This window comes from Kocuria sp. KKT182 (assembly GCF_055635395.1).
The window spans coordinates 3,204,500-3,314,873 of the sequence record NZ_CM145757.1; the positions used below are offsets into that span (position 1 = coordinate 3,204,500).

Here is a 110,374-nt window from a genome sequence, read left to right on the forward strand (position 1 = left end):
CGAAGTGGTGCTTGTTCGGGCACGAGAACTTGATCTCGTCGATCTCCGGGTGGGCCTCGATGACAGCCTTGCCCATCAGGTAGAGGGTCTCCTGCAGGGCCTTGGAGTAGTGGTCGGTGAACTTGGTCAGGATGATCTTCTTGACGTTCTCGTAGACGGCGTCGTAGTCCACGTCGGTGGTGTTGTAGCGCCACCGGGTGGCCACGTCCGTGGACATGATCCGGTCCTCGGTCTCGGGCAGGACCGTGTACTTGTCCTTCGGGTAGCCCGTGAAGCCGGACTGCGTGGACTTCAGGACCGTGAGGTCCTTGAACCCGGAGATCACCGTGCGCTCCTCGCCGTCGGCGACGACCACCGCGGTGCGCACCTCGTCCTTGTGCTGCACGAAGCAGTGGTCGTGGTCGTTGATGCGGTTCCACGCGTACTCCTGGGCCGCCCAGCGACCACCGGTGATCCACTCGAACTCGCCGGTGAAGTGGTCGGCGAGCTCGAGCAGGAACTGCTCGGGGGACTCGATCCCGTACTGCTGGGCGAAGGCGAACACGGTCTGCTTCTGCGTGTCCGTGGGCACGCAGTGGGCGTTGTCGCCGAGGGTGTGCACCTCCTCCAGGTCGCCGCGCAGCTGCGAGGTGACCACGAGGTCGCGGATCTCGTGGCGGTCGGTGTCGCGGTTGATGCGCACCACGTGGTTCTCGGCCTTGCCGTACTGGTTCTTGCCCAGGACGACGGTGTCCGTGGTCTTCTCGGTGATGACGTCGGTCATGACGTTTCTCCTTGCACTCGAGGTTTCTGCTGATCGGGGCGGTCGAAGACGGGCTGACCCGTCGACTCCTGGGTCAACTGCCCCGGTAGGTGGAAAAGGCGAACGGGCTCAGCAGGAGCGGCACGTGGTAGTGCCTCTCCTCGGCCTGCACCGTGAAGTTCACCGTCACGAACGGGTAGAACGTCGGCTGGTTCCGGCCGGCGAAGTACTGTCCCGTGGCGAAGGTGATCCGGTAGTCGCCGGATTCCAGGGTCTCTGGGCCCAGTTCGGGCACGCGTCCGTCGGCGTTGGTCTCGGCGGTCGCGATGGAGGTGCCGTCGGCGGCCTCGAGGGCCACGGCGATCCCCTGGGCGGGGGTGCCGGTGACGGAGTCGAGGACGTGGGCGGTGACGTAGCTCATGGGGTGACGAGTCCTTCGAGTCGGAGGAGGGCGATCTGGCGCAGCTGGTCGGCGACCACGGCCTGCTCCGTCCCGGGGTCGTTGTCCATGCGGGTGGAGAGCTGGTCGAGGATCTCCTCGGGTGTGCGCCCGGCGGCGCGGATGAGGAACACCTGGCCGAACCGCTCCTCGTAGGCGAGGTTGCCCTCGCGCAGGCGCTGCTGGACGTCGGTGTCCGTGGGGTCGACCGCGGACTGCTCCGCTCGCGACAGCCCGGCCTCCGCGTGGTCGCCCTCGGCCCGTTCGCCGATGCGAGGGTGGTGGGACAGGGCTCTCTCGATCTCCTCGGCGCCGAACGGTTTCGCGGCCGTCCGGGCCGTGCTGAGCAGGGCATCATGGTGGGCGTAGGGCCGGGCGTCGACCACGGCCTCCACCCAGCGCGGGATGTCGAGCGCCGGACGGACGACCTCGGCCGCCTGGGTCCTGTTGAGGGAGTTGAACGCGGTGAGCTTCATGGAGTGTGCCTGTCACCTCTCTGTATTCCGTAATGTGGAAGAAAACTTTCACTAAGTATAGTGAACTGGTTCACAAGCTGGAAGTCAATGGTCGCATCCTTGTGTTACTGATTTTTTGCAGAGAGATGCCGGGAGTGAAACTTCGGTTTCACCGCGGGGCAGGAGGATTGCGGCCATGCCGAGGGAGTGCGGAAGGAACGTCATGGATGGAGCAGGGGATCGGCACGGCGGTCCGGGTGCGGAGGACAAGGTGCTCGTGGTGACGGGAGCCGGTTCGGGGATCGGCCGCGCGGTGGCGCGCGCCTTCCTGGCGGCCGGGTGGGTGGTGGTGCTGGTCGGCCGGCGGCGTGCCGCCCTGGAGGAGGCCGCCGCCGGGGCGCCGGGCGCCCGGATCGTCCCGGTGGATGTGGCCGACGCCGAGAGCGTGGCCTCGGCCTTCCGGGAGATCGAGGAGCTGACCGGGCGGATCGACGTCCTGTTCAACAACGCGGGCACGTTCGGGCCCCGCGGCGGGGCGGACGAGATCGATCTCGCGGAGTGGCAGCGCACCCTGGAGGTCAACCTCACCGGCACGTTCCTGTGCTCGGCGCAGGCCGTCCGGATCATGAAGCGGCAGCAGCCCCGGGGTGGGCGGATCATCAACAACGGCTCGATCTCCGCGCACGCGCCCCGGCCCCTGTCCGCGGCCTACACCGCGAGCAAGCACGCCGTCACCGGCCTCACCCGGTCCCTGGACCTGGACGGGCGCCCCTACGGCATCACCTGCGGGCAGATCGACATCGGCAACGCGGCCACGGAGCTGCTGGCGGGCCTGGGCACGGACGGTGGCGCCCTGCAGGCCGACGGCACGCTGCGACCGGAACCGAGCTTCCCCGTCGAAGAGGTGGGGCGGGCGGTGCTGATGATGGCCGAGCTGCCCGCCTCCGCCACGGTGAACTCGCTCGTGCTGACCGCCTCGGGGATGCCATTCGCCGGCCGCGGCTGACGGATCGGTGCCGCACTCCGCGCCGGGGACCTCCGCGACGCTGTCTCCGCGACACTGTCTCCGGGGGGCGCCCGTTCTCGCGATCCCTCTTGACGAGCGCCCCAGGAGGCACTAATTTCATATTGTGGAAACTTGATTCCATAGTACGAATCCTGGAGGAACCCGTGAACCACACCGCGCCGTCGCCCGCACCCGCGATCTTCTTCGACTACACCGCCATCGACTGCGACCCGGACCTCAGCCGCCCGCTGCACCGGCACCGGCGGACCGCACCGCTGTGGGCGCTCGCGGTGTCCTCGGCCTGCGTGGGCGCGATGGTGGGCCGCGCGGCCGCTCGACGCCTCCCGTAACCACGTCCTCCAGGAGCCGGTGCAGACCAGCGCGCCGGCTCGCTCCACCGATCCACCCCTCGAGGAGAACCCATGACCCAGCAGATCCGGACCGGCCGGCAGGCCCCCGACCTCGCACTGACCGACCACGAAGGACAGCAGGTCCGGCTCTCCGAGCTGCGCGACCACAAGGTGATCGTCTACTTCTATCCCAAGGCCTTCACCCCCGGCTGCACCTCCGAGGCGTGCGACTTCCGGGACAGCCTCGCCTCGCTCCAGCACCTGGGCTACACCGTGCTCGGGGTCTCCGGGGACGACCCCGAGACCCTGTCCCGATTCGCCGAGGAGTACCACCTTCCCTACCGGCTGCTCTCCGACCCCGACGGTCAGGCCGCCCGGGCATGGGGTGCCTGGGGGGAGAAGACGGTCAACGGGGAGACCCGGACCGGCCCGCTCCGCTCGACCTTCGTCATCGAGCAGGACGGCACCGTGAGCTCCGCGGAGTACAACGTCCAGGCCGAGGGCCACGTCAAGAGCCTGCGGGAGCGGCTGGGCGCCTGAGCCGCACCGGTCGTCGGACCCGGATGGGCTCAGGCCCGGAAGGTCAGCTCGGTGCAGAGGTCGTCGCCGAGCACGAAGCGGCGCACCGGGGCGCGCAGCGCCCCGGAGAGGTGGTCCGCGCCGGGGAACCGGATGCCGGGCACCCCGTCCCCGATGAGCATGGGCGCGGTGGTGAGGTAGAGACGGTGCAGCGTCCCGGCCGCGAGGAACCCCGAGACGGTGCGCCCGCCGCCCTCCACGAGCACCCGCCGCAGGCCCCGCCGGGCCAGCGCCTCGAGCACGGCCCGGGGTGCCAGCCCGTGCTCGCCCACGGGCACCCGCAGCACCGCGACGTGCGGCGCCGGCGCCGTGGGCGCGTCCGCGTCCTCGCCCACGACCCACAGCGTGGGCGCGGCTCCGTCCGTGAGCACGGCCGAGGTCAGAGGGGCGCGCGCCGAGGGGTCCAGGACCACCCGGGTGGGATGGGGGCCGGGCACGGCGCGGACGGTCAGCCGGCAGTCGTCGGCGACCACGGTGCCGACGCCCACGACCACGGCCTCCACGAGTGCGCGCAACCGGTGCAGGTGCTCCCGGTCCTCCGGGCCGGTCACGAACTCGGCGTGCCCGGTGCGCGAGGCGATGAACCCGTCCAGGCTCTGTCCCAGCTGGGCGAGGACGAGGGGGCCCCGGTGCGCCACGAGCGGTCCGTAGCGTTCGACGAGCTCCGCCCCCGGCGGCGGAACGGGGCCGGTCCGGCCGGCGAGCAGCGCCTCCCAGGCGGCGGCGGGGGAGGCGTCCGGGGCGGCCGGGCCGGAGGCGTCGTCGTCCGCGGGCGGTGGGGCGGCCCCGGTGCCGCGGGGCGCGGAGCTGTCGGTCACGGCTTCGGTCACGGGGTCAGTCCCGGGCGAGGAACCGGTCCCGTGCCGTCTCCGCGGCGATGGCCCGCAGGCGGTCGTACTGGTCGGCGGCCCCGGCCTCGAGGGTCCTCAGCTCCTCGGCGTCGAGGCGCGGCTCGGCGGGGGCGAGCTCCAGGAGCGTGACCCACATGCTGCGCTTGGCGACCACCAGGGACTGCAGCATCTCGAGCTCACCGTGGGCGGCGATGCCGGTCCGCTCCCGGATCCGGCTCAGCGGATTGAGCCGGGAGGCAATGCCGGTGACGGTTCCGAGCCCCTTGGCCACCGTGCGCCGGCCGGAGCCCAGACGGTCGATCATCGCCTCGAGGCGGCCGATGTCGTCCTTGATCTCGTCGACGAACGCCGCGAACCGGCCCTCGTAGGGGGTGCCGGCCCACGTGGTGGCCGCCTCGTCGAAGAGCCGCACCCCGGAGAGGGCCCCCATGTAGTGCCCGAGCATGTAGGCCTCGAGCTTGTCGGACCGGACTCCGGCGCCCGCGGCGCCGTTCGGGCCGGTGGGCGGCTGCTCGCTCATCTGCTACTCCTCGCTCGTGGGAAGGGCGTCGCCGGGGCCCAGCACGGATCTCCCCGGGGCCACCAGCCTACTGACTCCGTCCCCCTCGCGGCAGGAGGGGTGCGGCAGGACGGGGTGCGGGGCCGCCGGGCCGGGCGGAAACCATAAGGGATGTGACTATCATGGGGCGCATGACTGAGAACGCGAGCGGATCCCCGGACCCCGACGAGCAGCAGACCATCGGCGCCTCCAGCCCCGAACCGGGCAGCGGGCTCGACCGCGACCCGGACGAGTGGGCCACCGGCGAGGAGCCGATGACCAGCGCGCAGCGCAGCTACCTCGACACCCTGGCCCGCGAGGCCGGCGAGGAGCTGCCGGCGGACCTCACCAAGGCCGAGGCGTCCAAGCACATCGACCGCCTGCAGGGCGAGAGCGGCAGGGTCCAGGACCAGTAGGTCCTGCACCGGCGGAGGGGGAGCACCGTGAAGATCGTCGTCCTGGGAGCCACGGGCAACGTGGGCACCGCGGTGCTCCGCCGGCTGCACGCCGCGCCGGAGGTCACCCACATCGTCGGGGTCTCCCGCGAGGGGCCCGAGCGGGGCGGGGAGCCCTACGACGGCGTGGAGTGGCACACCGTCGACGTCGCCGCGAAGGAGTCCACCGCGGCGCTGGCGGAGATCATGGCCGGCGCGGACGCCGTGATCCACCTCGTGTGGCTCATCCGCCCGAACCGGGACTTCGCGCTGATGCACGAGACGAACGTGGACGGCCTCGTCCACGTGCTCGACGCCGTGGTGCTCGCCGGCGTGCCCCAGATCGTCTACCCCTCCTCGCTCGGCGCCTACAGCCCCGGCCCCAAGGACCGGGCCGTGGACGAGTCCTGGCCGGTCGGCGGGGTCGAGACCTCGCACTACAACGTGCAGAAGGCCGAGACGGAGGCGCTGCTCAACCGGTTCGAGGAGGCCCACCCCGGGATCGTGGTGACCCGGCTGCGGCCCGGCTTCCTGTTCCAGGCGGACGCCGCCCCCGAGATCGGGGACTACTTCTTCGGCGCCCTCGTGCCCAGGAAGCTCATCGCCCGGCTGCGCCTGCCCGTGCTGCCGTTCCCCGAGAAGTTCCGCTTCCAGACGCTGCACACCGACGACGTCGCGGACGCGTTCTGGCGGGTCGTCCAGCACCGGGCCGGCGGGGCGTTCAACGTCGCCGCCGAGCCGGTGCTCGGCGCCGACGGCGTGGCGCAGGTGCTCGGCGCCCGGCGCGTGCTGCCCGTGCCGCCGGCCCTGGTGCGCGCGCTCGTGGCGATCACCTACCGGCTGCGGCTGCAGCCCACCGACCCCGGCTGGATCGACCTGGCCGGCGCCGTGCCGATCATGGACACCACGCGGATCCGCGAGGTCACCGGCTGGTCGGAGAGCGTGAGCTCGCTCGAGGCGCTGCGGGAGCTCGTCGACCACCTGGACGGCCGGGAGGGCCTGGGCAACAAGGAGCACCGGCCCAAGTCGCCGCTGGTCTGACCGCGTCGGCCCCGCCGGGCGGGTCCGTGGACCCGGACGTCCCGCGGGTCAGCGGTCCCGGCGCCGGAGCACGGCCAGCACCGCGCTGATCAGGACCATGGCGCAGGCCGCGCCGACCGCGGCGGCGAACGCGCCCCGGTGCCCGGCGGTCTCGGCCAGGAGCCCGGCCGACGCCGCGCCCACGGCGGAGCCGAGGACCACGCCGCTCGCGAGCATCGTCATGACCGTGCCCAGCCGCTCCGGCCGGGCGACGTCCCCGCCGATGGTGTAGATCGTGACCATGGCGGGCCCCAGCGGCAGACCGGCGAGCAGCAGCACCACGAGCATCGACCCGATCCCGCTCGGCAGCAGGAACAGCAGGCTCAGGGCGGCCATGGCGCCGGAGCTGACCAGCCAGCGGGAGGCGGGCCGGAAGCGCTGCGGCCACCACGCCACCGACAGGGCCGCGGCCGCCGAGCTGATGCCGAGCACGGCGTAGAGCAGACCGGTCGCGCTCTGGATCCCGAACTCGCCGCCGAAGGCGTTGAGACCGTTCTGCACGGCGCCGAAGAACGCGCCCATGGCCACCATCCCCAGGACGGGGAGCAGCACGAGGACCCGCTCCCGGACGGGAACGGGACGGGCCGCCGCACGGCGCCGGTCCTCGCGCGAGACGGCCGGGACCGCCAGGCGCGTGGGGTGCACGGCGAAGGTCGTGACCATGGTGAGGGTCAGGACGGCCGCGAGGACGAAGGGGGACCAGGGGGCGACCAGGGAGGCCAGGACACCGACCAGGGCCGGGCCGAGCACGAAGGTCAGCTCGTCGGCGGTGGACTCGTAGGACAGGGCGGTGTCCAGCTCGCGCCGGTTTCCGCCGACCAGGCCGCGCCACCGCACCCGGGCCAGCGGGCCGACCTGGGGGCAGGTGGCGCCCACGAGCAGGGACGCGCCGACGAGCAGCGGCACGGCCGGCGCGTCCGGGCCCGCGGGGGCGTAGGCGGTGACCAGCAGCAGCGCGATGGCCACGGCGTGGGCGAGGGCGGAGACCAGCAGCACGGCCTGCTGGCCCAGGCGGTCGGCGAGGTGGCCCATCAGGGGCCCGCCCAGCGCCGAGCCGACCCCGACGGCGCCGGCGGCCAGCCCTCCGACGACGTAGGAGCCGCTGACGGCGGTGGCGAGGGTGAGCGCCCCGACGGTGAGCATGGCCAGGGGCAGGCGGGCCGCGAAGGCGATCGGCAGGAAGTCGCGCCCGGCGAGCTGCACGAGCCGGGCGTACCGGCCGCCGGACGAGGGCGTCGTCCGGCGGCCGGTGTCGTGCGGGGCGGCCGCGGGGTGCTCCGCGGCGGGGGTCGGGGCGGCGGGCACGCGGGCCGCGCGCTCGGCCGTGGAAGGGGTGGTCAGGGGGTTCACAGGGGTCCTCGGAGGATGTGCGCACCGTCCCCCCTCCCGGTGCGCCCGACCCGGACAACAGGGTCCAGTCTACCGCCCGGACGCCCCGCTGCCAGGGGCGGCGGACCGGCCGCCGTAGGTGATCTCCGCCGCGCCCACGGCCGAGGCCACGTACAGGCAGGGGCGGTCGTCGGGGACGGCGGCGCAGACGGTGGCCGCCGTCAGGTCCTCGGGGTCGCGGTCGTCCGCGCCGGCGACCGCGGGGGTCCACCAGTCGGCGTCCGGGACCGCGGCCTCGACGGCCCCCGCCCGGGTGGTGACGGCCACGCGCCGCGGGGCCTCGCCCACGAGCCGGACCTCGGTGGCCCCGACCTCGGTGTGCACGTCCAGGTCCTCGCGGACCCGGATCCCGTCGAGGTCCACGGCGCCGACCTCCGAGGACGCCCACAGGGTGCGGGCGCTGCCGCTCGCCTCGATCACGCCGGCCTCCGTGTCGAGCCGGACGTCGCCGAAGTCGCCCTCGACGCTCAGGGCGCCGGCGTCCCCGGAGAGCCGCAGGTCCACGGGCTCGTCCGCGGCCGGGACGGTGATCCGCACGTGCATCCCGCTGCCGGCGCCCGGCCAGGAGCGGGACGGGAGGGCGTCGATGCTCAGCCGGCCGTCCTCGACCCGGGGCTCGGGGGCGCTCTCGAGCCTGAACCCGGCGTACACGGACTCCACCCGCAGATCGGGGACGTCGGCCGTCACGACCTCGACGACCGCCGACCGGCCGTCGACCACGACCGTGTCCACGGACTCGGTCACGGTGGTGTCCACCCGGTGCTCCTGGACGGACAGGGACGCGGCGGCGGTGGCGCCGCCGGCGCCCAGCAGGAGGAGGGCGCCGATGCCACCGAGCACGGCGGTGGGGACGAGCCAGGCCGTGCGCTCGTTGTCGCTGACGACGTCGTGGGAGGAGTCGTGGGCGGCGGGGTGCTCGGGGTGGGTGCTCATGGCCGGTGCTCCTGGTGGGACGGGTTTGCGGACGGGGTGTGGCCGGGCCCGGGGTCCGGGTAGCCGAGGTAGCGCAGGACCGCACGGACGCGGCGGTTGCCGCCGTCCTCGTGGGCGAGGCCCAGCTTGGTGAACACGGAGCGGATGTGCTTCTCCACCGAGGACTCGGTGAGGAAGAGGTTCGCGGCGACCGAGGCGTTGGAGAGCCCCTGGGCCATGAGCCCGAGCACCTCGTGCTCCCGCGGGGAGAGGAGCTCCAGGTCCTGGCGGTTCCGCGAGCGCACGAGCAGCTGGGAGACGACCTCCGGGTCCAGGACGGTGCCGCCCGCGCCCACGGTCTCCACGGACTCGAGGAACTGGTCGACGTCCGCGACCCGGTCCTTGAGCAGGTACCCCAGCCCGTCCCGGCGGGACGCGATGAGCTCCGAGGCGTAGCGCTCCTCGACGTACTGCGAGAGCACGAGCACCGCGATCCGCGGGTGCTGGGAGCGGACGAGGACGGCGGCGCGGATGCCCTCGTCCGTGAACGTCGGCGGCAGCCGCACGTCCACGAGGGCGAAGTCCGGCTCGTGCTCCTCGACGGCCCGGAGCAGGTCCTCCGCGGTGTCGACGTCGGCGACCACCTCGTGGCCGGCCTCGGTGAGCAGGCGGACGAGGCCCGCGCGCAGGAGGACGGCGTCCTCGGCGATGACGATGCGCATCAGGATCCCGCCCCCCGGTCGACCGGCAGCTCGACGGTCAGCTCGGTCGGCCCGCCCGCGGGGGAGTCGAGGAAGAAGTGCCCGCCCGCGGAGCGGATCCGGTCGGCGATCCCGGACAGGCCGCCGCCGGGGACCACCACGGCGCCGCCGCGGCCGTCGTCGGCGATCCGGGCGACCACGCGGGTGCCTCCCGCGGGATCGGTCTCGAGGCCCACCCGCACCGACGCGGCGCCGGCCTGGGCGTGCTTGACGATGTTGGCGATGCCCTCGGAGACCGCGAAGTACACGGCGGCCTCGGTCTCCGGCGCCAGCCGCGGCACCCGCACGTCCACGGCGACCGGGACGGGGGACTGGGCGGCCACGGCGGAGAGGGCGGCATCGAGGCCCCGGTCCTCCAGGACCGCCGGGTGGAAGCCCCGGGCCAGGCGGCGCAGCTCGGCGATCGCGGCCTTGGTGGTGGCATGCGCCTCCCCGATGAGGTCCTTGGCCCCGGCGGGGTCGTGGTCGATCCGGCGCTGGGCCATCGACAGGTTCATGGCCACGGACACGAGCTGGGGCTGCACGCCGTCGTGCAGGTCGCGTTCGATCCGGGAGCGCTCGGTGCGGGCGCCGCGGACGGCGGTCTCGCGGGCGGCCGCGGCCTCGGCGGCCCGGCGGCGCAGCTCCGCCGCCTCGTCCACCCGGAGCAGCAGCCGGGACAGGCCCCGGTGCGCGGCCACGGCGAGGACCACGACGAGCAGCCCGAGGAGGGTCAGGGTGATCCCGGTCAGGACCACGGCCCAGTCCGGCCAGGTCCCGACCACCTCGGAGGGCCAGAGCGGGTTGTTCGGCGCCGCGTAGAGCGGCGCGAAGGCCAGGGCGACGGCGGCGCCGGTGCCGGCCAGGGCCGCCACGGCGACCCAGCCCAGGACCGTGGTGAGGAGCAGGTGCAGCAGTCCCGTCCAGAACGCGGCGTCGGAGACGTCCAGCCACCACTGGTGGACGATCCGCCAGCCGTCGGTGCGGGGCGAGCGGCGCCGGCGCGGGCCAGGCAGGTGCAGCCCGAACGCCGCCTGCGTGCGGCGGCGCTCGACCCACTCGATCCCGCGGACCGCGTAGATCGCGGCCACGAGCAGGACCACGCCCACCAGGGCGGCGAGCGAGGCGAAGCCGGCGGAGACCAGGGAGACCAGGGCCGTCAGCCACAGCGTGCCGAGCGCGGCGTCCACCACGAGGTCGGTGGTGCCGAAGAACAGGGTCCTGGGGGACCACGGTCCCCACTCCCGGGACCGGGCCCCGGCGGCGGGGCCCGCGGGCCGGGAACCGCCCGCGGGGCGGGGGGCGTCGTCCGGGGTCCCACGACCGCTGCCGGGATCGGTGCCGGGGCTGCCCCACGGTACGGGTGGAAGGGGCCGGGTCTCGTGCGGTGTGCTCATGCCTTCACGCTACGGTCGCGGGGGTCGTCGCCGCAGCGACGTTCTCCACCTGGTACGCCTGCGGTTTTCCGCACCCCGGTCCGGCGCTCCGGGCGCCGGCGCGGCTCAGCCGGCGTCCAGCAGGCCGACTCCCATGGCCGCGAGGGTGCCGAAGGCGACGCCCCACAGGACGATGGAGACGATCTGCCACCGGATGACGGCGTTGCGGTCCGCGCCGAAGGAGACCATGGCGGTGGCCGTGATCTGGCTGGGCAGGATGGTCTGGCCGAGCAGGCTTACACCGGCCACACCGTACTTGTCGAAGGCCCGGCGCAGTCTCTGCTGCCGGGGCGAGGGCTCCCGGGGGTCGCCGGCGAACCTGCGGCGGAGGCCGTGCGCGCCCAGGACCAGCGCCAGCATGGAGGCGACGTTGCCGGTGACGGCGGCCCCGACGGCGATCGCCGGGTCGAGGCCGGCCAGGACGCCGACGACGGACCCGAAGTAGGACTCGACGAACGGGATCGCTCCTGCCACCACCACCCCCAGCCACTGGAGCAGCGGCGGCAGGGAGGAGGTGAATTCCTGCAGGGCGTCGATCATCGGGGTCCTTCCGGGGGAGGTCGGCGCGGCCGGCCCGCGTCCGTCGCCGGGGCCGCTCCCAGCACGCTATCGGCGCGGCCCGCCCCGGGGCCTCCCCCGGCAGACGGAGCCTCGGCCGCTCCGGGCGAGGGAACCGTCAGCGGCCGCCGGCCGGCTCCGCCCCGGGGCGGAGGTGGCGGACCAGGAACCGGGCCTGGTCCTCGAGCACGCGCGAGCGCACGGGGTCCTCGTAGACCGCGAAGTGCCCCACCGGGTACGTCACGACCTCGCCCCGCGGCGCCGCCCGGGCGATCCGCGCGGCCCGCCGCGGATCCGTCTCGGTGTCCTGCTCCGCGACGCACACGAGCAGCGGCGCCCGCACCCGTTCGGCGGTGCCCGGCAGGTACACGGGAGGGTGGAGGAGCAGCCGGGGCGCGAACTCGTTGCGCCAGGACGGACCCGTCCTCACGGCGTGCTCCAGGTACCGGTCGCTGTCCGGGTCGATGATCGCGCCCACGTCCCCGGGGAGCGCGAACACCGGGATGCAGCGCGGGGGGAGCCCGCGCCGTCCCCGCAGCTCGTCGCGGACCGCGGCGGCCAGCAGCCGGACGGTGGTCCGCAGGAGCAGCCCGAGCGGGATGTGCTCCTGCTGCTTCTTGGCCCGGATCTCGCCGGCCGTGCCCTCGGAGCCCTTGCCGAACTCCGGCACCTGGGCGACCACGGCCCGGGTCCGCCGGTCCGCGGAGGCCAGCCGCAGGACGTGCCCGCCGGACAGCGAGCTGCCCCACAGCGCGGTGCGGGCCGGGTCGAGGCCGGGCAGGGAGCGGGCCAGGCGCACGGCCGCGCGCCAGTCCTCGAGCTGCTCCGCTGCGTCCACGATCTGCCGGGGTGCGCCGCCGCTGCGGCCGAACCGCCGGTAGTCGAAGGTCAGCACGGCCAGGCCGTGCTCCGCGAGGCCGGCGGCGTGCTCGGCCAGCTGGTCCTGGGTGCCGGTGAAGCCGTGGCCCATGACCACGCAGGGCACCGCGGCGCCGGCCGGCGCCGGGCGGTACAGCGCGGCGGCGCACGGGACGCCGCCCGAGTCGAACGTGAGAGCCTCTGGCATCGTGTCCTCCACCGGCCGCGGCGGACCCTGGTGCCCGCCCGTGGGGTCCATCGTGCGCGCGTTCCGGCGCCGGTGCCAGGGCCCCGGGCGGTCAGGCCGAGGTCACCAGTTCGGACCGGCGCAGCCGGTGGCCCCGGATCGAGACCAGCCGCCGGAGTCCCGTGCGGTCCTCGAGGACCCAGGCGATCCCCAGCTGCGGGACCACCTCGCTGACCGTGCCGGTGAAGCGGGGCTGCCGGTGCTCCCAGGCCTCGATCCGATCACCCGGCCGCACCCGGGCCAGGCCCAGGATCCATCTGTTGCTCGCGGTCATGGGGAGCCCCTTCCGTCTCGTGCGCCCGGTTCCCCCATCCTCGTCCCGGCATGTGGCCGCGGCGTTTCCGGCTGGTTGACGTCCCATGTCCTCTCCTCGGTCCCGGGGGCCGCCCCGGGCCCGGAGGGAGGGCCGGCGGGGTTCAGTACTTCCGCAGCGCCACGCGCGGCTGTCCCGTCCACCGCGCGCGCAGCAGCGCCGAGACGTCCAGGAGCAGGTCCGTGAGCTCCGCGGAGCCGGGGCCCAGGGCGCGGACCACGAGGCCGGGCACCGGCAGCTCGGAGACCCCGCACCGCAGCCCCGGCACCCGGGCCTCGGCCGCGGCGAGCAGGCCGTGGACCTCCTCCACCAGCTCCCGGTCCGCCCGGGGGTCCACGACCAGCAGGGAGCCGAGGTGCGTGCGTCCCTCCAGGAAGCCGAGCCCGGCCACGGCATCCTCGCCCGGGCGCAGGCGGAGGTTGTCGAGGACCACCGTGCGCCCGCCCATCAGCACCTCGGTGCGCAGCACCACGCCGCGGTAGCGGAAGACGGTGCCGTCCGGCGCCCACCCGGGGGTGACCACCTCGCCCGCCACGAGGCAGGCCGAGGGGTCCATCGTCACGGTCGTGGACTGCACGTAGTCGGCGTCCTCGTAGGCGATGAGCTGGTCCGGCAGGTACTCGAGGACCGCGCCGGGGCCGAGCGCGAGACGTACGTCCTGGCGGGCGGGGGCGGCCGGGGTGCGGTAGACCTTGGTCGCGGACTGGGTGGTGACCAGAGCGGTGCCGGCGGCCCCGACCGTGACGTCCAGCTCGTAGCGGTCCCCGCCGAGGTACCCGCCGCCGGGATTGACGACGACGAAGCACGGCTGCCCCGACCCGTCCAGGTGGTGCGGGCGCAGCACGCGCAGGGCGCCGGCGTGGAACTGGTGGGCCGCCACGGTCCGGTCCCCGCGGGGCACCAGCACCAGCTCGAGCCGGCCTGTCGGCGCGGAGGCCGGCGCGGAGGCCGGCGCGGAGGCCGGCGCGGCACGCCGGCCGGGTGCCGCGGCGGCGGGCGCGGCGGCGGTCACGGGACCATGTCCAGCATCAGCACGTCGTGCCGGATCCACGCGAGGATCCGCTCGAGGCCCTCGTCGGTCCGGAGGTTGGTGAAGCAGAACGGGCGGTTCTTGCGGAACACGGCGGAGTCCGCGGCCATGACGTCGAGGTCGGCGCCGACGTGCGGGGCGAGGTCGGTCTTGTTGATGACGAACAGGTCGGACTTGATCATGCCCTGCCCGGCCTTGCGGGGGATCTTCTCGCCCTGGGCCACGTCGATGACGTAGATGGAGAAGTCGACCAGCTCCGGGCTGAACGTGGCGGAGAGGTTGTCCCCGCCGGACTCGACGAACACGATCTGCAGGTCCGGGTGCTGGGCGCACAGCTTCTCGATCGCGGCCTCGTTCATCGAGGTGTCCTCGCGGATCGCGGTGTGCGGGCAGCCGCCGGTCTCGATGCCCACGATCCGGTCCAGCGGCAGCACGCCGTTGCGGGCCAGGATCCTGGCGTCCTCGATCGTGTAGATGTCGTTGGTGATCGCGGCCATCGAGACCTCGTGGATCAGCGCCCGGGTGACCCGCTCCACGAGCTGGGTCTTGCCGGCGCCCACGGGCCCGCCCACGCCGATGCGCACGGGGCCGCGGCCGGTCGGCGCGGAGGGGGCGGGGGAGACGGTGGTCATGGTGAGCTCCTGGGTCGGTGCGGTCGGTGCGGTCGGTGCGGTGGTGGGTCAGGACATGAACATGCGGGCCCGCTGCCAGGCGTGGCGCATCTGGGCGATCTCCAGGCCGGGACTGGTCGCTCCGGCCTCGTGGTCGGCCATGGACCCGATCCGCTCGACGCCGCGGGCGACGTCCTCGTGCAGGGCGCGCAGCACGCGCTGGCCGGCGTTCTGGCCGATGGGGATGCCGCGCACGGCGTTCTGGGTCAGGGAGGTCACGGTCGAGAAGAGGTACGCGCCGGCCAGCTGCTCCCAGGTCACGCCCAGGCCGGCGCCCACGAGCGCGAAGGCCACCGCGGGACTGCCGCGGCTCGTCCCGGCGCGCTGGCGCTGCGCGTAGGCCAGCAGCCGGGGGGAGGGGAAGTTCTCGGCGCCGATGTCGGTCATCCGCCGGCCCATCGCGGTCGCGGCGTCCCGCACCTGGACGGGCAAAGCCTGGGCGGCCAGCAGGTCGTCGGCGCGCCACACGGCGTCGTCGTCGGCCGCCGTGGCGACCGCGCGCACCGCCCAGCCCTCCGCCGGCACCACCTGGTGGTGCAGGCAGTGCCGGACCCAGGCCAGGAAGCTCGGCTCGTCGTGGACCGTGCCGTCGTCCACGTAGGTCTCGAGCCCCAGGGAGTGGGCGAACGCGCCGGTGGGCAGGGCGGAGTCGGCCAGCTGCAGCACGGCGAGCGTCCCGGCGAGCGATCCGGCGGCGCCCGCGGGGGAGTGCTCAGTGGGTGTGCTCGGCATGGCGGAAGGGGACCTCCATCTGCCGCTCGACGCGAGCGAAGCGCACCCCGGCGCCCTGCAGGAAGGCCTCGGCCGTGTGGTCGTACTGCAGGACCATGACCCCGTCGTGACCGGGCAGCTCGGGGACCTCGGCCGCGGGGCCCAGGAACTGGGCGGGCAGGTGCCGGTTGCCCAGGGAGTGGGCCACGAGGCCCATCTGCTCGATCGTGGCGGGCGCGACCACCAGGACGTCGGTGGGCAGGGTCGAGACCACCACGGCGTTGTGGCCCTCGCGGTGCAGGATGTCGCCGTCCCTGAGCTCCCGCCGGGCGGTCAGTCGGATCCCCACCTCGGTCCCGTGGTCGGTCACGACCCGCTGGACGCGCTTGCGCAGCTCGGGCCCGGAGAGCGCGACCCGCTCCAGGTGCAGGCCGGCGCGCTCCGGCTCGGTGAGCTCGGCCAGGTTGCCGAGGACGGCTTCGACGATCACGGGTGCGGGTCCTCTCGGGGTGCTCCGGGGTGCTTCGGGATGCTCCGGAGTGCTTCGGGATGTGCGGGGCTCGGCCGGCGGGCCGGTCAGAACAGGAAGTACCGCTGGGCCATGGCCAGCTCCTCGGCGGGCTCGCACGTGGCGAGCTCACCGTCCACGCGGACCTCGTAGGTCTGCGGGTCCACCTCGATCTCCGGGGTGGCGTGGTTGTGCCGCATGTCCTGCTTGGTCAGGCCGCGGATCCCGCCCACGGGCAGCACCCGCTTGCGCAGGCCCAGGCGCTCGCCGACGCCCGCCTCGACGGCGGCGCGGGACATGAAGGTGATGGAGTTGGCGTGCGGGGCGGTGCCCTTCGCGCCGAACGCGTCCCGCATCAGCTGCGGCTGCGGGGTGGGGATCGAGGCGTTGGGGTCGCCCATGAGCGAGTGCACGATCTGCCCGCCCTTGAGGACGGCGTGGGGCTTGACCCCGAAGAACACCGGGTCCCACAGCACGAGGTCCGCGAACTTGCCCGGCTCGACCGAGCCCACGACGTCGGCGATCCCGTGCGCGACCGCCGGGTTGATCGTGTACTTGGCCACGTAGCGCTTCAGCCGGGCGTTGTCCCCGCGGCCCGTCTCCTCGGGCAGGGGCCCGGTGCGCCGCTTCATCTGGTCGGCGAGCTGCCAGGTGCGCAGCACCACCTCGCCCACGCGGCCCATGGCCTGGGAGTCGGAGGAGGTCATGGAGAACACGCCCAGGTCGTGCAGCACGTCCTCGGCGGCGATCGTCTCGGGCCGGATCCGGGAGTCCGCGAACGCCACGTCCTCGGGGATGTCCGGGTTGAGGTGGTGGCAGACCATGAGCATGTCCAGGTGCTCCTCCGCCGTGTTCCGGGTGAAGGGCAGCGTGGGGTTCGTCGAGGACGGCAGCACGTGGGGCAGGGCCGCGATGCGGATGATGTCCGGGGCGTGGCCGCCGCCGGCGCCCTCGGTGTGGAACGTGTGGATGACGCGCCCACCGATCGCGGCCACCGTGTCCTCGAGGAACCCGCACTCGTTGAGGGTGTCGGTGTGGATGGCCACCTGCACGTCGAACTCGTCGGCCACGCCCAGGGCCGTGTCGATCGCCGCCGTGGTGGCGCCCCAGTCCTCGTGGATCTTGAGCCCCACGGCGCCGGCGCGGATCTGCTCCGCGAGGGGCTCGGCGGCGCTCGCGTGGCCCTTCCCGAGCAGCCCGAAGTTCATCGGGTAGCCGTCGAGGGCCCGGAACATGCGGGCGAGGTGCCACGCGCCGGGGGTGATCGTGGTGGCGTTGGAGCCCTCGGCGGGGCCCGTGCCGCCGCCGAACATCGTGGTGATCCCGGAGGACAGGGCCGTGCCGATCTGGTCGGCGCCGATGAAGTGGATGTGGGAGTCGATCCCGCCCGCGGTGAGGATCCGGCCCTCGCCGGCGATCACCTCGGTGGAGGCGCCGATCAGGATGTCGACGCCGTCCATGATGTCCGGGTTGCCGGCCTTGCCGATCCCGCTGATGTGCCCGTCCCGGATGCCGACGTCCGCCTTGTAGATCCCGGAGACGTCGAGCACCACGGCGTTGGTGACCACGGTGTCCACCACGCCGGCGTCCCGGGTCAGCCGCCCGTTGTGGCCCATGCCGTCCCGGATCACCTTGCCCCCGCCGAAGACCACCTCGTCCCCGGGGACCGTGCGGTCGTGCTCCACCTCGAGGAACAGCTCGGTGTCCGCCAGGCGCACCAGGTCCCCGGTGGTGGACCCGTAGAGGCTCGTGTACTGGGCGCGGGACATCTCGTGGCTCATGCCTGCTCCTTCCCGGAAGCGTCGGGGCGGGGGCCGCCGTCGGTGCCGGGGGCGTCCGTGCCGGGGGCGTCGAGGGGCCCGTTCACCCGGTTCGCGAGGCCGTGGACCTCGCGGCGCCCCGCCAGGGCGACGAGCCGGACGCGCTTGCGGTCGCCGGGCTCGAAGCGCACCGCGGTGCCGGCGGGGACATCCAGGCGGAAGCCGCGGGCCGCCGTCCGGTCGAACTCGAGGCCGGGGTTGGCCTCGGCGAAGTGGAAGTGCGAGCCCACCTGCACGGGGCGGTCGCCGCGGTTGACCACGTCCAGCTCCGTGGTGGGCCGGCCGGCGTTGATCACGACGGGCTCGGGCCGCAGGACGTACTCTCCGGGGATCACGGGCGCTCCTTCGGTGCCGGGGGCGGGCGGGTCAGCGGATGGGGTCGTGGACGGTGACGAGCTTGGTGCCGTCCGGGAAGGTCGCCTCGACCTGGACGGAGTGGACCATCTCCGGCACGCCCTCCATGACGTCCGCCCGGGCCAGGATCGTGGAGCCCCAGGACATGAGCTCGGCCACGGTCCGGCCGTCCCGGGCGCCCTCCAAAAGCTCGGCGGTGATCAGGGCGACCGCCTCCGGGTGGTTGAGCCGCAGCCCCCGGTCCCGGCGCCGCCGGGCGAGGTCGCCGGCCACGACGACCAGCAGCTTCTCCTGCTCACGGGGTGTCAGGTGCACGGCTCTCCTCGGGACGGCGGGTGCTCAGGGACAGTCGTCACCGTAGGGGCTCCGTGTTTCGGCGAGGTTCACCGGGTGTTTCCGGCACGTGCCGGGGCGCGGGCGCCCGGGCAGGCGCCCCGGCACGTGCGCCCGCGCCGGCTCAGAGGGCGAGCGCCGCCCGGGCGTGCTCCTCGGCCCGCTCCCCGGCGCGGCCGGAGGCGCTGACCCGCCCGGAGTCCAGGACGTACCAGTCCGTGGCCGAGCCCAGGGCGAAGCCGATCCGCTGCTCCACCAGCAGCACCCGGATCCCGGTGCCGGCGGCCAGCTGCAGGATCTTCTGCTCGATCTCCTGGACCACGGACGGCTGGATGCCCTCGGTGGGCTCGTCGAGGATCAGCAGGGACGGCTCGGTGATCAGGGCGCGGGCGATCGCCAGCTGCTGGCGCTGCCCGCCCGAGAGCAGCCCGGCCCGGCGCTCGAGCAGCCCCTCGAGCGCCGGGAACATCGCCAGGGACCGGTCGACGGCGGCCCGTCCGCTCCGCCGGCCGTCGGCCACCACCTGGAGGTTCTCCCGGACGCTGAGCCCGCCGAAGGAGCGCTGGCCCTGCGGGACGTAGGCCATGCCGCGGCGGACCCGGGCGTGCCCGCTGAGCCCGGTGATGTCCTCGCCGTCGAGCAGGATCCGGCCGGAGGTCACCCTGTTGAGGCCCACGACCGCCCGCAGCAGCGTGGTCTTGCCCGCCCCGTTGTGGCCGAGGAGGGCGACCACGGCGTCCCCACCGACGGTGAGGTCCACGCCGTGGACCACCTCGGTGCGGCCGTAGCCGGTGTGCACGTCCTGGAGCTCGAGCATCAGGAGTCCCCTTCCCGGGAGTCGGCTGCGGTGGCGGCGGCGGTGGCCGCGGTGCCCAGGTAGATCTCCTGGACCCGCGGGTCGGCCTGCACGTGGGCCACGGAGCCCTCGCTGATCACCCGGCCGTCGGCCATCACGGTGACGGAGGTGGCGTAGCGGCGCAGGAACTCCATGTCGTGCTCCACCACGATCGTGATCCGGTCGCCGCCGATCCGGCGCAGCAGCTCACCGGTCTGCTCCCGCTCCTCGTGGCTCATCCCGGCCACGGGCTCGTCGAGCAGCAGCACCTGCGCCTTCTGCACGAGCAGCATCCCGATCTCGAGCCACTGCTTCTGCCCGTGGGCCAGCACCCCGGCCGGGACGTCCCGCAGGGCCGAGAGGTTGATGATCTCGAGGGCCTCCTCCACCTCCCGGGACACGGACCGCCGGGCGGCGAGCAGGGACAGGGGCGGCCGGCCGGCCTCCGCGGCGATGTCGAGGTTCTGCAGGACCGTGAGCTGCTCGAAGACGCTCGCGGTCTGAAAGGTGCGGCCCACGCCCAGCCGGGTGATCCGGTGCGTCCTGCGGCCCACCAGCTGATGGCCGTCGTGGTCGATCGACCCGCGCGCGGGGACGAGCCCGGTCACCGCGTCGATGAGGGTGGTCTTCCCGGCGCCGTTGGGGCCGATGAGGAAGCGCAGGTCGCCCTGGTTGACCACGAGGTCCACGCCGTCCACGGCCGTGAAGCTCCCGAAGGACACGGTGAGGTCCGTGATCTCGAGGTAGGAGGGGCGGCCCGTGCGCAGCCCACCGGGCTGCGGCGGGGTGTGCCCCAGCAGAGTGCTCCTCCACTCGGGGCGGCGCGCGGACAGCATCTCGGGGCGTGCGGCGGCGTTCATCGGGCCTCCTCCGCGGCCAGGGCCGCTGCCGGGGTGGGGACGGGGTCGTCGGGGGTGGTGGCCCCTCCGGGGCCGCGGCCGTCTCCGTCGCCGGGGGCGGGCGCGGGGGCGCGACGACGACGCCGGAGCACCCCGGGCAGCGAGGCGATGCCGCCGGGCAGGAACCCGACCACCAGCACGAAGAGCAGGCCCTGGAGGTACACCCAGAAGGACGGGAACGCGGAGGCCAGGGACGTCTCGGCGAAGGACACGGCGATCGAGCCGAGCACGGGCCCGAGCAGGGTCGCGCGGCCGCCGACGGCCACGCCGATGAGGAACGCGATGGACGGGATCACCCCGACGTCGGCGGGGGAGACGATCCCCACGACCGGGACGAACAGCGCCCCGCCGATCCCGGCCATGACCGCGGCGAGGACGTAGGCGGCGGTCTTCACGAGGGCCGGGTCGTGGCCGAGGAAGCGCACGCGCTCCTCCTGGTCCCGCACGGCCACGAGCAGCTCGCCCCACCGGCTGCGGTGGAGCTGCCAGGTGAGGGCCACCATGGCCAGGAGCAGCGCCGCGGTGACGAGGTAGAGGACCAGCTGGTTGCGCGGGTCGGCGAGGTCGTAGCCGAAGAGGGAGCGGAAGCTGCTCAGCCCGTTGGACCCGTTGGTGAGAACGGGCTGCCCGATCAGCCAGACCGCGAAGGCCGCGGCGAGGGCCTGGGACAGGATCGCGAAGTAGGCGCCCTTGACCCGCCGGGTGAAGATCGCCAGGCCCAGGGCCGCGGCCACCGCCGCCGGCACCAGGACCACGCCGAGCACGGCGGCCACCGGGTGGGCGAACACGGCCCACACGGCGGGCAGCTCGGTGACGCCGTTCTGTCGCATGAACTCGGGGACCTGCTCGCCCAGCAGGCGGGTGTCCGCGAGCTGCAGGTGCATGGCCATGATGTAGGCGCCGAGCCCGAAGAACAGGCCCTGGCCCATGGTGAGCATCCCGCCGCGGCCCCAGGCCAGGCCGATGCCCACGGCGACCATGGCGATGCACAGGTACTTGCCGAGCAGGCCCAGGCCGAACCCGCCGAGGGTCAGGGGCGCCAGGACGAGCAGCAGGAGCGCGCCGAGGGCCAGCCCGGCGGCGGCCCCCCGGGGGCCGGTGAGCCGGTCGCGCCACGCGGCGGCGGGACGGGGTGCGGTGGTGGTGTTCATGCCAGACCTCTCGTTCGGACGCTGAAGATCCCCTGGGGGCGCAGCTGCAGGAAGGCGACCACGGCGACCAGCACCAGGACCTTGGCGATCGAGGCGGTGGTGGAGTACTCGACGAAGGCCTGGAGCACGCCCAGGCCCGCCGCGGCGAGCACCGCCCCGCGGATCTGGCCGATGCCGCCGGCGACGACCACGAGGAAGGCGTCCACGATGTACGTGGTGCCGAGGGTGGGGCTCGTGGAGCCCACGAGGGTCAGCGCCACCCCGGCCACCCCCGCGAGCCCGGAGCCGATGAAGAACGTCAGCTGGTCGGTGCGCCGGGAGGAGATCCCGCTGACCTCGGCGAGGTCGCGGCTGAGCACCACGGCGCGGATCCGGCGGCCCAGGGAGGTGCGGTGGAGCACGAGCGCGAGGGCGGCGACCACGACGACGGCGAGGGCCAGCAGGAACACGCGGGACGCCGGGACGGGGACGCCCAGGACCTCCACGGGGCCCTGCAGCAGCTCGGGCAGCCGCACGTCCACGCTGGGCGCGCCGAAGACGTCCCGGGCCACCTGCTGGAGGACCAGGGACACCCCGAAGGTGACGAGCAGCGTGTCCAGCGGGCGGTGGTACATGCGCCGCAGCAGCAGCCCCTCGATCAGCAGGCCGAGGGCCCCGCCCACGAGGAACGCGAGGGGGATCGACAGCAGCAGGGAGACCCCGGCGTGGCCGAGCACCTGCTGGACCGTGAACGCGGTGTACGCGCCGGCCATGATGAACTCGCCGTGGGCCATGTTGATGACGCCCATCTGCCCGAAGGTCAGGGACAGCCCCACGGCCGCGAGGAGGAGGATGGAGCCGAGGCTGAGCCCGGCGAACAACTGGCTGACGATGACTTCCATGGACGGCTCTTCTCTCGGTCTGCGGGGCGTCGGGGGGCGGTGCCGGCGGTGGCGGGGCGGCTCAGCCGGAGACGCCGTCGGCCCAGTCGTAGCCGGTCAGGAACGGGTCGGGGACCACCGGCTCGGCGGCCTCCTCGACGGTCTCGATCAGCCCGTCCTCGCGGATCCGGCCGATGCGCGGGGTCTTGGTGATGTGCTGGGTCTCCCCGTCCACCTCGACGGTGCCCTCGGGGGCCTCGACCACGGTCCCGTCGGCGGCCTCGCGCACGGCGTCGACGTCGAAGGACCCGGCCTTCTCGACCATCGCCCGCCACAGGTGCACGGACGTGTAGGCGGCCTCCATGGGGTCGCTGGTGACCCGCCCGCCGCCGTACCGGTCCTGGAACGCCCGCACGAACCGCTCGTTCTCGGGGGTGTCGACGGTCTGGTAGTAGTTCCAGGAGGTCAGCTGGCCGGCGATGTTCTCCACGCCGATGCCGGGGACCTCCTCCTCCGCGACCGACACGGACACCACGGGCACCTCGCCGGCCTCGAGGCCCACGGAGGAGTACTGGCGGAAGAACGCCACGTTGGAGTCGCCGTTGAGGGTGTTGAACACCGCGTCGGCGTCCGAGGCCAGGAGCTTGTTGACGATGGTCGAGAACTCGGTCGAGCCCATGGGCACGTACTCCTCGCCCACCACCTCCATGCCGTGGGCCGCGGCGTAGGCGTTGATGATCCGGTTCGCCGTGCGGGGGAAGACGTAGTCGCTGCCGACCAGGAAGATCCGCCGGTGCCCCTGCTCCCGCAGGTGGTCGAGGGCCGGGACGATCTGCTGGTTGGTGGTGGCCCCGGTGTAGAAGATGTTGGGGGAGGCCTCGAGCCCCTCGTACTGCACCGGGTAGAACAGCAGCGAGTCCTGGGCCTCGAAGACCGGGAGCATGGCCTTGCGGCTCGCGGAGGTCCAGCCGCCGAACACCGCGGCCACGCAGTCCTGCCGGATCAGCTTGGCGGCCTTCTCCGCGAACACCGTCGGCTCGCTCGCGCCGTCCTCGGTGACGGGGTCCAGCTCCTTGCCGAGCACCCCGCCGTCGGCGTTGATCTCCTCGATCGCCAGGTTCAGGGAGCGGTTGACGGTCGTCTCGCTCACGGCCATCGTGCCCGAGAGGGAGTTGAGCAGCCCCACCTTCACGCTGTCCCCGGAGGTGTCCACGCACGAGCTCGACGGCGCCTGGGCGGCCTGCGCGCTCGGCTGCGGGTCGTACTTCGCGCCGCACCCCGTGAGGAGCGTGGCCGCCACGAGGGCCGGGATCAGAGCGCGCCGTGCGGGGACCGTCATGCCGTCCTGCTTTCCGGGGAGGAGTCGCTGGGTGCCGGGCGGTGGTCCTGCGCGGGGCGGGACCCGGTCCGCCGGGATGGGAGCGACGCTAGCCAGCCGGGATTTCCGGGGTGCGGCGCAGAGGTTTCCCGGCGATGTCGGACGCGGCGCCCGGTTTCGGGCGTGTGTCGCCCGGTCCCGCAGCGGCGCCGTCCGACGCAACTCCGTATGCTCGGGACCGATGGAGAGCGCGGTCCGCCGGGACCGCCCCGGTGGTTGGAAAGGTCGTGCGGCGATGTCCCCCTCGGTGCGCCCGCTCGCGGTGGCGGTGCTGGCCGCGGCCCTGGTCACGGGGTGCGGCTCCGGGTTCCCGAAGGACCCGGAGGGCACCCTCGACCGGGTGCGCGGCGGTGAGCTGCGGGCCGGGGTCTCGGAGAGCCCGCCCTGGACGGAGGTCGCCGACAGCGGCCGTCCCTCGGGGGTGGAGGTCGAGCTGGTCGAGGAGTTCGCCGAGCGAATCGACGCCGAGGTCGTCTGGACCTCCGGCGCCGAGAGCGACCTGATCCGCTCGCTCGAGGGCGGCGACCTCGACGTCGTCGTCGCAGGCCTCACCGAGACGTCCCCCTGGGAGAAGCACGCCGCGCTGACCCGCCCGCACACGGAGATCGAGACGGGGGACGGCCGCACCGAGAAAATCGTGCTGGCCACCCGGCTGGGGGAGAACGGCTTCCTCACCGAGCTCGAGACGTTCCTGGTGGAACGGGAGGAGGGGTGATGTCGCAGTCCGGGGCGAAGGCCCGGTTCGGGTCCACCGAGCTCACCGGCGCCCAGGCGCGCACCCTGGCGCGTGCGGTGCGCCTGGAGAAGATCACCCTCGGGGTGCTCGCCGTGACCGTGGCCGTCGTGGCGCTCGTGGCCGGGCAGTCCCAGGCCATGAAGGTCGCCTGGATCGAGGACTCGCTCTCGTTCCTGCCGCCCCTCGCCTTCCTCGTGGCGGTCCGCGTCGCCGGCCGGCGCCCTACGCCCCGCCACCCCTACGGCTACCACCGCTCCGTGGGCGTGGGCCACCTCGTGGCGGCGGTCGCGCTCCTGGCGATGGGCGCGTTCCTCGTGGTCGACTCCGGCTCCGGGCTCCTGCGGGGCGAGCGGCCCCCGATCGGGGTCACGAGCCTGTTCGGCACGCCGGTGTGGTCCGGGTGGCTGATGGTGGCGGCGATGACGCTCACCAGCATCCCGCCCGTGATCCTGGGCCGGATGAAGATGAAGCTCGCGGAGGAGCTCCACGACAAGGTGCTCTACGCCGACGCCGACATGAACAAGGCGGACTGGATGACCGGCCTGGCCACGGCGCTCGGTGTGCTGGGCATCGGGATGGGCCTGTGGTGGGCGGACGCGGTCGCGGCGCTCGTGGTCTCCACGTCGATCCTCAAGGACGGGGCCACGAACCTCAAGGGGGCCGTCGCCGACCTCGTGGACTCCCGCCCGACCACCTACGACGACGCCGCGCCCCACCCGCTCGTCCAGGACGTGGAGACGGTGCTGCGCCAGCAGCCGTGGGTGCAGGACGTGGGCGTGCGGGTCCGGGACGAGGGCCACGTCTTCCACGTGGAGGCCTTCGTGGTCCCGGCCGAAGGGGTCGTCCCGACGCTCGGGCAGCTCGCGGCCGCCCGGAAGCGCTGCGCGGACCTGGACTGGAAGATCGAGGACGTCGTGCTCGCCCCCGTGACGGAGCTGTCGGAGGACCAGGTCCCGCGCTGACGCGATCCCTGCCCCTGCGCGAGGGGTCTCGTCCCGAGGCCATCCGGGCTGTGTTCCGACAGGAGGCAACCCCTCGGCAGGGATGTGGGTGGAACTGGACCCCCGGCGGGGTCAGATCTTCAGGTGCACCAGGCTCGGCCCCTCGACCGCGAGCGCCTCGACGACCTTCTCGGCCAGGTTCTCCGGGGTGGCCTCGAACCCGACCGCGCCGAAGGCCTCCGCGAGCGCGGGCCAGTCCGGCTGCCGCAGGTCCACGGCGAGCGGGTCGATGTCCCGGTCGGTCATGTTCTGCCGGATCTCGCCGTAGCCGCCGTTGTCCACGCACACGATCGGCAGGTCCACGCCGAGCTCCACGGCGGTCATCAGCTCCTGGATCGAGAACATCAGGGCGCCGTCGCCCACGAGGCACAGCACGGGCCGGTGCGGGGCGGCGAGCTTCGCCCCGATCGAGGCGGGCAGGCCGTAGCCCAGGGTCGCGTAGGTCCCCATGTAGAGCAGGGAGTGCGGGAGCTGGGCGCGGAAGAACGTGGTGGAGCCCAGGTAGGTGACCTGGGAGGAGTCGCCGCCGATGATCGTGTCCTCGGGCACCACCGCCATGATCGTCTCGTTGAGCGCCGCGAGCTCGGGCGCGGTGCGGCGGCCCTCGTCGTCGAGCCGGGCGAAGACCTCGGTGAGGTCGCGCGGGGGGCGCGGGGCGAGCGGGCCGATCGCCTCGAGGAGCTGCGGGACCACGGCCGCGGAGTGGCCGGGCAGCTCGATGTCCGGGTCCAGGTTGCACAGCATCTGGTCCCGCATGATGTCCACGCGCACGACCGGGCCCCGCGGCGTGATGTCCCCGCCCCACAGCTCGGCCTCGCCCACCTTCGAGCCGATCACCAGCAGGGCGTCGGCGGAGCGCAGGAACTCGTGTGCGGTGGACAGGCGCAGGTCGGCGCCCAGCGAGAGGCGGTGCCGCTCGGGGATCGCGCCCTTGCCGTTGGTCGTGGTGATGACCGGCGCCTCGAGCAGCTCGGCGAGCTCGAGCAGCCGCGCGCCGGCGGCCAGCGAGCCGCCGCCCGCGAGGATGACAGGGTGCTCGGCGTCCCGCAGCACCTCGGCGGCGCGGCGCACGTCGTCGACCGGCGCCGGCTGCGGGGCGCCGAGCCGGCGCGGGGCCACCTGCCGGTCGGTGTAGTCGAGCTCCGCCTCCAGGACGTCCAGCGGGATCTCGATGTGCACCGGCCGGGGGCGGGAGTGGGCGAAGTCCCGGAAGGCGTCGTGGACCATGGTCACGGCCTCGGCCCCGCTGGTGACCCGGCGGCTGCGGCCGACGATCGCGTCCACGGCCGCGGACGGGTTCTTCGTCTCGTGCAGCGAGCCGATGTCCCGGAAGTCGTGGCCCACCGGACGGCCGGGGGACAGGATGATCATCGGGCGGGACTCGGCGTAGGCCGTGGCCGCCCCGGACAGCGAGTTGAGCAGGCCCGGCCCGGACGTGGTGATGACGACGCCCGGCAGCCCGGAGACCTGGCTCCACCCGTCGGCGCCGTACGCGGCGCCCTGCTCGTGGCGGGTGGTGACCGCCCGGATGCCCAGCTCGCGCAGCGGGCGGTAGAACTCGAGCGAGTGGGTCCCGGGGATGCCGAAGACGGTGTCGACGCCGTAGCCCCGGAGCGTCTCCAGCACGGCACGGGCGGTGGTCCTGCGGGCGGTCATGAGCGGTCCTCCAAGGGGTGGGGCGGGTGGTGCGGGGCGGGTGGAGCGGGCGGAGCAGGGCGGGACGTGCGGCGGACGCCGGCGGTCAGCCCTCCCCGGCGGGCCGGTCCTTGACGTAGAGCAGGCGCTTGTTGACGAACTCGTCCATGCCCAGCGGGCCCAGCTCCCGGCCGTAGCCGGAGCGCTTGACCCCGCCGAAGGGCATCTCGGCGCCCTCGGCCTCGGCGGCGTTGACGGCGGCCATGCCCGCGTCCAGGCCCTCGGCGAGCCGGCGCGCCCGCTCGGGGTCCGTGCTGAAGACCGCCCCGCCGAGCCCGTAGGGGGTGTCGTTGGCCAGGGCGAGCGCCTCCGCGTCGTCGGCCACCCGATAGACCACGGCCACGGGGCCGAAGAGCTCCTCGTGGTGCGCGGCCATGTCCGGGGTGATCCCGGTGAGCACGGCCGGCTCCAGGTACGCGCCCGGGCCCTCGAGCAGCCGCCCGCCGGCGTGCAGGGTGGCGCCGGCGTCCACGGCGGCCCGGATCTGGCGGGCCAGTCCCTCGGCCGCGGCCCGGGAGGACAGGGGGGCGAAGGTCCCGGGGGCGGCCTCGGCCGGGTCGCCCGGGGTCAGCGCCTCGGCCTGGCGGGTCAGCTCGGCCACGAACTCGTCGTAGAGGTCCGCCATGACGATCATGCGCTTGTTGGAGTTGCACGCCTGGCCCGTGTTGCCCATCCGGGTGGCGAAGGCCGCGCGGGCGGACTCGCGCACGTCGTCGGTGTCCAGCACCACGTAGGGGTCGGAGCCGCCGAGCTCGAGGACGACCTTCTTCAGGTTCCGCCCGGCGATCTCGGCGACCTTCGCCCCTGCCCGCTCGGACCCGGTCAGGGACACCCCCTGGACCCGCGGGTCGGCGATGATGTCCGCGACCTGGTCGTGGCTCGCGAAGACGTTGGCGTAGGCGCCGGCCGGCACCCCGGCGTCGTCCATGAGCTGCTGGAGGGCCAGGGCCGCCCGGGGGCAGGACTCGGCGTGCTTGAGCAGGATCGTGTTGCCCAGCACCAGGTTGGGGGCGGCGAAGCGGGCCACCTGGTAGTAGGGGTAGTTCCACGGCATGATCCCCAGCAGCACCCCCACGGGGCGCTTCTGGACCACCGCCCGGCCGCCGCCGGAGGCCGTGATGGGCTGGTCGGCGGCCAGGGCCGGGCCCTGCTCGGCGAAGTACGCGAAGATCTCGGCACAGAACGCGACCTCGTCCCGGGCCTCGGCGAGCGGCTTGCCCATCTCCTCGGTGATGACGGCGGCCAGCTCCTCGACCCGTTCGGCGAACAGCGTCCCGACGCGGGCCGCGACGGCCGCCCGCTCCTCGATCGGCAGGGTCCGCCAGGCGCGGAACGCGGCGTCGGCGCCGGCCAGGGCCTCCTGCACCTGGGCATCGGTGGCGGTCGGGTGCTCGGCCAGGACCCGGCCGGTCGCCGGGTTGACGGACCGGTAGGCGGAATGGGCGGTGGATCGGGCGTCGGCGGTCATGGCGGGGTCTCCTCGGGAGTGATCGGATGTCGTCGTCGTCGGCGGCGGCGTCGGCGTCGGTGGCGTCGTGGTCCCGGGGCGGGGACCGGGCAGCGGCGGCGCGGGGCTCACGGCTGCATCGCCACCGCCCGCACCGGGGAGCCGTCCAGTCCGCGCAGCCGCAGCGGCAGGACGCTCACCAGCGGGTCCCGCCAGTCGACGGCGTGCAGGTTCGTCAGGTTCTCGACGATCGCCCCGCCCGCCCCGAGGACCGCCGCGTGCACCGGCAGCTCGGGCGGGCCGGACGCGCCGGCGTCCGGGGTGCGGTCCGGGTTGAGGGTGTCCGTGCCGAGCACGTGCACGCCCGCGGACAGCAGGCGCTCGGCGATCTCCACGTCCAGCACCGGGTGCGCCAGGTAGCGCGGGGTGCCGAAGTGCCGGGACCAGTCGGTGCGGAACAGCACGATCGTGCCGGCCCGCACGTCCTCCAGCTGCGCGCGGACGTGCGCCCAGCGGATCACCTCGTGCCCCCGGAGGTCCGGCACGTGCACGATGCGCGCCGGTCCCACCAGGCGGGCGAGGTCGAGCTCGTCCACGGGCGAGCCGCCGTCCACGGTGTGCAGCGGGGCGTCCACGTGCGTGCCGCTGTGCGTGCCCAGGTGCAGCTCGGCCACTTGGAAGCCGTCCCGCGGGACGGACGCCGCGAGCCGGGAGTCCACGGCCGGGTCCCCCGGGAAGACCTGCATGCCGGCCTCCACGGGGTGGCTCAGGTCAACGAGGCGCATCGGCGGCCTCCTCCGGCCTGCCGGCCGCGCCGACAGTGCCGACAGTGCCGACCGTGCAGGGTCCGCCGGTCCGCTCGGGCGCGGCGGCCCCGTCCCGCGCCCCGGCCCCGTCCGTCCCGGTCCTCCCCGCCTCGGCGAGGTGTCGCTGGACCGGCCGGCCCGGCACGATCCGCTTCGCCGCCAGGGCCCAGAGCAGGTAGAGCGCCGCGGAGAGGGCGAACGTGGGAATGGTCGCGCCCACGGGGCTCGGCAGCACGTAGGTGAGCACCAGCGAGCAGACCGCGCCGACGGCCCACACCGCCACGGCGGCGGGGTTGACCCCGCCCCGGTACCAGTACCGGCCGCCGCGCCCGCGCAGGATGTCCGCCGCGTAGGCGCCGCGCTGGACCATGTAGTAGTCCACCAGCATGATCGCGAAGACGGGGATGAACAGCGAGCCGATCAGCACCAGGAACTCGGTGAACTGGTCCAGCAGGCCCAGCCGGGTGGACCCGAGGACCGACACGGCCCCCAGTACGAGCGCCGTGGGCAGGAACCGCAGCCTCCGCGAGGGCGTGAGGTTCACCACCGAGGAGACCATGCCGTAGACGACCATGGTGTTGGTGGCCATCACCGACAGGAAGACCACCACCGCCAGGGGCGCGCCGAAGGCGGCGACGAGCACCGTCGGGTCGAACCCGACCGCCTCCCCGCCGTCGAGCACCACGTAGGCGACGGCGGTGGCCCCGAGGCTCATGGCCGCGACCGTGGACAGGACGTACCCCGCACCGGAGCCGATCATGCCCGCGGACTGCCGGCGGGCGAGCCGGTTGAACTCCGCGGAGAGCACGGTCCAGGAGATGGCCGTGGCGATGACGACGTCGAGGACCGCGATGGGGGACCAGCCCGCCCCGGGGTCCACGGGCAGGGCGGCGAAGTCGGCCACGGGGTAGGACGTGAACGCCACCGTGAACACCCAGGCCATGATGCCCAGGATCACCACAGCCAGCCACGGCTCCACCCGGGCGATGCCCTCGTGGCCGAGGACGGCCAGCGCCACGACCAGCGCCTGGCAGAGCACCGAGAACAGCACCGGGTTCGAGTAGCCGGTCGCCTGCGCCACGAGGAAGTTCACGGTGACGCCGGCGAGCATCGCCTGCACCCAGCTCCAGCCCATGAGGATGACCACGTTCGCGGCCACCGGCAGGAAGGACCCGCGCAGGCCGAAGGAGCCCTTGGTCAGGGACATGGTGGCGAGACCGGTGCGGGTGCCCATGTTCCCCACGAGCACCAGCACCGCCCCGCCGATCAGCGTGCCCAGGACGATCATGGCCAGGGCCGTGGGCCAGGACACCCCGGGCACGAACAGCGTCCCCGTCAGCAGGGTGGTCACCACCAGGTTCGCCGCGAGCCAGATCATCCCGATCCGGCCCGCGCCCAGCGTGCCGCGCAGCGGGCCGTAGCCCTCGGAGTTCTCGTCCAGGTGGTCCGAGAGCCGGGACCAGGCGCTCACGGGCGGGCCTCCGCGCGGTCGGCGCCGGAGCCCGCGAGGCGCTCGTTCCACTGCCGCAGCACCCCGGCGTGCGTGGGGCGGGACAGCAGCGAGACCACCACGTAGACCAGCGCGGAGCTCGCCAGTCCCAGGTAGATGGGGGCGTTGGCCAGCACGCCGAAGACCGCCATGGACGCCACGGTCACCACGGACCCGACGAGCATGGACAGGGCCGCGCCGAGGCTCGTCCCCCGCCGCCACAGGAGCCCGCCGAGGATGGCGACGAGCAGGCCGCCCACCAGGATGTCGTAGGCGATGGTCAGGGCGGTGACGGTGTCCGAGACGAAGATCGAGATCACCGTGATCACCACGCCGAAGACGAGCACGTAGAGCCGGTCCCCGCGCAGCGCCTCGGCGGTGCCCTCCGGGGCGGGGGCCGCGTGCCGGGTGAGCAGGGACCTCAGGGTCGGCACGACGTCGACGCGGGCCACCGTGGCCGCGGCGATGAGCGCGCCCGAGGCCGTGGACATCATGGCGGCGACCCCGGCCGCGAGCACGACCCCGCCGAGCCCGGCCGGGACGTACTGCTGCGCCATCGTGGCGAACGCGTCGTCCGGGGAGGAGAGGTCCGGGGCCACGGCGGCGGCCGTCATCCCGATGACGGCCCCGGCCACGCCGTAGAGCGCCACGTAGGCCGCGGAGGCGAGCCCGCCCCAGCGGGCGACCTGCGGGGAGCGGGCGGTGAAGACGCGCTGCCAGATGTCCTGGCCGATCAGCATGCCGAAGCCGTAGACCACGAACTGGGTGACGATCGCCTGCGTGCCCATGCCGTCCCAGGTGAAGAACGTGGCGTCCAGCCGGTCCTCGAGCCCGGTCCAGCCGCCCGCCGCGGAGAGGGAGAACGGCAGCAGCACCAGGAAGATGCCGACCGTCATGAACACGAACTGCATCATGTCGGTGAGCGTGATCGACCACATCCCGCCGAGCACGGAGTAGGCCACGACCACCACGCCGCCGAGCAGGATCGCCCACGACCGGTCGAGCGGGAAGAGGACCGAGAAGATCGCGGCGTACGCGGAGGTGGAGGTCACCGAGAGCATCACGGTGTAGGCCAGCATCACGAACGAGGACGCCTTGGCCCCGCCGCGCTCGCCGTAGCGCAGCTGCAGCATCTGGGAGACGGTGAACACCTTGAGGGACTGGATGCGGCCGGCGAAGAACAGGCTCAGCGCGGCCAGGCCGGTGGCGATCGCCACCACCAGCCACATCCCGGAGATGCCGTAGGTGTAGCCGAGGCCCACCCCGCCCACGGTGGACGCGCCGCCGAGGACCACCGCGGCCATCGTCCCGGTGTAGAAGCCGGGGCCCAGGCGGCGGCCGGCCACCCGGTAGTCCTCGGCGTCGTGGGCCCGGCGGCTGGCCCAGAGCCCGACCGCCACCATGGCGACCAGGTACAGCACGATGATCAGCACGTTCATGGGTGTCGCTGCTTCCTCGGGGCGCGGGCGCCCACGGGGTCGATCGGGAGCCTCCCCGGAACGGGGTTGCTCTACAAGAAACAAAAGTTGTCCCACATAGTATGATGCAGATCATGTTTTGGGAACGGGTCCGGGTCGTGACGGGCGGGTAAAACCGTCCGGGAGGAGGCGTCGTCGTCGTGAAAGCACTGCCCATCGAGAGCTCCGGGCACACCGCCGCCGTGGGGTCGCGGCTGCGCAACCACCGGCGGCGCAGCCACATGACCATCGACCAGCTCGCCTCCGCCGCGGGCCTCACCAAGGGCTTCGTCAGCCGGGTGGAGCGGGACATCACCTCCCCGTCCGTGGACTCCCTGGTGCGGATGTGCCAGGTGCTGCGGATCGACGTGGGCGCGCTCTTCGCCGGGCCCGCCGACGTGGAGCTGGTCCGGCTCGAGGACGCCCCGCACATCGACCTCGGCGGCGAGGGCATCGAGGAGCAGCTCGTCACGCCGTCGGCCCAGCGCCAGGTCCAGGTCATCCGGGCCCGCGTGGCCGCCGGGGGCCGGGGCGAGGACGCGATGTACAGCATGGACTGCGAGACCGAGGTGCTGCACCTGATCAGCGGCCGGTTCCGGCTCCACGTCCCGGACCGCACCTTCGACCTGGCGGCCGGGGACACCGTCACCTTCCCCGGCTCCGAACCGCACACCTGGGAGAACCCCGGCACCGAGGACGCCGTGCTGCTGTGGATCCTCGGCTCGTGAGCCCCCCGCCCGGCCCGTCCGCCACCCCCGCCAGCACGCCTGTCAGCACCCGTGTCAGCATCCACCGAGAGGACCGCACACCATGAACCCCGAGCGCATCACCGGCACCACCCCGGACGGCACCCCCGTCGTCGGACCCGTCAACGCCGCCCTGACCCCGCGCTGGGCCGGCCTGGGCACGTTCGCCCGCCTGCCGCGCACGGACGAGGTCGAGCACACGGACATCGCGGTGGTGGGCGTGCCGTTCGACGCCGGCGTCTCCTACCGGCCCGGCGCCCGGTTCGGGGCCAACCACGTCCGGGAGTCCTCGCGCCTGCTGCGCCCCTACAACCCCGCGCAGAACGTCTCGCCGTTCGCCGGGGCGCAGGTCGCCGACGCCGGGGACATCGTGGCCAACCCCTTCGACATCGCCGAGGCGATCGCCTCCATCGAGGCCCAGGCCAAGGAGCTCATGGGCGAGGACACCCGGCTCGTGGCGATCGGCGGCGACCACACCATCGCCCTGCCGCTGCTGCGCGCCGCCCACGCGCGCTACGGCGAGGTCGCGCTGCTGCACTTCGACGCCCACCTGGACACCTGGGACACCTACTTCGGTGCCGAGTACACCCACGGCACCCCCTTCCGGCGCGCGTTCGAGGAGGGCCTGCTCGACACGGACGCCGTGTGCCACGTCGGCACCCGCGGGCCGCTCTACGGCACCGAGGACCTCGACGACGACGCCCGCTTCGGCTTCGGCATCGTCTCCTCCGCCGACGTCATGCGGCTGGGGGTGGACGCCGTCGTCGCGCACCTGCGCGAGCGCGTCGGCGACCGCCCGCTCTACGTCTCGCTGGACATCGACGTGCTGGACCCGGCCCACGCCCCCGGCACCGGGACCCCCGAGGCCGGCGGCATGACCAGCCGGGAGGTGCTCGAGATCCTGCGCGGGCTGCGCGGGACGAACGTGGTCGGCTGCGACGTCGTCGAGGTCGCCCCGGCCTACGACCACGCCGAGATCACCGGGGTGGCGGCCGCCCACGTGGCCTACGAGCTCATCAGCCTCCTCGCGCTGGGACCCGGCGCGGCGCCGGGCGGACCCGCCTACGGGCTGGCCGGGCACGTCTACGGGGACGCCGTCCCGGCGCAGGCCCCGGCGGGGGAGGACCGGTGACCGGGGGCGCGGCCGTGACCCCCCGGCCCGACCACACCTCGCTGTTCGCCCACCGCTCCGAGGAGTTCCGGCCCTCCCCGGTCCGGGCCGTGTTCGAGATCGCGATGCGCCCCGGGATCATCTCCCTGGCCGGCGGCAATCCGGACATGAGCGTGCTCCCGCACGACGTGGTGGCCGCGATGTCGGCGCGGATCCTCGCCGAGCGCGGCCCCGAGGTGCTCCAGTACGGCTCCGGGGCCGGGATCGGGCGCCTGCCGGGGCTGGTCGTGGAGCTCATGCGCCTGCAGGGCGCGGAGACCACGCCCGACACGATCCAGATCACCGCCGGGTCCCAGGCGGGTCTCGACCTCGTGACCAAGCTGTTCTGCGACCCGGGGGACGTGGTCGTGGCCGAGGGCCCCACCTACGTGGGGGCCCTCGGCGTGTTCGGCAGCTACGAGGTCGAGGTCGCCCACGTGGACGTCGACGACGACGGACTGGACCCCGAGGCGGTCGCCGGGCGGATCGACGGGCTGCGGGCCGCCGGCCGGAGCGTGAAGTTCGTCTACACCATCCCGAACTTCCACAACCCCACCGGGGTGACCCTCACCGAGGAGCGGCGCCGCCGGCTCGTGGAGGTCTGCGCCGAGCGCGGGGTGCTCATCCTCGAGGACGACCCGTACGCGCTGCTCGGCTTCGACCGCGCCCACCGGCTCCCGTCCCTGTACTCGCTGGACCCGGGCACCGTGATCCACCTGGGCAGCTTCTCCAAGATCTTCTCGCCCGGGCTGCGGGTCGGCTGGATTGCGGCGGCGCCGGCGGTGCGGGCCCGGCTGCAGATCGCGGCCGAGGCCGTGACCATCCACCCGTCCGTGCTCGGCCAGGAGCTCGCCGCCGAGTACGTGGCCAGCGAGCACTGGCGGCCCGCCCTGGACCGAGCGGTGGACCTGTACCGCGCGCGCTGCGCCGCCATGATGACCGCCCTCGAGCGGTTCATGCCCGAGGGGGTGCGCTGGACGCGTCCCGCCGGCGGCTTCTTCACGTGGCTGGACCTGGACCCGGCCCTCGACCACGGGGACCTCCTGGGCCGGGCCATCGGGCACGGCGTGGTGCTGGTGCCCGGCGGCGCCTGCTACGCGGACGGGCGCGCCTCCACGAGCCTGCGCCTCGCCTACTCCGCGGCCTCGCCGGAGGACATCACCGAAGGGGTCCGGCGGGTGGGGGAGATGCTGCGCGACTGACCTGCGGCGCCGCCCCGGAGCTGGTGCGGTGTCCCCGGGAGGGGCGATACTGACCACATGAGCGAGGAGCGGGCCGGGGGACTGTGGTCCCGCGCCCGGGGGAGCGGGCCGGAGTTCGTCCTGCTGCACCCCGGGGGCACGGACTCCCGGGCCCTGGACCCGCTGGTCGCGGAACTGGCCGGCCGGTACCGGGTGATCACCCCCGATCAGCGCGCGCACGGCCGCACCCCCGACCGGGAGGGCCCGCTCTCCTACGCGGCGATGGCCGAGGACACGATCGCCTTCCTCGAGGAGGAGGCCGGCGCCCCGGTGCACCTGCTGGGGTACAGCGACGGCGCCGTCGTCGCCCTGACCGTGGCGCTGCGCCGTCCCGACCTGGTCCGGGACCTGGTGCTGGCGGCGGGGGTGCACCACCGCGACGGGTGGGAGCCCGGCGTCCTGGCGGGCGAGGCGGAGGTGCCGGCCTTCATGGTCGACGCCTACGCGGAGGTCTCCCCCGACGGGCGCGAGCACTACGGCGAGGTCGCGGCGAAGCTGCGGCGGATGCACGAGGAGGGACCGGTCTTCCCGGACGCGGACCTGGCGGGCCTCGACCTCCCCGTCCTGGTGCTCGTCGGCGACGACGACGAGGTGCGGCTCGAGCACGCCGTGGCCGCGTACCGCGCTCTGCCCCACGGGGAGCTGGCCGTGGTCCCGCACGCCTCCCACGGCGTGCTGGTCGAGAAGCCGCAGCTGTGCGCGCGCCTGATCACCGACTTCCACGCCGCCGACAAGCCGGCCACGTTCGCCCCGAGACGGCGCCGCTCCCTGGGGGCCGGCGCCGAGGAGGCGCAATGAGCACGCAGAGCCCCGGCGCGGGCGTCGTGATGCCGGCGGCGTTCTTCGGGCACGGCAACCCGATGAACGCCCTGGAGGTCAACCGGTACACCTCCGCCTGGCGGGCGTTCGGGGCCTCGGTGCCGCGGCCCCGGGCGATCCTGGTGGTGAGCGCCCACTGGTACATCAACGCCACCGCGGTCACCGCGATGCCGGCCCCGCGCACCATCCACGACTTCTACGGCTTCCCGCAGGAGCTCTTCGACGTGCAGTACCCCGCCCCCGGGCTGCCGGGCCTGGTCGAGGAGATCAGCGACACCGTCCACCCCACCTGGATCGGCGCCGACGTCGACAGCTGGGGGATCGACCACGGCACCTGGTCCGTGCTCACCCACGCCTTCCCGGACGCCTCGGTCCCGGTGCTGCAGATGAGCATCAACGCCGACAAGCCCCTGGGCTACCACCTGGACCTCGGGGCCCGGCTGGCGCCCCTGCGGGAGGCGGGCGTGCTGATCGTCACCAGCGGCAACATCGTGCACAACCTGGGCGGGATGGACTGGACGCGCACCGACGACGGCTACGACTGGGCGCGGCGCTTCAACGAGGACGCCAAGGAGCGCCTCCTCACCGACCCCACCGAGCTGGCAGCCCTGGACACCCACCGCGACTGGGACCTGGCCGTGCCCACCCCCGACCACTTCATCCCGTCCCTGTACCTGGCCGGGCTCGCCGGGGCCGCCGGCTCCGCGGACACCGCGGTGCTCGTCGACGGGTACTCCTACGGCTCGCTGTCGATGACCGCCTACACCCTGGGCATGGACTGCCCCCAGTCGGCCGGTGCGGGCGGGTCCTCCCGGCCGCCGGCCGACCTTCCTCCGGACGCCTCCAACATCTGAGCCCGGAGGCCCGGGGCCGGCGACCTGTCCGGTGGACGCGGGGGCTCCGCAACGGCGGCCGGCTCCTCGCGCACCGGCGCCCCACCGGTTCCGTCCGGTCGCCGGTCTGCCGATGGCTAAGCTCGGGGGACGACGTCGAGCTGCTCCGCGGGGCAGCCTCCGAGGCCGCGGCACCACGTGCCGTGCGCTCGGGGGAGGAGGCCATGTGCAGTCATTGACCGTAGGGGTTCTCGCTGATCCGGGGCTGCCGGAGAAGGTGGCCCGCCGGGTGGCCGAGGACCTGCCGCGGGCGCTCGCGGAACGCTCCGGCCCGGAGATCTCCTGGACGGTGGAGGTCAGCCGCGAGACCCTGCCCCTGACGGCCGAGGGGAACATCCCGCTGCTGGACAAGGCCGGCTGGCTGCGCGAGGAGCACGGGTGGGACTTCGTGGTGTACCTGACGGACCTGCCGCGCGTCCACGACGGGGAACCGCTGCTCTGCGAGGTCGGCGCGGCCGACGCCGCGGCGCTGGTCTCGCTGCCGGGCCTGGGCGCCGACCACTTCTCCCGCAAGACCTGCCGGCTGCTGGCCGCCCTGGTCGGCGCGATCCGGGACGGCGCCGAGGACGCCCCTTCGCCGTCCGCGGTGCACGGGGCCCTGGGACGGGCGGCGGCGCGCAAGGTCTCCTCGGGGGAGGCGGGAGGCGCGGCCTACGTCGTGCTGCCCGGGCGGATGAACCGGCTGCGGCTGCTGATCGGCATGATCCTGAGCAACCAGCCCGGGCGCCTGCTGCCGGCCCTGGCCAGCTGTGTGGCGGCCGCGGCGGCCACCGGCGCCTTCGGCATCTTCTACGCCTCCATCTGGAACATGTCCGACGTCCTGTCCCCGGTCCGGCTGGCCACGATCAGCGTGGTGGTCACCGCCGCGCTCAGCGGCTGGCTCATCCTCCACAACGGCCTGTGGAACCGTTCCGCGGACGACGGCGAACCCTGGCGGTCCCGGTCGGACAACGCCTCCACCGTCATCACCGTGTGGCTGAGCGTGGCCCTGATGTACGTGCTCCTGTGGGCGATGCTGCTCCTCGTGGGCCTGGCGGTGATCGAGGCCGGCTACCTCGAGTCCCAGCTGGGCCATCCCGTCGATCTCCTCGACTACCTGCACCTGTCCTGGCTCGCCGCGTCGCTGGGCACCCTGGCCGGCGCCCTGGGCTCGAACTTCGACAGCGACGAGGCCATCCGCGAGGCCACCTACAGCCGCCGGGAGCACCAGCGCCGCCGGCTCGCCGACACCTACGACGACTGACCCGGCGTGGCCGGGTCACCCCCGCAACCAGCGGGCTCAGGCCAACAGGGCCTCGGCCGCGCGGCGCCCGGAGCGCAGGGCGCCCTGGGTCGAGCCGTCGGTGCGGTGGTCGCCGCACACGTACAGGCCGTCGCCGAGGGCGGCGGGCCGGTCGGCCACGAGCCCGGGCGGCTGCTCCGGCAGCGCCCGGCGCACCTCGTGCACGGTCAGCAGGTCCCAGGCGGCGGCGTCGGCGGACCAGATCGTGCCCAGCTGCCGGCGGACGTCGGCCTCGGCGGGGAGCTCGGCGCCCCGCGGCAGGAGGGCGGTCGCCTGGATCAGCGCCCGGCCGTCCGGGGCGTAGCTGGGGGCGGCGTTGCTGACCACGGCCGTGTCGACGAGCGGGCCGGTCGACTCGCCCGGCAGGACCAGGCACCCGAGGTCGGAGGGCGCGGCGTCCGCCGCGAACCACCAGGTCGCCTCGCCCTTCATGGGGGTGTCCGGCAGGTCCAGGAGCCGGGCGGCGGCCGGGCCCTCGGTGGCCACGACCACGGAGGACGCCCGCCAGGCGGCGTCCCCGGCGCCCACGGTCCACCCGTTCCCGGTGCGCTCCACCGCGTCCACGCGGGCACCGAGGACGGCCGGGGACCGGAGCCCGTCGTGGATCCAGGCCGGGAGCGCGCCCATGCCCCCGGAGGGCAGACCGGGGGTGCCGAGCAGGAACCAGCCGACGAGCTCGCGCACGAAGGCGGCCGAGGTGCGGCCCTCGTCCTCGAGGATCACGCCGGCCAGGAACGGCTCGAGCACCAGGTCCCGCAGCGGTCCCCGCACTCCTGCGGCGTCGAGGGACTCGTGCCAGGGCAGGTCCCGCCGCTCCCGGCGCCGCGCGCGGGGGTCCAGGCCCGGGGCGAGCCAGGCCGCCAGGGCGGGCAGCCGGCGCAGCTCCACGAGCGGGCTGCGCAGCGTCCCCGGCAGCCGGGAGGGGACGCGGCGGGGGTCGGCGAGGACGTCGATGCCGTCGCCGCGGCGGACCCCGGCGGCGGCGTCGAACTTCTGGATCCCCAGGGCCGCGACGTCCACGCTGCGCCGCAGCTCGGTGTAGGCGGGGTTGAGGACCTGGAACCCGCGATCGCAGCGGAAGCCGTCGACCGTGTCGGTGCGGATCCGGCCCCCGACGCCGTCGGAGGCCTCCAGCACCACCACGTCCAGTCCGTGCCGTTCGAGCAGGTGGGCGCACTGCAGGCCGGCGAGCCCGGCGCCGACGACGACGACGACGTCGTGGTCCACGGGAACCTCCTAGCGGATCGGGACGGCCGCGGCGGGATCGAGCTCCGCGGCCGGTGCCGCGGCCCGGGCGGGGATCGTGAACAGCGCCGACTCTACGGTCAGGCCCGGCCCGAACGCCAGGGCGCAGACGGTGCGGGTCTCGTCCGCCGGGGCCGCGTCGATCACCTGGCGCAGGACGTGCAGGACGGTCACGCTGCTCATGTTGCCGCGCGTGGCGAGCACGTCGCGGGACTCCCGCAGCGCCTCGGGCGGCAGCCCCAGGGTGTCCTCGAGCTTGTCGAGGATGCCGCGGCCGCCGGGGTGGAGGGCCCAGTCGGTGATGCGGTCCCGGTCGACGGACCCCTCCGGCCCGTCCAGCAGCGCGGCGAGGGCGGTGTGGATGTTGTCCTCGAGGACCTGGGGCACCGCGGCGCCGAGGATCATCTCGAACCCGGCGTCGCCGATGGTCCAGGCCATGGCGTCCTCGCCGTCCGGGATCACGAGGGTGCGGAACCGGTCGAGCTCGAGCAGCGGGGTGACGCCCTCGGGCGTCCGCGCGCTGACCACGGCCGCCGCGGCGCCGTCGGCGAAGAGCGCGGCCCCCCGGATGACATCCGGGTCCCGGGCTGGGCGCAGGTGCAGCGTGCACAGCTCCACGGCCACGAGCAGGACCACGGCGTCCGGGTCCGCCGTGGCGATGGCCGCGGCCTGGCGCAGCCCGATCAGGCCGCCGTGGCAGCCCATGAAGCCGATGTGCGCACGGCGGACGGCCGGGTCGAGGCCGAGGTCCCGGACCAGCTGGTAGTCGGGGCCCGGGGCGAAGAAGCCGGTGCAGGAGACGGTCACCACGTCGGTGACGGTCGCGGGGTCGAGCCCGGGGCAGCGGGCGAGGGCGTCCCGCGCGGCCTCGGCGAAGAGCGCGGGGGCCTGCTCCACGTAGGTCCGGTTCCGGACGCCGGTGAGGGGGGTCAGGAACCGGCCGTCCTCGGTGATGTACGGGGAGCCGGCGCGGGCGCCCTCCTCGACCAGCTCGGAGAGCACCGTGTGCCGGCGCTGGACCCCGGAGGCGCCGAACACAGTGCGCAGCAGCCGGGCGTTGAGCCGGTCGGTGCCGGGCTGGGCCTGGTAGAGGTCCTGGGCATCGGTCTGCTCGAGCACGTGCGGCGGGAGGGCCGTGCCGAGGGACAGGAGTGCGGGCGTCATCCCGTCCAGTATCCGTCCTCGGGCCGACAGGTGCCACGGAGGGCGCGCGGGGGCCGGGCGGACCCGCGGCCGGCGGGTCCGCCCGGGGCCGCCTCAGACAGTGCGGGTCGCGGCATCGAAGTCCAGGCGCGGCAGCCGGTCGTGGCGCGGGGCGGCGGGGGCGCCGATGTTCACGACCATCAGCGCGCGCAGGCTCGTCCCCGCGTGGAACTCGGCGTCCACCCCGGGGGCGTCGAAACCGCCCATGGGGCCCGCGGCGAGGCCGACGGCGCGCACGGCGAGCACGAAGTACCCGGCCTGCAGGTGGGCGTTGTCCCGGCCCATCTGCGCGCGCAGCTCCTCGTTGCCCGCGAACATCTCCTGATTGCCGGCGGCGGGCGGGAAGACGACGGGCAGGTGCTCGTGCCAGTCCACGTCGTAGCTGAGCACCGCGACGGCGGGCGCGGCGGCGGTCTTCGCCCGGTTGCCCTCGGCCATGTGGGGGAGCAGACGCTCCCGGGCCTCCGCGGAGCGGATCCACGTCACGCGCAGAGGCTGGATGTTCATGGCCGTGGGGCCCATCCTGGCGAGCTCGAAGGCCGCCCGGAGCTGCTCGTCGGCCACGGGCTCGTCGAGGAACTCCGAGGCCGTGCGGGCCTCGCGGAAGAGGAGGTCGGCGGCGAGGGCGTCGAGGGTGAGCTGGTCCTGCAGGGTCTCGGGGGCCACGGGGTGTCCTTTCGGAGGCACGGTCGTCTTGATGTACACGTCAACAAAGAGGGGGGCGGGTCTATGCCGGGGGCGTCGTGTGCCGTCCGTCACGTCGCGGCGCCTCCCGCTGGGTACCCTGGCCCCATGCCCCTCCGTCTCCCGCAGCTCCTGTCCGGACCGGACCGCCGCGCGGCCGGCTCCGGCGCCGAGGCGGCACGTGGCCTCCGCCTGGGCGCGGCCCTGTGCGGGACGGGCGTGCTCCACCTCGTCCGGCCCGCGCTCTTCGACGGGCTGATCCCGCGGTCCCTGCCGGGCCCGCCCCGCGCCTGGACGCTGGGCTCCGGGGCTGCGGAGATCGGCGTCGGGGCGCTGCTGCTCCGTCCCGGCACCCGCCGCGCCGGCGGCTGGGCCGCGGCTGCCCTGTTCGTGGGCGTGTGGCCGGGCAACGTCACCATGGCCTGGCGGGCCCGCCGCGGCTCCCCGGTCCGGCGGGCCGTGACGCTCGTGCGGCTCCCCCTGCAGGTCCCCCTGATCGCCGGAGCCCTGCGCATCGCCCGGGCGGGCTGAGAGCCCGCCGCCCGGTCCGGGGCGTCCCCCCGACCCCGGTCCACGGGGTTCGCATTCGGTCACACACGCACACCGTCCCTACGCTGGGCAGAGCACAGGAGTGGGGGCTCCGTTTCCGCAGGGGGATCGCTCTCGCTCCAGTCCATCGGGGGGTGGGCTCTGCGCACCATGCCGCCTCCCGTCCCGACGGCCGGAGGAATCCTTGACCACCACCCGCAGCACCACCGCTTCCCTCGCGCTCGCGGCCGCCCTCGCCCTCGTCCCGCTGGGCTCCGCCGCGGCGGCGACCGGGGCCGCCGCGACCGCGGGCCAGGCCGTCCAGCCGGTCCCGGCGGCCACCGGAACCGCTCCCGGTGCCGACTCGGCAACGGCGGCGGCGACCGACCGCGTCGTCGTGAAGTTCCGGGACGGCGCCGCCCCCGAGGACTCCCGCGACGTCGTGTACGCGCAGGCCGCCGGCCGGTCCGGGGGCGCCGGGCTCGTGGAGACCACGGCCACCGCGGACGGCGCCCAGGTGGTGCGGACCGACGGGATGCTGGCCGGCGCCGAGCTCGAGGCGCTGACCACCGCCCTGGAGCAGGACCCCGCCGTGGAGTACGCGGAGCCGGACCTCCTGGCGACCACCACCGCCGTGCCGAACGACCCGTCCTACGCCGCGCTGCAGTGGAGCCTGTGGGACGACCCGGCCGGACTGGGCATGCCCCTCGCGTGGGACCGGGCCACCGGCGCCGGGCAGACCATCGCCGTCGTGGACACCGGCATCACCGCCCACCCCGACCTGGACGCCAACGTCCTGCCCGGCTACGACTTCGTCTCCACGGCCCAGAACGGCCGGGACGGCGACGGGTGGGACGCGGACCCGACGGACATGGGCGACTACCCCGACGCCGTGCTGTGCCCCAACAGCCCCATGCCCCCGAGCTCCACCTGGCACGGCACCCACACGGCCGGCATCGCCGCGGCCGACGCGAACAACGGGCTGGGCGTCGCGGGGGTGGCCCCGGACGCGAGGATCCTGCCCGTGCGCGCCGTGGGCGCCTGCAGCCAGGGATACATCACCGACGTCGCCGCCGGCGTCCTGTGGGCCGCCGGCGCCCCGGTGGCGGGCGCCGCCGCCAACCCGAACCCCGCGACGGTCATCAACCTCAGCCTCGGCGTGCCGGGGGAGTGCCCGGCGGTGCTGCAGTCCGCGATCAGCGAGGCCGTGAACCGCGGGATCCCCGTGGTCGTGGCCGCGGGCAACCAGGCCGTGGACGCCGCGCAGTCCGCGCCGGCCAACTGCGCCGGCGTGATCTCGGTCGCTGCGACGGACGTCTCGGGCGCCCTGGCCCCCTACTCCAACTTCGGCTCGGTCACGGTCGCGGCCCCGGGCGGGGACCCCTACGCGCAGATCCTCTCGACCGGCAACGCCGGGACGCAGGGCCTCGGCGCGCCCACGTACACGGAGCGCAACGGCACGTCCATGGCGGCCCCGGCGGTCGCCGGCACCGTGGCGCTGCTCCGGGAGCTCGCCCCGGGGCTGGGCGTGGCGGGTCTCCAGGACGCCCTGACCTCGACGGCCCGGCAGGCCCCCGGCGGGTGCGCGCCCGGCTGCGGCGCCGGCATCGTCGACCCGGTCTCCGCGCTGGTCGCGGTGCAGGGCGGCGAGCCCTTCAGCACCGCGGGCGGCATCGGGGCGCTGCACCGGAAGATCGGCGCGACCACCGGCGAGGCCCGCTCCCGGGAGCTGTGCGCCCTGGGCGGCACGCCCTGCTTCCAGGAGTTCGCCAACGGCTGGATCGTCTGGAACGCCGGCCTCGGGGCCCGCTGGCAGCAGGTCCTCCCGGCCCAGTGGTGGGCGATCCCCGCCGCCGGCTGACCCTCGCCCCGCCCGCCGGCGCCGTCCACCCGCTCGGGGTGGGCGGCGCCGTCGTCGTCCCCGGGCCGTTCCTCCGGAACGACCTCAAAGTCCAGCGAAAAGCATGGATCTTCCCATTCGGTAACACGAGCAGACGCTCCGTACGCTGAGCGCAGCGGCGCCGGCTCCCCTTCCCGTGGTCGGCGCGCCGCAGCTCCCCCGCTGCGCGCTGCACCCCCACCGGCTGGAGAGTCCATGACGTCCTTCCACGGCCGCGCCCTGACGGCCGCCCTGGTCCTGATCCTGGCCGGCGCCGCGGCCCCCGCCACGGCCCGGCCCCCGGTCGGGACCACCATGCCCGCCGCACCGGCGCCCGCGCCCGCTGCGGAGGGGGCCGGGAGCCCCGGCGCGACCGACCGGGTGATCGTGAAGTTCAAGGACGGCGCGGAACCCGCCCCGCTGGCCCGCGAGCGCGTCTACGCGGAGGCCGCGGAACGGATCGCGCCCGGGGGCGCGGCGGCGGGCGAGCCGGCGGCGGCGCCCCTGCTGGACGAGATCAGCCGGACCGTGGACTCGGCCCGGGTCGTGGCGGCGGACGGGCTCCTCGACGCGGAACAGCTCGAGACCCTGACCGGCGCCCTCGAGGAGGACCCGGCCGTCGAGTACGCCGAGCCGGACCATCTCGCGAGCATCGCCGCGGTGCCCGACGACCCGTACTACGCGACGTCGCAGTGGAACCTCCAGCCCGCCGCGGCAGGCCTCGACCTGCCCAGCGCCTGGGACCGGGCGACCGGCAGGGGCCAGACCATCGCGGTCGTGGACACCGGGATCACGTCCCACCCCGACCTGGACGCCAACGTGGCACCGGGCCACGACTTCGTCTCCCTGCACGCCGGGGGCGTGCAGCCGGGCCACTCCCGCGACGGGGACGGCTGGGACCCGGACCCGCGGGACGAGGGGGACCACGCCGGTCCCGGCGAGTGCGGATCCGGCTCCGCCGCCCGCTCCTCCTCCTGGCACGGCACGCACACGGCGGGCATCGCGGCGGCGCGGGGCAACAACGGCACCGGTGTGGCCGGTGTCGCCCACGGCGCGACGCTCCTGCCGGTGCGCGCCCTCGGGGCCTGCGGGGACGGGTACGTGTCCGACATCGCCGTGGCGATCGCCTGGGCCGCCGGCGAGGACGTCGACGCCGTCCCGGCGAACCCCCACCCGGCGACCGTGGTGAACCTCAGCCTGGGCTTCCTCTCCAGCACGTGCCCGGCCGCCCTGCAGGACGGGATCGACCGGGCCCTGTCCCGCGGGGCGAGCGTGGTCGTGGCGGCGGGCAACCACGACCGCGACGCCAGGATGGAGTCCCCGGCCAACTGCCGGGGGGTGATCACCGTGGCCGCCAGCACCGCCCAGGGCGCCCGCGCCGGGTACTCCAACTGGGGCCGGGTCACGCTGGCCGCCCCGGGCGGGGACCCCTCCCGGCAGATCCTGTCCACCGCCGACACCGGGAGCGCCCGGCCCGGCGGCGGCACCTACTCCTACAAGTACGGCACCTCGATGGCCAGCCCCACGGTCGCGGGGGTCGTGGCGCTGGTCCGCGAGACGGACCCGTCCCTCTCCCCGGCCCAGGTCAAGGAGGTCCTGGCCGCCACGGCCCGGCCCCTGCCCGGGTCCTGCCCGGGCGGCTGCGGCGCAGGGCTCGTGCACCCCAGGGCCGCCGTCGCCCGGGCCACGCTCCAGGAGGGCTACCGCACCCAGGGCGCCATCGGCGCCCTCCACGCCCGGATCGGCGCCTCCACCGGGGCGCCGCGCTCGCACGAACGGTGCGGCCTCGCCCAGGACGGCTGCTACCAGGAGTTCGAGCGCGGAGCCGTCTACTGGAGCGCGGACTCGGGCGCCCGGTGGGTGCACGGCGGTGTGCGCGGCGCCTGGAACCGCGCCGGCGGCGTGAACGGCCTCCTGGGCTATCCCCGGACCGGGGAGCGCGACAACGGCGCCGGCGGCGTCCACCAGCACTTCCAGCGGGGCACGGTCGTCTGGAGCGCCGGGACCGGTGCGGCCCCCGTGCACGGCGCCGTCGGCGCGCGCTGGGCGGCCCTCGGCGCGGAGACGGGTCTGCTGGGGCACCCGCTGGGCGGTGAGCACCGCGGCCCGGCCGGCGGGGCGCACCAGTCCTTCGAGCGGGGCAGGATCCTGTGGTCGCCCGCGACCGGCGCGCAGCCCGTGCGCGGGGCGATCGGCCGGGCCCACGCCGACCTCCGGGGCGAGCACGGCCGCCTGGGCTACCCGGTGTCCCCGGAGCAGCGCTCCGGGGACACGGTCGTCCAGCGCTTCCAGGGCGGATCGATCGGCTACCGCCACGGCGCGATCACGGTCTCCGCCCGCTGAGCGGGCCCGGGCCGCCCGGACCCGCTTCAGGAGTTGAGCTGGTGGATGCGGGCGCTCAGGACCGTGGCGAAGCCGCACCAGCCGGCGTAGGGGAGCAGGGCGGCGCCGTGCAGGGGCCGTGCCTGCGCCGCCCGGCGCGCGAGATCGGCGGTGCTGACGGTCAGCGCCGCGGCCGTGACCGTGGCCAGGCCGGTGTCGTGCTTCGTGAAGAAGACCCAGCTCCACCCTGCGTTGAGGGCGAGGTTCAGCGCGAGCGCCCGGCGGTAGCCGCGCTCGCACCGTGCCGCCTCGGACGGGACGCACCCCGGGCGCCGGATCGTCCGCACCCGCGGGCCGCGCCGGCGCGCGCCCGGGCGGTCTGCCGCTGCAGCTCGGTGAGCACGGCCGCGGAGGTCACCGCGAGATCCGCGTAGAGCACGGTCCACACGACCGGGAACACGGCGGCCGGCGGCTGCAGCCCCGGCTTCCGCAGGTCCCGGTACCAGGGGCTGTCCACCCCGGCGGAGGCCGCGGTGCCGGCCGCGGCGGCCGCCCCCGTCTGCGCGCTGGTCTTGAGCAGGTTCGTCCAGAACATGGGTCAGTCCTTCGTCTCGGTGGTGTCCGGGTCCTCGGCGGCGTGCCGCCTCCCGACGGCGTCCCGGGGGCCGGTGCGGTCCGGTGGGCCGGCGCCGTCCGGACGGGTGCCGCCGGAGGCGTCCGCCCGCTGCCGGGCCCAGGTGCCCAGGATCCCGGCGACCACCGCCCCGGCGTGGCCGGCGGCCATGTCGCCCATGGTGTCCAGGTAGCCCACGTTCACCTGGGGGTCCACGAGGTAGTAGCCGGCGAACTCGAGGTACTCCCACACGAGGGCCAGTGCCGCGCCCAGGGAGCTGACCAGGACCACGTGGGAGACCGGGCCCGGCGACGAGAGCCGGGACCACCGCTCGAGGGCGCGGAACGTCAGCTCGGCCAGCACCGCGGTGGCCGCGAAGTGGACGACCAGGTCCCAGTGGTCGTACCTCTCGTAGAGCAGGAACACGGAGCTCCAGGCCGCGACCAGCAGCGTCAGGTCCGTGGTGATCTCCAGGGCCGCGGGCAGCCGGGCCCGCCACGTGATGGTGATGGCCAGGCACACGAGCATCATCACGGAGGCGCCCACGGCGTCGAAGAACAGGGCGGTGAGCAGCACGGAGAGCGGGCCGAGCCACCGCACCGCCAGGGCGAGCCGGCTCATGCGCGGCCCCCCGGCAGCCGGTGCCCCAGGCGCGCCTGCCACCGCTCCCACGGGCGCTCGTCGGCCCAGTTGAGCCGGATCGTCCGGAAGGCGCGCGCCAGCCGGCGGACGGCGGGGCGCCCGCCCCGCAGCGCCCGCGGGGACATGCCCACGGACAGGCCGGGCCGGAAGAGGATCCGGTGCGCCGGGTCCAGCCGGAAGCTGAGGTCGAAGTCGTCGTGCAGCTCCGGGTCGTGCCGGTGGACGCCGTCCCGGACCTCGAGCCACCAGGAGCGGCGCATCGCCATGTTGGTGCCGAACAGGGGAGGGTGGGCCAGCGCGGCGGCCGTGCTGAGCACGTACAGGCCGATGTAGAGGGCGGAGAGCAGCCGGTCGAGGCCGGGCGGCAGGCCGTGGAAGCGGCCCGGGCCGGCCACGGCGACCACGTCGGGGCGGGACGCAAGGGCCGCGAGCAGCCCGGCGATCCACTCCGGGCCGGGGACGGTGTCCGCGTCGCAGCGCACCACCACGTCCCCCCGGGCGGCGTCGTAGCCGGCGGCCGCGGCGGGCGGGATGCCCGGCGCGGGTTCGAACACCACGCGGGCCCCGGCGGCGCGGGCCACGTCCGCGGTGCCGTCGCTCGAGGCGTTGTCCACCACCACGATCTCGTCCGGCGGCCGGGTCTGCGCGGCGAGCAGCCCCAGGCAGCGCGCCAGGTGCACGGCGTCGTCACGGGCCGGCACGACCACGGACACCGTGGGGGCGCCGGACGCCCCCGCGGGTGGGTGGCCGGGTCCGGTCGGGTCTCTGCTCTCCGTCATGGCCCCATTCTCTCGCGCCCGCGCCCTAGAATCGGCACATGCAGTCCGACGAGGGCACGATGAGCACGTCCGGCGCCGCGGCGCCGGGCGGCGGCGCGCACCGGGGGCGGCGCGGCTTCGACGTGCTCTTCCTGCTGCAGCAGTTCAGCACCGAGGCCGAGCGGTACGCGGACCAGGTCCGCCGCCGCTTCGGGCTGGCGCACAAGGACGTCCACGCCCTCAACGAGGTCATGCAGGCCAACCGCGCCGGCCGCCCGATCCGCGCCGGGGACATCGCCCGCCGGCTCGTGCTCAGCGGCTCGGCGACCACCACGGTGATCAAGCGCCTGGTCTCCGCGGGACACCTGGTGCGCGCGGTCGACCCCCGTGACCGCCGGGAGGTCAGCCTGCAGGCCACCGAGCACGCCTACCGCTCCGGCCGTCGGATGTTCGCGGCCATGGGCGAGGAGGTCCTGGCGGTGCTCGACGACTGCACCGACGAGGAGATCGACGTCCTGCGGCGGCGCCTGCCCCAGCTCACCGAGGCGGTCCGCCGGGCCGGTCACCGGGCAGGGGAGGGCGCGCCCGAGGTCGGGGCGGCCACCGGGGGGACCCCGCCCGCGGCGGCTCCGGAGGGCCCCGGGAGGGCTCCGCGCCCGGCGTGACACGGACAATTGATTCGATTTTCGAAGGACTGTGGTGGAATGGGGGAATGGTGACGGTCTTCTCGCGCGAATCGGCCTTCTCGAGCGCTCGTCCGGGCACCGGGACGCGGTCCGGGCACGGCGGGGGGCGGGAGCCTGCCCGGGTGCCCGTCCTGGAGGAGTTCCTCGCCGAGGCCACCGGCCGCGCCGAGGCCGTGGACCCCGGCTTCGCCCGGCTGTGGGGCGAGGTCGCCCGGCTCAGCTCCGGCGGCAAGCAGATCCGTCCGCACCTCGTGCGGCTCACGGCCGGCGCCTATCCCGCGCCCGAGCCGGACCCCGTGGTCGAGTCCGTCGGGGCGGCGTTCGAGCTGCTGCACACCGCCCTCATCGTGCACGACGACGTCATCGACCAGGACGAGCTGCGCCGGCACCAGCCCACCATCAACGCCGCCGCGGCCTCCCGGGCGTTCGCGTCCGGCTCGGGGCCGGACCAGGCGCGCCAGTACGGCGCGAGCGTGGGCGTCATCGCCGGGGACCTCGCCCTGGCCGGCGCGTACCGGCTCGTGGCCCGCTCCGGGCTCTCGCCCGAGCGGCTGCCCCGGGTCCTCGACCTGCTCGACGCCGCCCTGTTCTCCTCGGCCGCGGGCGAGCTGCTCGACGTCGACCACACCCTGCCCGGGGCCCGTCCCGGCCGCGAGCAGATCCTCGCGGCCACGTGCCTGAAGACCGCGGTCTACTCCTTCGAGACCCCCCTGCAGGCCGGGGGAGTGCTCGGCGGGGCCCCCGACCGGGACGTGGAGGTGCTCGGGCGCCTCGGCCGGACCGTGGGCACCGCCTACCAGCTCGTGGACGACCTGCTCGGCGTCTTCGGCGACCCGGAGGCCACGGGCAAGTCCGCGGTCAGCGACCTGCGGGAGGGCAAGCGGACCATGCTCGTGGCCGCCGCCCAGCGCACGCCCGCCGGTGAGGAGCTCGACGCGATCCTGGGCCGCCACGAGATCAGCAGCGAGCACGCCCTGCGCGCCCGCGACCTGCTCGAGCAGTGCGGGGCGCGGCAGGAGGTCGAGGACATGGTCGCCGGGTGCGCGGCCGAGGCCCGCGCCCTGCTCGACGCCGCGGGGCTGCCCCCCGCCCTCGAGGAGGACCTGCGCCGCATCGTGGCCGGGGCCACGGAGCGCATCCGGTGACCGCCGCCCAGCACACCGGGTCACCGGCCGAGGCCGCCGCCCGGTACGACGCCACCGCCCAGCAGGCCGCCGCGACCGTCATCCGCCGCTACTCCACGTCCTTCGGCCTCGCCTGCCGGCTGCTGGGCCCGGAGATCCGCCCGCACGTCTACGCCGTCTACGCCCTGGTGCGGATCGCCGACGAGATCGTCGACGGCGCCAGCGCCGGCGCCGGCGTCCCGCCCCGGGGCTCGCGGGAGCTGCTGGACGGCCTCGAGGACGAGACGTACGGGGCGATCGAGCGCGGCTTCAGCAGCAACCTCGTGGTGCACGCCTTCGCCCGCACCGCGCGCCACGCGGGGATCGGCCCCGACCTCGTGCGCCCGTTCTTCGCGTCCATGCGCGCCGACCTCAGCGAGGACCGGCACAGCGCCGACTCCCTCGACGAGTACGTGTACGGCTCGGCCGAGGTCGTGGGGCTGATGTGCCTGCAGGTCTTCCTGGCCGGCCGCACCGTGCCCGAGCGGCGCCGCGCGCAGCTCGTGGCGGGGGCCCGCCGCCTGGGCGCGGCGTTCCAGAAGGTCAACTTCCTGCGCGACCTGGCCGAGGACTACGGGGAGCTCGGCCGCGTGTACTTCCCCGGCGTGGAGCCGGGGGAGTTCTCCGAGACCGAGAAGAACCGCCTCCTCGACGACATCGACGCCGACCTCGCGGCCGCCCGCGCGGTCATCGACGACCTGCCGGGGTCCTCCCGCCCCGCCGTCCTCGCCGCCCACGACCTGTTCCGGGAGCTGTCCGTGCGGATCCGCGCCACCCCTGCCCGGGAGCTGCTGAGCTCCCGCATCCGCGTGCCGAACCCCCGCAAGGCCGCGCTCGCCGCGGCCGCCGTGGTCAGGGCGCGCACCCGCCGCCGCCCCACCGGGCCCCGGGGGCGGCACGCCGTGGTGGTGGGGGCCGGGATCGCCGGGCTCGCCGCCGCGGGCCTGCTCGCGAAGGACGGGTGGGACGTGACCGTCCTGGAGCGCGGGAGCACGACGGGCGGGCGCGCCGGGCGGCTCGAGCGGGACGGCTTCCGCTTCGACACCGGGCCCTCCTGGTACCTCATGCCGGAGGTCTTCGACCACTTCTTCCGGCTCATGGGCTCCAGCGCCGCCCAGGAGCTCGAGCTGCTCCGCCTGGACCCCGCCTACCGGGTCTGGGGCGAGCGCTACGAGCAGCCCATCGACATCCGCTCGGACCTCGAGGACACCGTGGCGCTGTTCGAGTCCGTGGAGCCCGGGGCGGGCGAGCGGATCCGGGCGTACCTGGCCTCCGCGAAGCGGACCTACCAGCTGGCCGTCGACCACTTCCTCTACACCTCCTACGCCTCGTTCACGCCGCTGCTCACCCGGCCGGTCGTGCGGGGCCTGCCCGAGCTCGCCCGGCACCTCACCGGCTCGCTGCACGACTTCGCCGCCGGCACCGTGAAGGACACGCGGCTGCGGCAGGTGCTCGGCTACCCGGCCGTCTTCCTGGCCAGCGCGCCCCGCATGACGCCGTCGCTCTACCACCTCATGAGCCACATGGACCTCACGGACTCCGTCCAGTACCCGCAGGGCGGGTTCCGCCGGGTCGTCGAGGCCGTCGAGCGGCTCGCCGTCGCCCACGGGGCACGGATCCGGACGGGCGCGGACGTGGTGCGGATCAGCACCTCCCCGGCCGCCGAGGGCCCCGTCCGGGCCACCGGCGTCGTGTGGCGGGACGCGGACGGGGCGGAGCACGAGCTGGCGGCGGACGTCGTCGTCTCGGCCGCGGACCTGCACCACACCGAGACCGCGCTGCTCCCGCGCGAGCTGCAGAGCTACCCGCAGCGGTACTGGGACCGGCGCCAGACCGGCCCCGGCGCGGTGCTCGTGATGCTCGGGGTCCGCGGGGAGCTGCCCGAGCTCCCGCACCACAGCCTGTTCTTCAGCGAGGACTGGGACACGAACTTCCGGGCGATCTTCGAGGAGCCCACGAGCGTCCCGGACCCCGCGTCCGTCTACGTCTGCAAGCCCTCGGCGACCGACCCCGGCGTGGCCCCGGACGGGCACGAGAACCTCTTCGTGCTGATCCCGGTCCCCGCCGACCCCGCGCTGGGCGCGGGCGGACCGGACGGCACCGGCTCCCCGCGGGTCGAGGCCGTCGCGGACCGGGTGATCGACCAGGTCGCGGCGTGGGCCGGTGTGCCGGACCTGCGGGAGCGCGTGGTGGTGCGCCACACCGTGGGCCCCGAGGACTTCCGGCGGGACTTCAACTCCTGGCGCGGCAACGTGCTCGGTCCCGCCCACGTGCTCAAGCAGTCCGCGTTCTTCCGGGGCGCCAACCGCAGCCGGAAGGTCGCCGGCCTGCACTACTGCGGGGCCTCGACGATCCCCGGCATCGGCCTGCCGATGTGCCTGATCAGCGCGGAGATCCTGCTCAAGGACCTGCGCGGGGACACCTCCACCGGACCGCTGGCAGAACCCCTGGTGCCGCGCGGATGAGCTTCGTGTACCTCGGCTTCCTGCTCCTCAGCCTGGCCGGGATGGTGCTCCTCGACGTGCGGGAGCGGCTGTTCTTCGCCCAGGACCCCCGCCGGGCGGCCCTCGTGCTGCTCGCTGGCCTGGTGTTCTTCCTCGCCTGGGACGTCGCCGGGATCAGCCTCGGGATCTTCCTGCACAGCCGCAGCGCGTGGGCGACCGGCTGGATGGTCGCCCCGCAGATCCCCGTCGAGGAGGTCGTGTTCCTCGTGTTCCTCTGCTACCTGACGATGAACCTCGTCCGGCTCACGGAGAAGGCGCTGGCGCGCCGCTCCGCGGCGGCCGGTCCGGCCCGCGGAGGAGCGGACGCCCCGTGACCTACGCCCTCGTGATCCCCGTCTTCCTCGCGCTCGCCCTGACCCCGGCCACCCTGCTGGTCCGCCGGCCCTCCCCGGCGCCGCCGCGGCGCCGGGCCCTGGCCGTGCTCGGGATCTCCTTCGCCGTGCTCGCGCTGCTGACGGTCGTGTTCGACAACCTCATGATCGCCGCCGGGTTCTTCGACTACGGGGCCGGGCACATCACGGAGCTGCGGATCGGCCTCGTGCCGGTCGAGGACTTCGCGTACCCGCTCGCCGCGCTGCTGCTGCTGCCCTCGCTGTGGTGGGGGCTGGCCGAGCGCGGCCGGCTCACCGCCACCGTGCGCACCCTGGTGGCCACCTCCCGGCCGGTCTCCTGGGTCAACACCGCCTACCCCTTCGCGGCGGCCTATGTCCTGACCACGGGCCGGGTGGACCTGCCCCTGGTGGTGGGGACGCTGTTCTTCCTCTTCCCGTACAACCTCCTGATGTACGGGATCAACGACGTCTTCGACTACGAGTCCGACCTCCGCAACCCCCGCAAGGGCGGTGTCGAGGGCGCGCTCGTGGACCGCTCCGAGCACCGGTCGGTCCTCGTGGGCTCGGTGCTGACGGCGCTGCCGTTCCTGGCGTACCTGTTCCTGGCGGGCGGGGCCGCCGCGGCGGGGGTGCTCGGGATCAGCCTGTTCGCGGTGGCGGCCTACAGCCTGAAGGGGCTGCGCTTCAAGGAGGTCCCGTTCCTGGACTCGGCGACCTCCGCCACCCACTTCGTGTCCCCGGCGGTCTACGGCCTCGTGCTCGCCGGCGCGGCCTGGTCGGGGGGACTCGTGGCCCTGTGCGCCGGGTTCTTCCTGTGGTCGATGGCCTCGCAGGCGTTCGGGGCCGTGCAGGACGTCCAGGCGGACCGGGAGGGCGGGCTGCGCTCGATCGCCACCGTCCTGGGCGCCCGCCCCACGGTGTGGGCCGCCGCGGCCCTCTACCTCGCCGCCGGGGTGCTCCTGCTGCTCGCCCCCTGGCCCGGGCCGGTCGGGTCCCTCCTGGTGCTGCCCTATCTCGCCAACCTCGTGCCGTTCCTGACCATCACGGACGCCGGCTGCGAGCGCGCCAACCGGGGCTGGCGGCGGTTCCTGTGGCTGAACTACCTCACCGGGTTCCTCGCGACGCTGCTGCTGCTCTGGGCGTGGGAGCTCGCCCGCTGATCGGCCGCCCGGCCCGGGGCGGGGACCTGCCGGGGGCTCCGGCCCTACCCGAGGCGCTTCAGCAGCTTGTCGGTCGAGATCATGGCGCCGCCCAGCACCGCGGGCAGCCCGCCGCCCGGGTGCACGGATGCGCCCACCCGCCACAGCCACGGCCGCAGCGGACTCGTGTGGGCCGGGGCGTGGAACGGGCCGCTGCGCCACGCGGGACGCACGGCGCCGTAGAGCGCCCCTCCTGCCGAGCCGTGCGCGGCGAAGTACGCGGGGTCCAGGATCTCCGCGCTCCGGAAGCGGTCCGTGATCGGCCCGGGCAGCCCGAGCACCCGCGCCGTGCGCTCGAGCTCGCGCGCGACGAACGGGTCCTCGAGGGTGTAGGACTTCCCGTTGGCCGGCGCGGTCAGCAGCAGGGCGAGCGTGGCCGCGCTGTTGGGGTGGCCCGCGTGCGCCGGGTAGTGGTTGGCGAAGGCCATGGTCTGCTCGGGCTCGGTCCCGGCCTCCAGGTCGGCGTAGAGGTCGGCGGGCCGGTCGGGCATGATCACCCCGTGCCGGGGCGTCCCCTCGGGCAGCTCGTGGTCGAGCACGGCGTAGACCGCGATCGCCGAGCAGCTGAGCCGGCGCGGGGCCCGGGGCGCGCGCCCGGCGAGCAGCCCGTCCAGCCGGTGGGCGTCGAGCCCGCTGACGACGGCGTCGGCCGGGTACGCGCCCCGGGCGGTCAGGACGCGCCGGCGGGCGACGGAGGTCACCGGCTCCCCGGTGCGGAGCTCGACCCCGGCGTCCACGGCGAGGCGCCGGAGCGCCTCGACGAGCTCGTAGACCCCGCCCCGGGGGATCCAGACGCCGTCGCGCGCCATGACGGCGGGCATGCTCGCGTACAGGGCCGGGGTCCGTGCCGGGCCGACACCGGCGTTGAGAGTGTGGATGGCGATGACCTCGCGCAGGCCCTCCGGCATCCAGGTGAGGCTGTCGAGGTAGTCGCGGGTCGTGAGCCGGCGCCCGTACAGCGTCCCGAGCCGGCCCAGCGCGGGATAGGCCGCCCGGTCCAGCACGTCGGTGGTCAGCAGCCGGGTGATGTCCGGGCCGAGCACGCCGTGCTCGGCCTCGAATCGGGTCCAGGCCGCGTGCCAGGGGTGCCCGGGCGGGACGGGCAGCTCGCACCGGGTGCCGCGGTAGTAGTACGTGCCGACCGCGGGCAGGCGCTCCAGCTCCAGCCCGGCGGTCTCCTCGGCCCTCGGCGCTCCGGCTCCCGCGGTGCCGGCGTCCCGCAGCCGGTCCAGGCGGCGGAGGAGCTCCTCCCACACCCCCGGGAAGGTGAAGAGGGACGGTCCGGTGTCCAGGCGCTGCCCCTCGGCCTCGAGCCGGCGGCTCTTGCCGCCGAGGTGGTCGGCGGCCTCGAGGAGGGTGACGCGGTGACCGGCGTGGCCGAGCAGCACGGCCGAGGTCAGCCCCCCGATCCCCCCGCCGACGACGACGACGCGGCTCACGGGTACAGCCCGAAGAACAGCGCCACCGTCAGCTGCACGCCGGCCACGGCGCCGGCGACGTAGGGGAACGCGATCGAGTACCGGTACAACCGGTGCCCGGTCCCCGGCCTCGGGTCCCGCAGGAGGGAGACCACGAGCCACCCGGCGATGAGCGCGTTGACCGCGGCCACCGGGAGGCTGACCAGCGCGAAGCCCAGCGTGGACACGGCCCACCAGCCGCCGCTCCACAGGGCCGTCCCGCGCGCGCCCAGCCGGACCGCCGTCGTGGTGATGGCCACCGCGCGGTCCTCCTCGATGTCCTGGACGGCGTCGAACGCGTGCTTGGCCACGCTCCAGGCCATCAGGCCGAGGGCCGCGGGCCACACGGGGGCCGCCCCGAGCGCGTGGGCGACGAAGACCAGCGGCAGCGCGTAGGCGGCGTTGCTCAGGGAGTCGAGGTATGCCCGGGCCTTGAAGCGCAGGGGAGGGGCCGAGTAGAACACGAAGACCAGGACGTACAGCGCGATCCAGCCCAGCGCGGCCGGGGGCAGGGTCACGGCGAACCAGACGACGAACGGCACATTGGTGACGAGCACCGCGGTCAGGATCGTGCGCACCTCCTCGGACCGGATGAGGGCTCCCTCGAGCGAGCCCTTGCGGGGGTTGAGGGCGTCGGTGTCCTGGTCGAAGACGTCGTTGACGCCGTAGATCAGCAGGTTGAAGGGGAGGGTGAGCCACAGCAGCAGCGGCAGCGCCTCCCACTGCCAGAGCGAGCCCGCCAGCCACATGCCCACCACGCCGGTGCCCAGGGCGTTGATCCAGAGCACCGGTCGCGAGATGTGCACGATCCGCTGGAGCGCGGGGGCGAATCCGGCCTGGGGCACGGCGGCGGACCTCCTCGGACGTCAGGTGACCCGGGGGTCCGGGTGCACCCCACACTACGTCGGTTCCGGGGCCGGTGCGGCGGCGGGCCCCGGCGGTCCCGGGGTGCTCCGCCGGTCCGTTCGTGCGCCGTCCCGCCGCGGGGCAGACTGTGGGGGTGCGCATGATGCTGCTGACCTCCGGAACCCGCGGCGACGTGGAGCCCTTCGCGGCCCTGGCCCGGCACGCCGCCGCACAGGGCCACCGGGTCCGGCTGGGGGTGCCGGAGAACTCCGGGGTGGACCTGGCCGGGATCGACACCGTCGGCCTGGACGTGGACTTCCACCGGCTGATGGACGCCCCCGGGGCCTCGCCGCGGGCGGCGGTGCACCACGTCCGCGCGGAGGTCCGCCCCGGGATGCGGCGGATGTTCTCCGCGGCGGTGCGCGAGACCCTGGCGTTCGACCCGGACCTGGTCCTGCACCACCCGCTGATCCTCAGCGCGCCGGCCGTGGCCGACGCCCTCGGCGTCCCCCGCGCGCTCGCCGAGTTCGTGCCCGTGGCGACGCCCACCCGGGAGTTCTCCGCACCGGGCGGGCCCACGGTCTCGAAGGACCTCGGGCGGTTCAACCGGGCGACCTACGCGGTGCCCCGCGGCGGCGCCCGGCTGTTCCGCCGGGACGTCGAGCACGCGTGCCGGCAGCTGCCCGGCGGCCGGGCGCCCCGGCACCCCGCACCCTCCCGCGCCACGCTGATGGGGATCAGCCCGCAGCTGCTGCTCCGGCCCGCCGACTGGCCGGCCCGGGTGCACCTGACCGGTGCCTGGCACCCCGGCGCGGCCGCCCCCGCCCCGGACCCGGCGGTGGCCGAGTTCGTCCGGGGCGGGCCGTGCCTGGTGGCGACCTTCGGGTCCATGGCGGCCGGGGACCCGTCCGCGCGGGGGAGGACGGTCGTGGACAGCGCGCGCGCCCACGGGCTGCGGACCCTCCTGGTCACGGGCTGGGGCGGTCTGTCCCTGCCGCCGGACCGCCGCGGCGAGGACGTGCTGGTGGTGCCGGCCGCCCCGCTGGGCGCCCTGCTCCCGGACGCCGCGGTGGCGGTCCACCACGGCGGAGCCGGGACGGTGCACGCGGTGGCCCGTGCGGGCGTCCCGTCCGTGGTGGTGCCCTTCCTCGTCGACCAGCCCTTCTGGGGCCGGCAGCTGCACCGGCTCGGCATCGCCGCGGCCCCCATCCCGCGCCGGTCGCTGACGGCGGAGGCCCTGGTCCCCGCCGTGGGCGACGCCCTCGCCCGCCGGGAGCGGGCGCAGCGCGTGGGGCGCGCGGTCCGGGCGGAGCAGGGCCTGGACACCGCCCTCGACGTCCTCACCGGCCTCTGAGCGCGGGCCGCCTCCCGGGGCACGTCCCCGGGATCTCGTGACCGGGCTGGCGACCCCGGCAGAAATCATCAGCGGGGCTGACGGATCAGCATGGGAAAACATCGCTGTTCCGCACGGATGACGCCCCCGATACTGGAGGGACCGGGCGACGCCCCGCCCGCCACCACCCTCCCGGAGGACTGCACCATGACCGTCGACCTGCTCCCGCCCCGTTCCCCCCGGACCTCCTCGCGCCCGGACGGCGCCGCCGGCCGCGGACCGGCGGCACCGCTCCTCCGGGGCGGGCGGCACAGCTGGGCCGACGTCGAGCAGGACTGCCCGTACTGCGCGGGCCCCGAGACCGACTGAACGGCGCACCGCCCCCGGCGTCGTCGGGGCCTCCGACGTAGTGTGGTCGGGAACACCCCGACCGTCAGGAGGTCCGCCGTGGAACGGCGTCTGCCCCAGTGGTCCGAGCTGCGCCCGCTCCTGCAGTTCGAGACCCCCGCCCTCGACCGCCGCGCGGCCCGGCTCGCCCGGGCCGCGGACCTCTGGGACCTGCGCCGGATCGCCCGCCGCCGCACCCCGCGCCCGGCCTTCGACTACGCGGACGGCGCCGCCCAGCGCGAACTGACCCGCCGGCGCTCGCGGGAGGCGTTCGACGCGGTCGAGCTGCTGCCCCGGATCCTGCACGGCATCGCCGCTCCCGACCTGTCCACGCCGATCGCCGGGGCGCGGTCCGCGCTGCCGTTCGGGATCGCCCCGACCGGCTTCACCCGCTTCATGCACGCCGAGGGCGAGATCGGGGGAGTCCGTGCGGCGGAGCAGGCCGGCATCCCCTTCACGCTGTCCACCATGGGCACCCGCTCGCTGGAGGAGGTCGCCGCGGCCGGACCGGACGCCACCCGCTGGTTCCAGCTGTACCTGTGGAAGGACCGGGCCCGGTCCCGGGACCTGCTGGAGCGCGCCGCGGCCCACGGCTACGGCACCCTGCTCGTCACCGTGGACACCCCGGTGGCGGGCCAGCGGCTGCGGGACGTGCGCAACGGCATGGTCATCCCGCCCAGGATCACGCTGCGGACGGTGGCCGACGCCTCCTACCGGCCCGAGTGGTGGTTCAACTTCCTCACCACGGACTCCCTGAAGTTCGCGTCCCTCTCGAGCACGAGCGCCGACCTGCCCACCATCACGAACTCGATGTTCGACCCGACCTTGTCCTACGCGGACCTCGAGTGGATCCGCTCCGTGTGGCCGGGGAAGCTCTTCGTGAAGGGCGTGCTGACCCGGGACGACGCCCGGCAGTCCCTGGCCGCGGGGGCCGACGGGCTGGTGGTCTCCAACCACGGCGGCCGCCAGCTGGACCGCGCCCCCGCCTCGCTGCACGCGCTGCCCGAGGTGCGGGACGAGGTGGGGGAGGGCGTCGAGCTGATCCTCGACTCCGGGGTGATGAGCGGCGCCGACGTGATCACCGCCCTGTGCGCCGGAGCGGACTTCGTCCTCATCGGCCGGGCCTACCTCTACGGGCTGATGGCCGGCGGGCAGCAGGGCGTGGAGCGGGCGATCGAGCTGCTGGCCGAGGAGGTGCGGATCAGCATGCAGCTGATGGGCGCCGAGACGGTCGCCGACCTGGGTCCGCACCTGCTCGGCGCCCGCCACCACCCCGACCGCTCCCGCCGGGACGCCCCGGCCGACCGGCGCTGAGCCACCGGCCCCGGCACCGAGGGGCCGCGTTCCGCCTCCGCCGCTGCCGAGGGGTCGCGTTCTGTCGACAAGTGACCGCGATACCAGCCGAACGCGACCCCTCGCGATGGGGGTGCGCCGAACGCGACCTCTCGCGGGCGGCAGGCCCGCGGGCCGCTACAGGTCCGCGAGCACCGACACCGGGTTCTCCACCGCGTCGGCCACCATGCGCAGGAAGCCGCCGGCGGCCCCGCCGTCGCACACCCGGTGGTCGAACGCGAGGGAGAGCTGGGTGACCTTGCGGACGGCCAGCTGCCCGTCGACCACCCACGGGCGGTCGATGATCCGGCCGATTCCGAGGATCGCGACCTCCGGGTGGTTGATGATCGCCGCGGCCCCGTCCGTGCCGAACACCCCGTAGTTGTTGAGGGTGAACGTGGAGCCGGACAGCTCGGCGGGCCCGGCTTTGCCGGAGAGGGCGAGCTCGGTGAGCCGCCGGAGCTCGGCGTCGAGCCCGCGGGCGCTCAGGGTGTGCGCGCCGCGGATGTTCGGCACCACGAGCCCGCGGTCGGTCTGCGCCGCGAAGCCGAGGTTCACGCCGTCGAAGCGCACGATCTCCTGGCTGCCGTCCTCGAGGGTCTCGATCCGGGTGGCGAGCTCGGGGTGGCGGGCCAGGCCGGCGAGCACGAACCGCGCGATCAGGGCCATGAGCCCCGGCGCGGTCGCGGGGTCCTGGGCCTTGAGCTCGGCGCGCAGCTCCACGAGCCTCGTGGCGTCCACGTCCACCCAGACGGTGGCCTCGGGGATCTCGGCGCGGGAACGGGTCATGGCCTGCCCGATGACCTTGCGGATCCCGGAGACCGGCACCCGCTCCGCGACCCCGAGCCCCGTGCGGGCGTCCACGGCGGACGGCGCCGCGGTGGGGGGCACGGTGGTGGACGGCGCCGGGGCCGACGACGACGGGGCCGTGCTCTCCCGTGCGGCCGGCGCGGCGGTGGCGGCGGGGGCGGCCGCCGCGGTCACCACGTCCCGGCGCAGGATGAGCCCGCCGGGGCCCGAGCCGCGCACGGTGGAGATGTCGACCCCACGGTCCTTGGCGAGCTTGCGCACGATCGGCGAGACGACCGTGGGCGCCAGGCGCGGGGCCGAGGCCATCGCGTCGTGGGCGGCACCCGCGGCCTGCTCCGCGGCCCGCGCGCGGGCGGGCTCGGGGACCGGCCGGGCGGCGGAGGCGGCCGGGCCGGTGGCACCGGACCGCTTCGGCCGGCGCCGGCGTCCGGCCGTGCCGCCGGCGGGCGTGCCGTAGCCGATGAGCACGCTGCCCGACCCGGCGTCGTCGTCGGAGGCCGCGGCGACCGCGGAGGCCTCGGCGGCCGCCGCGGGGTCCGCCCCGGCGCGCTCCTCCTCCCGGTAGGACTGCCCGCCCTTCGGGCCGCCGCCCTGCGGGGCGGGCGTCCCGGCCCGGTCCGCGGTGTCGACGGAGATCAGCGGCGCGCCGACGTCGAGGGTCTGCCCCGAGGCGCCGTGCAGCTGGTGCACGGTCCCGGCGAAGGGGCAGGGCACCTCCACGGCGGACTTGGCGGTCTCCACCTCGGCGATCGGCTGGTCCACGGCGACGGTGTCGCCCACCTGGACGAGCCAGCTCACGAGCTCGGCCTCGGTCAGTCCCTCGCCGAGATCCGGCAGGGTGAACGTCTTCACGGTCATGGTCAGTCCTCCCACTGCAGGTCGTCCACGGCGTCGAGGATGCGGTCGACGCTCGGCAGGTAGTGCTCCTCGAGCTTGGGCGCCGGGTACGGGATGTCGAACCCGGTCACGCGGCGCACGGGCGCGGCCAGGGAGTGGAAGCAGCGCTCCTGGACGCGGGCCACGATCTCGGCGGCCACGGACGCGAAGCCCGGCGCCTCGGCCACGACCACCACGCGCCCGGTCTTCCGCACCGACGCGGCGACCGTCTCGTCGTCGAACGGGACGATGCTGCGCAGGTCCACGACCTCGAGCGAGCGACCCTCGGCGGCGGCGGCCGCGGCGGCCGCCACGGCGGTCGGCACGGACGGCCCGTAGGCCAGCAGCGTGGCGTCCTCGCCGGCGCGGGCGACGACGGCGCGGCCCTCCCGGCGCTCGGGCGCCCCGTTCTCGTAGCGGTCCCTCAGTTCGGCCAGGTCCACGGGGGCCTTGGACCAGTAGAGCTTCTTGGGCTCGAAGAACACGACGGGGTCGTCCGAGTCGATCGCCTCGCGCAGCATGAGGTAGGCGTCCTCGACCGTGGCGGGGGTGAACACCTTCAGGCCCGGGGTGTGGGCGTAGTAGGCCTCGGAGGAGTCGCAGTGGTGCTCCACGCCGCCGATGCCGCCGGCGTAGGGGATCCGGATGACGATCGGCAGGCGCACGGCGCCGCGGGTGCGGTTGTGCATCTTCGCGATGTGCGAGGCGACCTGCTCGAAGGCCGGGTAGGCGAAGGCGTCGAACTGCATCTCGATGACGGGGCGCATCCGGTTCATCGCCATGCCCACGGCCATGCCGGCGATCCCGGACTCGGCCAGCGGGGTGTCGAAGCACCGGGTGCGGCCGAAGCGCTTCGTCAGCCCGTCGGTGATGCGGAAGACGCCGCCGAGGGTGCCGACGTCCTCGCCGAAGACGACGACGGCGGGGTCGGCGGCCAGCGCGTCGGCCAGGGCGGTGTTGAGCGCCTGGGCGAAGGTGGCGGGCTTGACCGCCGGGGCCTCGCCGGCCGGGGCGGGGGCGTGCAGGGTGCTCACTGTCCGGTCTCCTCTCGGGCGAGCTCGGCGGCCAGGAACTGCTCCTGCTCGGCGAGCTGCGGGGTCTGCTCGGTGTAGACGTGGCGGAACAGCTCGAGCGGGTCGATCTCCACGTCGGCGTTCATGCCGTCGCGCAGGGCCGTGGCGACGTCCTCGGCGGCGGCGGCGATGCGCTGCTCCGCCGCGTCGTCGAGCACGTCCTCGGCGCCGAGGTAGGCGCGCATCCGGGTCACCGGGTCCTTGGCGATCCACTCCTGCACCTCGGCGTCGTCCCGGTAGCGGGTGGCGTCGTCGGCGTTGGTGTGCGCCTGCATGCGGTAGGTGTGCGCCTCCACGAGGAGGGGCTCGGACTCGGAGCGGGCCAGGTCCACGGCGCGCCGCAGGGTGGCGAGCAGCGCCACGAGGTCGTTGCCGTCCACGCGCTCGCCGGCCATGCCGTAGCCGACCGCCTTGTGGGCGAGGCTCGGGGCCGCGGACTGCTGGGACAGGGGCACGGAGATCGCGTAGCCGTTGTTCTGCACGAAGAACACGACCGGCAGCTTGAACACGGCCGCGAAGTTCAGGGCCTCGTGGAAGTCGCCCTCGCTGGTGGCGCCGTCCCCGCACATCGCCAGGACCACGGTGTCCTCGCCGCGCAGCTTGGCGGCGTGGGCCACGCCCACCGCGTGCAGCAGCTGGGTGGTGAGCGGGGTCGACTGGATGCCCACGTGGTGCTCGTGCGGGTCGTAGCCGCTGTGCCACTCGCCGCGGAAGATCGCCATGACCTGCATCGGGTCCACGCCCTTGGTCATGACCGCCACGGTGTCCCGGTAGGTGGGGAACAGCCAGTCGCCCTCCTCGAGGCACAGGGCGGCCGCCACCTGGCAGGCCTCCTGGCCGTGGCTGGACGGGTAGACGGCCATCCGGCCCTGGCGGACCAGCGCGGAGTTCTGGTCGTTGACCCGCCGCCCGACCACCAGCTTCTCGTAGGCGCCCAGCAGGACGTCCGGGGCCGGCAGCGGGTACTCGTGGCCGGGGCCGGTGCCCTGCTCCTCGGGGGCGAGCAGCCGCCCGCTCGGGTCGACCATGCGGATCTCGCCGCGGGCCGGGAGCATGTACTGCTCCGGTGTGATGCCGAAGCTCTGGGAGGCCCGGAGGATCGGGTCCTCGGGGGTCTCGACGGTCTGGCTCATGGTGTCCCCTCGGTCGGTCCCCGGTGCGGCCGCGGTCCGGGGAGGGCAGGAAGGTGGTGCGGCTCTGTCTCCCCAGTATGGGAACCGGGCATGGTTCGTATCCACAGAGCGGGGAAAATGCAGAAGTCTGAGACGGACAGTGCACCGCGCGTGGACGACATGTTCTAGTGTGGCGTGGAGCACACGCATTCGTCCGACACGTTCCGGGCCCCGCGCCCGACCCGCCCCGAAGGAGCCCGCCGTGCCCTCGACCCCCGTGCCGCTGGACGAGACCGACCGGAAGATCCTCGCGGAGCTGTCCCGAGACGCGAGGCAGTCCGTGACGGCGATCGCCGCGGCCGTGCACGTCTCCCGCGCCCACGCCTACGCCCGGATCAACCGGCTCCGGGACGAGGGGGTGATCCTGCGCTTCAGCACCGTGATCGACCCGGTCCGGGCGGGCCTGCAGGCCTCCGCGTACGTGACGCTCAAGCTCCAGCAGAACACCTGGCGGGAGCTGTGCGCCCAGCTCCAGGCGATCCCCGCCGTGCACCACATCGCCCTGGTGGGCGGGAACTTCGACGTCATGCTCCTCGTGCGGGCCGTGGACACCGTGCACCTGCGGCAGGTGATCTTCGAGCACGTCCAGCAGCTGCCCGGCGTGGTGGACACCCAGACGTTCCTGATCTTCGAGGACATCGACACCCGGGCCTGACGCGCCGGCCCCGCGCCGGGCCCGGCGCGCACGGCCGGCGTCACGAACCGTCACGGTCGTCATCTTCCGACGCGGAGGGACACCCACTACCTCTGCGCATAGTGTTGTTCCAGCTTCACGAGACGTGACCGCCAAGCTCCGACTTGGTCACGCACCAACCCCATGCTCATTGGGTGGTTCGGATGAGGAAGCGGCCTGCATCTTCCGCGGCGTGCCCACCGGGCCCGCGCGGATGACCGGTGCGGGTAAGAGCAAGGCACAGGAGCAGCGCCATGTCCATCCCCGTGACCGACCACGACCTCGCGACCCGGCAGATCCACGCCGGCACCCACGACCAGGTCGTCCAGCGCACCCTGACGGTGCCGATCTACCAGACCGCGGCCTTCGAGTTCCCGGACTACGAGGCGGCCCGGCAGATGTTCGCCCAGACCCGGGCAGGCTTCACCTACACGCGCACCGGCAACCCCACGGTGGCCGTGCTCGAGCAGCGGATCAGCGACCTCGAGGGCGGCGCGGGCGCCGTGGCGACCGGCTCGGGCCAGTCCGCCGTGGCCGTGGCGCTGCTGGCCCTGCTCGGCCAGGGCGCCGGGAAGCATCTCGTGGCCTCCGAGAAGCTCTACGGGGGCACGGTGGACCTGCTCACCGACTCCTTCGCGGACTACGGCATCGAGGTCTCCTTCGTGGACCCCACCGCCCCGGGGGCGTGGGCCGCGGCCGTGCGCCCCGACACCCGCGCGTTCCTGCTCGAGTCCATCGGCAACCCGCTGGCCACCCTCCCGGACCTGCCCGGGATCGCCGACGTCGCCCGGACCGCCGGCGTGCCCGTCGTCGTCGACAACACCCTCGCGTCCCCGGCCCTGTACCGGCCGCTGGAGAAGGGCGCGGACATCGTGGTGCACTCGGCCACCAAGTTCCTGGGCGGGCACGGCAACGCGCTCGCCGGGGCGGTCGTGGACGGCGGGACCTTCGACTGGTCCGCCCGGCCGGACAAGTGGCCGCAGTTCACCCAGGCCCGCGCCCGCTGGGGCGGACTCAGCCTCGTCGACAAGTGCGCCGCCGCCAGCCCCTACCTGCACCTGGTCCGGGCGAAGTACGTGCACGACCTCGGCACCACGCTCTCCCCGTTCAACGCCAGCCAGATCCTGCAGGGCACCGAGACCCTCGACCTGCGCGTGGCCCGCCACACGGCCTCGGCGCTGGCGGTGGCCGAGTTCCTGGCCGGGCACCCCGCCGTCGCCCGCGTCCACCACCCCGGCGTGCCCGGGGACCCCGGCGCCGGGATCGCGGCCCGGGACTTCCCGCGCGGGACCGGCTCCGTGTTCTCCTTCGACCTCGCCGCCCCGGACGGCGCCGTGGGCCCGTTCATCGACGCGCTCCGGCTGTTCAAGCTGGTCGCCAACATCGGGGACACCCGCAGCCTCGTGGCCCACCCGGCGGCCATGACCCACTGCCGCCTGACCCCCGAGCAGCGCCGGGCCGGCGGGATCGCCGAGACCACGATCCGGCTCTCGATCGGCCTCGAGTCCCCCCAGGACCTCGTGGCCGACCTCGGCCAGGCCCTCGACACCGTCGTCACCGCCGTCCAGACCACCCGGAAGTGAGCCCCGCCATGACGTCCCCCACCGAGACCCGCACCCGCCACCGGGGCTTCACGACCACCGCCGTCCACGCCGGCCAGGAGCCCGACCCGCTGACCGGGGCGGTCATCCCGCCGATCTACCAGACCTCCACGTTCGCCCAGGACGGGATCAACGTGCTGCGCGCCGGGCACGAGTACAGCCGCGGCTCCAACCCCACCCGCAGCGGCTTCGAGGAGCAGCTCGCGGCCCTGGAGCGCGGCGAGCGGGGGTTCGCGTTCGCCTCGGGGATCGCGGCAGAGGACGCCCTGCTGCGCGCCGTGCTGCGCCCGGGCGACCACATCGTGCTCGGCGCCGACGGCTACGGCGGCACCAACCGGCTGATCACCCGGGTCCTCGCCCCGTGGGACATCGGGCACACGCCCGTGGAGATCACGGACCTCGACGCCGTCCGGGCGGCCGTGCGCCCCGGCGCCACGAAGGTGCTGTGGCTCGAGACGCCGTCCAACCCGCTGCTCGGCATCGCCGACGTCGCGGCGTGGGCGCAGCTGGCCCGGGACGCCGGGGCGCTGCTCGTCGTCGACAACACCTTCGCGTCCCCGTACCTGCAGACCCCCCTCGAGCTCGGCGCGCACGCCGTGGTGCACTCCACCACGAAGTACATCGGGGGGCACTCGGACGTGCTCGGCGGCGCCGTGGTCGTGGGCGCGGCCCAGTGGCGCGGGGCCCCGCTCGCCGAGGCGGTCGGCTTCCAGCAGTTCGCCGCCGGCGCCGTGGCGGGCCCCCAGGACAGCTACCTGGCCGCCCGCGGGCTCAAGACCCTGAGCCTGCGGATGGAGCGCCACCAGGACAACGCGCAGCGGATCGCCGAGTGGCTCCTGGAGCGCCCCGAGGTCGCGCAGGTGCTCTACCCCGGGCTGCCCGGGCACCCCGGCCACGCGCTCGCCGCCGCGCAGATGCGCGGGTTCGGCGGCATGGTCTCCTTCCGGCTGACCGGCGGGGAGGCCGCGGCCCGTGCGGTGGCGGAGGGCACCCGGCTGTACTCGCTGTCGGTGAGCCTGGGCGGGGTGGAGTCCCTGATCTGCTACCCCTCGGAGATGACGCACGCCTCCGTGAAGGGCACCGCGCTGGCCGTGCCCGTGGACCTGGTGCGGCTCTCGGTGGGCATCGAGGACGTCGAGGACCAGCTGGAGGACCTCGAGCGCGCGCTCGCCGCCTGACCGGTCTTTTCCGCCCGGTCGGCTGCGCCGCCGGCGCCGCCGGCGGCGCCGGTTCCGCCGGGTCAGCGGGCCGCGCCCGGTCCGCCCCCTGGGTCCGGCCTGACGGATGCGTCCGGCTCCGGCCAGGCCGGAGCCGGATCCTCCCGGCCGAGGAGCAGCCGGCGGACCAGGTGCACGAGCATGGCAGTGAACACCATCGCCCAGGCGCTCAGGGCCACCCACAGCCAGACGGCCCCGACCAGACCCACGATCGGCAGGTCGTCCGCGCGGCCCAGATAGATGCTGGCCACGGCGTACATCCCCAGCGGGAAGACCACACTCCACAGCGAGGACTCGTAGCGCAGCGGCACCCGGTGCACGCGGTGGCGCCACCACCCGGCCGCCACCAGGGCCGGGATCAACCAGGTGGCGAACGCCCAGAAGACCAGGCCCAGACCCGCCACGAGCCCGCGGACCACGGCGACCATCGGGGTGTCGGACATCTCCACGATCCGGGATGCCGCCAGCACGGTGATGGCGCACGCGCCCATCGCCACCCAGTACGGCGGGGTCAGGTCGACCGGCCGCAGCGGATAGAGCATCATGCGCAGCGTCACGAGCACGCCCGCCGCGGCGTAGAGGAACAGCCCCACGGACCAGCCGGCGACCGCGACGACGGAGAGCACGTGCCGCCAGGCGTCGCTGCCCACCACCGGGTCCAGGGCCGCGGCGGCCACGGCCACGGACTGGCTGGCCACCACCCAGATGAACCAGGTCCCGTTGGCGGTGCTGACCACGGGGCGGGTGCGCCGGGAGAGCACCGCGCTCCACGGGACCACGTAGCCGAGGCCCAGCCATACCGCCCCGGCGAGTCCTAGGAGCGCGGCCGTGGCCCCGTGCCAGCCCGTCGTCGCGAGCCGGGACGCCAGCACGTTCGTGCCGGCCACGAAGGTGAAGAAGCCGAACGCGCGGCGAGGGTCGAGGAACTCCACGACGAACTCTCGCCGGAAGACGGCGAACCGCCAGACGGTGAGCAGGCACAGCGCCGCCCAGCTGCCCGCGCACACCGCGAGCAGGGCCGTGGACAGCGCGGCGAAGCCCTGCATCTGCAGGCCCACCGAGAGGATGCCGCTGGCCATGACGAGGGCGAAGTAACCGGGCGCCAGGCCGCGGACGCCGCCGAGGACACGTTGTCGGAGCGATTCGGCCACCTGCCCAGGCTACCGGGGCCCCGCCCGCGGCCCCGCCCCGTGCGGCTGCCGGGACGGTACTGCCCCGGCGGAACTAGCCTTGGACGCATGAGCACCGGCACCCGGAACGACGACATCAGCGCATCGCTCGAGCTCCCCGGGCCCGTGGTGAGCACCCACTGGCTGGCCGAGCACCTCCAGGACCCCCGGCTGGTGCTCGTGGACGCGAGCTCCACGCTCAACCGGACCGAGGAGGCCCTCCCCGGGGCGGTGCTCCTGGACCTGGACGGGCCCTTCTCGGACCCGTCCTCGGACCTGCCGCACACGGCGCCCCCGGCGGAGCAACTGAGCGCGGCGGCCCGGGCGCTCGGCATCTCGCACTCGAGCACGGTCGTGGCCTACGACGCCAAGGGCGTCTTCGCGTCCGCCCGCGTCTGGTGGCTGCTCCGGACCGCGGGCTTCGACCGGGTCGCCGTCCTCGACGGCGGTCTCCCGGCGTGGGCCGCGGAGGGCCGGCCCACGGGGGCGCACGCCGCGCCGCCGGCCGAGCCCGGCGACGTGGAGCTCGTGCCCCGTCCGGGCGGCTTCGTCGGGGCGGAGGACGTCGCCCGCGCCCTGGCCGACCCGGGCGCCACCGTCCTGGACGCCCGCTCCGCCGGCCGGTTCGCGGGCACCGAGCCCGAGCCGCGGCCGGGTCTGCGCCCCGGGCACATGCCGGGGGCGGTCAGCCTGCCCTACACCGACCTGCAGGACGGACAGGGGCGGCTGCTGCCGCTGCCGCAGCTGCGGGAGCGGATCGCGGCGGCCGCGCCCGAGGGGCGGCGGATCGTCACCAGCTGCGGCTCGGGCCTCACGGCGTGCGTCCTGGCGCTCGGCGCCCACCTCGCCGGCCGCGAGGACGTCGCGGTCTACGACGGCTCCTGGAGCGAGTGGGGCCGCCCCGGTCCCCGGCCCGTGGCGGGCCCCGAGGGGCTCAGCCGCGGGCCGGTGTCTCCCCGGCAGGACTGATCCGCGCCGCGGCCCCGTCGGCCTGGTCTGCCTGGTCCGACTGTCCCGGGGCGCCGGGGGCGGGGTCGTCCAGCGCGGCGGCGGTGGCGAGGATGTTGCGGGCCATGGACGGGAAGATGAAGCCGTGGAAGGGCCACACGCCCCACCAGTAGAGCCGGCCCGGCAGGCCCCGGGGGAAGAAGATGGCCCGCTGCCTGTACCGGCTGCCCTCGCCCTCGGGCTCCACGGACAGCTCGAGCCACGCCCGGCCGGGGGCGCGCATCTCGGCGTGCAGGAGCAGCTTGTGCCCTTCCTCCATGGCCTCCACGCGCCACCAGTCCACGTACTCGCCCACCTGCAGGTCCGTGGCGTCGCGGCGGCCGCGGTTCAGGCCGGCCCCGCCCACGAGCTTGTCCATGACGCCGCGCACCTGCCACGCCAGGGGCAGCGAGTACCAGCCGTTGCGCCCGCCGATGGACTCGACGACCCGCCACACCTGCTCGGGCCGCGCCGGTCCCGTGCGGCTGCGCTCGTCCACGAACACGGTGCGCCCCGCCCAGTCCGGGTCCGAGGGCAGCGGGTCCGCGGCCGCCTCGGAGGAGCTGTAGTGGACGTCCCACGTGGTCTCCACGGAGTTGTCCTCGATCTTCTTCAGCGCGAGCGCCACGGCGCGGCGGTAGCCGGCCAGCCCCTCGGGGGGCGGCGGGATGTGGTCGTCGATGTCGTGCTCGCCCGACACGGCGTCGTGCTGCAGCGACTGCACGAGCGGCACGGCCAGGCCCAGGGGGATCGGGGTGACCATGCCCACCCAGAACCCGGACAGCCGGGGCGCGGGGAGGGGGAAGTGGAAGACCACCCGCCGGCGCAGCCCGGCCACCCGGGCGTAGCGGCGCATGGCGTCCGCGTAGGTCATGACGTCGCGGGAGCCGATGTCGAAGGTGCGGTTGAGGCCCTCCGGCAGGTCCATGGCGTGGATCAGGTAGTACAGCACGTCACGGACGGCGATGGGCTCGATGCTGTTGGTCACCCAGGACGGCGCCGGCATGATCGGGAGGGTGTCGCCGAGGTGGCGGATCATCTCGAAGGACGCCGAGCCGGAGCCGATGACCACGCCGGCCTGGAAGACCACCGCCGGGACCGAGCTCGCGAGCAGGATCTCGCCCACCCGGACCCGGGAGCGCATGTGCTGGGACAGCTCCACGCCCTGGGGGTGCAGCCCCGAGAGGTAGACGATGCGCCGCACCCCGGCCCGCTCCGCGGCCCGGGCCACGGTCCGGGCCATCTCGGCCTCCTCCTCCTCGAACTCCCGGGAACCGCCCATGGAGTGCACCAGGTAGTAGAGGGTGTGCACGTCCTGGCACGCGGCGGTCATCCCGTCGAGGTCGTTGAGGTCCGTCTCGGCGACCTCCACCCGGTCCCGCCACGGCACGGCGCGCAGCTTGCCGGGGGACCGGACGGCGACGCGCACGGTGTGCCCGGCCTCCAGCATCCTGGGCGCCAGGCGCCCTCCGATGTAACCGGTGGCACCGGTGATGAGGACGCGCTGGGGAGAGCTCATGGCCTGCCTTTCGTGCGGGTCCCGCGAGCCTACCAACGCCGCCCGACAGGAGCCCGGCCCGGTCCCGGCACGCGGAACGGCCGCGTGCCGGAGCATCGCGGCCGTTCGGCCCGTCGTCGTGCGGGGACGGATCAGGGCAGGGCCAGGCGGAACACCTTCGCCCACGCGGAGGCGACCTGCTTCGGCAGGGGCCCGGTGGTGTAGGGCAGCTCGTAGCGCTCGCAGATCTCGCGCACCTTGACGGCGACCTCGGCGTAGCGGTTCGAGGGCAGGTCCGGGAACAGGTGGTGCTCGATCTGGAAGGACAGGTTGCCGGTCATGAGGTGCATCAGCCTCGACCCGGAGATGTTGGCCGAGCCGATCATCTGCCGCACGTACCAGTCGCCGCGGGTCTCGCCCTCGATCTGCTCCTCGGTGAACGTGTCCGCCCCGGCGGGGAAGTGGCCGCAGAAGATCACGGCGTGCGCCCAGACGTTGCGGACGGCGTTGGCGGTCAGGGTCGCGGTCAGGGCCTGCTTCCCGGAGCCGGCCAGGGCCGCGGCGGCGGGGGTGGCCACGTAGTCCTTCGCGGCCTGCTTCAGGAACTTCGCCCCGAGGGCCTTCAGGCTGCGCCGGAGCTCCGACTTCGGCTTGCGGCCCTCGCGGTACTCGTCGAGCTCGAGGTCGTAGATGGCGATCCCCCACTCGAAGACCGGGGCGAGCAGCGCGTTGTACACCGGGTTGCCGAGGTTCCAGGGCTTCCACTCCTGGTCCTCGTCCATGCGCAGGATGGTGTACCCGACGTCCCGGTCCTTGCCGACCACGTTGGTCCAGGTGTGGTGCAGGTCGTTGTGGGTGTGCTGCCACGCCCGGGACGGGGTCACGAAGTCCCACTCCCAGGTGGTGGAGTGGATGTCGGGATCGCGCATCCAGTCCCACTGCCCGTGCAGCACGTTGTGCCCGATCTCCATGTTCTCCAGGATCTTGGCGACGGTCAGCATGCCGGTGCCGGCGAACCAGGCGGGCTTGTGCTTGGCGAACAGCAGCGTGGCGCGCCCGGCCAGCTCGAGGGAGCGCTGCGTGGCGATGACGCGGCGGATGTAGGCCGCGTCCTTCGCCCCGCGGGTGGCGATCACGGACTCCCGGAGGGCGTCGAGCTCGCGGCCCAGCTCCTCGACCTGCTCGTCGGAGAGGTGCGCGGCGGCGGAGGGCTTGGCCGACTCGGTGGGGCGGCCCGAGTCGAGCAGGAAGGGGGTGACGATCGTCATGGTGTCGGTCCTTTCGGAACGGGGTCGGGGAACGAGTGCTGGAAGCTTCGGGGTCAGGCGTCGAGGCTGACGGGACCGGCGGCCGTGGACACGCAGGTCTGGACGAGGTGGCCGGGCTCGCCGTGGACCTCGCCGGTGCGGGTGTCACGGACCTGCCCGGAGAGCAGCGGGGTCACGCACGCGTGGCAGATGCCCATGCGGCAGCCGCTGCGCATCATCAGACCGGCGTCCTCGCCGGCGGCCAGGAGGGTCGTGGCGCTGTCGGCCTCGACCTCCTTGTCGGACTTCTCGAAGGTCACGCGCCCGCCCTCCCCGCCGGAGCCGGGGGCGACCACGGCGGCGAAGCGCTCGACCCGCAGCTCGCCCTCCTCCCGCTGCCAGAGCGCCTCGGCGGCGTCGAGGAAGTCGGCGGGGCCGCACGCGTAGGCGGCGCGGTCGCGCCAGTCGGGGCACGCGGCGTCGAGGTCGGCGGTGGCCGCGAGGTCGAGGCGGCGGCCGCGCTCGCCGGTGAACCACTGGACCAGGCGGAAGCCGGGGAACTGGTCGGTGAGCTCCAGCAGCTCCTCGCGGAACAGGGACTCCTCCGGGGAGCGCGAGGAGTGCACGAGCACCAGGTCGGCGTCCGGGCGGCGGGGCACGAGGGTGCGGATCATGGACATGACCGGCGTCAGGCCGCTGCCGGCGGTGAGCATCAGCAGCGGGCGCGGGCTCTCGGGGAGGACGAAGTCGCCCTCGGGCGGGGCGAGGAACAGCACGTCACCGGGCCGGGTCCCCCGGACGAGGGCGGTGGAGACCTTGCCCATCGCCGTCACCGTGATCGCCGGGTCCTGGCCGGCGCCCGTGCTGAGGGAGTAGGAGCGCCAGTGCCGCACGCCGTCGATCTCCACGCCGATGCGGGCCCACTGGCCGGCCTCGTGCGCGTTCCAGCCGCGGCCGGGGCGGAAGCGGATCGTCACCGAGTCCGCGGTCTCGGGCACCACGGCGGTCACCAGGCCGCGCAGCTGGCGGGCGCTGGCCAGGGGGTCGATGAGCCGCAGGAAGTCCTCGGGGGAGCGGGGCGTGGTGAAGGCCGAGGCCAGGCGGGTGAACAGTCGCAGTTGGGGCACGTAATAACTGTGCCCCAAATCCGACGGCAGTTCTCGTCCCGTCGCGTACTCTTTCAGCAGAGAAATTGTGGTGTCGACATGAAAGCGGGGGATCGTGGAGCGGGTGGACCACACGACGGAGCACGCGGGACCGGCGGGGCGGGCGGACCGGGAGCTGCCGTGGACCTCCCTCCCGCCGGCGCTGACCCCCCTCCTGGTCCCGCACCTGCCCGCGGTGACGGAGGAGCTGCTGGACGCCGTGCGGCTCGACGTCCCGGTCTACGCCCGACCGCTGGAGGGCCTGTTCGGCGACAGCATCCGGCGCGGGGTCGAGGTGGCCCTGACCCGGTTCCTGCAGCTGCCCGGCACCCAGCAGCCCGCGCTGATGGGCGACGACCGGCGGGTCTACGAGGGGCTCGGCCGCGGCGAGGTGCGCGAGGGCCGGCCGATGGACGCCCTCTTCGCGGCCTACCGCTCCGGGGCGCGCACCACGCTGCGCTCGCTCTCCCGCGTGGCCATGGACGCGGGGTTCGAGGCGTCCGTGCTGATCGGCCTCGCGGAGTCCGTGTTCGCCTACATCGAGGAGCTCTCCGCGGCCAGCGCCGAGGGCTATGCCATGGAGCAGTCCGAGCGTGCCGGGGAGCGGGACCGTCTGCTGGACGCGCTCGCGGACATGCTCGTCCGCGGCCACGTGGTGGAGGACGCGGTGCGCACGGCCGCCGCCGCCGCGGGGTGGCCGGTGCCCGACCGGGTGGTCGTGGTGACGCTGGCCGCCGACCGGCGGGTGGGGCTGCGCTCGCGCCTCGGGGAGCGGGCGCTGCTCACGTCCCGCCCCGGCGACGTGGTGGCGGTGGTCCCCGAGCCCTCCTCGCCGACCGGCCGCCGGGAGCTGGAGCGCGCGCTCACCGGGCGGGGCGCGGTGATCGGCCCGGGCCGGCCCTGGTACGCGGCCCCCGAGTCCCTGCGCCTGGCCGTGCTGACCCGGGACCTGCTGCAGCGGGAGGAGCCGGCCGACGCCGGGCCGCTGTGGGTCTCGGAGCACCTCATGGAGCTCGTCCTGCACAGCGAGCGCAGCGTGGTCGCGGACCTCGCCGCGCAGTGCCTGGCCCCGCTGGACGAGCTCAAGGCCGGGCAGCGGGAGCGGCTGGTCGCGACCCTGCTGTGCTGGCTCGAGCACCACGGGCAGCGCGCGGCGATGGCCGCCGAGCTGAACATCCACGAGCAGACGGTGGGCTACCGGGTGAACCAGCTCCGGGAGGTCTTCGGGGACCGCCTCAACGACCCCAGGAGCCGGTTCCAGCTCGAGCTGGTGCTGCGCGCCGGCTTCCGCTGAGACGGTGCCCCGGCCGGGCTCAGCCGGTGCGCTTGTAGGCCTCCCGCTCCCGGGCGTCGGCGTCGATCTGCTCCTGGACCGTGATCGCGCTCCCACCCCGGTGCGCCGGCATCCACCACGCACCCGGCTCCGGGGTCACGGGGTAGCTGTCGATGCACCGGTCGATCCCCTCCTGCAGCACCGCGCGCAGCCGGGCGCTCGCGGCGCGGACGTCCTCGTCGGGGTCCACCCGCAGCACCGGGCCGACGTGCACGCGCACCGGTGTGCGCCACACGTCGCGCAGCCGGATCCGGCCGCGCCCGCGGGTGAGCATCCGGTGGCCGCCCCACACGGACACCGGGATGACGGGGGCGCCGGTCTCGGCGGCCATGCGCACGGCGCCGGTGCGCAGCGGGCGCACGGTCCAGCTGCGGCTGACCCCGCCCTCCGGGAACACCGCGAGGAACTCGCCGCGCGCCAGCTTCGCCACGGCCTCGGCGTAGGCCGGGGCGCCGTCGGCGCGGTCGACGACGACGTGGTCGCACAGCCGGCACACCGCCGTGACGAAGGCGCTGCCGGTGTGCTTGCGGGTGATGAGGAAGCGGGAGTGGGCCCGCAGCCGGCGCCAGACCACCAGCTGCGCGAAGACGAAGTCGAGGTAGCCGAAGTGGGTCACCGCGACGACGGCGCCCCGGCCCGGGCGGACCTCCCGGTGCAGGCCGCGCACCACCTGGTCGGTGGGCAGGTGCTCCTCGCCCGAGGCCAGCAGGGGCACGCGGAAGAGCTTCACCGCGGCGAGGCCGGCGAGCACGATGGCCCGGTAGGCGTACTTGTTGGGGCGCAGCTGCGGAGCCACGGGCCTCCCTCGGGAAGAGACCCGCGGGGGCGGGCCGGGAACGGTCTGCCGAGAATCGTAGACCAGCGCGCGGCGCGGCGCCGTCGTCGGTGCCGTGCGTGACGGCGGGGATCCGCCGCCGTCGAGTGCGGTCTTCCCCCATACCGGGCGCGGGCCCCGCCCCGATACGCTGGCTGCACCGCGCCGGTCCGGCGTCCGCTGCACCCGGTGCCGCGACCGGTTCCGCCACTGCCCACCAGGAGAACCCCATGTCCTACCTTCCACCGTCAGCACCCCGTCCGCAGTACCGGGCGCAGGGGGACGACCGCACCATCGCGGTCCTCACCCACCTGTCCGGACTGATCGGCGCGCTGGTCTCCGTCGGGTGGCTCGGATTCGTGGGTCCCCTCGTCGTCTGGCTCGTCCACCGCGACAAGAACGCGTTCCTGCGCGCCACCTCCGCCGGGTCGTTCAACTTCAACCTGTCCATGTGGCTGCTCAACGTGGTGGCGTGGGTGTGCCTGTTCACCGTGATCCTGATCCCCGTGGCGATCGTGCTGTGGATCCTCGCCGCGGTCCTGCTCGTGGTGTGCCACGTCCTGGCCGTGCTCAAGGCCAACAAGGGCGAGGTGTACCGCTACCCGCTCCAGCTGCCGGTGCTGCAGTGACGTCCTTCCGGACCGGCCGGCGGCATCCTCCGGACGGTCCGGAACCATTCCTTCGGCCGATGGCCGAGGCTTCCCGGCTCTCGTAGATTCTGAGCCATCACCCGGGGAACCCGCCGGATGATGCACCCCCCACAGAAACCTCGGGAACACAGGAGCTCTTCATGACCACCCCCCGCACCCCCTCCGTCCGCACGGTCCTGCCCGTCTCGGCCGCCGCCTCCGTCGCCGTCCTCGGCCTCGTCCTCGGCGGTGTCGGCATCGCCTGGGTCGCCGGCTCCCTCGGCATCTCCGCCGCGTCCGCGAGCCAGATCGTGGCCGCGGTCGAGGCAGGCGGCTGGGCGCTGACCCTCGTGGCCGCGATGTTCGGCTTCGGCATCGGCGGCGCGGTCGTCGGCACCATCCGCTGGTACCTGTCCAAGAAGGCCCGCAACCTGGCCATCGCCTGAGCCGCCGCCCGCTCCGCCGACCCTGCCGGGACCCCGCCATGAAGACCGTGCCCACGGACCTCCGCACTGCTCCCCGCGACGCCCGGGCCGCGCGCCGCACCCTCGGGTGGGCGGCGGCGGCCGCCACGGCGCTCTTCGTGGCGGGGTTCCTGGTGGGCTACGAGAGCATCTCCCGCGTCCCCGCGACCCTGCAGGACACGGCCGGCGCCGGTCAGGACCACGACGGGTCCTTCGGCGCCATCGTGGTCCGCAACCTCGGCGCCGCCGCCCTGCTCTACAGCGGCGTACTCACCGGCGGCCTGCTGACCGGCACGTCCCTGGCGCTGCTGTCGGTCTACGTGGGGGCCACGGCGAAGATCGGCGTGCTCAACGTCGGCGCCGCCGCGCTCGTCGGTGCGGCCGGGTGGTACGCGGGGCTCGAGTTCCTCGGCTGCCTCGTGGCCGCGGCCGCGGGCCTGCTCCCCCTCACCGCCGCCCTCACCGCCCGCCGGCACGGCCTGGTGCGCGGCTACCTCACGGCGCTGCCGGCCTCCCTCGGCGTCCTCGCCCTCGCCGTCGCCCTCCTGCTCGCCGCCGCGGGCATCGAGGCGGCGCTCATCGCCCGGCGGTGAGCGCCGCCGTTCCCCCGCTATCGGAAGGCCCCCGATGTCCAGCCTCCACGTCTCCGCCCACCCCGGCGCCGGGACCCCTGCCACCCGTCCGCTGCCGGCGACCACCCGGCCCGTCCGGACCGTCCTCTGGGCGGTGGGGCTCGGGCTGCTGCTGCTGCGGCTGCCGGCGACCACCGACCAGATGCAGGACCAGGCCGCGGCGGCCGTGACCGGCGAGCTGGAGGGGGTCGACCCGTCCCTGATCGGGCTCTCGGTCAACGTCGCCGTGCTCGTCGGCGTCCTGGTCTTCGCCGTGGTCCTCGCCCTGTACCTCTGGTTCGCCGGGCTCCTCGAGAGCAGACTCCTCCCGCAGGGCCTGCCGCTCGGCGGCGGGCAGCGGATCGGGCTCTACACGCTGGTGGTCGGCGGCCTCACGGTGCTGTCCCAGGGCTGGGCCCTGGCCACCGGGCGGATGGCGGAGGGACCCGTGGAGGCGGCCGCGGTGCTGGTCCTCGCCCTCGCCGCGGCGCTGCTCTACCGCGGCCGGTGGAGATCCTGCGGCGCCGGCCGCCAGGTGCTCGTGGTCGGCGTCGCCGTCGCGACCGCCGCGCTCGTCGCCATGGTGTGACCCGGCCACCGATCCCGCCGCCCCCCAGCCCGCCGCCGGCCCCGCCCCCACCGCTCATCAGATCCTCGACCACCAGGAGTGCCCACCGTGCCGACCCTCACCCAGAACCACGTCCGACTGGTCCTCGTCACCGTGGCCGTCCTGAGCGCCGCCGCCCTGACCGCGATCCTCCTCGAGGGCCGGGGCACCAGCACCGTCCCGGTCGGGCTGTGGTCCCTCCTCGTGGGCGGGCTGGCGGTCGCCGGGGTGCTCCTGCCGCTCGTGGCCGCCGCGACCCCGCTGTCCCGCCCGCGCTCCGTGGCACCGGCCGTGCTGCTGTTCCTGGCCATGACGGCCCACGCGACCTTCCTCGACGAGCAGCTGAGCGGGTTCCCCGTCGGCTGGCTGTGCACCATGGGCGTGGTCGTCGCCCTCGCGGGCACGGTCGTGCTCCTGTTCAACGCGCTCGGGCTGCGCCGGGAGCGGTCCGGGACGCGCAGCAGGCTCTCGTGACGACCAGCGCGACCGCGAGCCCCACGAGCGGGCCGGTGCGGCGGCGGCGGCCGGCCCCGCCGGCCCGCCGCCGTCTCCGGCTCCTGGCGGACCTGCGGATCGCGGACCTGCTGCAGGCGCTGGGCACGTCCGTGCCGGTGGAGACCGCCCGCCGCATCGTGGTCGGGGCCGCGGCAGGGGCCGTGCTCCTGGCGTTCGCGGCCGGGATCCTCGCGGCGCGCGCGGCCGCGGTGCTCGCGCCGGGCGCGGACGTGATCGGGCTCTTCGTGCTGCTCTGCGCCTACGCCGGGCTCGGCGCGCTCGCGGGCGAGACCCTCGGCCGGTTCCGCAGCTGCGTCAGCGACCACCCGCAGCGGGACTTCTTCGTGGGCCTCGACGTCCGGGCCGCGGACGTGTTCGTCGTCCACGCCCTCCCGCGCGTGGCCGTGGCGAGCGCCGTGTGGGGCGCCGCGGGCCTGGGAGTGCTCGCCGGGTCCGTCCTGGCCGGGCACGGGCCCGGGGCCGCGGGGACGGCGCTGCTGCTGGGGACGCCCGTGGCCTTCGGCGCGCTGACGGCCGCCGGGGCGCTGCGCTCCGCCGCCCGCCCCGAGAACGGGCGCCGGCACTTCCCCGCGGTGCTCGCGGCGGCGTCCGTCCTGGCCGGGGCCGGGGCGCACGGGGCGGTGCTGCTGCTGGCCCCCCTCGTCCCCGGCGCCCTCGCTCCGGCGGCCGGTGCGGCACCCGGTCCCGCGCCGGGGCTGCCGGAGCCCGTCCTCCTCGCCGGCCTCACGGCGGTCGCGGCCGTCGGCGCGGCCGGTGCCGTCGCCGGCCGCCGCGCCCTCGCGGCGGTGTCCTTCCCGGCCCGGCGCGCCGCGCCCCCGGTGCGCCGGCCGCGCCTGAGCGGTCCCGCGGTCCTGCAGTTCGCCCGGGTGCTGGGCCTCCAGCGGGCGCACGGGTGGCGCCTGCGGGCCCAGCAGCGGATCACCGCCGCGGTCGCCGCCGCGACCGCGGCGCTGCTCGGGGCGACCTCCGCCGGTCTCCGGATGCCGCCGCTGCCCGCCGTGCCGGACGTGGCGTGGGAGGCGGCGCTGCGGCCCACCCTGGGCTTCGCCGCCCTCATGACGGGCCTCGCTCTCGCGGAGCTCGTGAGCTCGGACATCGGCGCCTTCCGCTACGGCCGCCACCTGCGCACCGCCGTGGAGTCCGGGGCGGTCCGCTCCTCCGTGGCGCTGGGGCACCTCACCGCGCTCACCCTGCCGCTGCTGCTGCCGGGCCTGCTGCTCGTCGTCGCGGCCCGGGTGCTCACGGGGACCCTGTCCGCGGCGCCCGCGGCCGTGGTGCTGGGCGCGGTGTGGGCCGCGACCGTCGCGGAGCACCTGCTGCCCCCGCCGCGCACGGTCGAGGGGACGGGCGCGGACAGCCCGCTCACGGGGGTCCTCACCGTCGTCCTCGCCGCCGCGCCCGTGGCCGTCCCGCTGACCTTCCCCGCCACCGACCCCTGGATCGTCCCCCTGCTCGCCCTGACCCTCGCCGGAGGTGCCCTCGCATGCCTGCACCGCTCCCTCACCCGCCGCTGATCCACGTCGAGGCGGTGAGCGCCGGCTTCGACGCCGGGCGCCCCGTCCACCGGGGGCTCACGCTGCGGATCGACGCCCCCGGGCTGACGCTGCTGCAGGGCCCCAACGGCTCCGGCAAGTCGACGCTCGTCGAGGTCCTCAGCGGGCACCTGCCGCAGACCGCGGGCACGGTCACGCTCGCCGGCGTGGACGCACGCTCGCCGGAGGCCTCCCGGGTGCGCCGGATCTGCCGCACCGAACCGGCGCTCTACCCCACGATGACCGCACGGGACCACGTGGTGTTCGCGAGCGGCTGGTGCGGCGCCGACCCGCAGGAGGGGCTGCGCCGGGCGGAGCGCCACGGGCTCGGACCGTGGCTGGACGAGGCCGCCGAGCACCTGTCCACGGGCAACCGGCGCAAGCTGTGGACGATCGTGTGCACCAGCGGCGACTTCGACGTCGTCGTCCTGGACGAGCCGTTCAACGGACTGGACGGCGCGTCCACGACGGTGCTCTGCGAGGAGCTCACGGAGTGGGCGGCGCGGCGCGCGGTCCTGGTGGTGTCCCACCGCCCGCCGGCGCAGCTGGCGCCGGACGCGGTGCTGACCCTCCCCGGCGGCGCGGACCCGCGGGCGGCTCAGGACGAGGGGATCGTCACCAGCCCGGTGCGGTAGGCCTTGATCACCACCTGCACCCGGTCCCGCACCTCCATCTTCGTGAGGATGTGGCTGAGGTGGGACTTGACGGTCGGCTCGGACACGAAGAGCGCGGCGGCGATCTCGCGGTTGCTGAGGCCCTCGCAGAGCAGAGCCACGACCTCGCGCTCCCGCGCCGAGAGCCCCTCCACCGCGGCGACGTCCTCCGGGCGCGGCGCCGCCGGCTCCGGGTCCGCGACGACGCTGCGGACGAGGGTGGCGGCCACCCGCCGGGAGATCGCGGCCTCCCCGGCCAGCACGCTGCGCACGGCGCCCACGATCTCGTGGGGCTCGGAGTCCTTGACCACGTAGCCGCTCGCCCCTGCCCGGAGCGCGGGGATCACCCAGTCCTCCGAGTGGAACGTGGTCACGGCCAGCACCTTCACCTCCGGGTGCTCGTGCGTGATCGCACGGGTGGCCTCGATGCCGTCGAGGACCGGCATCTGAAGGTCCATGACCACCACGTCCGGGCGCAGGGCGCGGCACTGCTCGACCGCCGCCCGGCCGTTGCGGGCCTCGCCCACGACCACGAGGTCCTGCTCGGCGTCGATGAACACGCGCAGGGCGCGGAGCATGAGCTGCTGGTCGTCGACGATCAGGACCTTGACGGGGCTCGTCGCCGGCGCGTGCTCGTTCATAGCTCTCACCGTAGCGGAGAGGGGCCGCGGCGCCGGCGGGACGGGGCCGCCCGGCGCGCGGGTCCGCCCAAGGGATGACCCCCGGCCATCCTCCCGGATGACCCCGCGGACCCCACCCCTCGGCGACCATGGTTCACGACCGCACACCGATCGGGTGCGGCGCACTGCCGGAAGGACCCCCCGTGAACACGCTCTCCGCCGCCTCACTGCTCGCCGCCGTGCTGCTGACCGCCGGCGGTGTCCCCACCGCCGTGGCCCCGGAGCCGCCGGTCGCCCTGGCGCCGGTCCTGAAGGTCGACCCCGGCACCGACAGCCCGGACGGGCACACGAGCCGCGGGTGCTCGTTCCTCTTCCTGCGCTGGTGCTGATCCGGCGCGCTCCCGGACGGGCCCGGCGCCCGCGGCTATCCTCCGAGGTGGACCGGAGCACCGGGCCACCGCACCGGAAGGACCGCATGGCACGCCGCGCAGCGCAGCAGGACCGCCGGCCCGGCCTGGGCGCGCTCCTGCCGCAGGGGATCGCCCGGGCCCGCCCCCTGCACCGGTGGGTGCGGGCGGCCCTGCTGCTGTTCATCACGGTGAGCGCCCTGGACGCCGTCCGGCTCGTCCTGACCGGCCCGGGCCTGGGCTTCGGGGACCGGGACTACGAGCTGCTGCTCGTGGTCCTCGAAACCGCCACGGTCGCCGTCCTGGCGCTGCGCTCCAGCTGGACGTGGCTGCCGCTCGCCGCGCTGCTGGTCCTGCTCCACCCCCAGACCAACCCGGGCAGCTACATGGTCGTGATCCCGCTGGTCCTGGCCTTCTCCGCCTACGGGGCGGCCCTGCCCGGACTCGCCGCGGCCGTCGGGGCCTTCCTCGTGTGGCAGACCTCGTGGGCCGTCAACGTCTCGGTCGTGGGCCCGCAGTTCCTCTGGAGCTACGTGCCGCTGACCCTGGTCCTCCTCCTGCCCGGTCTCGTCCTGCGGGCCCTGAGTGCGCAGCAGGAGCTGGACCGCGTCGAGATCGCCGCGGGCCAGGAGCGCACTGCCCACGCCCTCGAGCAGCAGCGCCTCGAGCTGGCCCGGGAGCTGCACGACATCGTCGCCCACGACCTCACGCTCATCGCCATGCAGGCGCGCTCGGGGGCCTACTCCCGGGACCCGGAGACCATGAAGGAGGCCCTGGACGTGGTGGGCGACTCCTCCCGCGCGGCACTCAAGGACCTGCGCCGGCTGCTGGGGATCATGCGCGTGGAGCCGGGCGCCGGGCTCGCGCAGGACTCCAGCGCCGCCGCGGCCGTCGACACGGGCCGGGGCCTCGAGGAGGTCGCGGCCGCGCTGCGGGAGGTCGGGTTCCGCACGGACACCCGGGTGCGGGGCGACCTCGCGCGGATCCCGGAAGGGGTGCGGCCCACGGTCCAGCGGGTCCTCCAGGAGGGGGCGACGAACATCATGAAGCACGCGCCCGCCCGGACGAGCTGCGTGCTGGCCGTGCAGGTCGACGAGGCCGACGTCGTGGTCGAGGTGCACAACGCCGCGGGGCCGGGCTCCGGGCCCGGCCTCCCGGCCTCGGGGTACGGGCTGCTCGGGCTGCGCGAGCGCGTCCAGCTGCTCGGCGGGGAGCTAGCGGCGGGACCGGCGGACGGCGGCTGGCGCGTCGGCGCCCGCATCCCGCTGGGTCCGGCCGCCGTGTGAGACCACCACGACCGCCACGAGGACGAGCAGGGCCGCGCTGAGCCCGTCGAAGCCGATCAGCGCCAGCACCGGTCCGGCGAGCGCCCCGCCGGTCGCCCCGGCGAGGTTCATGAACAGGTCCGAGACGCCCTGCAGCTTCGGCCGCTCGGCCGGCGGGACGGCCTCGGCCACGAGCGTGGAGCCCGCGACCGTGGAGGCGGACCAGCCGAGCCCGAGCAGGACCAGGCTGACCGTCACCAGCACGGGGGACGTCGAGCCGAACCAGGACAGCACGAGGGACGCCACGAACAGGGCCTGGCCGAGCAGGACGGTGGGGCGGCGCCCGGCCCGGTCCGCGAGCCAGCCGAACACGGGGGCGAGGGCGTACATCCCGGCCACGTGCAGGCTGATGGTCAGGCCCACGACGCTCAGCGACGCCCCGTGGAGGGTCAGGTGCACGGGCGTCATGGACATGAGCGCCACCATGACGGCGTGGCTCAGCGCCACGGTGAGCACGGCCCGGCGGGCCGGCGACGAGGCCCGCAGCACCGCCAGCCCGCCCGCGGGGGAGGGCTTGCCCCTGCCCGCGGCCTCGCCGTCGGCCACGGCCAGCAGCAGGGGGTCCGGCCGCAGCGCCGTGAGGTAGACCAGGGCCCCGAAGGCCTGCGCCACGAGGGCGATGACGAATCCGCCCGTCAGCGCCGGCAGGCCCAGGGCCCGCCCGAGCAGCTCGCCCGGCTCGAAGAGGTTGGGGCCGAGCACCGCGCCGATCGTCGTGGACCAGACCACCAGGGAGAGGTCCCGGGCGCGGGTGTCGTCCGCGGCCAGGTCGGTCGCCGCGAACCGGGACTGGAGATTGAGCGCCGAGCCGGCGCCGAGCAGCGCCAGGCCCAGCAGCAGGACCGGGAAGCTCGAGAGGACGGCGGCGCCGATCGTGATCGACGCGCCCGCCATGGCGGTGAACGCCCCGGTGCTCAGCGAGATCCGCCGGCCGCGGGCCTGGGCGAGCCGCGCGAGGGGGACGGCGAGCAGGGCCGCGCCGAGGGTGTTCATGGTCGCGGCCATGCCGGACCAGGCGGAGGAGCCGGAGACCTCGGTGACGAGGAGGGCGCCGAGGGCCAGGGTGGCGCCGACGCCCAGCCCACCGAGGATCTGGCCGAGGGCGAGGACGCGGACGACCCTCCGCTGCAGGGCGCGCCGGTCCACGGCGGGGTTCGTCGGGTGCATGACCGCCATCCTATACCCCTGGGGGTACTCGCCCCGGGTGTGTCGGAGCCCCTCGGTGTGGTTCGATGCTCGGCATGAGCTCCCTGCCCGATCCCGCGACCGGACTCGTCCTCGGCGAGGACGGGCTCGCCCGCCCCGTCTGGGCCGCCACGGACCCGCTCCTGCGCGAGTACTACGACACCGAGTGGGGCGTCCCCGTGCGGGACGAGCGGGGGCTCTACGAGCGGATCTGCCTCGAGGGCTTCCAGTCCGGGCTGTCCTGGGCCACGATCCTGCGCAAGCGGCCCGCCTTCCGGGCGGCCTTCGCGGGCTTCGACCCGGACACGGTCGCGGGCTTCGGCCCGGTCGACGTCGACCGCCTGCTGGGCGACGCCGGGATCGTGCGCCACCGGGGCAAGATCGAGGCCGCCGTCGGCAACGCCCGCGCCACCGTGGCCCTGCGCGCCGAGGGCGGGCTGACCGAGCTCGTGTGGTCGTTCCGCCCGGCACGGACCCCGCGTCCGCGCACGGCGGAGGAGGTCCCGACCCGCTCGCCGGAGTCCGAGGCGCTGTCCCGGGCCCTGCGGGCGCACGGCTTCCGCTTCGTGGGGCCGACCACGATGCACGCGCTCATGGAGGCGGTCGGGATCGTCGACACCCACCTGCTCGGCAGCCACCGCCGGGGCAGCTCCGGGGTGTGGCCGGAGGCGCCGGAGGGTGCGTAGGATTCCTGGCACCGAACCCGACGACGCCCCGCGTCGCCTTCCGGCAGGAGGCCCGGCCATGTACGACAACAGCGAGCAGCGCAGCGCGGTGCTGCCCCTGGTGCTGAGCACCGTGGGCTCCGTCCTGGTCGGCCTGGTGGTCCGGAGGCTGCGGGAGGACCGGGCGGCGGCCCGTGGCGGGACCGCCGGCGGGCCCGCCGGCCGGGACGCCCGGCGGACGGGACGGGCCCGGCCCGCCCGGAGGAACACGCGCGGGCCGGTGCTCTGAGACCATGACGAGCCACGCGATCAGCTGGGTGGACGTCTTCTCGCCGGCGCCGCTGGGCGGCAACCCGCTCGCCGTCGTGCACGGGGCCGACGCCCTCGACGAGGCCACGATGGCGCGCTTCGCCCGCTGGACCAACCTCTCCGAGACCACGTTCCTGCTCGAGCCCACGGTCCCCGGCGCCGACTACCGGGTGCGGATCTTCACCCCCGGCGGGGAGCTGCCCTTCGCGGGTCACCCCACGCTCGGGACGGCGTCCGCCTGGCTCGCCCTCGGCGGGGAGCCCGCGGGAGCGGACGTCGTCCAGGAGTGCGGGGTCGGGCTGGTGACCGTCCGGCGCCGCGAGGGCAGGCTCTCGTTCGCCGCCCCGCCCCTGACGCGCTACGAGCCCGTGGCGGAGCCCGCGCTGCTGGACCGGGTGGCGCGGTCCCTGCGGCTGGACCCGTCCGCGCTGCTCGACGTGTCCTGGCTGGACAACGGCCCCGGCTGGATCGGGGTGCGCGTGGCCGACGCCGGGACCGTGCTGGGCGTGCGTGCGGACTGGTCCGCCATGGCCGGGCTCAAGCTCGGCGTGGTGGGCCCCCACCCCGAGGGCGCCGAGTGCGCGGTCGAGGTGCGGGCGTTCGTGGGGGACTGGGTCGTGGAGGACCCGGTCACGGGCAGCCTCAACGCGGGCCTGGCCCGGTGGCTGACGGACAACGGGTGGGCTCCGGCGCGCTACGTCGCCGCCCAGGGCACCGTGCTCGGGCGCACCGGGCGCGTGCTGCTGGAGCGGGACGCGGACACCGTCTGGGTCGGCGGCCAGGTCAGCCCGGTGGTCCGCGGGACCGTGGAGCTGTAGCCGACGGTGCGGAGGGCGCCCTCGGTATCGTGGGGGCATGACCACCCAGGACATCACCTTCCGCACCCGCAAGTGGGTCGAGCCGGAGGACCTCAACGCCAACGGCACCCTGTTCGGCGGCAGCCTGCTCCGCTGGACCGACGAGGAGGCGGCGATCTACGCCATCGTCCAGCTCGGCAACCAGCGCGCGGTGACGAAGTACATGTCGGAGATCCTCGTGAACCCCGACCGGGACCGGATCCCCACCACGGCGCTGCCCGCGGTGCACGGGAAGGGGCTCTGAGATGGCGGCGCGGCGGCTGCGCGCCGAGCGGATCACCGACTCCGTCACCTACCACGGCGAGGGGCCGTGCTGGTCGGAGTCCTGGGGCGGGCTGCGGTGGGTCGACATGCTCGCCGGGGACGTGCTGTCCCTCGGCGCGGACGGCGAGGTGCTCCGCAAGCACGTCGGGGACGTCGTGGCCTGCGTGCGCCCGCGCGCGACCGGGGGAGCGGTGCTGGCCCTGGAGACCGGCGTGGCACTCGAGGACCCGGACGGCACCGTCCACCCGGCCGAGCAGCTCTGGGAGCCCGGGGCGGTCCGGATGAACGAGGGCGGGGCCGGCCCGGACGGCTCCTTCTACGTCGGCTCCATGGCCTGGGACCAGACGGAGGGCGCGGCCACGCTCTGGCGCGTGCACCCGGACCTGCGCGGGGAGCCGGTCCTGGAGGGCGTCACCGTCTCCAACGGCATCGCCTGGTCCCCGGACGGCACGCTGGCCTACTACAACGACACGCCCACCGGGAAGGTCGACGTCCTCGACTGGTCCCCGGACGAGGGTCTGCGCGGGCGCCGCACCTTCGTGGTGCCCGAGCTCGCGGAGGGGGACGTCCATCCCGACGGGCTGACCGTCGACGCCGAGGGCGCAGTCTGGGTGGCGCTGCACGGCGCCGGGCAGGTGCACCGCTACACGGCCGACGGCGCCCTGGACACCGTCGTGGAGGTCGGCGCGCGCCAGACGACCGCGTGCTGCCTGGGCGGGGAGGACCTGCGCACCCTCTACGTCACCACGTCCCGGGAGAACCTCGCCCCGGACGAGGACCCCGCCGCGGGCTCCCTGTTCGCGGTCCGGGTCGACGTCCCCGGCCTGCCCGTCCTGCCCTTCACGGGCTGAGCGCGGTGCGGAACCCCAGGCGCACCGCCGGACTGCTGTGGCTGCTCGTGCTCGTGTGGGCCGTCGCCCTCGTGGGCTCCCTGCTCAGCGGGGGCACCTCCTCGGCGCTCTCCTTCGCCGTGCTCGGGGTGCTGTGCGCCGCCGGGGCGGTGCTCTTCGGCGCCCGGGCCCGCCGCTGACGGGCTCGACCCGCACACGGCGGGAGGCCCGGGTCTACCATCGTCAGCGAGGAGGCACCCATGACCGAGACCCCCCGGGCGGCCCCGGACGTCGTCACCGGCTCGATCCGCCTGCTCGCGGAGCAGGGCTGGGACGCCACGACCGTGGACCGGCTCGCGCTCGCCGCGGGCATCAGCCGGGCCACGTTCTTCCGCAAGTACGGGTCCAAGGAGGACATCGTCTTCGCGGACCACGCCGCGAACCTCGAGCGCCTCGAGCAGCAGCTGGCCCGGGCGGGGGAGGAGCCGGGCACCGATCCGGCCGTCGCCCTGCGGGACGGCGTGCTGCTGGTCTTCCGCCACCACCTCGACCACCGCGAGCGGGCGCTGGCCCGCAACGCCCTGCTCCGGCAGGTCCCGCAGCTGCGGGACCGGGAGCTCATCACGTCCCACCGCTACGAGCGGGTCCTGCGGCGCTACCTGCGCTCCGCGCTGCCCGACTCGCCGGGGCGGAGCACGCTGGCCACGGCGCTGTCCGCCGCCGCGGTGGCGGTGCACAACGCCGCCCTGCGGGCCTGGCTGCGCGCACCGGACACCGACCCCTCGGCCGAGCTGGCCGGGCAGCTCGAGCGCCTCGCGCACACGCTCGTCTCCGGCTACGAGGACGGCGCGGCGCGGCCGGCCGCCGCGCCCGGGGCCCGCCCCGCCGTCGTCGTCACCGTCCTGGACCCCGGCGCGGACACGGAGGAGATCCTGGCGTCCGTGCGGGACGCCCTGCGCCGATGACTCAGACCTCGTCGGCGAGGATCGCGTAGATCAGCTCGTCGCGCCACTCGCCCAGCTGGCGGTGGCTCTCGCGCAGGGTCGCCTCCAGGCGCATGCCGATGCGCTCGCAGACCTTGGCGGAGCTCACGTTGAGGGCGTCCAGGCTCGCGCAGACCCGGTGGGCGCCCAGCTCGGCGAACGCGAACTCGATCGCGGCGCGGGCCGCCTCGGAGGCGATGCCCCGGCCGGCGTGGTCGGGGTGGACCACCCAGCCGATCTCGACCTGCGCGGCCGCCGCGTCCGTGAGGGTCAGCACGATCTCGCCCACGAGCTCCCGTGAGCCCCGGGGGGAGACGGCGAAGCGGACGGAGTCGCCGTCCCGGCCCCACGGCCGCAGGCCGCTGTTCTCGGCCAGGGTGCGCTCGCACTCCTCGCGCGTGCGCGGGCCCCGCCACGCGTACTGCGCGTAGTCCTCGCGGCTCTGGTAGGAGTGCATGGGCTCGAGGTCCGCGCCGTCGAAGCGGCGGAACGCGAGGCGCTCGGTCTCTGGGGGCAGCACGTCGATCATCACCAGCCAGAATACGGCCTGAACGCCCCGGAACCGCACGCCGCACCACGACACTGAGACTCAATCCCTTGACCTGAGACTCCGTATCAGTCAGAGTGGTGACGATCACACCACTCGTCAGGAGTCCGCCCATGGCACCCGCCGCGCCCGCCCCGTCCTTCCCCTCCACCGTCGCGGTGGACGTCGAGCAGCTGGTCCTGCCCGGACGCTCCGCGCCCGTCGCCCTGGTGCGGCTGGACTCCACCCCGCCGGGCGGGCTGATCATCTGGGGCTCCGCGGCCCTGGAGCAGCTCCGGGACGTCCTGGGCTCGATCGACCAGTCGGCGGTCGAGGCCATCGTGGTCACCGGCAACGCCCGGTCCTTCGGCGCGGGGGCCAACCTCAAGGAGATCCGCCACGCCCAGCTCAGCGGCGTCTCCGACCGGTACGTGGGGCTCGGCCACGAGGCCTTCGGCGTCCTGGCGGACGCGAGCGTGCCCACCTTCTCCCTGCTCACGGGTCAGGCCCTGGGCGGCGGGCTCGAGCTCGCGCTGCACACGGACTACCGTGCGGCCCACCCGCGCACCGGCCCGCTCGGACTGCCGGAGTGCCGGCTCGGCTTCTTCCCCGGCTGGGGCGGCGTGCACCTGCTCCCGCACCTGATCGGCCCGGCCGCGGCGCTGCGCGTCATCGTGTTCGACTCCCTGCGGGGGCGGAACACCAGGGCGGCGGAGGCCCTCGAGCTCGGCCTCGTGGACGTGGTGCTCGACGCCGCCCCGGGGACCGGGGAGTGGGACACCGCCTGGCAGCGGTGGGTGGCCGGCACGCTCGACGCGCTCGACGCGGGGGGGACCCGCCGCCGCGCGGGCACGCCCGGCGGCACCGGGGAGCAGGAGTGGCAGGACGCCGTGGACCAGGCCCGGGACCGCGCCGAGCGCACCTGGCACGGCGCGGCGCCGGCACCGCTCGTGGCGATCGACCTCGTGGCCGACGCCCGGACGGAGTCCCGCACCGAGAACGGGACGAAGGCCGTGGCCGCCTTCGCCGAGCTGGTCCGCGGGGACGTGGCCAAGGCCTCCCTCTACGCGTTCGAGCTCGTCTCGGCCCGCTCCCGGCAGGCGGCCGACGTGCCCGCCGCCGAGCCCGTGCCCCTGCGCAAGGCCGCCGTGATCGGCGCCGGCCTGATGGCCGGCCAGCTCGCCTCGCTCATCGCGAGCGGCGCCCGGATCCCCGTGGTCATGACCGACCTCGACGACGAGCGGCTCGCCGCCGGCGTGGCCCGGACCCGGGAGCGCTTCGCGGCCCAGGCGGCCAGGGGCCGGATCAGCGCGGAGCAGGCCGAGCAGCTCGGCGCCCTCGTCACGGGGGCGAGCGGGCCGGAGGACCTCGCCGACGCGGACTTCGTGATCGAGGCCGTCTTCGAGGACCTCGACGTGAAGAAGAAGGTGTTCGCCCAGTGGGAGCAGGTCGTGCGCCCGGACGCGATCCTCGCGACCAACACGAGCTCCCTGTCCGTCACCGCCATGGCGGAGGGCCTCCGGCACCCCGAACGGGTGGTCGGCTTCCACGTCTTCAACCCCGTGGAGGTCACCCCGCTCCTCGAGATCGTCGCCGGGCGGCGGACCGGCGACGCGGCCCTCGCGACCGCCTTCGAGCTCGCCGCGGCGCTGCGCCGCACGGCGGTGCGCGTCCAGGACGCCCCCGGCTTCGTGGTCAACCGGGTGCTGACCCGGCTGTTCGACGTGATCGTCCAGGCGATCGACGCGGGCACGGACGTGGCGGTCGCCGACCACGCCCCCGACCCGATGGGCCTGCCCATGACCCCGCTGCGGCTGCTCGACTTCGTGGGCCCGGCCGTGCTGCACCACGTGGACGAGACCATGCACCGGGCCTACCCCGAGCGCTACGCGCGGTCCCCGTGGATGGAAGCGGTGGTCGGGGCGGGCCTCACCCACGTGCTGCCCACCGAGCAGGCCCCGGGGACGGGCGCGGACGGCTACCTCGCCGCCGACGCCGCCCGGCTGCTCGAGCGGACCCGGGCGGAGCACCCCGCCGGCGCTCCCGTCCCGGCGGAGGAGCTGCTCGTGCGGGTGCAGGACGCCCTGGCCGAGGAGATCGGCGCGATGCTGGCCGAGGGCGTCGTCGCCGGGCCCGAGGACGTGGACCTGTGCATGGTCCTCGGCGCCAACTACCCCTTCCACCTGGGCGGGATCACCCCGTACCTCGACCGCACGGGCGCCTCCGAGCGCGTCCTCGGACGCCGCTTCCAGCAGGACTGACCCTGTCCCCGACCGACCTCCCACCAGCCCACAGAACGAAGGACCCAGCCATGACCGCCACCCCCGAGACCGGCGCGACCCTGTTCCCCGCCGGCACCGTGGAGCCCGACTACGTCCTCGACAAGGCCCTCGACACCGACGCCGCCGGCGCGTTCGACGCGGTCTCCGACACCGACCGGGGGCACTGGATGCGCGCCCGCCGGTTCGTCCAGGAGGACCTGCTGCCCGTCATCGGCGAGCACTGGGACCGCTCGGAGTACTCCCTCGACCTCGTCCGCCGGCTCGGGGAGCTCGACCTGCTGCGCGACGGCGTGGCCGTCGACGGCTACGAGCAGATGTCCAAGACCGCCGCGGGCCTGATCAGCATGGAGCTCTCCCGCGGCGACGGGTCCATCGCGACCGTCTCCGGCGTCCAGGGCGGGCTCGCGATGCGCTCGATCGCCATGTGCGGCTCCGAGGAGCAGCGGCAGCGCTGGCTGCCGCGGATGGCCACGGGCGAGCTCCTCGGCGCGTTCGCCCTCACGGAGCCCACCCACGGCTCCGACTCCGTCAGCCTCGAGACCCGTGCCACCCCGGTGGACGGCGGCTGGGTGCTCAACGGGGAGAAGAAGTGGATCGGCAACGGCTCGATGGGCGGGATCACCGTGGTGTGGGCCCGCGCCGACGAGGACGGCCAGGTCAGGGGTTTCGTGGTCCCGCAGGAGAGCGAGGGCTACACCGGCACGACCATCCGCGGAAAGCTCGCCCTCCGGGCCATCCACCAGGCGCACCTGCGGTTCGAGAACGTCTTCGTGCCCCAGGAGAACGCGCTGCCGGCGGCACGGTCCTTCAGGAACACCGCCGACGTGCTGTTCGCGACCCGCATCAGCGTGGCGTGGGGCGCGGTGGGGCACGCCCAGGCCTGCTACGAGACCGCCGTGCAGTACGCGGCCCAGCGCGTGCAGTTCGGCCGCCCGCTGGCCGCCTCGCAGATCGTGCAGGAGCGGCTGGCCCGGATGCTGAGCGAGCTCACCCAGATCCAGCTCCTCGTGGCACGGATGACCGAGCGGGAGGAGGCCGGCCGGCTCACCGCCGAGCAGGCGTCGCTAGCGAAGTACACCTCCACGCGCACGGCCCGCTCGATCGCGGCCAACGCCCGGGACCTCCTGGGCGGCAACGGCATCCTCATCGAGAACCGCGTGGCCCGCCACTTCGCGGACATCGAGGCGCTGCACACCTACGAGGGCACCGAGACCGTGCAGGCCCTGATCATCGGACGCGGGATCACGGGCATCTCCGCGTTCGCCTGACCTACCGGCGCTCCGACCGACGACGGCGCCCCGACCGACGACGGCGCCCCGGCCGTGGAGGCCGGGGCGCCGTCGTGCTCGGTCCGTCGGGGCTCAGAGGTCGGCGCCGCCGTGGAACGAGTCGTTGCTCGGGTCGACCTCGTCCTCGAACGCGGGGTCCTCGGGGACGTCGAGGTCCGCGATCGCCTCGCCCATGCGGGGCTCCTCGGGCGGGACCTGCTCCTCGCCCGCCTCGTAACGGGCCTCGGCCGTCTCGTCCCGGAGCTCCTGCTCCGAGGGGACCTCCGGGTGCTCGGGGTCCACGCGCTCGTCCTGCGCGCCGGCCTCGGCGCCCTCGATCAGCGGATCCTCGCGCCAGTGCTCGGGGTCGACCTCGGCGGCGCCCTCGTAGGTGTCGGGGGTCTCCGGCAGCTCTTCCGGTGAGGTGCTCATCTGCTGTCCTTTCGGGTCGGGGCATCGATGTGCCATCAGCCTACGCACTGCCGTCGCCGCCGCTCCGGCCGCCGGTCCTCCGGGGTTTTGACGGTCCTGCGGGGCGTGTGTAATGTATTCCGAGTCGCCGCAAGGGACGCGAGAGATCGCCCCGGACGGCAACGCCGAATCCGGCGGACCGAACCCCCTCGAACCATCAAGCCGATCACCGCTGCGCGGTGGCCGACAGCTTGTGGGCCGGGACCGGGTCGGGTACGCTGGTGGAGCTGTTTCGGGCAGCAGCGAGGAATCGCTGCGGCCCACGGCGTCGAATCCGGCAGATCCAGGAATTCTCCTCCCGAAGAGCTTTTTCGCCGCTGAGCGAAGGAAAAGCGATTTGGGAAAGCGGAGAAGATCGGGATAAGCTGAGGAGGTCGCCGCGGGGAGAGCGAGAGATCGCGAGAACCGAGCGAAAAAGAATTCCAACACGGTTTCCGGGTGTGGTGCCTGGTTGCTGGTCTGTTGTTTGAGAACTCAATAGTGTGCCATGTTTGTTGATACCGGATGTTTTATTCGGTTGATTGGTTGTCGCCGTCCTGCCTCCGTGGGGTGGTGGCGACATTTTCAGCCGGGGTTTGATGTTTTCGTTGTTTTTTTGACGGAGAGTTTGATCCTGGCTCAGGACGAACGCTGGCGGCGTGCTTAACACATGCAAGTCGAACGATGATGCCCAGCTTGCTGGGCGGATTAGTGGCGAACGGGTGAGTAATACGTGAGTAACCTGCCCTTGACTCTGGGATAAGCCTGGGAAACTGGGTCTAATACTGGATACTACCTCTTACCGCATGGTGGGTGGTGGAAAGGGTTTTACTGGTTTTGGATGGGCTCACGGCCTATCAGCTTGTTGGTGGGGTAATGGCTCACCAAGGCGACGACGGGTAGCCGGCCTGAGAGGGTGACCGGCCACACTGGGACTGAGACACGGCCCAGACTCCTACGGGAGGCAGCAGTGGGGAATATTGCACAATGGGCGGAAGCCTGATGCAGCGACGCCGCGTGAGGGATGACGGCCTTCGGGTTGTAAACCTCTTTCAGTAGGGAAGAAGCGAGAGTGACGGTACCTGCAGAAGAAGCGCCGGCTAACTACGTGCCAGCAGCCGCGGTAATACGTAGGGCGCAAGCGTTGTCCGGAATTATTGGGCGTAAAGAGCTCGTAGGCGGTTTGTCGCGTCTGCTGTGAAAGCCCGGGGCTCAACCCCGGGTCTGCAGTGGGTACGGGCAGACTAGAGTGCAGTAGGGGAGACTGGAATTCCTGGTGTAGCGGTGAAATGCGCAGATATCAGGAGGAACACCGATGGCGAAGGCAGGTCTCTGGGCTGTTACTGACGCTGAGGAGCGAAAGCATGGGGAGCGAACAGGATTAGATACCCTGGTAGTCCATGCCGTAAACGTTGGGCACTAGGTGTGGGGGACATTCCACGTTTTCCGCGCCGTAGCTAACGCATTAAGTGCCCCGCCTGGGGAGTACGGCCGCAAGGCTAAAACTCAAAGGAATTGACGGGGGCCCGCACAAGCGGCGGAGCATGCGGATTAATTCGATGCAACGCGAAGAACCTTACCAAGGCTTGACATTCACCGGACCGCCCCAGAGATGGGGTTTCCCTTCGGGGCTGGTGGACAGGTGGTGCATGGTTGTCGTCAGCTCGTGTCGTGAGATGTTGGGTTAAGTCCCGCAACGAGCGCAACCCTCGTTCTATGTTGCCAGCACGTGATGGTGGGGACTCATAGGAGACTGCCGGGGTCAACTCGGAGGAAGGTGGGGATGACGTCAAATCATCATGCCCCTTATGTCTTGGGCTTCACGCATGCTACAATGGCCGGTACAAAGGGTTGCGATACTGTGAGGTGGAGCTAATCCCAAAAAGCCGGTCTCAGTTCGGATTGAGGTCTGCAACTCGACCTCATGAAGTCGGAGTCGCTAGTAATCGCAGATCAGCAACGCTGCGGTGAATACGTTCCCGGGCCTTGTACACACCGCCCGTCAAGTCACGAAAGTTGGTAACACCCGAAGCCGGTGGCCTAACCCCTTGTGGGAGGGAGCCGTCGAAGGTGGGACTGGCGATTGGGACTAAGTCGTAACAAGGTAGCCGTACCGGAAGGTGCGGCTGGATCACCTCCTTTCTAAGGAGCCGTTGACTACCGTGTGGTGGTCGCCCCCGCCCTAGTGCCCGTCCGTGGTGCTGGTGGGGTGAGCTCATGGGTGGAATATCAACGAGCAAGTGGCCGCACTCCTCCTGTGCTTCCCGGGTTCCGATCCGGCGGGTGTGGGGGTTGCCGGCCGGGTCGGGTCCTAGTACCTGTCCCACCGTGGTGGGCCCTGTGGGGTTCCTCCGGTGTGGGTGGTGGAAGAGAGCCGGTCCGGTGGTGGGTGTGGTCCGTGGCGCACTATTGGGTCCTGAGACAACAGGCCCTGTCCCCTTTGGTGGGGGTGGGGGTGTTGTGTCGCAGGTTCCCGGCGTCCTGCCGGTGGTCGTGTTCCCGTTAGGGGGTGCAGCCACCAGTGTGCAGGGTGTGCGGGTTGTTGTTTGAGAACTGTATAGTGGACGCGAGCATCTTAAGAACAGGTGCCGCAGGCAGCCGGGCGTCGCTCCCTTCGCGGGGGGTGTGTCTGGTGGGTTGTGGTGCCGTGTTCGTGATTGATCGCCGAGATACCGCTGCCGTACCCCGTTGGGGTGTGGTGGTGGTGGTATCGGTGTGTTCTGTGATCATGTGGCAAGTTTTTAAGGGCGCACGGTGGATGCCTTGGCATCAGGAGCCGATGAAGGACGCGGTAATCTGCGATAAGCCTCGGGGAGCTGATAAACGAGCTGTGATCCGAGGGTCTCCGAATGGGGAAACCCCACTACGTGTTATGCGTGGTGACCCGCACCTGAATTCATAGGGTGTGTGGAGGGAACGTGGGGAAGTGAAACATCTCAGTACCCACAGGAAGAGAAAACAACAGTGATTCCGTCAGTAGTGGCGAGCGAACGCGGAAGAGGCCAAACCGATGGTGTGTGATACCCGGCAGGGGTTGCATCATCGGGGTCGTGGGGCGTGTCGTCCCGGGTCTGCCGGCCCGGGCGTGTGAGTGCAGGGCGATAGTCGAACCGGTGTGAGTGCCGGACCGGAGAGGGTGAGAGTCCCGTAGACGAAATCGTTGCTGCCGCACGGTACGCGTACCCAAGTAGCACGGGGCCCGAGAAATCCCGTGTGAATCTGCCAGGACCACCTGGTAAGCCTAAATACTACCTGATGACCGATAGCGGACCAGTACCGTGAGGGAAAGGTGAAAAGTACCCCGGGAGGGGAGTGAAATAGTACCTGAAACCGTGTGCCTACAAACCGTCGGAGCCCTACAAGGTGACGGCGTGCCTTTTGAAGAATGAGCCTGCGAGTTAGTGTTACGTCGCGAGGTTAACCCGTGAGGGGTATCCGTAGCGAAAGCGAGTCTGAACAGGGCGAGTGAGTGGCGTGATCTAGACCCGAAGCGAAGTGATCTACCCATGGCCAGGTTGAAGCGCGTGTAAGAGCGCGTGGAGGACCGAACCCACTTCAGTTGAAAATGGAGGGGATGAGCTGTGGGTAGGGGTGAAAGGCCAATCAAACTTCGTGATAGCTGGTTCTCCCCGAAATGCATTTAGGTGCAGCGTTACGTGTTTCTTGCCGGAGGTAGAGCTACTGGATGGCCGATGGGCCCTACAAGGTTACTGACGTCAGCCAAACTCCGAATGCCGGTAAGTGAGAGCGTAGCAGTGAGACTGTGGGGGATAAGCTTCATAGTCGAGAGGGAAACAGCCCAGACCACCAACTAAGGCCCCTAAGCGTGTGCTAAGTGGGAAAGGATGTGGAGTTGCTTAGACAACCAGGAGGTTGGCTTAGAAGCAGCCATCCTTGAAAGAGTGCGTAATAGCTCACTGGTCAAGTGATTCCGCGCCGACAATGTAGCGGGGCTCAAGTACACCGCCGAAGTTGTGGCATTGCACCAATGATACCCAACCGGTCTTCGGGCCGGTTCAGGTGGTGCGATGGGTAGGGGAGCGTCGTGTGGGCAGTGAAGCTGCGGGGTGACCCAGTGGTGGAGCCCACACGAGTGAGAATGCAGGCATGAGTAGCGAATGACGGGTGAGAAACCCGTCCGCCGGATGATCAAGGGTTCCAGGGTCAAGCTAATCTGCCCTGGGTCAGTCGGGACCTAAGGCGAGGCCGACAGGCGTAGTCGATGGACAACGGGTTGATATTCCCGTACCGGCGAAGAACCGCCCCTATCGAACCGGGGACACTAACCACCCGAACCGGGCCATGCGGTGACCATTGGTCGCCGCCGGCTCCGGGGAGCGTGGGACCTGAACCGGGGAGGTAAGCGTATTAACAGGTGTGACGCAGGAAGGTAGCCGAGCCGGGCGATGGTAGACCCGGTCTAAGCGTGTAGGGCGATCCGTTGGCAAATCCGCGGATCATTGAGCCTGAGACGTGACGGGACCCCCATTCGTGGGGGGATTCGGTGATCCTATGCTGCCGAGAAAAGCATCGACGCGAGGTTCCAGCCGCCCGTACCCCAAACCGACACAGGTGATCAGGTAGAGAATACTAAGGCGATCGAGAGAATCATGGTTAAGGAACTCGGCAAAATGCCCCCGTAACTTCGGGAGAAGGGGGGCCCCGACCGTGGACACCACTTGCTGGTGCGAGCGGGTAAGGGCCGCAGAGACCAGGGGGAAGCGACTGTTTATCAAAAACACAGGTCCGTGCGAAGTCGCAAGACGATGTATACGGACTGACTCCTGCCCGGTGCTGGAAGGTTAAGAGGACCTGTTAGCCTCACGGCGAAGCGGAGAATTTAAGCCCCAGTAAACGGCGGTGGTAACTATAACCATCCTAAGGTAGCGAAATTCCTTGTCGGGTAAGTTCCGACCTGCACGAATGGAGTAACGACTTCCCCGCTGTCTCAACCATGAACTCGGCGAAATTGCAGTACGAGTAAAGATGCTCGTTACGCGCAGCAGGACGGAAAGACCCCGAGACCTTTACTATAGTTTGGTATTGGTGTTCGGTGTGGCTTGTGTAGGATAGGTGGGAGACGGTGAAGCGGGCACGCCAGTGCACGTGGAGTCAACGTTGAAATACCACTCTGGTCACTCTGGACATCTAACTTCGGCCCGTGATCCGGGTCAGGGACAGTGCCTGATGGGTAGTTTAACTGGGGCGGTTGCCTCCTAAAGAGTAACGGAGGCGCCCAAAGGTTCCCTCAGCCTGGTTGGCAATCAGGTGTCGAGTGTAAGTGCACAAGGGAGCTTGACTGTGAGAGCGACAGCTCGAGCAGGGACGAAAGTCGGGACTAGTGATCCGGCGGTACATTGTGGAATGGCCGTCGCTCAACGGATAAAAGGTACCTCGGGGATAACAGGCTGATCTTGCCCAAGAGTCCATATCGACGGCATGGTTTGGCACCTCGATGTCGGCTCGTCGCATCCTGGGGCTGGAGTTGGTCCCAAGGGTTGGGCTGTTCGCCCATTAAAGCGGTACGCGAGCTGGGTTCAGAACGTCGTGAGACAGTTCGGTCCCTATCCGCTGCGCGCGCAGGAAATTTGAGAAGACCTGTCTTTAGTACGAGAGGACCGGGACGGACGAACCTCTGGTATGGCAGTTGTACCGCCAGGTGCACCGCTGCTTCGCTACGTTCGGAAGAGATAACCGCTGAAAGCATCTAAGCGGGAAGCTCGCTTCGAGATGAGATTTCCAGACACCATTTGGTGTGAGAGGCCCCCAGCTAGACCACTGGGTTGATAGGCCGGAGGTGGAAGCACGAACCAACGACGTGTGCAGCCGACCGGTACTAATAAGCCGACAACTTACACCACACCCCCACCCCCAACACGTGTTGGGAACGAAGGGTGGGGTCACCACAGAACACCGCGTCCACTATACGGCTCCCAACCAACAACCCACCCGTCGCTCTGGCGGCGGGCACAGGGAACCGCAATTGAATACCGCCCACCACGGGCGGACAACCACAGTGACTTACCCACCCCCGCGAGCACCCGGCGGGGTCGGGCACCAGAGTTACGGCGGTCATAGCGTGGGGGAAACGCCCGGTCCCATCCCGAACCCGGAAGCTAAGACCCGCAGCGCCGATGGTACTGCACCCGGAAGGGTGTGGGAGAGTAGGACACCGCCGGACCACACCAAGGGTCGAGCCCCCGCACCACACGGTGCGGGGGCTCCCCGCATTTAACACCCTCCGTCCTCGTTGTATCCCCTCCGACCACGGCTTATGGTCAAGGACCAGGACCAGGACCAGGACCAGGACCCGGTGACGACGAGGAGGAGCCGTGCGACGGAGCAGGCTGATGGCAGCAGTGATCGGAACGACCGCTCTGGTGCTCGCCGGCTGCGGCGGGGGCGGTGACGACAGCGCCGTGGTCGAGGAGACGTCGGCCGCCCCGGAGGCGGCTGCCGGCTCCCGCGCCGTCCTCCAGGACACCGAGGGCTCGGAGGTCGGCAGCGTCAGCTTCGCGGAGGTCGCCGCCGGCACGGAGGTCGTGGCCGAGGTGCAGGGGCTCGAGCCCGGCTTCTACGGACTGCACGTGCACGCGACCGGCCTCTGCGAGCCCGACAGCGCGGCCCCGGGGGACCCCGGCACCACGGGTGCGTTCCTCTCCGCGGGCGGCCACCTCGGGAGCGAGGACGCCGAGCACCCCGACCACCGGGGTGATCTCCCCGCCCTCCTGGTGACGGAGGAGGGGACGGGCTTCCTCACGACGGTCACCGACCGCTTCGGTGTCCAGGACCTCGTGGCCGACGACGACGGCAGCGCCGTGATGGTCCACTCGGGCCCCGACAACCACGCCAACGTCCCGGAGCGCTACGCCCCCGACGGTCCCGACGAGGCCACGCTGGGCACGGGCGACGCCGGGTCGCGGCTGGCCTGCGGCGTCGTCGAATGACCGCGGGCCGTCCCGGCCGCGGGTGAGACCCGGCCCTGCGGCGGCGTCCTTCGCTACTCTGGGAGCGTTCCTGCCGTACGCCCGAGAGAGGGGTCTCCCACCATGCCCGACGTCAGTTCCGCGACCGCCCGGATCAACGGGGTCACCATGACCTACACCGACCGGGGGGAGGGGCCGGTGCTGCTCCTGCTGCACGGTCACGCCTACGACCGCAGCATGTGGGCCCGCCAGGTCGAGGTGTTCGCCGACCGCGGCTGGCGGGTGGTCGCCCCCGACCTGCGCGGCTTCGGCGGGTCCGAGGTCACCGAGGGGATCGTCTACACCGAGGAGTTCGCGGACGACGTCGCCGCGCTGCTCGAGCACCTGGGCGTCGACCGGGCAGTGGTGGTCGGGTTCTCGATGTCCGGCCAGATCGCCATGGAGCTCCTCCACCGGCACCCCGGCCGGGTCCGGGCGCTGGTCGTCAACGACACCGTCCCCGAGGCGGAGGACGCCGCCGGCAGGAGGCGCCGCCACGTCGCCGCGGACGCCATGCTGGCCGGCGGCATGGAGGCCTACGGCCGCAACGTCCTGGGCAGGATGGTCGCCGAGTCGACGGTGGAGACCCGCCCCGGGGTGGCGGCCGAAGTGCTGGCCATGCTGCAGAACGCTCCCGCGAAGGGGGCCGCCGCGGCCATGCGCGGGCGCGCCGAGCGCCGGGACTTCACCGAGCTGCTCCGCGGCGCCCGGATCCCCGTGCTCGTCGTGGTGGGCGCGGACGACGCCTTCGACGGCGGCGCCGGCCAGCGGATGACCGAGCTGGCCCCCGGGGCGGAGCTCGTCGTCGTCGACGGCGCCGGGCACACCCCCAACCTCGAGCAGCCCGCCGCGTTCGACGACGCCCTGGAGAACTTCCTGCACCGTCTCGACGCCTGAGCGCGGTCACCCCGCGGCAGTACGCTCCTGCGCCCCGTGCCCCTCGGCGGTCCCTCCGTCACGGGGGCGCGGGGTGTCCTGTTCTCCCACAGAGAAGCCGTTGTCCTGCCGACCGCATCATCAGTATGCTGTCCAGATCAGTGCACGACGAGAGGAAGTGGAGCATGGCCGAGACGAACAGCGGCAACCCCGAGAACGCCGACCGCGAGACGGTGGACCAGCTCGCGTTCCAGAACCCCGTGACGCGATACCCCGTCCTGTCGCCCCCGAAGCAGGACCAGCCCGAGCCGGGCCTGGACGTCGAACTCGAGCCCAGGACCGACCGCGGGGAGCTCTCCTACCGGGGGACCGGCCGCCTGGAGGGGCGCAAGGCCCTGATCACCGGGGCGGACTCGGGCATCGGCGCGGCCGTCGCCATCGCGTTCGCCAAGGAGGGCGCCGACGTCGCGCTGAACTACCTCCCGGACGAGGAGCCCGACGCGCAGGTGGTCAAGGCCGCCATCGAGAAGGCCGGTCGCACGGCCGTCCTCCTCCCCGGGGACCTGACCGACAAGAACTTCTGCGCGGCCCTGGTCGACAACGCCGTGGACGGGCTGGGTGGCCTCGACATCCTCGTCAACAACGCCGGCAAGCAGGTGGCGGTCGAGAGCCTCGAGGACCTGAGCGACGAGCAGTTGGTCGACACCTTCACCGTCAACATCGTGGCGATGTTCCGGATCACCAAGGCGGCGTTGCGGCACCTGCCCGCGGGCTCCTCCATCATCAACACGACGTCGATCCAGGCGTACCAGCCGTCGCCGGCCCTCCTCGACTACGCGTCGACCAAGGCGGCGATCAACAACTTCACCAAGGGCCTCGGCCAGCAGCTGGCGCCCAAGGGCATCCGCGTCAACGCCGTGGCGCCGGGACCGTTCTGGACGCCTCTCCAGGTCTCGGACGGGCAGCCGAAGGACGCGCTGCCAGAGTTCGGGCAGTCGACGCCCCTCGGCAGGGCCGGCCAGCCCACGGAACTGGCCCCCGCCTACGTGTTCCTCGCCTCCTCCGAGTCGAGCTACGTCATCGGCGAGACCCTCAACGTCAACGGCGGCAGCCCGTCGCCGTGAGGACGCGCCGATCCGGCGAAGGGCTTGGCTCCGTGGAGCCTTCGACCTAGGCTAGAACCAGCCCGCACCATCAGTGGACTTATGAAATGTTCCAGAAAGGCGGAATCATGACCACCAACCCCTATGACCCCACCCCCTACGACGCCGGTTCGAGCCACGCGGCGCAGACCGGCACCTCGTCCAAGAAGGACGTCGCGGCGGAGCAGGGCAAGGCCGAGGCGAACCAGCTGAAGCACGAGGCCGCCGGCTCCGGCCAGCGCGTCAAGGAGACGGCGAAGGAGCAGGCCGGAGCCGTCAAGCAGGAGGCCACCGCCCAGGCGCAGAACCTCCTCGGCCAGCTCCGGAGCGACCTGGGGGACCAGGTGGCCCCCCAGCAGGAGCGCATCGCCTCGAGCGTCCGCTCCGTCAGCGACGAGATCAACGCCCTGTCCCGCGGTGAGAAGCCCGAGACGGACTTCGTCACGGGTCTGCTCGGCAGCGTCTCCGGGCGCGTCGACTCCGTGGCCTCCTCCTTGGAGAACAAGGACGCCCAGGACCTGTTGCAGGACGTCCGCCGGTTCGCGGCGCGTCGCCCCGGGACCTTCCTGGCCCTGGCCGCCGGCATCGGGCTCCTCGCCGGTCGCGCCACCCGCGGCGTCAAGGACAGCGACGAGATCGCGACCGACCGCCAGGGCGCCAAGGAGTACTTCGGCGTCTCCGGCCGGCAGGACCAGGGCACCGCGGCCGGGACGGGCGTCGCCACCGGCGCCGTCTACGACCAGGGCTACGACCGCAACCTCACGGCGACCGAGACCTCGGGCTACACCCCGGCCGACCCCTACGCCTACCGCTCCGACGAGCAGGGCGAGGCGGCCCGCACCTACACCGACCGCGTGCCCGGCACCGTCTACCCGGACCAGGAGGGCGACCGTCGATGAGCCATCCCATTCCCCCCTCGGACGCCGAGGACAGGGCGGAGCACGAGTCGCTCGGTGAGATGTTCAAGTCGCTGAGCACCAACCTCTCCACCCTCATCCAGCAGGAGATCGCGCTCGCCAAGGCCGAGACGACGCAGGCGGTGCAGGAGGCCAAGCAGTCCGCCAAGGACACGGGCAAGGGTGCCGGCATGCTCGCCGGGGCCGGCGTGGCCGGTCACTTCGTCCTGCTTTTCCTGTCCCTCGCGCTCATGTGGGGACTCAGCAACCTCGTGGGCCTGGCCTGGTCCTCGGTCATCGTGGCCGTGCTCTGGGCCGTCATCGCCGGCATCCTCGCCGCGATGGGCAAGAAGAACCTCAACGAGGGCAAGCGGGAGATGACCGAGGCGACCCAGGATCCGCTGCCCCTCACCCGCGAGACCGTCTCCGAGATCCCGGACACCGTGAAGCCCTCCAAGAAGGAGAACCGATGAGCCAGCAGAACCCCGAACAGATCCGCGCCGACATCGAGGCCACCCGCGCTCGGCTCGGCTCCGACGTCGACGCCGTCGCGGAGAAGGTGACGCCCGAGCGCGTCGTCGAGCGGCAGAAGGACAAGGTCCGCGGCAAGGTCCAGGACACCGTGCACGGAGTGAGGGAGCGAGTCATGGGTTCTTCCGACGACGAGTTCACGGTGGGCGGCTACTCCACCGGTGACGTCAGGGACGAGGCGGCGTACCGCGCCGACCAGGCCCGCGGCGCCGTGCAGAACGCCCCGGCCACGGCCAGGGCGAAGACCCGGGGCAACCCGCTGGCCGCCGGTCTGATCGCCCTCGGCGCCGGCTGGCTCGTCGGCTCGCTGCTGCCCTCCACGCAGAAGGAGCAGGAGCTCGTCGCCGACGCGGCGGACCGGGTGCAGCCCCACGCCCAGCACGCGGTCGAGTCCGCGAAGGGCGCGGCGCAGGAGGTCGCCCAGGACCTGAAGGAGCCGGCCCAGGAGGCCGCGCAGTCCGTCAAGGAGACCGCGCAGTCGGGCGCCCAGGAGGTCAAGCAGCAGGGCCAGAGCGAGGCCCAGCACCTGAAGTCCTCCGCCCAGGACTCGGCGCAGTCCGTCAAGGACGAGACGAAGAACGCCTGATCCGCGCCCGGCCGCACCCCGGCCGGGAGCCGGTGACGCACCGGGCACGACGAGGCCCCCGGACCGTCGGTCCGGGGGCCTCGTCGTGCCCGGGGAGCGGTCAGCGGGCCCGGGCGGCCTGCCCGAGGAGCCCCGGGAAGTAGCCGGAGAGGTAGCCGCGCTCGGTCGGGTGCAGGTTGTGGCTGCCGGCGTCGGGGCCGAAGAGGATCCACGGGTCCGCCGAGCCGACGCCGTGGCCGCGGAAGCGGTCGGTGACGTCCACGAAGACGGCGCCCTCCTCCTCCACGCCGGCCGCGAGAGCCGCGTTGAGCTCGTCGGTCCAGTCGTTGAGCTGGGCGGCCCGCTCGGCGGAGATCAGCGGGCTGTCCGCGCGGTCGTCGAAGAGGTGCGGATAGCCCAGCACCACGATGCGCGCGTCCGACGCCGCGTCGACGGCCGCGACGGTCTTGCCCGCGGAGGCGGCGGCGGACGCGATGAGCGCGGGGGCCTCCGCGAGCTTGGCGTCGCACGGCGCCGGACCGTAGGCGGCCTCGGCGGGGGCGCTGCACGCCTCGATGAACCCGCCCCACCCGATGTCGTTGCCCCCCAGGGTCAGTGTCACCAGGTCGGCCGAGTCGAGGGCGTCGGCGACCGGCTCCGTGGCGACGAGCTTCCGCACATGGTGCGTCTCGTAGCCGGCGCACGCCGCGTCCAGGGTCACCTCGATCCGGGGGTGCGCGTCCAGCTTGTCGACGTGGTCCCGTCCCGTGCCCTGGACGCAGCCGGGAACGCCCTCGACCGCCTGGAGCCCGCCCGTGCCGAAGGCCGCGGAGTAGGAGTCGCCGAGGTTGACGACCTCGACGGTGCGCGGGGCCGCGGCGGCGGGGGAGGCGGCCGCGCCCGAGAGGGCGAGCGCCGCGGCCAGGGCGGTGACGGTGCGTCGGGCGATGATTGAGGACATGGCGGGGACCTTTCGGGGGGCGGTGGCGCCTCCCGGGGGCGGCGCCGTGACGGCGGACGCCGGTGACTCCCTGAATTTACAGTCGCGACGCGGCGGAGGGAAGGTCTGTCCCGGCGTCCTGACCCCAGGACCCGGCCAGGAGCTCGAGGGAGCGCAGCACCTGCTCCTGGGTGGGGGACGCGGGGGCGATCATGAGCTCGTCGGCGTCCGCCGTGGCCGCGAAGTCCTCCAGGGCGGACCGGACCTCGTCGCCCGTGCCCGCGGCCGACCAGTGCAGCATGTGCAGGATCTGCTGCCCGGCGGGGCTGTCCATCACCATGTCCAGCTCGGCCTCGCTCAGCTCGCGGCCGCGGCCCACCATGGCGCGCACCCGTTCGCGCCGGGCGGTCCCGAGCTGCTCGGCGGCGTCCTTGGTGGTGTCCGCGGCGATGACGTTGACGGCCGCGACGACGTACGGCTCCGCGAGCTGCTCGGAGGGACGGAACCCGGCGCGGTAGGCGGCCACGGCGTCCACGAGCGCGTCGGGGGCGAAGTGGGAGGCGAAGGCGTAGGGCAGCCCGTAGGCGGCGGCGAGCTGGGCGCCGAACAGCGAGGAGCCCAGGATCGTGAGGGGCACGTCCGTCCCGGCGCCCGGCACGGCGCTGACCCCCGGGACGATCGAGCGGCCGCTGAGATAGCCCTGCAGCTCGCGGACGTCCTGCGGGAACTGCTCGGCGGCGGAGGGGTCCCGGCGCATGGCCCGCACCGTCCGCAGGTCCGTGCCGGGGGCCCGGCCCAGGCCCAGGTCGATCCGTCCGGGGTGCAGCTCGGCGAGCGTGCCGAACTGCTCCGCGATCACGAGGGGGGAGTGGTTGGGCAGCATGACGCCGCCCGCGCCCAACCTGACGGTGGAGGTGTGCGCGGCGACGTGGGCGATCAGCACGGCCGGGGCCGAGGAGGCGATCGTGGGCATGTTGTGGTGCTCCGAGTACCAGACCCGCAGGTACCCCAGGCGCTCGGCGTGCTGGGCGAGGCGCACGGAGTCGGCGAAGCTCTCGCCCACGGACGCGCCCTTGCGGACGGTGGCGAAGTCGATGACGGACAGGGGCAGCGGCACGGCGGACCTTTCACGGTGATCGGGAGACCCTCCACGCTACTCCTCTCCGCCCGGGACCGCCGTGGCGGGGCGCACACCGGTGCCGCCGCCCGCGGTGCCGGTGCGCGGTGTCGGCGGTCGCGGCTACGCTCGGCAGCATGATCGACCCCTCGACCCCGTTCTCGGCGCCCGAGCTGTTCGAGCTGCCCCGGGAGCGCGCGGAGATCGCCCCCGGCGCCGTCCACGTGCCGGGGTGGCTCGGGCCCGAGGAGCAGCGGGACCTGGTGCTCCGCTGCCGGGAGTGGGCCGTGGGCCCGGTGCCCATGCGGCACATGGTGCTCCCGGGCGGCGGCCGGATGTCGGTGCGCTCCACGACCCTGGGCTGGGACTGGGCGCCCTACCGCTATCTTCGCACCGGGGAGCGCAAGCGGGCACCGGACATGCCCCCGTGGCTGACCGAGCTGGGCCGCCGGGCCGCCCGGGAGGCCTACGGCCCCGGCAGCCCGGACGCGCAGGACTACCGGCCGGACACCGCCCTGGTGAACTTCTACGACGCGGACGCCCGGATGGGCATGCACCAGGACAGGGACGAGGCCTCCGCCGCGCCGATCGTCTCCCTCTCGCTCGGGGACACCTGCGTCTTCCGCTTCGGGAACACGCAGACCCGCTCGGCGCCGTACCGGGACGTGGAGCTGCGCAGCGGCGACCTCTTCGTCTTCGGCGGACCCTCCCGCTACGCGTTCCACGGGGTGCCGCGCATCCGCCCCGGCACGGGGGCGGCCGCGCTGGGCATGAAGGGCGGGCGGCTGAACCTGACCCTCCGGATGACGGGACGGTCCCGGCCGGAGCGCTGAGTCCCCGTGCCAGACTGGCGGGATGGAGCTCCCCGATCCCGCACCGGCCCACCTGATCGACCCGGCGGCGCCGGACGCCGAGGACGTCGGCGCCTACCGCCTGCTCGCCGCGGACATCGCCTCCGGCGTGGCGGTCGTGGCCGCCCGGCACCGGCGGCGGGACGTCGCCGCGACCGTGACCGGGTTCCTCGACGTCTCCTACGACCCGCCCACCATGCTCGTGAGCCTCTTCGAGGAGGGGCGGATCTGCGACGCGGTGGAGTCCTCCGGCGCGTGGACGCTCTCCGTGCTGCGCCGGGACCAGGAGGGCGTCGCCAACTGGCTCGCGAGCCCCGGCAATCCGGTCGAGGGCCTGCTGGACGGCGTGCCCTTCCGGCGCGCGCCGCGCTCGGGGGCGCCCGTCCTGGACGGGGCGCTCGCGTGGTTCGAGCTCTCCACCGTGGCCGTGCACACCGCCGCGACGCACCGGGTCGTCGTCGGCGAGGTGACCGCGATGGGCCGCGGAGTCGCGGAGGCCCGGGCCGACGACCCGCTGGTGCACTACGCCCGCGGCTACCGGGGCCTGACCCGGTGACCCGGGGGCGCCGGACACGACGACGGCCCCCGTGCAAGACTGTGACGTCGGGTTTCTCCCGCCCCGTCAGCGGCGGAATCGATTGACTTCCGCTCCGGTTCCGGACGTAGCGTGGACCGGTGGGGCCGCCCGGCGGCACCGTTCCCACGGCTCTCCACGGAAGGACACTCATGGCGGCCCAGCACCACGAACGCCGGCCTCGTCGGGGGCACGGCGACGACGCGCCGGCCGGCGGCGCACCGGAGCAGAGCCCTGCGCGGACGCCCGAGCGGACGGCGGAGGAGCCGCGGCTGAGCGCGGTCCCGCGGCCCGGCCCCCCGGCCGAGCGCGCGGCCGCGTCGGTCGCCGACCTCGAGGTCCCGGCAGACCACCTCCAGGACCTGGAGCACGTGGGCGAGGCGTTCAAGGCGGCCTTCGCCCACCACCCCGCGGGGGTCGCGATCATCACCGCGCGGGGCCCCGAGGGGCCGGTGGGCCTGACGGCGTCCTCGGTGTCCTCCGTGTCGGCCGTGCCGCCGATCCTCGGCTTCTCCCTGCAGGCCCGTCAGGGCTCGGCCGCGCTGCTGGCCGAGGCCGACTCCTTCCTGGTGCACCTGCTGGACGCCGAGAACCTCGACCTCGCCCGGTCCTTCGCCGTCTCCGGGGCGCCGCGCTTCGGGGCGGACATGCCCTGGGAGTACCTGGAGACGGGGGAGCCCCGGCTGCTCAACGTCGCCCGGGTCCTGCGCGCGGTCCCGCTGGCCCGGATCAAGGCCGGGCCCGCCCTCGTGTTCAACGCCGCCGTGGTCGACGTCCTCGGCCACGAGGGCACGGGCGTCCCCCTCGTCTACCACCGCCGCCGGTTCCACGAGCTCAACGACCGCTCCGCCCTGGACCCCGAGGCCTGAATGTCCGGGGGCGGCCCCCGGGAACCCGGAAGAACTTCGGACTTTGTTGTTGACACATCACCAAGGCGCTCCTAGAGTAGTTGACGAAGCAACAACCTGCTCGCCACCGATCCCCAAGGAGAACACCATGTCCCAGCTCAACGGTCTCGTCCCCGGTTCCTGGACCTTCGACCCCGCCCACTCCGAGGTCGGCTTCACCGTCCGCCACGCCGGCATCTCCAAGGTGCGCGGCACCTTCGGCGAGGTCGACGCGCAGCTCGAGGTCACCGACCCGGTCGAGAGCTCGACCCTGAACGCCACGGTCCAGATGGCGAGCATCGACACCAAGAACGCCGACCGCGACGCCCACGTGCGCAGCGCCGACTTCTTCGCGGTCGAGGAGCACCCCACGATGACCTTCACCTCGACCGCCGTGGCCTTCGACGGCGAGGAGGGCACGATCACCGGTGAGCTGACCATCAAGGACGTGACCCGCACCGTCGAGCTCGCCACCGACTTCAGCGGCGTGGTCGTCGACGCCTTCGGCGTGACCCGCGCCGGCTTCTCCGCCGAGACCACCATCTCCCGCAAGGACTTCGGCATCACCTGGAACGCCGCGATGGAGGCCGGCGGGGTCCTCGTCTCCGACAAGGTCGTCATCAGCCTCGACGTGGCGTTCACCGCGCCGCAGAACGACCCCGAGGAGACCGTCGAGGGCCAGGAGGCCGCCTCGGCCCAGGCCTGATCCCCGACGGGCGCGCACGGGAGCGGTGCCGCGGGCCGGTGCGGCTAGCGGAGCTGCTGCACCAGGAACCAGATCGCGGGACCCGCGACCAGCAGCAGCAGCGCCCACCGGCGCAGCCGCACCTCGAACGTGGCGGCGTTGAACCGCCGCCCGTCCTTCGGCCGGGACTCGGCGATCTCGTCCTCGAGCGGCTTGGGGGAGGGCTCCTGCGACTCCTCGTGCGGGTCCTGGTGCGGGTCCTCGGGGCCGGTGCCGGCAGGGGGCACCGAGGTCACCGCCACTTCGTGGTCATGATCAGCCCCACCATCATCAGGGCCAGGCCCACCCCGATGTTCCACGTGCCGATCCCGGGCACGGGATAGGTGCCCTGGAAGAGGTAGTAGACGATGAGCCACAGCAGCCCGGCCACCAGCAGGCCCAGCATGATGGCCTTGTACCAGGTGGGCGTCGGGGCGTGGGTCTCCGGGGAGCCGTGCCGGGAGCGCTCGGTGAGCTCCTGCGCCACCGCGTTCGCGGCGGCCTCCGGGTCGAACGCGGTGGAGCCGCCGGGCAGCCCCTCCGCCGCCAGCCGCGCCAGCTCCGCGTCGACGGGCGGGGCGGCGGCCGGCGTCGACCGTCCGGAGCCGCCCGGACGGCGGGCCGGCTTCTTGCGGCGGTTCTTGGACTCGGGCACTGATCCTCCTGATCACCAAGCGGGCCGTCTTCACGGCGGGGGGTCCGGTGCACCAGTCTAGCCGCCCGGTGCGCGCCCTCCTGCGGACGCGTAAGCTGGACGGGCGCACGCGCCGAGAGGCACCCCACTCCCAGGAGATCCTGTGACCGTCAAGATCCTCGTCGTGGACAACTACGACAGCTTCGTCTACACCCTCGTCGGCTACCTCGAGCAGCTCGGTGCGAAGACCACGGTCATCCGCAACGACGACCTCGACGAGACCGCCGCGTGCGCGCTCGCCGACGAGCACCAGGGCGTCCTCCTCTCGCCCGGCCCGGGCGCTCCCGCCGACGCCGGCGTGTGCACCGCCCTGATCCGCCACGCCGAGCGGACGGGGCAGCCGCTGCTCGGCGTCTGCCTCGGCCACCAGGCCCTCGCGGAGGCGTACGGGGGAACCGTCACCCACGCCGAGGAGCTCATGCACGGGAAGACCTCCCGGGTGGAGCACAACGGCACGAGCGTCTTCGGCGCCGTGCCCAGTCCGTTCACCGCGACCCGCTACCACTCGCTCGCCGTCGTGGACCAGTCCGTGCCCGACGTCCTCGAGGTCACCGCCCGCACCCCGAACGGGGTGATCATGGGGCTGCGCCACAAGAGCGCCCCGCTGCACGGGCTGCAGTTCCACCCGGAGTCCGTCCTCACCGAGGGCGGCTACCTCATGCTCGGCAACTGGCTCGAGCTCGTAGGGCTCAAGGGCGCGGCGCGGGCCGCCATGTCGCTGTCCCCGCTGATCGCCGTCTGACCCTCGGCCGCCGGCCCGGACGTCAGTCGCGCCGGGGCCCTCGGTCCGCGCCCTGCTCGAGCGCTTCGCGGGCCCGGTCGGCCGCCTGCTGGGGGATCCCGTCCTGCTCGTCGTCGTCGCGCGCCTCGGTCTCGGGGGAGTCCTCCGGGGACGTCTCGGCGGAGTCGTCCGGGGTGCTGCCGGGCTCGGACTCCTCCTCCTCCGGTGCGGCGGTCTCCTCGGCCTCCTCCTCGTCCTCGGTCGCCTCCGGGGAGGGGGACGGGGTGGGCGAGGGGCTCGGCTCCGGAGCGGGCTCGGGCTCCGGGGCGACCGCCACGGTGAGCGTGATCGTCGAGCCCTGCGGCGCGGACTGTCCGGCGTCGACGCTCTGGTCCACGACCTGCCCGGCGGGCACTCCGGCCCGGGGGGTGGTGACGACCTCGGACGAGAGGCGGACCGCGTCCGCGCCGAGGGCCGCGACCGCCTCCTGCCGGCTCAGGCCCACGAGCTGCGGCACGGTCACCCGCCCCGTGGACAGCACGAGCTGCACCTCCGAGCCGCTCGGAACGGTGGTCCCGCCGGCCGGGTCGGTGGCGACCAGCATCCCCTGGGGCACCCACGGGCTGTTCGCCGTGCGGGTCGCCCCGGCCTCGAGCCCGGCGGCCTCCAGGGCGTCCCGCACGTCCTCCTCGGACCGGCCCGCGAGGTCGTCGGGGACCTCCACCTCGGCGGGCCCCCGCGAGACCGCGAGGACCACGGCGGAGCCCTCCTCGACCTGTGTGTCGGCCGTGGGATCGGTGCCCACGGCGTCGCCCTCGGGCACCTCGTCGTCGAAGACCTCCTCGCGCTGCGGCACGAGCTCCGCGTTGCGCAGCGCCGTCTCGGCCACCGCCGCGTCCATCCCCGCCACGTAGGGGACGGCGACGAGCGCGGGTCCGCCG

112 protein-coding genes, 3 rRNA genes, 1 pseudogene and 1 riboswitch (2 of these 117 cut by a window edge) are annotated in these 110,374 nt (G+C 73.7%); of the genes and pseudogenes, 61 read left to right on the forward strand and 55 right to left on the reverse strand.

Annotation, left to right across the window (positions count from 1 at the left end; genetic code table 11):
* From pucL to uraD, 3 genes are all read right to left on the reverse strand, one after another.
* Positions 1-763, reverse strand: partial view of a factor-independent urate hydroxylase gene (gene pucL / locus ACZ2G1_RS14900; protein ID WP_052132657.1) — the 5' portion only. 149 nt of this gene lie to the left of the window's left edge; 763 of the gene's 912 nt are visible here — the first part of the coding sequence; its start codon is at positions 761-763; its stop codon lies beyond the left edge, outside the window.
* A gap of 73 nt (positions 764-836) precedes the next feature.
* Positions 837-1,163 (reverse strand): hydroxyisourate hydrolase, encoded by a 327-nt coding sequence (uraH, locus tag ACZ2G1_RS14905; RefSeq protein WP_017834776.1) that lies wholly within the window; start codon positions 1,161-1,163, stop codon positions 837-839.
* Positions 1,160-1,657 (reverse strand): 2-oxo-4-hydroxy-4-carboxy-5-ureidoimidazoline decarboxylase, encoded by a 498-nt coding sequence (gene uraD, locus ACZ2G1_RS14910; RefSeq protein WP_017834777.1) that lies wholly within the window; start codon positions 1,655-1,657, stop codon positions 1,160-1,162. Before uraD ends, uraH begins: the two co-directional genes overlap by 4 nt.
* A 202-nt stretch (positions 1,658-1,859) precedes the next feature.
* Between uraD and ACZ2G1_RS14915 the strand changes: the two genes are divergently transcribed.
* The 3 genes from ACZ2G1_RS14915 (at position 1,860) to bcp (ending at position 3,532) form a co-directional block, all read left to right on the forward strand.
* The gene (locus tag ACZ2G1_RS14915) at positions 1,860-2,642 is read left to right on the forward strand and encodes an SDR family oxidoreductase (protein WP_470377077.1); all 783 of its coding nucleotides are present in this window, start codon (positions 1,860-1,862) and stop codon (positions 2,640-2,642) included.
* Between the two features lie 164 nt (positions 2,643-2,806).
* Positions 2,807-2,992, forward strand: a complete 186-nt coding sequence (locus ACZ2G1_RS14920; protein WP_095651226.1) for a hypothetical protein — start codon at positions 2,807-2,809, stop codon at positions 2,990-2,992.
* A 72-nt stretch (positions 2,993-3,064) separates the two neighbouring features.
* Entirely contained in the window at positions 3,065-3,532 is a 468-nt protein-coding gene (gene bcp / locus ACZ2G1_RS14925; protein ID WP_017834780.1) for a thioredoxin-dependent thiol peroxidase, read from the forward strand.
* Positions 3,533-3,561: 29 nt separating this feature from the next.
* On the opposite strand, the gene ACZ2G1_RS14930 is transcribed toward bcp, so the two are convergent.
* Positions 3,562-4,401, reverse strand: coding sequence for a RibD family protein (locus ACZ2G1_RS14930; RefSeq protein WP_017834781.1), 840 nt, complete (start codon positions 4,399-4,401; stop codon positions 3,562-3,564).
* A 4-nt stretch (positions 4,402-4,405) separates the two neighbouring features.
* The gene (locus tag ACZ2G1_RS14935) at positions 4,406-4,942 is read right to left on the reverse strand and encodes a hypothetical protein (RefSeq protein WP_017834782.1); all 537 of its coding nucleotides are present in this window, start codon (positions 4,940-4,942) and stop codon (positions 4,406-4,408) included.
* 170 nt (positions 4,943-5,112) lie between these two features.
* Between ACZ2G1_RS14935 and ACZ2G1_RS14940 the strand changes: the two genes are divergently transcribed.
* Positions 5,113-5,376 (forward strand): DUF3072 domain-containing protein, encoded by a 264-nt coding sequence (locus tag ACZ2G1_RS14940; protein WP_017834783.1) that lies wholly within the window; start codon positions 5,113-5,115, stop codon positions 5,374-5,376.
* 27 nt (positions 5,377-5,403) lie between these two features.
* A complete protein-coding gene (locus ACZ2G1_RS14945; RefSeq protein WP_109243094.1) occupies positions 5,404-6,435 on the forward strand; it encodes an NAD-dependent epimerase/dehydratase family protein in 1,032 nt (343 codons plus the stop codon).
* Positions 6,436-6,483: 48 nt separating this feature from the next.
* On the opposite strand, the gene ACZ2G1_RS14950 is transcribed toward ACZ2G1_RS14945, so the two are convergent.
* From ACZ2G1_RS14950 to urtA, 19 genes are all read right to left on the reverse strand, one after another.
* Positions 6,484-7,824 (reverse strand): MFS transporter, encoded by a 1,341-nt coding sequence (locus ACZ2G1_RS14950; protein WP_470377078.1) that lies wholly within the window; start codon positions 7,822-7,824, stop codon positions 6,484-6,486.
* Between the two features lie 69 nt (positions 7,825-7,893).
* Positions 7,894-8,796, reverse strand: coding sequence for a hypothetical protein (locus tag ACZ2G1_RS14955; protein WP_017834786.1), 903 nt, complete (start codon positions 8,794-8,796; stop codon positions 7,894-7,896).
* Positions 8,793-9,497, reverse strand: a complete 705-nt coding sequence (locus tag ACZ2G1_RS14960) for a response regulator transcription factor (RefSeq protein ID WP_470377079.1) — start codon at positions 9,495-9,497, stop codon at positions 8,793-8,795. The genes ACZ2G1_RS14955 and ACZ2G1_RS14960 overlap by 4 nt, the downstream gene beginning before the upstream one ends.
* Positions 9,497-10,912: a sensor histidine kinase gene (locus ACZ2G1_RS14965; protein ID WP_470377080.1), complete on the reverse strand. Its 1,416-nt coding sequence runs from the start codon at positions 10,910-10,912 to the stop codon at positions 9,497-9,499. Before ACZ2G1_RS14965 ends, ACZ2G1_RS14960 begins: the two co-directional genes overlap by 1 nt.
* A 105-nt stretch (positions 10,913-11,017) precedes the next feature.
* Positions 11,018-11,491: a hypothetical protein gene (locus tag ACZ2G1_RS14970; protein ID WP_470377081.1), complete on the reverse strand. Its 474-nt coding sequence runs from the start codon at positions 11,489-11,491 to the stop codon at positions 11,018-11,020.
* Between the two features lie 136 nt (positions 11,492-11,627).
* Positions 11,628-12,575: an alpha/beta hydrolase gene (locus ACZ2G1_RS14975; RefSeq protein ID WP_470377082.1), complete on the reverse strand. Its 948-nt coding sequence runs from the start codon at positions 12,573-12,575 to the stop codon at positions 11,628-11,630.
* Between the two features lie 91 nt (positions 12,576-12,666).
* Positions 12,667-12,888 (reverse strand): hypothetical protein, encoded by a 222-nt coding sequence (locus ACZ2G1_RS14980; protein ID WP_017834791.1) that lies wholly within the window; start codon positions 12,886-12,888, stop codon positions 12,667-12,669.
* Between the two features lie 142 nt (positions 12,889-13,030).
* Positions 13,031-13,939, reverse strand: coding sequence for an urease accessory protein UreD (locus ACZ2G1_RS14985; protein WP_470377083.1), 909 nt, complete (start codon positions 13,937-13,939; stop codon positions 13,031-13,033).
* Positions 13,936-14,589, reverse strand: coding sequence for an urease accessory protein UreG (ureG, locus tag ACZ2G1_RS14990; RefSeq protein WP_470377084.1), 654 nt, complete (start codon positions 14,587-14,589; stop codon positions 13,936-13,938). Before ureG ends, ACZ2G1_RS14985 begins: the two co-directional genes overlap by 4 nt.
* Before the next feature lie 48 nt (positions 14,590-14,637).
* Positions 14,638-15,360, reverse strand: coding sequence for an urease accessory protein UreF (locus ACZ2G1_RS14995; protein WP_095651217.1), 723 nt, complete (start codon positions 15,358-15,360; stop codon positions 14,638-14,640).
* Positions 15,341-15,829, reverse strand: coding sequence for an urease accessory protein UreE (gene ureE, locus ACZ2G1_RS15000; protein ID WP_470377085.1), 489 nt, complete (start codon positions 15,827-15,829; stop codon positions 15,341-15,343). The genes ACZ2G1_RS14995 and ureE overlap by 20 nt, the downstream gene beginning before the upstream one ends.
* A gap of 86 nt (positions 15,830-15,915) precedes the next feature.
* Complete coding sequence (gene ureC / locus ACZ2G1_RS15005; protein WP_470377086.1) at positions 15,916-17,628, reverse strand: urease subunit alpha; 1,713 nt, start codon at positions 17,626-17,628, stop codon at positions 15,916-15,918.
* Complete coding sequence (locus ACZ2G1_RS15010; RefSeq protein WP_035923284.1) at positions 17,625-18,002, reverse strand: urease subunit beta; 378 nt, start codon at positions 18,000-18,002, stop codon at positions 17,625-17,627. The genes ureC and ACZ2G1_RS15010 overlap by 4 nt, the downstream gene beginning before the upstream one ends.
* A 31-nt stretch (positions 18,003-18,033) precedes the next feature.
* Positions 18,034-18,336: an urease subunit gamma gene (locus ACZ2G1_RS15015; RefSeq protein WP_017834798.1), complete on the reverse strand. Its 303-nt coding sequence runs from the start codon at positions 18,334-18,336 to the stop codon at positions 18,034-18,036.
* A gap of 142 nt (positions 18,337-18,478) precedes the next feature.
* On the reverse strand, positions 18,479-19,171 hold the full coding sequence (locus tag ACZ2G1_RS15020) for an ATP-binding cassette domain-containing protein (RefSeq protein WP_470377087.1): 693 nt from the start codon (positions 19,169-19,171) through the stop codon (positions 18,479-18,481).
* Positions 19,171-20,049 carry an urea ABC transporter ATP-binding protein UrtD gene (urtD, locus tag ACZ2G1_RS15025; RefSeq protein WP_470377088.1) on the reverse strand — a complete coding sequence of 293 codons (879 nt, stop codon included), beginning with the start codon at positions 20,047-20,049 and terminating at the stop codon, positions 19,171-19,173. The genes ACZ2G1_RS15020 and urtD overlap by 1 nt, the downstream gene beginning before the upstream one ends.
* On the reverse strand, positions 20,046-21,239 hold the full coding sequence (gene urtC, locus ACZ2G1_RS15030) for an urea ABC transporter permease subunit UrtC (RefSeq protein WP_470377089.1): 1,194 nt from the start codon (positions 21,237-21,239) through the stop codon (positions 20,046-20,048). Before urtC ends, urtD begins: the two co-directional genes overlap by 4 nt.
* Positions 21,236-22,120 (reverse strand): urea ABC transporter permease subunit UrtB, encoded by an 885-nt coding sequence (gene urtB / locus ACZ2G1_RS15035; protein ID WP_109221326.1) that lies wholly within the window; start codon positions 22,118-22,120, stop codon positions 21,236-21,238. Before urtB ends, urtC begins: the two co-directional genes overlap by 4 nt.
* Before the next feature lie 61 nt (positions 22,121-22,181).
* A complete protein-coding gene (gene urtA / locus ACZ2G1_RS15040; protein WP_109221325.1) occupies positions 22,182-23,438 on the reverse strand; it encodes an urea ABC transporter substrate-binding protein in 1,257 nt (418 codons plus the stop codon).
* Positions 23,439-23,712: 274 nt separating this feature from the next.
* On the opposite strand from urtA, the gene ACZ2G1_RS15045 reads away from it, so the two are divergent.
* On the forward strand, positions 23,713-24,192 hold the full coding sequence (locus ACZ2G1_RS15045) for a substrate-binding periplasmic protein (protein ID WP_470377090.1): 480 nt from the start codon (positions 23,713-23,715) through the stop codon (positions 24,190-24,192).
* Entirely contained in the window at positions 24,192-25,175 is a 984-nt protein-coding gene (locus ACZ2G1_RS15050) for a cation diffusion facilitator family transporter (RefSeq protein ID WP_470377091.1), read from the forward strand. Before ACZ2G1_RS15045 ends, ACZ2G1_RS15050 begins: the two co-directional genes overlap by 1 nt.
* 111 nt (positions 25,176-25,286) lie before the next feature.
* Here ACZ2G1_RS15050 and ACZ2G1_RS15055 read toward each other — a convergent pair whose 3' ends face one another.
* The 5 genes from ACZ2G1_RS15055 to ACZ2G1_RS15075 all read right to left on the reverse strand — a co-directional run bounded on the left by ACZ2G1_RS15055 (position 25,287) and on the right by ACZ2G1_RS15075 (position 32,090).
* Positions 25,287-26,870: a thiamine pyrophosphate-binding protein gene (locus ACZ2G1_RS15055; protein WP_095651212.1), complete on the reverse strand. Its 1,584-nt coding sequence runs from the start codon at positions 26,868-26,870 to the stop codon at positions 25,287-25,289.
* 85 nt (positions 26,871-26,955) lie between these two features.
* Complete coding sequence (locus ACZ2G1_RS15060) at positions 26,956-28,377, reverse strand: NAD-dependent succinate-semialdehyde dehydrogenase (protein WP_290467580.1); 1,422 nt, start codon at positions 28,375-28,377, stop codon at positions 26,956-26,958.
* Between the two features lie 107 nt (positions 28,378-28,484).
* Entirely contained in the window at positions 28,485-29,141 is a 657-nt protein-coding gene (locus tag ACZ2G1_RS15065) for a cyclase family protein (protein ID WP_035923266.1), read from the reverse strand.
* Entirely contained in the window at positions 29,128-30,633 is a 1,506-nt protein-coding gene (locus ACZ2G1_RS15070; RefSeq protein ID WP_470377092.1) for a purine-cytosine permease family protein, read from the reverse strand. The genes ACZ2G1_RS15065 and ACZ2G1_RS15070 overlap by 14 nt, the downstream gene beginning before the upstream one ends.
* Complete coding sequence (locus ACZ2G1_RS15075) at positions 30,630-32,090, reverse strand: sodium:solute symporter family protein (protein ID WP_115163497.1); 1,461 nt, start codon at positions 32,088-32,090, stop codon at positions 30,630-30,632. Before ACZ2G1_RS15075 ends, ACZ2G1_RS15070 begins: the two co-directional genes overlap by 4 nt.
* A gap of 179 nt (positions 32,091-32,269) precedes the next feature.
* On the opposite strand from ACZ2G1_RS15075, the gene ACZ2G1_RS15080 reads away from it, so the two are divergent.
* The 6 genes from ACZ2G1_RS15080 (at position 32,270) to ACZ2G1_RS15105 (ending at position 38,200) form a co-directional block, all read left to right on the forward strand.
* Positions 32,270-32,836 carry a helix-turn-helix domain-containing protein gene (locus ACZ2G1_RS15080; RefSeq protein ID WP_017834812.1) on the forward strand — a complete coding sequence of 189 codons (567 nt, stop codon included), beginning with the start codon at positions 32,270-32,272 and terminating at the stop codon, positions 32,834-32,836.
* Positions 32,837-32,918: 82 nt separating this feature from the next.
* A complete protein-coding gene (gene speB, locus ACZ2G1_RS15085; protein WP_470377093.1) occupies positions 32,919-33,986 on the forward strand; it encodes an agmatinase in 1,068 nt (355 codons plus the stop codon).
* Positions 33,983-35,206 (forward strand): aminotransferase-like domain-containing protein, encoded by a 1,224-nt coding sequence (locus tag ACZ2G1_RS15090; RefSeq protein ID WP_109243083.1) that lies wholly within the window; start codon positions 33,983-33,985, stop codon positions 35,204-35,206. The genes speB and ACZ2G1_RS15090 overlap by 4 nt, the downstream gene beginning before the upstream one ends.
* Before the next feature lie 57 nt (positions 35,207-35,263).
* Positions 35,264-36,043 (forward strand): alpha/beta fold hydrolase, encoded by a 780-nt coding sequence (locus tag ACZ2G1_RS15095; RefSeq protein WP_470377094.1) that lies wholly within the window; start codon positions 35,264-35,266, stop codon positions 36,041-36,043.
* Complete coding sequence (gene ygiD / locus ACZ2G1_RS15100; RefSeq protein WP_197722656.1) at positions 36,040-36,918, forward strand: 4,5-DOPA-extradiol-dioxygenase; 879 nt, start codon at positions 36,040-36,042, stop codon at positions 36,916-36,918. The genes ACZ2G1_RS15095 and ygiD overlap by 4 nt, the downstream gene beginning before the upstream one ends.
* 205 nt (positions 36,919-37,123) lie before the next feature.
* On the forward strand, positions 37,124-38,200 hold the full coding sequence (locus ACZ2G1_RS15105) for a hypothetical protein (RefSeq protein WP_470377095.1): 1,077 nt from the start codon (positions 37,124-37,126) through the stop codon (positions 38,198-38,200).
* Positions 38,201-38,236: 36 nt separating this feature from the next.
* On the opposite strand, the gene ACZ2G1_RS15110 is transcribed toward ACZ2G1_RS15105, so the two are convergent.
* The 3 genes from ACZ2G1_RS15110 to ACZ2G1_RS15120 all read right to left on the reverse strand — a co-directional run bounded on the left by ACZ2G1_RS15110 (position 38,237) and on the right by ACZ2G1_RS15120 (position 41,353).
* Complete coding sequence (locus tag ACZ2G1_RS15110) at positions 38,237-39,466, reverse strand: NAD(P)/FAD-dependent oxidoreductase (RefSeq protein WP_470377096.1); 1,230 nt, start codon at positions 39,464-39,466, stop codon at positions 38,237-38,239.
* A gap of 9 nt (positions 39,467-39,475) precedes the next feature.
* Entirely contained in the window at positions 39,476-40,648 is a 1,173-nt protein-coding gene (locus tag ACZ2G1_RS15115) for a type III polyketide synthase (protein WP_470377097.1), read from the reverse strand.
* A 93-nt stretch (positions 40,649-40,741) separates the two neighbouring features.
* The gene (locus tag ACZ2G1_RS15120; protein ID WP_207307521.1) at positions 40,742-41,353 is read right to left on the reverse strand and encodes a malonic semialdehyde reductase; all 612 of its coding nucleotides are present in this window, start codon (positions 41,351-41,353) and stop codon (positions 40,742-40,744) included.
* 126 nt (positions 41,354-41,479) lie between these two features.
* Between ACZ2G1_RS15120 and ACZ2G1_RS15125 the strand changes: the two genes are divergently transcribed.
* The 3 genes from ACZ2G1_RS15125 (at position 41,480) to ACZ2G1_RS15135 (ending at position 46,121) form a co-directional block, all read left to right on the forward strand.
* Positions 41,480-41,902 carry a DoxX family protein gene (locus ACZ2G1_RS15125; RefSeq protein WP_470377098.1) on the forward strand — a complete coding sequence of 141 codons (423 nt, stop codon included), beginning with the start codon at positions 41,480-41,482 and terminating at the stop codon, positions 41,900-41,902.
* Between the two features lie 202 nt (positions 41,903-42,104).
* A complete protein-coding gene (locus tag ACZ2G1_RS15130) occupies positions 42,105-43,760 on the forward strand; it encodes a S8 family serine peptidase (RefSeq protein WP_470377099.1) in 1,656 nt (551 codons plus the stop codon).
* Positions 43,761-43,994: 234 nt separating this feature from the next.
* Positions 43,995-46,121, forward strand: coding sequence for a S8 family serine peptidase (locus ACZ2G1_RS15135; protein WP_470377100.1), 2,127 nt, complete (start codon positions 43,995-43,997; stop codon positions 46,119-46,121).
* A 26-nt stretch (positions 46,122-46,147) separates the two neighbouring features.
* Here ACZ2G1_RS15135 and ACZ2G1_RS15140 read toward each other — a convergent pair whose 3' ends face one another.
* The 4 genes from ACZ2G1_RS15140 to ACZ2G1_RS15155 are packed head-to-tail and all read right to left on the reverse strand — an operon-like array spanning position 46,148 to position 48,134.
* Complete coding sequence (locus ACZ2G1_RS15140; protein ID WP_470377101.1) at positions 46,148-46,447, reverse strand: TspO/MBR family protein; 300 nt, start codon at positions 46,445-46,447, stop codon at positions 46,148-46,150.
* Positions 46,366-46,695, reverse strand: coding sequence for a tryptophan-rich sensory protein (locus ACZ2G1_RS15145; RefSeq protein WP_470377102.1), 330 nt, complete (start codon positions 46,693-46,695; stop codon positions 46,366-46,368). Before ACZ2G1_RS15145 ends, ACZ2G1_RS15140 begins: the two co-directional genes overlap by 82 nt.
* A gap of 3 nt (positions 46,696-46,698) precedes the next feature.
* Entirely contained in the window at positions 46,699-47,334 is a 636-nt protein-coding gene (locus ACZ2G1_RS15150) for a DUF2238 domain-containing protein (protein ID WP_470377103.1), read from the reverse strand.
* Positions 47,331-48,134 carry a glycosyltransferase family A protein gene (locus ACZ2G1_RS15155; protein ID WP_115163502.1) on the reverse strand — a complete coding sequence of 268 codons (804 nt, stop codon included), beginning with the start codon at positions 48,132-48,134 and terminating at the stop codon, positions 47,331-47,333. Before ACZ2G1_RS15155 ends, ACZ2G1_RS15150 begins: the two co-directional genes overlap by 4 nt.
* A 38-nt stretch (positions 48,135-48,172) precedes the next feature.
* On the opposite strand from ACZ2G1_RS15155, the gene ACZ2G1_RS15160 reads away from it, so the two are divergent.
* The 5 genes from ACZ2G1_RS15160 to ACZ2G1_RS15180 all read left to right on the forward strand — a co-directional run bounded on the left by ACZ2G1_RS15160 (position 48,173) and on the right by ACZ2G1_RS15180 (position 53,958).
* Positions 48,173-48,778, forward strand: coding sequence for a MarR family winged helix-turn-helix transcriptional regulator (locus ACZ2G1_RS15160; protein ID WP_470377104.1), 606 nt, complete (start codon positions 48,173-48,175; stop codon positions 48,776-48,778).
* Positions 48,779-48,921: 143 nt separating this feature from the next.
* A complete protein-coding gene (locus ACZ2G1_RS15165) occupies positions 48,922-49,944 on the forward strand; it encodes a polyprenyl synthetase family protein (protein ID WP_031283749.1) in 1,023 nt (340 codons plus the stop codon).
* On the forward strand, positions 49,941-52,427 hold the full coding sequence (gene crtI / locus ACZ2G1_RS15170) for a phytoene desaturase family protein (RefSeq protein ID WP_470377105.1): 2,487 nt from the start codon (positions 49,941-49,943) through the stop codon (positions 52,425-52,427). The genes ACZ2G1_RS15165 and crtI overlap by 4 nt, the downstream gene beginning before the upstream one ends.
* Positions 52,424-52,780 carry a lycopene cyclase domain-containing protein gene (locus ACZ2G1_RS15175; RefSeq protein WP_017834831.1) on the forward strand — a complete coding sequence of 119 codons (357 nt, stop codon included), beginning with the start codon at positions 52,424-52,426 and terminating at the stop codon, positions 52,778-52,780. The genes crtI and ACZ2G1_RS15175 overlap by 4 nt, the downstream gene beginning before the upstream one ends.
* The gene (locus ACZ2G1_RS15180; protein ID WP_017834832.1) at positions 52,777-53,958 is read left to right on the forward strand and encodes a prenyltransferase; all 1,182 of its coding nucleotides are present in this window, start codon (positions 52,777-52,779) and stop codon (positions 53,956-53,958) included. The genes ACZ2G1_RS15175 and ACZ2G1_RS15180 overlap by 4 nt, the downstream gene beginning before the upstream one ends.
* A gap of 44 nt (positions 53,959-54,002) precedes the next feature.
* Here ACZ2G1_RS15180 and ACZ2G1_RS15185 read toward each other — a convergent pair whose 3' ends face one another.
* A complete protein-coding gene (locus ACZ2G1_RS15185) occupies positions 54,003-55,436 on the reverse strand; it encodes a phytoene desaturase family protein (RefSeq protein WP_109243072.1) in 1,434 nt (477 codons plus the stop codon).
* Positions 55,433-56,299: a UbiA family prenyltransferase gene (locus tag ACZ2G1_RS15190; RefSeq protein ID WP_017834834.1), complete on the reverse strand. Its 867-nt coding sequence runs from the start codon at positions 56,297-56,299 to the stop codon at positions 55,433-55,435. Before ACZ2G1_RS15190 ends, ACZ2G1_RS15185 begins: the two co-directional genes overlap by 4 nt.
* A 161-nt stretch (positions 56,300-56,460) precedes the next feature.
* Between ACZ2G1_RS15190 and ACZ2G1_RS15195 the strand changes: the two genes are divergently transcribed.
* From ACZ2G1_RS15195 to ACZ2G1_RS15205, 3 genes are all read left to right on the forward strand, one after another.
* The gene (locus ACZ2G1_RS15195) at positions 56,461-57,654 is read left to right on the forward strand and encodes a glycosyltransferase (RefSeq protein WP_290467957.1); all 1,194 of its coding nucleotides are present in this window, start codon (positions 56,461-56,463) and stop codon (positions 57,652-57,654) included.
* A 186-nt stretch (positions 57,655-57,840) separates the two neighbouring features.
* Positions 57,841-58,002 carry a hypothetical protein gene (locus ACZ2G1_RS15200; RefSeq protein ID WP_158279178.1) on the forward strand — a complete coding sequence of 54 codons (162 nt, stop codon included), beginning with the start codon at positions 57,841-57,843 and terminating at the stop codon, positions 58,000-58,002.
* Between the two features lie 78 nt (positions 58,003-58,080).
* A complete protein-coding gene (locus tag ACZ2G1_RS15205; protein ID WP_470377106.1) occupies positions 58,081-59,334 on the forward strand; it encodes an alpha-hydroxy acid oxidase in 1,254 nt (417 codons plus the stop codon).
* Between the two features lie 156 nt (positions 59,335-59,490).
* On the opposite strand, the gene ACZ2G1_RS15210 is transcribed toward ACZ2G1_RS15205, so the two are convergent.
* From ACZ2G1_RS15210 to ACZ2G1_RS15220, 3 genes are read right to left on the reverse strand one after another with little or no spacing between them, the layout of a single operon-like run.
* The gene (locus ACZ2G1_RS15210) at positions 59,491-61,020 is read right to left on the reverse strand and encodes a dihydrolipoamide acetyltransferase family protein (RefSeq protein ID WP_470377107.1); all 1,530 of its coding nucleotides are present in this window, start codon (positions 61,018-61,020) and stop codon (positions 59,491-59,493) included.
* A 2-nt stretch (positions 61,021-61,022) separates the two neighbouring features.
* Positions 61,023-62,072: an alpha-ketoacid dehydrogenase subunit beta gene (locus tag ACZ2G1_RS15215; protein WP_017834839.1), complete on the reverse strand. Its 1,050-nt coding sequence runs from the start codon at positions 62,070-62,072 to the stop codon at positions 61,023-61,025.
* Positions 62,069-63,244, reverse strand: coding sequence for a thiamine pyrophosphate-dependent enzyme (locus ACZ2G1_RS15220; RefSeq protein ID WP_470377108.1), 1,176 nt, complete (start codon positions 63,242-63,244; stop codon positions 62,069-62,071). Before ACZ2G1_RS15220 ends, ACZ2G1_RS15215 begins: the two co-directional genes overlap by 4 nt.
* Positions 63,245-63,485: 241 nt before the next feature.
* Between ACZ2G1_RS15220 and ACZ2G1_RS15225 the strand changes: the two genes are divergently transcribed.
* The 3 genes from ACZ2G1_RS15225 (at position 63,486) to ACZ2G1_RS15235 (ending at position 66,735) form a co-directional block, all read left to right on the forward strand.
* A complete protein-coding gene (locus tag ACZ2G1_RS15225) occupies positions 63,486-63,938 on the forward strand; it encodes an Lrp/AsnC family transcriptional regulator (RefSeq protein WP_017834841.1) in 453 nt (150 codons plus the stop codon).
* Positions 63,939-64,051: 113 nt separating this feature from the next.
* A riboswitch (SAM riboswitch) is annotated at positions 64,052-64,173 on the forward strand.
* Positions 64,174-64,210: 37 nt separating this feature from the next.
* Positions 64,211-65,539, forward strand: a complete 1,329-nt coding sequence (locus ACZ2G1_RS15230) for an O-acetylhomoserine aminocarboxypropyltransferase/cysteine synthase family protein (RefSeq protein ID WP_109221296.1) — start codon at positions 64,211-64,213, stop codon at positions 65,537-65,539.
* An 8-nt stretch (positions 65,540-65,547) separates the two neighbouring features.
* Positions 65,548-66,735 carry a cystathionine gamma-synthase gene (locus ACZ2G1_RS15235; protein WP_109243068.1) on the forward strand — a complete coding sequence of 396 codons (1,188 nt, stop codon included), beginning with the start codon at positions 65,548-65,550 and terminating at the stop codon, positions 66,733-66,735.
* 62 nt (positions 66,736-66,797) lie between these two features.
* On the opposite strand, the gene ACZ2G1_RS15240 is transcribed toward ACZ2G1_RS15235, so the two are convergent.
* Positions 66,798-67,925 carry a tellurite resistance/C4-dicarboxylate transporter family protein gene (locus ACZ2G1_RS15240; RefSeq protein WP_232035199.1) on the reverse strand — a complete coding sequence of 376 codons (1,128 nt, stop codon included), beginning with the start codon at positions 67,923-67,925 and terminating at the stop codon, positions 66,798-66,800.
* Between the two features lie 87 nt (positions 67,926-68,012).
* Between ACZ2G1_RS15240 and ACZ2G1_RS15245 the strand changes: the two genes are divergently transcribed.
* Positions 68,013-68,912, forward strand: coding sequence for a sulfurtransferase (locus tag ACZ2G1_RS15245; RefSeq protein ID WP_109243067.1), 900 nt, complete (start codon positions 68,013-68,015; stop codon positions 68,910-68,912).
* On the opposite strand, the gene ACZ2G1_RS15250 is transcribed toward ACZ2G1_RS15245, so the two are convergent.
* The 3 genes from ACZ2G1_RS15250 to ACZ2G1_RS15260 form a co-directional block, all read right to left on the reverse strand.
* Complete coding sequence (locus ACZ2G1_RS15250) at positions 68,878-70,449, reverse strand: SDR family oxidoreductase (protein ID WP_109221293.1); 1,572 nt, start codon at positions 70,447-70,449, stop codon at positions 68,878-68,880. The genes ACZ2G1_RS15245 and ACZ2G1_RS15250 overlap by 35 nt on opposite strands.
* A 131-nt stretch (positions 70,450-70,580) precedes the next feature.
* Positions 70,581-71,696 (reverse strand): fatty acid desaturase family protein, encoded by a 1,116-nt coding sequence (locus tag ACZ2G1_RS15255; RefSeq protein WP_017834847.1) that lies wholly within the window; start codon positions 71,694-71,696, stop codon positions 70,581-70,583.
* A 53-nt stretch (positions 71,697-71,749) separates the two neighbouring features.
* Positions 71,750-72,802 (reverse strand): ferredoxin reductase, encoded by a 1,053-nt coding sequence (locus ACZ2G1_RS15260; RefSeq protein ID WP_035923198.1) that lies wholly within the window; start codon positions 72,800-72,802, stop codon positions 71,750-71,752.
* A gap of 103 nt (positions 72,803-72,905) precedes the next feature.
* On the opposite strand from ACZ2G1_RS15260, the gene ACZ2G1_RS15265 reads away from it, so the two are divergent.
* The gene (locus ACZ2G1_RS15265) at positions 72,906-74,114 is read left to right on the forward strand and encodes a PucR family transcriptional regulator (RefSeq protein WP_309221576.1); all 1,209 of its coding nucleotides are present in this window, start codon (positions 72,906-72,908) and stop codon (positions 74,112-74,114) included.
* A gap of 19 nt (positions 74,115-74,133) precedes the next feature.
* Here ACZ2G1_RS15265 and ACZ2G1_RS15270 read toward each other — a convergent pair whose 3' ends face one another.
* Positions 74,134-74,949 (reverse strand): lysophospholipid acyltransferase family protein, encoded by an 816-nt coding sequence (locus tag ACZ2G1_RS15270; RefSeq protein ID WP_035923195.1) that lies wholly within the window; start codon positions 74,947-74,949, stop codon positions 74,134-74,136.
* Between the two features lie 248 nt (positions 74,950-75,197).
* On the opposite strand from ACZ2G1_RS15270, the gene ACZ2G1_RS15275 reads away from it, so the two are divergent.
* The 7 genes from ACZ2G1_RS15275 (at position 75,198) to ACZ2G1_RS15305 (ending at position 79,961) form a co-directional block, all read left to right on the forward strand.
* Positions 75,198-75,596, forward strand: coding sequence for a DUF4870 domain-containing protein (locus ACZ2G1_RS15275; protein WP_017834851.1), 399 nt, complete (start codon positions 75,198-75,200; stop codon positions 75,594-75,596).
* A 161-nt stretch (positions 75,597-75,757) separates the two neighbouring features.
* Positions 75,758-76,042: a hypothetical protein gene (locus ACZ2G1_RS15280; RefSeq protein ID WP_017834852.1), complete on the forward strand. Its 285-nt coding sequence runs from the start codon at positions 75,758-75,760 to the stop codon at positions 76,040-76,042.
* Positions 76,043-76,080: 38 nt separating this feature from the next.
* On the forward strand, positions 76,081-76,653 hold the full coding sequence (locus tag ACZ2G1_RS15285) for a hypothetical protein (RefSeq protein WP_017834853.1): 573 nt from the start codon (positions 76,081-76,083) through the stop codon (positions 76,651-76,653).
* A gap of 34 nt (positions 76,654-76,687) precedes the next feature.
* Positions 76,688-77,260 (forward strand): hypothetical protein, encoded by a 573-nt coding sequence (locus tag ACZ2G1_RS15290; protein WP_470377109.1) that lies wholly within the window; start codon positions 76,688-76,690, stop codon positions 77,258-77,260.
* Between the two features lie 87 nt (positions 77,261-77,347).
* Positions 77,348-77,752, forward strand: a complete 405-nt coding sequence (locus ACZ2G1_RS15295) for a hypothetical protein (protein WP_035923187.1) — start codon at positions 77,348-77,350, stop codon at positions 77,750-77,752.
* The gene (locus ACZ2G1_RS15300) at positions 77,749-79,308 is read left to right on the forward strand and encodes a hypothetical protein (RefSeq protein WP_470377110.1); all 1,560 of its coding nucleotides are present in this window, start codon (positions 77,749-77,751) and stop codon (positions 79,306-79,308) included. Before ACZ2G1_RS15295 ends, ACZ2G1_RS15300 begins: the two co-directional genes overlap by 4 nt.
* On the forward strand, positions 79,278-79,961 hold the full coding sequence (locus ACZ2G1_RS15305) for an ABC transporter ATP-binding protein (RefSeq protein ID WP_052132645.1): 684 nt from the start codon (positions 79,278-79,280) through the stop codon (positions 79,959-79,961). Before ACZ2G1_RS15300 ends, ACZ2G1_RS15305 begins: the two co-directional genes overlap by 31 nt.
* Here the strand turns inward: ACZ2G1_RS15305 and ACZ2G1_RS15310 are convergent.
* The gene (locus ACZ2G1_RS15310; protein ID WP_470377111.1) at positions 79,925-80,620 is read right to left on the reverse strand and encodes a response regulator; all 696 of its coding nucleotides are present in this window, start codon (positions 80,618-80,620) and stop codon (positions 79,925-79,927) included. The genes ACZ2G1_RS15305 and ACZ2G1_RS15310 overlap by 37 nt on opposite strands.
* A gap of 182 nt (positions 80,621-80,802) precedes the next feature.
* On the opposite strand from ACZ2G1_RS15310, the gene ACZ2G1_RS15315 reads away from it, so the two are divergent.
* Both ACZ2G1_RS15315 and ACZ2G1_RS15320 read left to right on the forward strand, forming a co-directional pair.
* Complete coding sequence (locus ACZ2G1_RS15315) at positions 80,803-80,988, forward strand: hypothetical protein (RefSeq protein WP_017834858.1); 186 nt, start codon at positions 80,803-80,805, stop codon at positions 80,986-80,988.
* 86 nt (positions 80,989-81,074) lie between these two features.
* Entirely contained in the window at positions 81,075-82,292 is a 1,218-nt protein-coding gene (locus ACZ2G1_RS15320; RefSeq protein ID WP_272026736.1) for a sensor histidine kinase, read from the forward strand.
* Here the strand turns inward: ACZ2G1_RS15320 and ACZ2G1_RS15325 are convergent.
* Positions 82,221-83,507: an MFS transporter gene (locus tag ACZ2G1_RS15325; protein ID WP_017834860.1), complete on the reverse strand. Its 1,287-nt coding sequence runs from the start codon at positions 83,505-83,507 to the stop codon at positions 82,221-82,223. The genes ACZ2G1_RS15320 and ACZ2G1_RS15325 overlap by 72 nt on opposite strands.
* A gap of 56 nt (positions 83,508-83,563) precedes the next feature.
* Between ACZ2G1_RS15325 and ACZ2G1_RS15330 the strand changes: the two genes are divergently transcribed.
* The 7 genes and pseudogenes from ACZ2G1_RS15330 to ACZ2G1_RS15360 all read left to right on the forward strand — a co-directional run bounded on the left by ACZ2G1_RS15330 (position 83,564) and on the right by ACZ2G1_RS15360 (position 87,406).
* Positions 83,564-84,202, forward strand: a complete 639-nt coding sequence (locus tag ACZ2G1_RS15330; protein ID WP_095651851.1) for a DNA-3-methyladenine glycosylase I — start codon at positions 83,564-83,566, stop codon at positions 84,200-84,202.
* Positions 84,203-84,260: 58 nt separating this feature from the next.
* Positions 84,261-84,470 carry a hypothetical protein gene (locus tag ACZ2G1_RS15335; RefSeq protein ID WP_095651850.1) on the forward strand — a complete coding sequence of 70 codons (210 nt, stop codon included), beginning with the start codon at positions 84,261-84,263 and terminating at the stop codon, positions 84,468-84,470.
* Positions 84,471-84,474: 4 nt separating this feature from the next.
* Positions 84,475-85,308, forward strand: coding sequence for a PhzF family phenazine biosynthesis protein (locus ACZ2G1_RS15340; protein ID WP_095651849.1), 834 nt, complete (start codon positions 84,475-84,477; stop codon positions 85,306-85,308).
* Positions 85,309-85,345: 37 nt separating this feature from the next.
* Positions 85,346-85,522 (forward strand): annotated as a pseudogene (locus ACZ2G1_RS15345) (acyl-CoA thioesterase); the annotation flags it as partial.
* Between the two features lie 70 nt (positions 85,523-85,592).
* Positions 85,593-86,462 (forward strand): SMP-30/gluconolactonase/LRE family protein, encoded by an 870-nt coding sequence (locus ACZ2G1_RS15350; protein ID WP_109243059.1) that lies wholly within the window; start codon positions 85,593-85,595, stop codon positions 86,460-86,462.
* A gap of 5 nt (positions 86,463-86,467) precedes the next feature.
* The gene (locus ACZ2G1_RS15355) at positions 86,468-86,641 is read left to right on the forward strand and encodes a hypothetical protein (protein ID WP_167508918.1); all 174 of its coding nucleotides are present in this window, start codon (positions 86,468-86,470) and stop codon (positions 86,639-86,641) included.
* Between the two features lie 60 nt (positions 86,642-86,701).
* The gene (locus ACZ2G1_RS15360) at positions 86,702-87,406 is read left to right on the forward strand and encodes a TetR/AcrR family transcriptional regulator (RefSeq protein WP_017834867.1); all 705 of its coding nucleotides are present in this window, start codon (positions 86,702-86,704) and stop codon (positions 87,404-87,406) included.
* Position 87,407: 1 nt separating this feature from the next.
* Here ACZ2G1_RS15360 and ACZ2G1_RS15365 read toward each other — a convergent pair whose 3' ends face one another.
* Positions 87,408-87,953 carry a GNAT family N-acetyltransferase gene (locus ACZ2G1_RS15365; RefSeq protein ID WP_167508917.1) on the reverse strand — a complete coding sequence of 182 codons (546 nt, stop codon included), beginning with the start codon at positions 87,951-87,953 and terminating at the stop codon, positions 87,408-87,410.
* A 131-nt stretch (positions 87,954-88,084) separates the two neighbouring features.
* On the opposite strand from ACZ2G1_RS15365, the gene ACZ2G1_RS15370 reads away from it, so the two are divergent.
* Entirely contained in the window at positions 88,085-90,211 is a 2,127-nt protein-coding gene (locus ACZ2G1_RS15370; RefSeq protein ID WP_470377112.1) for a 3-hydroxyacyl-CoA dehydrogenase NAD-binding domain-containing protein, read from the forward strand.
* A gap of 50 nt (positions 90,212-90,261) precedes the next feature.
* Positions 90,262-91,500 carry an acyl-CoA dehydrogenase family protein gene (locus tag ACZ2G1_RS15375; RefSeq protein WP_115163522.1) on the forward strand — a complete coding sequence of 413 codons (1,239 nt, stop codon included), beginning with the start codon at positions 90,262-90,264 and terminating at the stop codon, positions 91,498-91,500.
* A 93-nt stretch (positions 91,501-91,593) separates the two neighbouring features.
* Here the strand turns inward: ACZ2G1_RS15375 and ACZ2G1_RS15380 are convergent, their stop codons facing one another.
* On the reverse strand, positions 91,594-91,932 hold the full coding sequence (locus tag ACZ2G1_RS15380; protein ID WP_017834871.1) for a hypothetical protein: 339 nt from the start codon (positions 91,930-91,932) through the stop codon (positions 91,594-91,596).
* Between the two features lie 634 nt (positions 91,933-92,566).
* Here ACZ2G1_RS15380 and ACZ2G1_RS15385 point away from each other — a divergent pair.
* From ACZ2G1_RS15385 to ACZ2G1_RS15425, 9 genes are all read left to right on the forward strand, one after another.
* Positions 92,567-94,092: ribosomal RNA gene (locus ACZ2G1_RS15385) — 16S ribosomal RNA — on the forward strand.
* A 589-nt stretch (positions 94,093-94,681) separates the two neighbouring features.
* Positions 94,682-97,810, forward strand: a 23S ribosomal RNA gene (locus ACZ2G1_RS15390).
* A gap of 204 nt (positions 97,811-98,014) precedes the next feature.
* A 5S ribosomal RNA gene (gene rrf / locus ACZ2G1_RS15395) occupies positions 98,015-98,131 on the forward strand.
* Together the 16S, 23S and 5S rRNA genes form the textbook arrangement of a ribosomal RNA operon.
* Before the next feature lie 169 nt (positions 98,132-98,300).
* A complete protein-coding gene (locus ACZ2G1_RS15400; protein WP_470377113.1) occupies positions 98,301-98,897 on the forward strand; it encodes a superoxide dismutase family protein in 597 nt (198 codons plus the stop codon).
* Positions 98,898-98,999: 102 nt separating this feature from the next.
* On the forward strand, positions 99,000-99,812 hold the full coding sequence (locus tag ACZ2G1_RS15405) for an alpha/beta fold hydrolase (RefSeq protein WP_470377114.1): 813 nt from the start codon (positions 99,000-99,002) through the stop codon (positions 99,810-99,812).
* Positions 99,813-99,976: 164 nt separating this feature from the next.
* On the forward strand, positions 99,977-100,915 hold the full coding sequence (locus ACZ2G1_RS15410) for an SDR family oxidoreductase (RefSeq protein ID WP_470377115.1): 939 nt from the start codon (positions 99,977-99,979) through the stop codon (positions 100,913-100,915).
* A 107-nt stretch (positions 100,916-101,022) separates the two neighbouring features.
* Complete coding sequence (locus ACZ2G1_RS15415; protein ID WP_470377116.1) at positions 101,023-101,832, forward strand: hypothetical protein; 810 nt, start codon at positions 101,023-101,025, stop codon at positions 101,830-101,832.
* On the forward strand, positions 101,829-102,302 hold the full coding sequence (locus ACZ2G1_RS15420; RefSeq protein WP_017834106.1) for a phage holin family protein: 474 nt from the start codon (positions 101,829-101,831) through the stop codon (positions 102,300-102,302). Before ACZ2G1_RS15415 ends, ACZ2G1_RS15420 begins: the two co-directional genes overlap by 4 nt.
* Entirely contained in the window at positions 102,299-102,946 is a 648-nt protein-coding gene (locus tag ACZ2G1_RS15425) for a DUF3618 domain-containing protein (RefSeq protein ID WP_470377117.1), read from the forward strand. The genes ACZ2G1_RS15420 and ACZ2G1_RS15425 overlap by 4 nt, the downstream gene beginning before the upstream one ends.
* A 100-nt stretch (positions 102,947-103,046) precedes the next feature.
* On the opposite strand, the gene ACZ2G1_RS15430 is transcribed toward ACZ2G1_RS15425, so the two are convergent.
* Positions 103,047-103,886, reverse strand: a complete 840-nt coding sequence (locus ACZ2G1_RS15430; RefSeq protein WP_126346565.1) for a GDSL-type esterase/lipase family protein — start codon at positions 103,884-103,886, stop codon at positions 103,047-103,049.
* A 76-nt stretch (positions 103,887-103,962) separates the two neighbouring features.
* A complete protein-coding gene (locus tag ACZ2G1_RS15435; RefSeq protein ID WP_109222292.1) occupies positions 103,963-104,982 on the reverse strand; it encodes an LLM class flavin-dependent oxidoreductase in 1,020 nt (339 codons plus the stop codon).
* Positions 104,983-105,119: 137 nt separating this feature from the next.
* Between ACZ2G1_RS15435 and ACZ2G1_RS15440 the strand changes: the two genes are divergently transcribed.
* From ACZ2G1_RS15440 to ACZ2G1_RS15455, 4 genes are all read left to right on the forward strand, one after another.
* A complete protein-coding gene (locus tag ACZ2G1_RS15440) occupies positions 105,120-105,815 on the forward strand; it encodes an alpha-ketoglutarate-dependent dioxygenase AlkB family protein (protein ID WP_109222291.1) in 696 nt (231 codons plus the stop codon).
* A 22-nt stretch (positions 105,816-105,837) separates the two neighbouring features.
* Complete coding sequence (locus tag ACZ2G1_RS15445; RefSeq protein ID WP_109222290.1) at positions 105,838-106,389, forward strand: flavin reductase family protein; 552 nt, start codon at positions 105,838-105,840, stop codon at positions 106,387-106,389.
* Between the two features lie 170 nt (positions 106,390-106,559).
* Positions 106,560-107,276 (forward strand): flavin reductase family protein, encoded by a 717-nt coding sequence (locus tag ACZ2G1_RS15450; protein WP_017834100.1) that lies wholly within the window; start codon positions 106,560-106,562, stop codon positions 107,274-107,276.
* 127 nt (positions 107,277-107,403) lie between these two features.
* Complete coding sequence (locus tag ACZ2G1_RS15455) at positions 107,404-108,000, forward strand: YceI family protein (RefSeq protein WP_017834099.1); 597 nt, start codon at positions 107,404-107,406, stop codon at positions 107,998-108,000.
* Positions 108,001-108,044: 44 nt separating this feature from the next.
* Here ACZ2G1_RS15455 and ACZ2G1_RS15460 read toward each other — a convergent pair whose 3' ends face one another.
* Positions 108,045-108,275: a hypothetical protein gene (locus ACZ2G1_RS15460; RefSeq protein ID WP_126346562.1), complete on the reverse strand. Its 231-nt coding sequence runs from the start codon at positions 108,273-108,275 to the stop codon at positions 108,045-108,047.
* A complete protein-coding gene (locus tag ACZ2G1_RS15465) occupies positions 108,272-108,673 on the reverse strand; it encodes a cell division protein CrgA (protein ID WP_017834097.1) in 402 nt (133 codons plus the stop codon). Before ACZ2G1_RS15465 ends, ACZ2G1_RS15460 begins: the two co-directional genes overlap by 4 nt.
* Positions 108,674-108,815: 142 nt before the next feature.
* Between ACZ2G1_RS15465 and ACZ2G1_RS15470 the strand changes: the two genes are divergently transcribed.
* A complete protein-coding gene (locus tag ACZ2G1_RS15470) occupies positions 108,816-109,454 on the forward strand; it encodes an anthranilate synthase component II (RefSeq protein ID WP_017834096.1) in 639 nt (212 codons plus the stop codon).
* 22 nt (positions 109,455-109,476) lie between these two features.
* On the opposite strand, the gene pknB is transcribed toward ACZ2G1_RS15470, so the two are convergent.
* Positions 109,477-110,374: the final stretch of a Stk1 family PASTA domain-containing Ser/Thr kinase gene (gene pknB / locus ACZ2G1_RS15475; protein WP_035930253.1), read on the reverse strand. It continues 1,145 nt past the right edge of the window; 898 of the gene's 2,043 nt are visible here — the last part of the coding sequence; its start codon lies off the right edge, out of view — the gene reads right to left on this strand; the stop codon is at positions 109,477-109,479.

Bases quoted from the DNA above. Each gene is read 5' to 3' on its own strand.
- uraH (WP_017834776.1), bottom strand. From the start codon at position 1,163: ATGAGCTACGTCACCGCCCACGTCCTCGACTCCGTCACCGGCACCCCC.
- uraD (WP_017834777.1), bottom strand. From the start codon at position 1,657: ATGAAGCTCACCGCGTTCAACTCCCTCAACAGGACCCAGGCGGCCGAG.
- ACZ2G1_RS14915 (WP_470377077.1), top strand. From the start codon at position 1,860: ATGGATGGAGCAGGGGATCGGCACGGCGGTCCGGGTGCGGAGGACAAG.
- bcp (WP_017834780.1), top strand. From the start codon at position 3,065: ATGACCCAGCAGATCCGGACCGGCCGGCAGGCCCCCGACCTCGCACTG.
- ACZ2G1_RS14935 (WP_017834782.1), bottom strand. From the start codon at position 4,942: ATGAGCGAGCAGCCGCCCACCGGCCCGAACGGCGCCGCGGGCGCCGGA.
- ACZ2G1_RS14940 (WP_017834783.1), top strand. From the start codon at position 5,113: ATGACTGAGAACGCGAGCGGATCCCCGGACCCCGACGAGCAGCAGACC.
- ACZ2G1_RS14955 (WP_017834786.1), bottom strand. From the start codon at position 8,796: ATGAGCACCCACCCCGAGCACCCCGCCGCCCACGACTCCTCCCACGAC.
- ACZ2G1_RS14960 (WP_470377079.1), bottom strand. From the start codon at position 9,497: ATGCGCATCGTCATCGCCGAGGACGCCGTCCTCCTGCGCGCGGGCCTC.
- ACZ2G1_RS14965 (WP_470377080.1), bottom strand. From the start codon at position 10,912: ATGAGCACACCGCACGAGACCCGGCCCCTTCCACCCGTACCGTGGGGC.
- ACZ2G1_RS14970 (WP_470377081.1), bottom strand. From the start codon at position 11,491: ATGATCGACGCCCTGCAGGAATTCACCTCCTCCCTGCCGCCGCTGCTC.
- ACZ2G1_RS14975 (WP_470377082.1), bottom strand. From the start codon at position 12,575: ATGCCAGAGGCTCTCACGTTCGACTCGGGCGGCGTCCCGTGCGCCGCC.
- ACZ2G1_RS14980 (WP_017834791.1), bottom strand. From the start codon at position 12,888: ATGACCGCGAGCAACAGATGGATCCTGGGCCTGGCCCGGGTGCGGCCG.
- ureG (WP_470377084.1), bottom strand. From the start codon at position 14,589: ATGACCACCGTCTCCCCCGCCCCCTCCGCGCCGACCGGCCGCGGCCCC.
- ACZ2G1_RS14995 (WP_095651217.1), bottom strand. From the start codon at position 15,360: ATGCCGAGCACACCCACTGAGCACTCCCCCGCGGGCGCCGCCGGATCG.
- ureC (WP_470377086.1), bottom strand. From the start codon at position 17,628: ATGAGCCACGAGATGTCCCGCGCCCAGTACACGAGCCTCTACGGGTCC.
- ACZ2G1_RS15020 (WP_470377087.1), bottom strand. From the start codon at position 19,171: ATGCTCGAGCTCCAGGACGTGCACACCGGCTACGGCCGCACCGAGGTG.
- urtD (WP_470377088.1), bottom strand. From the start codon at position 20,049: ATGAACGCCGCCGCACGCCCCGAGATGCTGTCCGCGCGCCGCCCCGAG.
- urtC (WP_470377089.1), bottom strand. From the start codon at position 21,239: ATGAACACCACCACCGCACCCCGTCCCGCCGCCGCGTGGCGCGACCGG.
- urtB (WP_109221326.1), bottom strand. From the start codon at position 22,120: ATGGAAGTCATCGTCAGCCAGTTGTTCGCCGGGCTCAGCCTCGGCTCC.
- urtA (WP_109221325.1), bottom strand. From the start codon at position 23,438: ATGACGGTCCCCGCACGGCGCGCTCTGATCCCGGCCCTCGTGGCGGCC.
- ACZ2G1_RS15045 (WP_470377090.1), top strand. From the start codon at position 23,713: ATGTCCCCCTCGGTGCGCCCGCTCGCGGTGGCGGTGCTGGCCGCGGCC.
- ACZ2G1_RS15050 (WP_470377091.1), top strand. From the start codon at position 24,192: ATGTCGCAGTCCGGGGCGAAGGCCCGGTTCGGGTCCACCGAGCTCACC.
- ACZ2G1_RS15055 (WP_095651212.1), bottom strand. From the start codon at position 26,870: ATGACCGCCCGCAGGACCACCGCCCGTGCCGTGCTGGAGACGCTCCGG.
- ACZ2G1_RS15060 (WP_290467580.1), bottom strand. From the start codon at position 28,377: ATGACCGCCGACGCCCGATCCACCGCCCATTCCGCCTACCGGTCCGTC.
- ACZ2G1_RS15065 (WP_035923266.1), bottom strand. From the start codon at position 29,141: ATGCGCCTCGTTGACCTGAGCCACCCCGTGGAGGCCGGCATGCAGGTC.
- ACZ2G1_RS15075 (WP_115163497.1), bottom strand. From the start codon at position 32,090: ATGAACGTGCTGATCATCGTGCTGTACCTGGTCGCCATGGTGGCGGTC.
- speB (WP_470377093.1), top strand. From the start codon at position 32,919: ATGAACCCCGAGCGCATCACCGGCACCACCCCGGACGGCACCCCCGTC.
- ACZ2G1_RS15095 (WP_470377094.1), top strand. From the start codon at position 35,264: ATGAGCGAGGAGCGGGCCGGGGGACTGTGGTCCCGCGCCCGGGGGAGC.
- ygiD (WP_197722656.1), top strand. From the start codon at position 36,040: ATGAGCACGCAGAGCCCCGGCGCGGGCGTCGTGATGCCGGCGGCGTTC.
- ACZ2G1_RS15115 (WP_470377097.1), bottom strand. From the start codon at position 40,648: ATGACGCCCGCACTCCTGTCCCTCGGCACGGCCCTCCCGCCGCACGTG.
- ACZ2G1_RS15125 (WP_470377098.1), top strand. From the start codon at position 41,480: ATGCCCCTCCGTCTCCCGCAGCTCCTGTCCGGACCGGACCGCCGCGCG.
- ACZ2G1_RS15135 (WP_470377100.1), top strand. From the start codon at position 43,995: ATGACGTCCTTCCACGGCCGCGCCCTGACGGCCGCCCTGGTCCTGATC.
- ACZ2G1_RS15145 (WP_470377102.1), bottom strand. From the start codon at position 46,695: ATGTTCTGGACGAACCTGCTCAAGACCAGCGCGCAGACGGGGGCGGCC.
- ACZ2G1_RS15150 (WP_470377103.1), bottom strand. From the start codon at position 47,334: ATGAGCCGGCTCGCCCTGGCGGTGCGGTGGCTCGGCCCGCTCTCCGTG.
- ACZ2G1_RS15155 (WP_115163502.1), bottom strand. From the start codon at position 48,134: ATGACGGAGAGCAGAGACCCGACCGGACCCGGCCACCCACCCGCGGGG.
- ACZ2G1_RS15160 (WP_470377104.1), top strand. From the start codon at position 48,173: ATGCAGTCCGACGAGGGCACGATGAGCACGTCCGGCGCCGCGGCGCCG.
- ACZ2G1_RS15175 (WP_017834831.1), top strand. From the start codon at position 52,424: ATGAGCTTCGTGTACCTCGGCTTCCTGCTCCTCAGCCTGGCCGGGATG.
- ACZ2G1_RS15195 (WP_290467957.1), top strand. From the start codon at position 56,461: ATGATGCTGCTGACCTCCGGAACCCGCGGCGACGTGGAGCCCTTCGCG.
- ACZ2G1_RS15200 (WP_158279178.1), top strand. From the start codon at position 57,841: ATGACCGTCGACCTGCTCCCGCCCCGTTCCCCCCGGACCTCCTCGCGC.
- ACZ2G1_RS15210 (WP_470377107.1), bottom strand. From the start codon at position 61,020: ATGACCGTGAAGACGTTCACCCTGCCGGATCTCGGCGAGGGACTGACC.
- ACZ2G1_RS15220 (WP_470377108.1), bottom strand. From the start codon at position 63,244: ATGAGCCAGACCGTCGAGACCCCCGAGGACCCGATCCTCCGGGCCTCC.
- ACZ2G1_RS15230 (WP_109221296.1), top strand. From the start codon at position 64,211: ATGTCCATCCCCGTGACCGACCACGACCTCGCGACCCGGCAGATCCAC.
- ACZ2G1_RS15235 (WP_109243068.1), top strand. From the start codon at position 65,548: ATGACGTCCCCCACCGAGACCCGCACCCGCCACCGGGGCTTCACGACC.
- ACZ2G1_RS15245 (WP_109243067.1), top strand. From the start codon at position 68,013: ATGAGCACCGGCACCCGGAACGACGACATCAGCGCATCGCTCGAGCTC.
- ACZ2G1_RS15250 (WP_109221293.1), bottom strand. From the start codon at position 70,449: ATGAGCTCTCCCCAGCGCGTCCTCATCACCGGTGCCACCGGTTACATC.
- ACZ2G1_RS15255 (WP_017834847.1), bottom strand. From the start codon at position 71,696: ATGACGATCGTCACCCCCTTCCTGCTCGACTCGGGCCGCCCCACCGAG.
- ACZ2G1_RS15275 (WP_017834851.1), top strand. From the start codon at position 75,198: ATGTCCTACCTTCCACCGTCAGCACCCCGTCCGCAGTACCGGGCGCAG.
- ACZ2G1_RS15280 (WP_017834852.1), top strand. From the start codon at position 75,758: ATGACCACCCCCCGCACCCCCTCCGTCCGCACGGTCCTGCCCGTCTCG.
- ACZ2G1_RS15285 (WP_017834853.1), top strand. From the start codon at position 76,081: ATGAAGACCGTGCCCACGGACCTCCGCACTGCTCCCCGCGACGCCCGG.
- ACZ2G1_RS15290 (WP_470377109.1), top strand. From the start codon at position 76,688: ATGTCCAGCCTCCACGTCTCCGCCCACCCCGGCGCCGGGACCCCTGCC.
- ACZ2G1_RS15305 (WP_052132645.1), top strand. From the start codon at position 79,278: ATGCCTGCACCGCTCCCTCACCCGCCGCTGATCCACGTCGAGGCGGTG.
- ACZ2G1_RS15310 (WP_470377111.1), bottom strand. From the start codon at position 80,620: ATGAACGAGCACGCGCCGGCGACGAGCCCCGTCAAGGTCCTGATCGTC.
- ACZ2G1_RS15320 (WP_272026736.1), top strand. From the start codon at position 81,075: ATGGCACGCCGCGCAGCGCAGCAGGACCGCCGGCCCGGCCTGGGCGCG.
- ACZ2G1_RS15325 (WP_017834860.1), bottom strand. From the start codon at position 83,507: ATGGCGGTCATGCACCCGACGAACCCCGCCGTGGACCGGCGCGCCCTG.
- ACZ2G1_RS15330 (WP_095651851.1), top strand. From the start codon at position 83,564: ATGCTCGGCATGAGCTCCCTGCCCGATCCCGCGACCGGACTCGTCCTC.
- ACZ2G1_RS15335 (WP_095651850.1), top strand. From the start codon at position 84,261: ATGTACGACAACAGCGAGCAGCGCAGCGCGGTGCTGCCCCTGGTGCTG.
- ACZ2G1_RS15340 (WP_095651849.1), top strand. From the start codon at position 84,475: ATGACGAGCCACGCGATCAGCTGGGTGGACGTCTTCTCGCCGGCGCCG.
- ACZ2G1_RS15350 (WP_109243059.1), top strand. From the start codon at position 85,593: ATGGCGGCGCGGCGGCTGCGCGCCGAGCGGATCACCGACTCCGTCACC.
- ACZ2G1_RS15360 (WP_017834867.1), top strand. From the start codon at position 86,702: ATGACCGAGACCCCCCGGGCGGCCCCGGACGTCGTCACCGGCTCGATC.
- ACZ2G1_RS15365 (WP_167508917.1), bottom strand. From the start codon at position 87,953: ATGATCGACGTGCTGCCCCCAGAGACCGAGCGCCTCGCGTTCCGCCGC.
- ACZ2G1_RS15370 (WP_470377112.1), top strand. From the start codon at position 88,085: ATGGCACCCGCCGCGCCCGCCCCGTCCTTCCCCTCCACCGTCGCGGTG.
- ACZ2G1_RS15375 (WP_115163522.1), top strand. From the start codon at position 90,262: ATGACCGCCACCCCCGAGACCGGCGCGACCCTGTTCCCCGCCGGCACC.
- ACZ2G1_RS15380 (WP_017834871.1), bottom strand. From the start codon at position 91,932: ATGAGCACCTCACCGGAAGAGCTGCCGGAGACCCCCGACACCTACGAG.
- ACZ2G1_RS15400 (WP_470377113.1), top strand. From the start codon at position 98,301: ATGGCAGCAGTGATCGGAACGACCGCTCTGGTGCTCGCCGGCTGCGGC.
- ACZ2G1_RS15405 (WP_470377114.1), top strand. From the start codon at position 99,000: ATGCCCGACGTCAGTTCCGCGACCGCCCGGATCAACGGGGTCACCATG.
- ACZ2G1_RS15410 (WP_470377115.1), top strand. From the start codon at position 99,977: ATGGCCGAGACGAACAGCGGCAACCCCGAGAACGCCGACCGCGAGACG.
- ACZ2G1_RS15415 (WP_470377116.1), top strand. From the start codon at position 101,023: ATGACCACCAACCCCTATGACCCCACCCCCTACGACGCCGGTTCGAGC.
- ACZ2G1_RS15420 (WP_017834106.1), top strand. From the start codon at position 101,829: ATGAGCCATCCCATTCCCCCCTCGGACGCCGAGGACAGGGCGGAGCAC.
- ACZ2G1_RS15425 (WP_470377117.1), top strand. From the start codon at position 102,299: ATGAGCCAGCAGAACCCCGAACAGATCCGCGCCGACATCGAGGCCACC.
- ACZ2G1_RS15430 (WP_126346565.1), bottom strand. From the start codon at position 103,886: ATGTCCTCAATCATCGCCCGACGCACCGTCACCGCCCTGGCCGCGGCG.
- ACZ2G1_RS15440 (WP_109222291.1), top strand. From the start codon at position 105,120: ATGATCGACCCCTCGACCCCGTTCTCGGCGCCCGAGCTGTTCGAGCTG.
- ACZ2G1_RS15445 (WP_109222290.1), top strand. From the start codon at position 105,838: ATGGAGCTCCCCGATCCCGCACCGGCCCACCTGATCGACCCGGCGGCG.
- ACZ2G1_RS15450 (WP_017834100.1), top strand. From the start codon at position 106,560: ATGGCGGCCCAGCACCACGAACGCCGGCCTCGTCGGGGGCACGGCGAC.
- ACZ2G1_RS15455 (WP_017834099.1), top strand. From the start codon at position 107,404: ATGTCCCAGCTCAACGGTCTCGTCCCCGGTTCCTGGACCTTCGACCCC.